The 96,974-nt window shown below is 66.4% G+C and carries 94 protein-coding genes and 1 pseudogene (1 of these 95 cut by a window edge); 64 read left to right on the forward strand and 31 right to left on the reverse strand.

Features of this window, described 5'->3' with window-relative positions:
• The 6 genes from AC07X4_RS02655 to AC07X4_RS02680 form a co-directional block, all read left to right on the forward strand.
• On the forward strand, positions 1-174 hold the end of the coding sequence (locus AC07X4_RS02655) for a VOC family protein (RefSeq protein ID WP_099731825.1). Its footprint begins 255 nt before the window's first position; the window shows 174 of its 429 coding nt (coding positions 256-429); its start codon lies beyond the left edge, outside the window; its stop codon occupies positions 172-174.
• The gene (locus AC07X4_RS02660) at positions 171-878 is read left to right on the forward strand and encodes a glutathione S-transferase family protein (protein WP_494739145.1); all 708 of its coding nucleotides are present in this window, start codon (positions 171-173) and stop codon (positions 876-878) included. The genes AC07X4_RS02655 and AC07X4_RS02660 overlap by 4 nt, the downstream gene beginning before the upstream one ends.
• A 34-nt stretch (positions 879-912) precedes the next feature.
• The gene (locus AC07X4_RS02665; RefSeq protein ID WP_494739146.1) at positions 913-1,401 is read left to right on the forward strand and encodes a DUF1579 domain-containing protein; all 489 of its coding nucleotides are present in this window, start codon (positions 913-915) and stop codon (positions 1,399-1,401) included.
• Between the two features lie 149 nt (positions 1,402-1,550).
• On the forward strand, positions 1,551-2,996 hold the full coding sequence (locus tag AC07X4_RS02670; RefSeq protein WP_494739147.1) for an MFS transporter: 1,446 nt from the start codon (positions 1,551-1,553) through the stop codon (positions 2,994-2,996).
• A gap of 227 nt (positions 2,997-3,223) precedes the next feature.
• Positions 3,224-4,303: a pirin family protein gene (locus tag AC07X4_RS02675; RefSeq protein WP_494739148.1), complete on the forward strand. Its 1,080-nt coding sequence runs from the start codon at positions 3,224-3,226 to the stop codon at positions 4,301-4,303.
• A 161-nt stretch (positions 4,304-4,464) separates the two neighbouring features.
• Positions 4,465-4,941 (forward strand): FKBP-type peptidyl-prolyl cis-trans isomerase, encoded by a 477-nt coding sequence (locus AC07X4_RS02680; protein ID WP_060985498.1) that lies wholly within the window; start codon positions 4,465-4,467, stop codon positions 4,939-4,941.
• Positions 4,942-5,080: 139 nt separating this feature from the next.
• Here the strand turns inward: AC07X4_RS02680 and AC07X4_RS02685 are convergent, their stop codons facing one another.
• Both AC07X4_RS02685 and AC07X4_RS02690 read right to left on the reverse strand, forming a co-directional pair.
• Positions 5,081-5,407 carry a hypothetical protein gene (locus tag AC07X4_RS02685; RefSeq protein ID WP_494739149.1) on the reverse strand — a complete coding sequence of 109 codons (327 nt, stop codon included), beginning with the start codon at positions 5,405-5,407 and terminating at the stop codon, positions 5,081-5,083.
• An 85-nt stretch (positions 5,408-5,492) separates the two neighbouring features.
• Positions 5,493-6,431, reverse strand: a complete 939-nt coding sequence (locus AC07X4_RS02690) for a LysR family transcriptional regulator (RefSeq protein WP_494739150.1) — start codon at positions 6,429-6,431, stop codon at positions 5,493-5,495.
• Positions 6,432-6,547: 116 nt separating this feature from the next.
• On the opposite strand from AC07X4_RS02690, the gene AC07X4_RS02695 reads away from it, so the two are divergent.
• The gene (locus AC07X4_RS02695; protein WP_494739151.1) at positions 6,548-7,189 is read left to right on the forward strand and encodes a glutathione S-transferase family protein; all 642 of its coding nucleotides are present in this window, start codon (positions 6,548-6,550) and stop codon (positions 7,187-7,189) included.
• On the forward strand, positions 7,186-8,187 hold the full coding sequence (locus AC07X4_RS02700) for a pyridoxamine 5'-phosphate oxidase family protein (protein WP_494739152.1): 1,002 nt from the start codon (positions 7,186-7,188) through the stop codon (positions 8,185-8,187). Before AC07X4_RS02695 ends, AC07X4_RS02700 begins: the two co-directional genes overlap by 4 nt.
• Here AC07X4_RS02700 and AC07X4_RS02705 read toward each other — a convergent pair.
• From AC07X4_RS02705 to AC07X4_RS02720, 4 genes are all read right to left on the reverse strand, one after another.
• Positions 8,081-9,070, reverse strand: a complete 990-nt coding sequence (locus AC07X4_RS02705; RefSeq protein WP_494739153.1) for a TIGR03915 family putative DNA repair protein — start codon at positions 9,068-9,070, stop codon at positions 8,081-8,083. The two genes, AC07X4_RS02700 and AC07X4_RS02705, sit on opposite strands and share 107 nt — an antisense overlap.
• 3 nt (positions 9,071-9,073) lie before the next feature.
• Complete coding sequence (locus tag AC07X4_RS02710; protein ID WP_494739154.1) at positions 9,074-10,348, reverse strand: putative DNA modification/repair radical SAM protein; 1,275 nt, start codon at positions 10,346-10,348, stop codon at positions 9,074-9,076.
• A 136-nt stretch (positions 10,349-10,484) separates the two neighbouring features.
• The gene (locus AC07X4_RS02715; protein ID WP_494739155.1) at positions 10,485-11,330 is read right to left on the reverse strand and encodes a class III extradiol dioxygenase family protein; all 846 of its coding nucleotides are present in this window, start codon (positions 11,328-11,330) and stop codon (positions 10,485-10,487) included.
• An 11-nt stretch (positions 11,331-11,341) separates the two neighbouring features.
• Positions 11,342-11,689 carry a protocatechuate 4,5-dioxygenase subunit alpha gene (locus AC07X4_RS02720; RefSeq protein ID WP_142149905.1) on the reverse strand — a complete coding sequence of 116 codons (348 nt, stop codon included), beginning with the start codon at positions 11,687-11,689 and terminating at the stop codon, positions 11,342-11,344.
• 76 nt (positions 11,690-11,765) lie between these two features.
• On the opposite strand from AC07X4_RS02720, the gene AC07X4_RS02725 reads away from it, so the two are divergent.
• Positions 11,766-12,719: a LysR family transcriptional regulator gene (locus AC07X4_RS02725; protein WP_494739197.1), complete on the forward strand. Its 954-nt coding sequence runs from the start codon at positions 11,766-11,768 to the stop codon at positions 12,717-12,719.
• Here the strand turns inward: AC07X4_RS02725 and AC07X4_RS02730 are convergent.
• Complete coding sequence (locus AC07X4_RS02730) at positions 12,702-13,577, reverse strand: gamma-glutamyl-gamma-aminobutyrate hydrolase family protein (RefSeq protein WP_494739156.1); 876 nt, start codon at positions 13,575-13,577, stop codon at positions 12,702-12,704. The genes AC07X4_RS02725 and AC07X4_RS02730 overlap by 18 nt on opposite strands.
• A 293-nt stretch (positions 13,578-13,870) precedes the next feature.
• Between AC07X4_RS02730 and AC07X4_RS02735 the strand changes: the two genes are divergently transcribed.
• From AC07X4_RS02735 to AC07X4_RS02745, 3 genes are all read left to right on the forward strand, one after another.
• Positions 13,871-17,440, forward strand: a complete 3,570-nt coding sequence (locus tag AC07X4_RS02735) for a tetratricopeptide repeat protein (RefSeq protein ID WP_494739157.1) — start codon at positions 13,871-13,873, stop codon at positions 17,438-17,440.
• Positions 17,412-19,433 (forward strand): CHASE2 domain-containing protein, encoded by a 2,022-nt coding sequence (locus AC07X4_RS02740; protein ID WP_494739158.1) that lies wholly within the window; start codon positions 17,412-17,414, stop codon positions 19,431-19,433. The genes AC07X4_RS02735 and AC07X4_RS02740 overlap by 29 nt, the downstream gene beginning before the upstream one ends.
• Positions 19,434-19,518: 85 nt before the next feature.
• Entirely contained in the window at positions 19,519-19,875 is a 357-nt protein-coding gene (locus AC07X4_RS02745; RefSeq protein ID WP_494739159.1) for an HPF/RaiA family ribosome-associated protein, read from the forward strand.
• 122 nt (positions 19,876-19,997) lie between these two features.
• On the opposite strand, the gene AC07X4_RS02750 is transcribed toward AC07X4_RS02745, so the two are convergent.
• Together AC07X4_RS02750 and AC07X4_RS02755 are read right to left on the reverse strand one after the other, a co-directional pair.
• Positions 19,998-20,963, reverse strand: coding sequence for a PDR/VanB family oxidoreductase (locus AC07X4_RS02750; RefSeq protein ID WP_494739160.1), 966 nt, complete (start codon positions 20,961-20,963; stop codon positions 19,998-20,000).
• Positions 20,960-22,015, reverse strand: a complete 1,056-nt coding sequence (locus AC07X4_RS02755) for an aromatic ring-hydroxylating dioxygenase subunit alpha (RefSeq protein ID WP_436075900.1) — start codon at positions 22,013-22,015, stop codon at positions 20,960-20,962. The genes AC07X4_RS02750 and AC07X4_RS02755 overlap by 4 nt, the downstream gene beginning before the upstream one ends.
• 269 nt (positions 22,016-22,284) lie before the next feature.
• On the opposite strand from AC07X4_RS02755, the gene AC07X4_RS02760 reads away from it, so the two are divergent.
• The 8 genes and pseudogenes from AC07X4_RS02760 to AC07X4_RS02795 all read left to right on the forward strand — a co-directional run.
• Complete coding sequence (locus AC07X4_RS02760) at positions 22,285-23,061, forward strand: GntR family transcriptional regulator (RefSeq protein ID WP_056742974.1); 777 nt, start codon at positions 22,285-22,287, stop codon at positions 23,059-23,061.
• A gap of 145 nt (positions 23,062-23,206) precedes the next feature.
• The gene (locus AC07X4_RS02765; RefSeq protein WP_056067970.1) at positions 23,207-24,391 is read left to right on the forward strand and encodes an ABC transporter substrate-binding protein; all 1,185 of its coding nucleotides are present in this window, start codon (positions 23,207-23,209) and stop codon (positions 24,389-24,391) included.
• Positions 24,392-24,637: 246 nt separating this feature from the next.
• Positions 24,638-25,510, forward strand: a complete 873-nt coding sequence (locus AC07X4_RS02770) for a branched-chain amino acid ABC transporter permease (RefSeq protein WP_060984885.1) — start codon at positions 24,638-24,640, stop codon at positions 25,508-25,510.
• A complete protein-coding gene (locus AC07X4_RS02775; protein WP_494739161.1) occupies positions 25,510-26,505 on the forward strand; it encodes a branched-chain amino acid ABC transporter permease in 996 nt (331 codons plus the stop codon). The genes AC07X4_RS02770 and AC07X4_RS02775 overlap by 1 nt, the downstream gene beginning before the upstream one ends.
• Position 26,506: 1 nt before the next feature.
• Positions 26,507-27,280, forward strand: coding sequence for an ABC transporter ATP-binding protein (locus AC07X4_RS02780; RefSeq protein ID WP_260668851.1), 774 nt, complete (start codon positions 26,507-26,509; stop codon positions 27,278-27,280).
• The gene (locus AC07X4_RS02785) at positions 27,273-28,004 is read left to right on the forward strand and encodes an ABC transporter ATP-binding protein (RefSeq protein ID WP_056743247.1); all 732 of its coding nucleotides are present in this window, start codon (positions 27,273-27,275) and stop codon (positions 28,002-28,004) included. The genes AC07X4_RS02780 and AC07X4_RS02785 overlap by 8 nt, the downstream gene beginning before the upstream one ends.
• Positions 28,005-28,012: 8 nt before the next feature.
• The gene (locus tag AC07X4_RS02790; RefSeq protein WP_494739162.1) at positions 28,013-28,990 is read left to right on the forward strand and encodes a Bug family tripartite tricarboxylate transporter substrate binding protein; all 978 of its coding nucleotides are present in this window, start codon (positions 28,013-28,015) and stop codon (positions 28,988-28,990) included.
• Between the two features lie 42 nt (positions 28,991-29,032).
• A pseudogene (locus AC07X4_RS02795) lies at positions 29,033-29,923 on the forward strand (DUF1932 domain-containing protein); the annotation flags it as partial.
• 157 nt (positions 29,924-30,080) lie between these two features.
• Here AC07X4_RS02795 and AC07X4_RS02800 read toward each other — a convergent pair.
• A complete protein-coding gene (locus AC07X4_RS02800; RefSeq protein WP_056067984.1) occupies positions 30,081-31,046 on the reverse strand; it encodes a LysR substrate-binding domain-containing protein in 966 nt (321 codons plus the stop codon).
• 170 nt (positions 31,047-31,216) lie between these two features.
• Here AC07X4_RS02800 and AC07X4_RS02805 point away from each other — a divergent pair, with 170 nt between their 5' ends.
• From AC07X4_RS02805 to AC07X4_RS02840, 8 genes are all read left to right on the forward strand, one after another.
• Positions 31,217-31,909 (forward strand): substrate-binding domain-containing protein, encoded by a 693-nt coding sequence (locus AC07X4_RS02805; protein WP_494739163.1) that lies wholly within the window; start codon positions 31,217-31,219, stop codon positions 31,907-31,909.
• A gap of 35 nt (positions 31,910-31,944) precedes the next feature.
• A complete protein-coding gene (locus AC07X4_RS02810) occupies positions 31,945-32,979 on the forward strand; it encodes an amidohydrolase family protein (protein ID WP_056742987.1) in 1,035 nt (344 codons plus the stop codon).
• Position 32,980: 1 nt separating this feature from the next.
• Positions 32,981-33,664, forward strand: a complete 684-nt coding sequence (gene ligK, locus AC07X4_RS02815; RefSeq protein WP_015016178.1) for a 4-carboxy-4-hydroxy-2-oxoadipate aldolase/oxaloacetate decarboxylase — start codon at positions 32,981-32,983, stop codon at positions 33,662-33,664.
• Between the two features lie 86 nt (positions 33,665-33,750).
• On the forward strand, positions 33,751-34,755 hold the full coding sequence (locus AC07X4_RS02820; protein WP_192419069.1) for a Bug family tripartite tricarboxylate transporter substrate binding protein: 1,005 nt from the start codon (positions 33,751-33,753) through the stop codon (positions 34,753-34,755).
• Between the two features lie 33 nt (positions 34,756-34,788).
• Positions 34,789-35,718, forward strand: coding sequence for an amidohydrolase family protein (locus tag AC07X4_RS02825; RefSeq protein WP_494739164.1), 930 nt, complete (start codon positions 34,789-34,791; stop codon positions 35,716-35,718).
• 4 nt (positions 35,719-35,722) lie between these two features.
• The gene (gene ligA / locus AC07X4_RS02830; protein WP_494739165.1) at positions 35,723-36,163 is read left to right on the forward strand and encodes a protocatechuate 4,5-dioxygenase subunit alpha; all 441 of its coding nucleotides are present in this window, start codon (positions 35,723-35,725) and stop codon (positions 36,161-36,163) included.
• Between the two features lie 2 nt (positions 36,164-36,165).
• Positions 36,166-37,032 carry a class III extradiol dioxygenase subunit beta gene (locus AC07X4_RS02835; RefSeq protein ID WP_494739166.1) on the forward strand — a complete coding sequence of 289 codons (867 nt, stop codon included), beginning with the start codon at positions 36,166-36,168 and terminating at the stop codon, positions 37,030-37,032.
• A gap of 13 nt (positions 37,033-37,045) precedes the next feature.
• Positions 37,046-37,999, forward strand: coding sequence for a Gfo/Idh/MocA family oxidoreductase (locus AC07X4_RS02840; RefSeq protein WP_494739167.1), 954 nt, complete (start codon positions 37,046-37,048; stop codon positions 37,997-37,999).
• Between the two features lie 77 nt (positions 38,000-38,076).
• On the opposite strand, the gene AC07X4_RS02845 is transcribed toward AC07X4_RS02840, so the two are convergent.
• The 3 genes from AC07X4_RS02845 to AC07X4_RS02855 all read right to left on the reverse strand — a co-directional run bounded on the left by AC07X4_RS02845 (position 38,077) and on the right by AC07X4_RS02855 (position 41,169).
• Positions 38,077-38,682 (reverse strand): ATP-dependent Clp protease proteolytic subunit, encoded by a 606-nt coding sequence (locus AC07X4_RS02845; protein ID WP_056743000.1) that lies wholly within the window; start codon positions 38,680-38,682, stop codon positions 38,077-38,079.
• A 134-nt stretch (positions 38,683-38,816) separates the two neighbouring features.
• Positions 38,817-40,136, reverse strand: coding sequence for a flavin-dependent oxidoreductase (locus AC07X4_RS02850; RefSeq protein ID WP_494739168.1), 1,320 nt, complete (start codon positions 40,134-40,136; stop codon positions 38,817-38,819).
• 232 nt (positions 40,137-40,368) lie between these two features.
• Positions 40,369-41,169: a nucleotidyltransferase domain-containing protein gene (locus AC07X4_RS02855; RefSeq protein WP_494739169.1), complete on the reverse strand. Its 801-nt coding sequence runs from the start codon at positions 41,167-41,169 to the stop codon at positions 40,369-40,371.
• Between the two features lie 162 nt (positions 41,170-41,331).
• On the opposite strand from AC07X4_RS02855, the gene AC07X4_RS02860 reads away from it, so the two are divergent.
• The 3 genes from AC07X4_RS02860 to AC07X4_RS02870 all read left to right on the forward strand — a co-directional run bounded on the left by AC07X4_RS02860 (position 41,332) and on the right by AC07X4_RS02870 (position 43,899).
• Complete coding sequence (locus AC07X4_RS02860) at positions 41,332-42,150, forward strand: sigma-70 family RNA polymerase sigma factor (protein ID WP_108499262.1); 819 nt, start codon at positions 41,332-41,334, stop codon at positions 42,148-42,150.
• Positions 42,151-42,212: 62 nt separating this feature from the next.
• Positions 42,213-42,821, forward strand: coding sequence for a YdeI/OmpD-associated family protein (locus AC07X4_RS02865; RefSeq protein WP_108499263.1), 609 nt, complete (start codon positions 42,213-42,215; stop codon positions 42,819-42,821).
• A 58-nt stretch (positions 42,822-42,879) separates the two neighbouring features.
• Entirely contained in the window at positions 42,880-43,899 is a 1,020-nt protein-coding gene (locus tag AC07X4_RS02870) for an aldo/keto reductase (protein WP_108499264.1), read from the forward strand.
• A 79-nt stretch (positions 43,900-43,978) separates the two neighbouring features.
• Here AC07X4_RS02870 and AC07X4_RS02875 read toward each other — a convergent pair whose 3' ends face one another.
• Positions 43,979-44,899 (reverse strand): OmpA family protein, encoded by a 921-nt coding sequence (locus AC07X4_RS02875; protein WP_108499268.1) that lies wholly within the window; start codon positions 44,897-44,899, stop codon positions 43,979-43,981.
• 103 nt (positions 44,900-45,002) lie between these two features.
• Positions 45,003-45,380: a DUF4398 domain-containing protein gene (locus tag AC07X4_RS02880; RefSeq protein WP_108499265.1), complete on the reverse strand. Its 378-nt coding sequence runs from the start codon at positions 45,378-45,380 to the stop codon at positions 45,003-45,005.
• A 373-nt stretch (positions 45,381-45,753) separates the two neighbouring features.
• Between AC07X4_RS02880 and AC07X4_RS02885 the strand changes: the two genes are divergently transcribed.
• Positions 45,754-46,857, forward strand: coding sequence for a mechanosensitive ion channel family protein (locus tag AC07X4_RS02885; RefSeq protein ID WP_444825868.1), 1,104 nt, complete (start codon positions 45,754-45,756; stop codon positions 46,855-46,857).
• Between the two features lie 112 nt (positions 46,858-46,969).
• Here AC07X4_RS02885 and gap read toward each other — a convergent pair whose 3' ends face one another.
• Positions 46,970-47,968, reverse strand: a complete 999-nt coding sequence (gap, locus tag AC07X4_RS02890; RefSeq protein ID WP_494739170.1) for a type I glyceraldehyde-3-phosphate dehydrogenase — start codon at positions 47,966-47,968, stop codon at positions 46,970-46,972.
• 88 nt (positions 47,969-48,056) lie between these two features.
• Positions 48,057-50,138, reverse strand: a complete 2,082-nt coding sequence (gene tkt, locus AC07X4_RS02895; protein WP_494739171.1) for a transketolase — start codon at positions 50,136-50,138, stop codon at positions 48,057-48,059.
• 123 nt (positions 50,139-50,261) lie between these two features.
• Between tkt and AC07X4_RS02900 the strand changes: the two genes are divergently transcribed.
• From AC07X4_RS02900 to pyk, 5 genes are all read left to right on the forward strand, one after another.
• Positions 50,262-50,651, forward strand: a complete 390-nt coding sequence (locus AC07X4_RS02900; RefSeq protein WP_288850795.1) for an S-adenosylmethionine decarboxylase family protein — start codon at positions 50,262-50,264, stop codon at positions 50,649-50,651.
• Complete coding sequence (locus AC07X4_RS02905; protein WP_494739172.1) at positions 50,648-51,424, forward strand: nucleotidyltransferase family protein; 777 nt, start codon at positions 50,648-50,650, stop codon at positions 51,422-51,424. Before AC07X4_RS02900 ends, AC07X4_RS02905 begins: the two co-directional genes overlap by 4 nt.
• Positions 51,421-52,818 carry an aminopeptidase P N-terminal domain-containing protein gene (locus AC07X4_RS02910; RefSeq protein ID WP_494739173.1) on the forward strand — a complete coding sequence of 466 codons (1,398 nt, stop codon included), beginning with the start codon at positions 51,421-51,423 and terminating at the stop codon, positions 52,816-52,818. The genes AC07X4_RS02905 and AC07X4_RS02910 overlap by 4 nt, the downstream gene beginning before the upstream one ends.
• 14 nt (positions 52,819-52,832) lie before the next feature.
• Entirely contained in the window at positions 52,833-53,618 is a 786-nt protein-coding gene (locus tag AC07X4_RS02915; RefSeq protein WP_494739174.1) for a CPBP family glutamic-type intramembrane protease, read from the forward strand.
• Positions 53,619-53,726: 108 nt separating this feature from the next.
• Positions 53,727-55,163: a pyruvate kinase gene (gene pyk, locus AC07X4_RS02920; RefSeq protein WP_436076080.1), complete on the forward strand. Its 1,437-nt coding sequence runs from the start codon at positions 53,727-53,729 to the stop codon at positions 55,161-55,163.
• A 73-nt stretch (positions 55,164-55,236) separates the two neighbouring features.
• Here the strand turns inward: pyk and AC07X4_RS02925 are convergent, their stop codons facing one another.
• Together AC07X4_RS02925 and AC07X4_RS02930 are read right to left on the reverse strand one after the other, a co-directional pair.
• Positions 55,237-55,800, reverse strand: coding sequence for a phosphatase PAP2 family protein (locus AC07X4_RS02925; protein WP_146870678.1), 564 nt, complete (start codon positions 55,798-55,800; stop codon positions 55,237-55,239).
• The gene (locus tag AC07X4_RS02930; RefSeq protein ID WP_436075886.1) at positions 55,793-56,554 is read right to left on the reverse strand and encodes a phosphatase PAP2 family protein; all 762 of its coding nucleotides are present in this window, start codon (positions 56,552-56,554) and stop codon (positions 55,793-55,795) included. Before AC07X4_RS02930 ends, AC07X4_RS02925 begins: the two co-directional genes overlap by 8 nt.
• Before the next feature lie 92 nt (positions 56,555-56,646).
• Between AC07X4_RS02930 and AC07X4_RS02935 the strand changes: the two genes are divergently transcribed.
• From AC07X4_RS02935 to AC07X4_RS02970, 8 genes are all read left to right on the forward strand, one after another.
• Positions 56,647-57,351: a response regulator gene (locus AC07X4_RS02935; RefSeq protein WP_056743258.1), complete on the forward strand. Its 705-nt coding sequence runs from the start codon at positions 56,647-56,649 to the stop codon at positions 57,349-57,351.
• Entirely contained in the window at positions 57,348-58,739 is a 1,392-nt protein-coding gene (locus tag AC07X4_RS02940; protein WP_436075885.1) for a histidine kinase dimerization/phospho-acceptor domain-containing protein, read from the forward strand. Before AC07X4_RS02935 ends, AC07X4_RS02940 begins: the two co-directional genes overlap by 4 nt.
• A gap of 91 nt (positions 58,740-58,830) precedes the next feature.
• A complete protein-coding gene (gene fba, locus AC07X4_RS02945) occupies positions 58,831-59,895 on the forward strand; it encodes a class II fructose-bisphosphate aldolase (protein WP_099731867.1) in 1,065 nt (354 codons plus the stop codon).
• 317 nt (positions 59,896-60,212) lie between these two features.
• Positions 60,213-60,938 carry a hypothetical protein gene (locus tag AC07X4_RS02950; RefSeq protein ID WP_494739175.1) on the forward strand — a complete coding sequence of 242 codons (726 nt, stop codon included), beginning with the start codon at positions 60,213-60,215 and terminating at the stop codon, positions 60,936-60,938.
• Between the two features lie 63 nt (positions 60,939-61,001).
• The gene (locus tag AC07X4_RS02955) at positions 61,002-62,600 is read left to right on the forward strand and encodes a Re/Si-specific NAD(P)(+) transhydrogenase subunit alpha (RefSeq protein WP_494739176.1); all 1,599 of its coding nucleotides are present in this window, start codon (positions 61,002-61,004) and stop codon (positions 62,598-62,600) included.
• Between the two features lie 35 nt (positions 62,601-62,635).
• A complete protein-coding gene (pntB, locus tag AC07X4_RS02960) occupies positions 62,636-64,048 on the forward strand; it encodes a Re/Si-specific NAD(P)(+) transhydrogenase subunit beta (protein ID WP_494739177.1) in 1,413 nt (470 codons plus the stop codon).
• A gap of 94 nt (positions 64,049-64,142) precedes the next feature.
• Positions 64,143-65,822: a long-chain-fatty-acid--CoA ligase gene (locus AC07X4_RS02965; RefSeq protein ID WP_056068036.1), complete on the forward strand. Its 1,680-nt coding sequence runs from the start codon at positions 64,143-64,145 to the stop codon at positions 65,820-65,822.
• Between the two features lie 118 nt (positions 65,823-65,940).
• On the forward strand, positions 65,941-66,693 hold the full coding sequence (locus tag AC07X4_RS02970; protein WP_494739178.1) for a 5'-methylthioadenosine/adenosylhomocysteine nucleosidase: 753 nt from the start codon (positions 65,941-65,943) through the stop codon (positions 66,691-66,693).
• 194 nt (positions 66,694-66,887) lie between these two features.
• Here AC07X4_RS02970 and corA read toward each other — a convergent pair whose 3' ends face one another.
• The 5 genes from corA to AC07X4_RS02995 all read right to left on the reverse strand — a co-directional run bounded on the left by corA (position 66,888) and on the right by AC07X4_RS02995 (position 71,197).
• Positions 66,888-67,874, reverse strand: coding sequence for a magnesium/cobalt transporter CorA (gene corA, locus AC07X4_RS02975; protein ID WP_015016148.1), 987 nt, complete (start codon positions 67,872-67,874; stop codon positions 66,888-66,890).
• A gap of 222 nt (positions 67,875-68,096) precedes the next feature.
• On the reverse strand, positions 68,097-68,879 hold the full coding sequence (locus AC07X4_RS02980; protein WP_494739179.1) for a uracil-DNA glycosylase family protein: 783 nt from the start codon (positions 68,877-68,879) through the stop codon (positions 68,097-68,099).
• A gap of 54 nt (positions 68,880-68,933) precedes the next feature.
• Positions 68,934-69,434 (reverse strand): ribosomal protein S18-alanine N-acetyltransferase, encoded by a 501-nt coding sequence (gene rimI / locus AC07X4_RS02985; RefSeq protein WP_056068154.1) that lies wholly within the window; start codon positions 69,432-69,434, stop codon positions 68,934-68,936.
• Between the two features lie 22 nt (positions 69,435-69,456).
• Positions 69,457-70,170, reverse strand: coding sequence for a tRNA (adenosine(37)-N6)-threonylcarbamoyltransferase complex dimerization subunit type 1 TsaB (gene tsaB / locus AC07X4_RS02990; protein WP_494739180.1), 714 nt, complete (start codon positions 70,168-70,170; stop codon positions 69,457-69,459).
• A 46-nt stretch (positions 70,171-70,216) separates the two neighbouring features.
• Positions 70,217-71,197, reverse strand: coding sequence for a DMT family transporter (locus AC07X4_RS02995; RefSeq protein ID WP_494739181.1), 981 nt, complete (start codon positions 71,195-71,197; stop codon positions 70,217-70,219).
• 78 nt (positions 71,198-71,275) lie between these two features.
• Here AC07X4_RS02995 and dacB point away from each other — a divergent pair, with 78 nt between their 5' ends.
• The 5 genes from dacB (at position 71,276) to AC07X4_RS03020 (ending at position 76,502) form a co-directional block, all read left to right on the forward strand.
• On the forward strand, positions 71,276-72,751 hold the full coding sequence (gene dacB / locus AC07X4_RS03000) for a D-alanyl-D-alanine carboxypeptidase/D-alanyl-D-alanine endopeptidase (protein WP_099731875.1): 1,476 nt from the start codon (positions 71,276-71,278) through the stop codon (positions 72,749-72,751).
• Positions 72,752-72,782: 31 nt separating this feature from the next.
• On the forward strand, positions 72,783-73,052 hold the full coding sequence (locus AC07X4_RS03005) for a SemiSWEET transporter (RefSeq protein ID WP_056743054.1): 270 nt from the start codon (positions 72,783-72,785) through the stop codon (positions 73,050-73,052).
• 133 nt (positions 73,053-73,185) lie between these two features.
• A complete protein-coding gene (locus tag AC07X4_RS03010) occupies positions 73,186-74,484 on the forward strand; it encodes a lipase family protein (protein WP_056068049.1) in 1,299 nt (432 codons plus the stop codon).
• Positions 74,485-74,647: 163 nt separating this feature from the next.
• A complete protein-coding gene (locus AC07X4_RS03015; RefSeq protein WP_494739182.1) occupies positions 74,648-75,790 on the forward strand; it encodes an SGNH/GDSL hydrolase family protein in 1,143 nt (380 codons plus the stop codon).
• A 25-nt stretch (positions 75,791-75,815) separates the two neighbouring features.
• Entirely contained in the window at positions 75,816-76,502 is a 687-nt protein-coding gene (locus AC07X4_RS03020; RefSeq protein ID WP_494739183.1) for an OmpW/AlkL family protein, read from the forward strand.
• A gap of 84 nt (positions 76,503-76,586) precedes the next feature.
• Here the strand turns inward: AC07X4_RS03020 and AC07X4_RS03025 are convergent, their stop codons facing one another.
• The 4 genes from AC07X4_RS03025 to purE all read right to left on the reverse strand — a co-directional run bounded on the left by AC07X4_RS03025 (position 76,587) and on the right by purE (position 80,307).
• Entirely contained in the window at positions 76,587-77,540 is a 954-nt protein-coding gene (locus AC07X4_RS03025) for an SGNH/GDSL hydrolase family protein (RefSeq protein WP_260668825.1), read from the reverse strand.
• A gap of 75 nt (positions 77,541-77,615) precedes the next feature.
• Positions 77,616-78,632, reverse strand: a complete 1,017-nt coding sequence (locus AC07X4_RS03030) for an L-threonylcarbamoyladenylate synthase (protein WP_260668824.1) — start codon at positions 78,630-78,632, stop codon at positions 77,616-77,618.
• A gap of 14 nt (positions 78,633-78,646) precedes the next feature.
• On the reverse strand, positions 78,647-79,816 hold the full coding sequence (locus AC07X4_RS03035) for a 5-(carboxyamino)imidazole ribonucleotide synthase (RefSeq protein ID WP_494739184.1): 1,170 nt from the start codon (positions 79,814-79,816) through the stop codon (positions 78,647-78,649).
• On the reverse strand, positions 79,813-80,307 hold the full coding sequence (gene purE, locus AC07X4_RS03040) for a 5-(carboxyamino)imidazole ribonucleotide mutase (protein WP_108498728.1): 495 nt from the start codon (positions 80,305-80,307) through the stop codon (positions 79,813-79,815). The genes AC07X4_RS03035 and purE overlap by 4 nt, the downstream gene beginning before the upstream one ends.
• A gap of 156 nt (positions 80,308-80,463) precedes the next feature.
• On the opposite strand from purE, the gene trxA reads away from it, so the two are divergent.
• Complete coding sequence (gene trxA, locus AC07X4_RS03045) at positions 80,464-81,372, forward strand: thioredoxin (RefSeq protein WP_494739185.1); 909 nt, start codon at positions 80,464-80,466, stop codon at positions 81,370-81,372.
• Positions 81,373-81,389: 17 nt separating this feature from the next.
• Complete coding sequence (locus AC07X4_RS03050; protein WP_494739186.1) at positions 81,390-82,256, forward strand: META domain-containing protein; 867 nt, start codon at positions 81,390-81,392, stop codon at positions 82,254-82,256.
• Between the two features lie 42 nt (positions 82,257-82,298).
• Here AC07X4_RS03050 and AC07X4_RS03055 read toward each other — a convergent pair whose 3' ends face one another.
• Complete coding sequence (locus tag AC07X4_RS03055) at positions 82,299-83,222, reverse strand: phosphoribosylaminoimidazolesuccinocarboxamide synthase (RefSeq protein ID WP_494739187.1); 924 nt, start codon at positions 83,220-83,222, stop codon at positions 82,299-82,301.
• A gap of 219 nt (positions 83,223-83,441) precedes the next feature.
• Between AC07X4_RS03055 and AC07X4_RS03060 the strand changes: the two genes are divergently transcribed.
• From AC07X4_RS03060 to hprK, 4 genes are all read left to right on the forward strand, one after another.
• Positions 83,442-84,671, forward strand: a complete 1,230-nt coding sequence (locus AC07X4_RS03060; protein ID WP_494739188.1) for an MFS transporter — start codon at positions 83,442-83,444, stop codon at positions 84,669-84,671.
• 243 nt (positions 84,672-84,914) lie between these two features.
• The gene (gene hpf / locus AC07X4_RS03065) at positions 84,915-85,250 is read left to right on the forward strand and encodes a ribosome hibernation-promoting factor, HPF/YfiA family (protein WP_015016131.1); all 336 of its coding nucleotides are present in this window, start codon (positions 84,915-84,917) and stop codon (positions 85,248-85,250) included.
• 113 nt (positions 85,251-85,363) lie between these two features.
• On the forward strand, positions 85,364-85,831 hold the full coding sequence (locus tag AC07X4_RS03070; RefSeq protein ID WP_056068066.1) for a PTS sugar transporter subunit IIA: 468 nt from the start codon (positions 85,364-85,366) through the stop codon (positions 85,829-85,831).
• Positions 85,832-85,875: 44 nt separating this feature from the next.
• Complete coding sequence (hprK, locus tag AC07X4_RS03075) at positions 85,876-86,832, forward strand: HPr(Ser) kinase/phosphatase (RefSeq protein WP_056068067.1); 957 nt, start codon at positions 85,876-85,878, stop codon at positions 86,830-86,832.
• A 118-nt stretch (positions 86,833-86,950) separates the two neighbouring features.
• On the opposite strand, the gene fur is transcribed toward hprK, so the two are convergent.
• Entirely contained in the window at positions 86,951-87,367 is a 417-nt protein-coding gene (fur, locus tag AC07X4_RS03080; protein WP_056068069.1) for a ferric iron uptake transcriptional regulator, read from the reverse strand.
• Between the two features lie 89 nt (positions 87,368-87,456).
• Here fur and AC07X4_RS03085 point away from each other — a divergent pair, with 89 nt between their 5' ends.
• The 6 genes from AC07X4_RS03085 (at position 87,457) to AC07X4_RS03110 (ending at position 93,469) form a co-directional block, all read left to right on the forward strand.
• Positions 87,457-88,020, forward strand: coding sequence for an outer membrane protein assembly factor BamE (locus tag AC07X4_RS03085; protein WP_494739189.1), 564 nt, complete (start codon positions 87,457-87,459; stop codon positions 88,018-88,020).
• A 63-nt stretch (positions 88,021-88,083) separates the two neighbouring features.
• Positions 88,084-88,923, forward strand: coding sequence for a 4-hydroxy-tetrahydrodipicolinate reductase (dapB, locus tag AC07X4_RS03090; protein ID WP_436075875.1), 840 nt, complete (start codon positions 88,084-88,086; stop codon positions 88,921-88,923).
• A gap of 13 nt (positions 88,924-88,936) precedes the next feature.
• A complete protein-coding gene (locus AC07X4_RS03095; protein ID WP_494739190.1) occupies positions 88,937-89,725 on the forward strand; it encodes a MotA/TolQ/ExbB proton channel family protein in 789 nt (262 codons plus the stop codon).
• A complete protein-coding gene (locus tag AC07X4_RS03100; protein ID WP_494739191.1) occupies positions 89,722-90,174 on the forward strand; it encodes an ExbD/TolR family protein in 453 nt (150 codons plus the stop codon). The genes AC07X4_RS03095 and AC07X4_RS03100 overlap by 4 nt, the downstream gene beginning before the upstream one ends.
• 99 nt (positions 90,175-90,273) lie before the next feature.
• Entirely contained in the window at positions 90,274-92,967 is a 2,694-nt protein-coding gene (gene leuS / locus AC07X4_RS03105; RefSeq protein WP_494739192.1) for a leucine--tRNA ligase, read from the forward strand.
• Between the two features lie 4 nt (positions 92,968-92,971).
• On the forward strand, positions 92,972-93,469 hold the full coding sequence (locus AC07X4_RS03110) for an LPS-assembly lipoprotein LptE (RefSeq protein ID WP_056068079.1): 498 nt from the start codon (positions 92,972-92,974) through the stop codon (positions 93,467-93,469).
• A 127-nt stretch (positions 93,470-93,596) separates the two neighbouring features.
• On the opposite strand, the gene rocF is transcribed toward AC07X4_RS03110, so the two are convergent.
• Positions 93,597-94,574, reverse strand: coding sequence for an arginase (gene rocF / locus AC07X4_RS03115; RefSeq protein ID WP_494739193.1), 978 nt, complete (start codon positions 94,572-94,574; stop codon positions 93,597-93,599).
• Between the two features lie 188 nt (positions 94,575-94,762).
• Between rocF and holA the strand changes: the two genes are divergently transcribed.
• On the forward strand, positions 94,763-95,818 hold the full coding sequence (holA, locus tag AC07X4_RS03120; RefSeq protein ID WP_494739194.1) for a DNA polymerase III subunit delta: 1,056 nt from the start codon (positions 94,763-94,765) through the stop codon (positions 95,816-95,818).
• The coding region (locus AC07X4_RS03125; protein WP_494739195.1) for an NAD(P)/FAD-dependent oxidoreductase at positions 95,791-96,974 on the forward strand (1,184 nt) is incomplete at its 3' end. The genes holA and AC07X4_RS03125, both read left to right, overlap by 28 nt.

Raw genomic sequence — 96,974 nt, forward strand, 5'->3', positions numbered from 1 at the left:
GGCATCTCGCTGGCGCTGAGCCCCGCCAATGCGGCAGATGCCAAACGCTATTTCGACGCACTGGCCGATGGTGGCAAGGTGCAGATGCCGCTCACCAAGACCTTTTTCTCGCAGGCGTTTGGCATGGTGGCTGACCGCTTTGGCGTGCCCTGGATGGTGGTGGCCCCTGAATGAGTGCAACCGCCATCACCACCACCGACTCCCCGGCAGGAACCCGCATGCTCGCTCTCTATGGCCACCCTTTTTCGTCCTACACCCAGAAGGTGCTGATCGCGCTGTACGAGAACGGGACACCGTTCGAACTGCTCAATCTTGACCCCGCAGAGCCCGTCAGCCATTCGGCCGACTGGTTGCGCCACTGGCCGCTGGCGAAGTTTCCGGTGCTGGTGGACGGTGACCACACGGTGGTCGAAAGCAGCATCGTGATCGAGCACCTGCAGCTCGCGCACCCGGGGCCTGTGCCGCTGATTCCCGCCGATGCCCGGGCAGCACTGGACGTGCGCTTCATGGACCGCTTCTTTGACCTGCACGTGATGGCCCCGGTGCAGCACGCGGTGAATGCCGCGCTGACCGGCAACGCCGAGCGCAAGGCCGAAGGCGTAGCCTGGGCCACCGAGAAGCTGGAGAAAGCCTACGCCTGGCTGGAGGGCATGTGGGCAGGGCGCACCTGGGCGGCGGGCGAGCCGTTCTCGCTGGCCGACTGCGCAGCGGCGCCCTCGCTGTTCTATGCCGACTGGACGCACCCCATCGCGGCCACCTACCCGCAGTTGCGTGCGTACCGTGCCCGGCTGCTGGCACGCCCCTCGTTTGCACGCGCGGTGGAGGGCGGGCGCCCCTACCGCCACTACTTTCCGCTCGGTGCGCCCGACCGCGACTGAGCAGCGCCCGCACCACGACACCAGGAGACCCCCCATGATGAATCCCGAACCCCACGCCATGCATCGCTGGCTGCAGCAGCTGCTGGGCGACTGGACCTGCGAATCCCTGGCCGACATGGGTCCGGACCAGCCCCCCGCGCACAGCCGGGGCACCGAGCAAGTGCGCGCGCTGGGCAGCCTGTGGGTGCTGTGCGAAGGGGCGGGCTCCATGCCCGGCGGGGGCGGCGAGGCCCGCATGCTGATGACGCTGGGCTACGACCCGGACCAGCAGGCGTTCGTCGGCACCTGGGTGGGCTCGATGATGACCCACCTGTGGGTGTACCGTGGCACGCTCGATGCGGACCAGAAGGTGCTGACGCTGGAGACCGAAGGCCCCAGCTTCATAAACGACGGCGCCACCATGCGCTACCGGGACGTGATCACCGTCATCAGCGCCAACGAGCGCACGCTCACCTCGTTCGGCCAGCAGCCGGACGGCAGCTGGAAGCAGTTCATGCAAGCCAAGTACACCCGAACTTCCTGAGCCACTGCGCGGCTTCCCCCTGAAAGGCGACGTAACCGGAGGGCTGGCCAAGCCAGATCCACAGCCGCACTGGTATTCCACCCCGCCAGTCGCCAGCGCAACGCGCATGACACACTGCGCTGCCAATCTCTTTTGATTTCCACCGTCCCATGACCCTCCGCATCGAAGGCCGCGCACGCTGGCCCGCACTCATCCTGCTGTGCCTGGGCGAGCTGATGATCGTGCTCGACACCACCATCGTGAATGTCGCGCTGCCCAGCATCAAGGCCGACCTGGGCTTTACCGAAACCTCGCTGGTGTGGGTGGTCAACGCCTACATGCTTACCTTTGGCGGCTGCCTGCTGCTGGGTGGGCGGCTGGGCGATCTGTACGGCCACCGGCGGCTGTTCCTGGCGGGCATCACGCTGTTCACCATCGCATCGCTGGCCTGCGGGCTGGCCAATACGCAGGGGCTGCTGGTGGCGGCGCGCGCGGTGCAGGGCGTGGGCGGCGCGGTGGTGTCGGCCGTGGCGTTGTCGCTCATCATGAATCTGTTCACCGAGCCCGGCGAGCGAGCGCGCGCCATGGGTGTCTACGGCTTTGTGTGTGCCGGGGGGGGCAGCATTGGGGTGCTGTTGGGCGGGGTGCTCACCAGCGCATTGAGCTGGCACTGGATCTTTCTGGTCAACATCCCCGTGGGCGTGGCCATCTACCTGGCCTGCCTGGCGCTGCTGCCGGGCGGCAAGGGGCAGGCCCACGGACAGCGGCTGGACTTGGCGGGCGCCGTCACCATCACCGCGTCGCTGATGCTCGCGGTGTACGCCATCGTCAACGGCAACGCGGCGGGCTGGACCTCGCTGCAGTCGCTGGGGCTGCTGGGGGCTGCGGCGGCGCTGCTGGCGGCTTTTTTGTTCATCGAGTCGCATGTGGCTGCGCCGCTGGTGCCCCTGCCGCTGTTGCGGCTGCGCAATTTGGCCATCTCCAACGTGGTGGGCGTGCTGTGGGCGGCGTCGATGTTTGCGTGGTTCTTTCTGTCGGCGCTGTACATGCAGCTGGTGCTGGGCTACGACGCCATGCAGGTGGGCCTGGCGTTCCTGCCGTCCAATCTCATCATGGCGGGCTGCTCGCTGGGGCTGTCGGCCTGGGTGGTGATGCGTTTTGGCATTTGCCGCACGCTGGGCTGGGGGCTGCTGTTGGCGGCGGTGGGCCTGGCCCTGTTTGCGCTGGCGCCCACCGAGGGGCGCTTTCTGATCCACGTGCTGCCCGGCATGCTGCTGCTGGGCGTGGGCGCCGGCATTGCGCTCAACCCGCTGCTGCTGGCCGCCATGGGCGATGTGAAGCCCGAAGACTCGGGGCTGGCCTCGGGGGTGGTGAACACGGCCTTCATGATGGGCGGCGCCCTGGGCCTCGCCATCTTGGCCAGCCTGGCCGATGCGCGCACCGACCACCTGCGCGAGGCCGGGGTCAGTGTTCAGCAGGCGCTCAATGCAGGCTACCAGCTGGCGTTCTGGGTGTCGGCCTTGTGCTCGCTGGTGGCCGCCGTGCTGGGTGGTTTCGTGTTGCGTCCGGCACCGCCACCGTCCGCCGCCGCGCCTTCCCACGCGGGTGCCGTGTGAGGAGATAGGGCGCTATTTAATTGATAGCTACTCGGGCATATTCCACTAGCGCATGCAGTCATTTTTGGCTTGAAATGGTGACGAAGCTGTGTGCGCACGCGGTGCGGCACTGTCCTGTATGCCGCACCGCACTGTTCCACCCAGCGCACTTCTGAATGCGGCCGCTGGCCTTATCTTTGGCAGGCGTGCTGCCCGATAGCCGGTGGCGCAAACCCAAGGAGTCCTTGATGTCGTCCTCCCCCACCGTGTCTTCGTCTGCCGCCAGCCTGCCCATCGTGCAGGCCCAGGTGCTGGGTCCGCTGTGGCCCACGATGGACCCGTTCCTGTTCTGCGCCCACCATGACGACGCCTACCCCGCAGGCAACGGCGCGTTTGCGCCCGCCGTGTCGCTGGAGGGCCGCCAGATCGGCAGCGACTTCAGCCGCAAGGACGGCTGGAGCATGTACCACGGCGACACCGTGCCCGGCTTTCCGGGCCACCCGCACCGGGGCTTTGAAACCGTGACCCTGGTGCGCAAGGGCCTCATCGACCATTCCGACTCGCTGGGCGCCGCCGCGCGTTTTGGCGGGGGCGATGTGCAGTGGGTCACGGCGGGCAAGGGCATCGTGCATTCGGAGATGTTCCCGCTGCTCAACGCCACCGAGCCCAACCCGCTGGAGCTGTTCCAGATCTGGCTGAACCTGCCCGCGAAGAACAAGATGGTGGAGCCGCACTTCACCATGCTGTGGAACGAGCGCATTCCGCGCCTGGTCCACCACGACGATGCAGGTCGCGCCACCACGGTGACGGTGGTGGCGGGCGCCCTGCCCGGCGCGCCCGCGCCGCTGGCGCCGCCACCCGAGTCCTGGGCTTCGCAGCCCGAGGGCGATGTGGCCATCTGGACGCTGCGCATGGACCCCGGCGCGCAGTGGACGCTGCCCGCCGCGCGCGGCCAGGGCACGCGCCGCATGCTGTACTTCTTTGTGGGCGACAGCCTGCGCGTGGGCCCGCAGGACGTGGGCCAGCACGCCGCGCTGGAGCTGGTGGCCGGGCAGGACTGGCAGCTGACCAACACCGGCGCGACGCCGCTGGAATGCCTGCTGCTGCAAGGCCAGCCCATCGCCGAGCCCGTGGCGCAGTACGGCCCGTTTGTGATGAACACACAGGCCGAGATCATGCAAGCCATGAACGACTACCGCCGTACCCAGTTCGGCGGCTGGCCCTGGCCCGACCAGGACCCGGTGCACGGCACCGAAGCGCGGCGGTTTGCGCGCTACCCCGGCCAGACGGAGGAAGAGCGCCCAGCCGAGGCCTTGTCGGGCGCATAGGGTTGTTCACCAGGCCCTGCCAAGCTTCCACGAGGCCCTGCGGCAGCCGTCCGGCGCCTCGTGGACAATCCGGGGTTTCGTTCTGACCCGCGCGGCGGCTGGTGGCATACCCCTGCCAGCCCCGCGCCGATTCTTCACCGCCTGAAAGCGCAAGCACCACCATGGCCACCACCATCACCAAAGACTCCGCCGTCACCATCACTTACAAGGTCACCACCCCCCAGGGCAAGCCGCTGGATGCGGGGCACCTGTCGTACCTGCACGGTGGCTACGAAAACATCTTCCCCAAGGTCGAGGCCGCACTCGATGGCCAGGCCGTGGGCTTCAGCACCACGCTGCAGCTGGCGGTGGAAGACGCCTTCGGCGCGCGCGATGAAAGCCTGGTGCGCACCATTCCCAAAAGTGAGTTCCCGCCCGGCGTGAAGGTCGGCGGCCAGCTGCAAGGCGTGGGCAACGACGGCCAGCCCGCCGTGTTCAACGTGGTCAAGATCAAGGGCCCCGAAGTGCACCTGGACGGCAACCACCCACTGGCAGGCCAGGCATTGACCTTCAGCTGCAAGGTCACCGAAGTGCGCGCCGCCAGCCCTGAAGAAATTGCGCACCGCCATGTGCATGGTGCGCACGGCCACCACCATTGATGGTTGCTCGCCAGCCTGGGGCTGGTGACGCCCTCAGACCTTGGTGAACCAGCCATCTGCGCCGGCGTCCGGTAGCGGATACCCAGGCACAAAAAAAGCCCGCATTGCGGGCTTTTTTTGTTCGGTGAAGCGTCGTGAATTACTTGGCCGCTTCAGGCTTGGCAGCGTCGGCTTTTTTCTCTGCCGTTGCCTTGGTCTTCTTGGCCTTCGCCTTCTTCTCTGCCTTCTTTTCTGCAGGGGCCGACGCGGTGGCGGTTGGCGTTACTGCGGGCTTGGCTTCGGCTTTGGCCGCAGGGGTGGCGGGCGTGGCTGGAGTCGCTGGGGTGGCAGGCATGGCCGATGTGGCAGGGGTCGCAGGCGCCGCGGCCTTCGCGGGGGTTGCTGGCGTTGCGGGGGCCGCAGGGGCTTGGGCAAACGATGCGGTCACAAAGAAACCGGCGAGCAGGGCAGCGAGGAGCTTGTTCATGAGAAATCCTTTCAGATCGGATGACCGCCCGACACAGCGTCGGACTTAGCTATGCAACGGCGCTCGGAGGCGTTGCGATGACAGGTTACGAAGTCATTGGCAACAAGGCGTTACCGCGCCCCAGACCGCGCCCTTTCAGCACTGGCTCCTTGGTCAAGCGCTCGCGTGCCCATTCGACAAAGGCGCGCACTTTCGCCGGGGCCCGCCGGCCTGCGGGGTACACGATGTGCACGGGCACGGGGGGCAGTTCGTGGTCGGCCAGCACGATGCGCAAGCGCCCTGCGCGCAGGCCGGCTGCGGCCTGGTAGGCAAGGCAGCGGGTCAGGCCGATGCCTGCCTCTGCGGCGGCAATGTCCACCTCGTTGCTGTTGCTGATCCAGGTGAATTGCGGCTGGCCGGTGGCGCCATCGCGAAACTTCCAGGGCGCTGGCGTGCGTGCATCAAAGGCGAAGCCGATGGCCCGGTGGCTGCTCAGGTCGGCCGGGTGGCGTGGCTTGCCGTGTTGCGCCAGGTAGGCGGGAGACGCTACCACCAGGCGGCGCAGCGCACCCACTTGCACGGCAGTGAGGCCGGAGTCAGGCAGGTGCGCGATGCGGATGGCCACGTCCATGCCTTCGTCGAGCAAGTGCACCAGGCGATTGACGAACAGCGTGCGCACCTGCACGCGCGGCTGGGCCTGCAAAAAGCCCTGCACGATGGGGGCCACATGCTGGATGCCGAACATCTGCGGTGCCGTGATGGACAGCAGCCCCTGGGCCTCGGCCTGTGCACCGCTGGCGGCCTGCTCGGCCTCGTGCAGGTCGTTCAAGAGGGGACGGCAGTCGTGCAAGAAGCGCTCGCCCGCCTCGGTCAAGCGCACCATGCGCGTGCTGCGCTGGAACAGCAGCACACCCAGCCGCGCCTCCAGCGCCGCAATGGCGCGCGTGACGGCCGTGGCCGAGTAGCCCAGCCGCCGCCCCGCCACGGCAAAGCCGCCAGCGTCCGCCACGGCCACAAAACAGCGCAGGGTGTCGAGATAGTCCATGCAACCCATTATTGCGGATTCTGCAATTATGAAAAGCGGTGATTGGTTATTCACATCGCAGATTGCAATAGATATCGTCGAGCCATCTTTTCACCCACCCACGACGAGGCTTCACCATGTTCCCCACCACCCCGCTCCAGCTGTACCGCATGCCCATCTCGGGCCATTGCCATCGCGTGGAGCTGATGCTGTCCCTGCTCGGCTTGCCCTATGAACTGATTGACGTGGATCTGCTGCGCGGCGAACACCAGCGCGCGGAGTTTCTGGCACTCAACCCGCTGGGCCAGGTGCCCGTGCTGGTGGACGCGTGCCAGGTGCTGAGCGACAGCAATGGCATCCTGGTGTATCTGGTGCAGCGCTACGCCCTCGGCAGTGCCTGGCTGCCACAAGACGCCGTGGGGCAGGCGCAGCTGCAGCGCTGGTTCAGCCTGGCGGCGGGCTTTCTGGCGCCGGGCATTGGGGGGCCGCGCTTTGCGACGTTGACGGGCCGTGCCGTGAACGAGGTGGCGCAGGCCACCGGCAAGCGCCTGCTCGCCTTCATGGAGGACGAACTGCAGGGGCGGGCCTGGTTGCTCGGGGGCTCAGCGCCCAGCCTGGCCGATGTGGCCATGGTCAGCTACACCTCGCAGGCCCACCTGGCGGGGCTGTCGCTGGATGCTTACCCGCGCATTGCGGCCTGGGTGGCGCGCATGCAGGCCTTGCCGGGCTATCCGGTGCTGGCCGACCAGCTGCCCGCTGCCGAGCAGGTGGCGGCATGACAGCCACCGTGCCCGCTGCACCGGTTGTGGTACCGGTGCCGCCCGAGGCATTCCACCCCGGCGAGCAGGCCTTGCAGGCGCGCGTGGGCGTGCGCGAGCGCATGGCGGCCGTGGGTGCGATGGTGCTGCGCGACCACATGCCCGACCAGCACCGCGAGCTGTTTGAAAAGCTGCCCACCTTGCTGCTGGGGACGTTGGATGAACAAGGCCAGCCGTGGGCCACGATGCTTGCCGGACCGCCCGGGTTTGTGCACACCCCCGATGCGCAGCGCATGCAGATCGCGACCGCGCCGGATTCCAAGGACCCGGTGCTCGCACACCTGGCGCCAGGTGCGGCCGTGGGCGTGCTGGGGCTGGAGCCGCACACGCGGCGGCGCAACCGCATGAACGGGCGGGTGGCAGCGTTTGGCGATACCGGCCTGGGCGTGCAGGTGGTGCAGAGCTTTGGCAACTGCCCCAAATACATCCAGGCGCGGCAGCCTGGCCTGCGTGCTGCGCGGGTCGCTCCGGGCCCGGTGCAGTGGCTGGGGGCCGGATTGGACGCCGACGCCATCGCGCGCGTGCAGCGTGCCGACACCCTGTTCATTGCCAGTGCCTCGGCGCCACGCCCTGGTGCCGGGCACAGCGAAGGCGTGGATGTATCGCACCGGGGCGGTGAGCCGGGCTTTGTACAGGTGTCGCACACGGCGGCCGGCGTGGTGCTGAGCCTGCCGGACTACCCTGGCAACCAGTTCTTCAACACCCTGGGCAACCTTGCGCTGCACCCGCTGGCAGGCCTGCTGGTGGTGGACTATGAAGAGGGCGGCTTGCTGCACATTGCCGCGCAGGCCGAGGTGCTGTGGGACCGCGCTGCGCGTGCTGCCTGGCCCGGCGCACAGCGTGTGCTGCGGCTCACGGTGCTGCGCGCACTGTGGCGGCCGCAGGTGCTGCCGTGGCGCTGGACACCGCCGGTGTCGGCCCCTCAGTTCCGGGTGATGCGCGAGGCAGCGCTGGACTGAGTGGGCCACCATCAGCGGGCCGCGCACGGGGTGTTGTTGTCCCCGCGATGCGCCTGCGCGGCACGGTGGCCTCGGCCTCCACCATCTTGGCGCTGCGCTCCTGTGCTGTCTGCGCCAGCTCGGTGATGAGCGCGGCCTCGGGCAGGTTGTGCCAGTAGCGCGTGGGCATCTCCTTCTTCATCATGGCCAGCTTGAGCCGCGCGGGGTTGAAGATGTGGCGGTAGTAGGTGAGCCACAGCGCCTCGCCCGCATCGGGCGGTGGCGCGTCGCTGCGCTGCGCGCCGGGGCCGGTGTGCAGCTGCTGGCCGTCCCAGCGCACGCTGGCGTCGGGGGTGAGGATGGCCCAGCGCATCTGTGTGAAGCGGCGGATGAAGAAGCCCGCGTTGGCCACGGTGATGTAGTGGTCGGGCTCGAACCAGGCCATGTGCAGGGTCTGGCTGTCGGGTTCCACCACGGGCCGGAAGCGCACAAAGGCGTGCATCTTGTGGATGTCCCGCCGCACGCTGCGTACCATGTGGTGGGCCTGCTGGCGGTCGGCGTCCAGCGGGTCGTGCCGCGCGGCGTCGGCCTCTGCGCCGCCTTGGGCCATGCGCCACAGCAGGCGGTACATCAGCGCGAAGCGGGCGGGGTCGCGGTGCAGGATGAGCTGCTCGCACAGGTGCACAAAGTCGGGCGGAACGCGCAGCGTGGGTGCATCGGGGGCTGGCGGTGGCAGGGCGTTGTGGCTGGCGGCCTCTGGAGCAAACAGGTCTTCAGCGGCATCGGCCTGGCAGCGCCAGTCCACGGCTTGCGGGGGCACATTGGCTTGCACCAGGGCGCGTGCGGCGGTGCGAAAGCCTTGCCAGTCGGTGGGATGGTCCAGCGTGATGGTGTGGCGCTGCATGCGTCAAAACAAACTGCGTTGCGCGGGCGGCGGCGCCAGTTGGACTGCCAAATCAGCAGCCTCCAAAGCACGGCCAGGGCGGTAGTCTGCCGCTTCCACAAACGGCAGCACTTTCTTGAGCGGCACATGCAGCCTCGCCAGGTCTGCATGCCGCAGGCGGCGCACGCGGCGGGCGGCCAGCAGGCGGTCCACCGTCTGCACGCCAAAGCCGGGCACGCGCAGCAGCAGCTCGCGCGGGGCGGTGTTGAGGTTGACCGGAAAACGCTCGCGGTGCGCCAGCGCCCACGCCAGCTTGGGGTCCACATCCAGCGCCAGCATGCCCACTTGAGAGTGCGGCACGATTTCGTCGTGCGTGAAACCGTAAAAGCGCATCAGCCAGTCGGCCTGGTACAGCCGGTGCTCGCGCACCGTGGGCGGCGCGGCCAGCGGCAGGGCGCGGGCGGCGTCGGGGATGGGGCTGAAGGCCGAGTAGTACACGCGCCGCAGCCGGTGCACGCCATACAGCCGCGCGCTGGTGGCGAGGATGGTGCGGTCGTTGGTGGCATCGGCCCCCACGATCATTTGCGTGCTTTGCCCGCCGGGCGCGAAGTGCGGCACGCTGGCGCGGCGTGTGGTGCGCGACTGCGGCATTGAGACGATGGCCTGCGCGGCTTGCTCCTTGCGGGCCGCGCGCGATTCGCTAATGTGCACCGCCATGCGGGCCATGGACCGGTCGATGGCGGCGCTGTTTTTCTCGGGCGCCAGGGCGGTGAGGCTCTCGGCCGTGGGCAGCTCGATGTTGATGGACAGGCGGTCGGCATAGCGGCCAGCGCGCTGCATCAGCTCGGGCGATGCGTCGGGAATGGTTTTCAAGTGGATGTAGCCGCGAAAGTCGTGCTCTTCGCGCAGCACGCGGGCCACCTCCACCACCTGCTCCATCGTGTAGTCGGGGCTCTGGATGATGCCGCTGGACAGGAACAGCCCTTCGATGCAATTGCGGCGGTAGAAATCGAGCGTGAGCTGCACCACCTCATCCACCGAGAAGCGCGCGCGGGGCACGTTGCTGGTCACGCGGTTCACGCAGTACAGGCAGTCGTACTGGCAGAAGTTGGTGAGCAGAATCTTCAGCAGCGAGATGCAGCGCCCGTCCGGCGCGTAGCTGTGGCAGATGCCCATGCCTTCGGTAGAGCCCATGCCCCGCCCGCCCACCGAGTTCCGCGGCGCAGCACCGCTCGATGCACACGAGGCGTCGTACTTGGCGGCGTCGGCCAGGATGGCGAGTTTGGACTGTAAATTCACTGGATGAATTTACAGTATTTTGATTGTCTGACGCCAGCCTGGGGTCAAGCGATAGCGGCAATATGCTCCTGATTTAATAGCTGCAAACTTATGAAAATCATGCGCTTGCAGCCAAAATCAGCTGAAAATTGCTGGATTACACCGTTTCGAGGGCCATCACCGCCGTGGCCGTGTTCGAAATGGGGATGTGATAGTTGCTGTGCACCCGCCGCACTCCCGCACTCGCAGTGGCCAGGGCGCCCCGCATGGCCAGCCACATCAGCAGCTCCACGCCCTGGGTGCCGGTCTTTTCCACCAGCTCGTGCACGCTGAACTGCGTGGCCCATTCGGGGTTGGTGGTCAGGCTCTCGATGAACTGCAGGTCAAACGCCTTGTTGATGAAGCCCGCGCGCTCGCCGTCGAGCTGGTGGCTGAGCCCGCCCGAGGCGATCACCGCCACCTTCATGTTGCTGTCCCAGCTGCTGATCGCCTGGCCCACTGCCTTGCCCAGCGCGTAGCAGCGCCTGGCCGATGGCAGCGGGAACTGCACGGTGTTGATGCACACCGGCACCACCGTCACGGGGCAATCGCCCTCGGGCCAGAAGAGCTTGAGCGGCAGCGTGCAGGCGTGGTCCACCAGCATCTCCTGGCAGGTGGTCACGTCAAACTCCTGCTCGACCAGCGTGTTGATGAGGTGCCACGACAAGTCCACCTCGCCCGGGAAGGGCGGCAGCGTGGGGATGCCCCAGCCTTCGTCGGCGTTGTTGTATTGCGCCGCCGCACCCACGGCAAAGGTGGGCATCTTGTCGAGGAAGAAGTTCAGACCGTGGTCGTTGTAGAACATCACCACCACGTCGGGCTGCTTCTCGCCCAGCCACTGGCGGATTGGGGGAAAGCCGTCGAAGAAGGGCTTCCAGTAAGGCTCGTTTTGCAGACCCTTGTGGATGGCGTTGCCAATGGCTGGGATGTGCGAGGTGCCGAGGCCGCCGATGAGTTGTGCCATGTGGTGTCTCCTTATTGGCCTGCTGCGACCAGCATGGCCTTGAATTCGTCTTTGGTCATGCCCGTCTGCTGTGCGCCGATGTCCTGCATGTCCAGCTTGAAGATGCCCGCGAACTTGGCCAGGTAGTAGGCGTTGCCGCCCGCAGCAATCAGCTGCAGCACGTTCTTGGCGCGGATGGCGGCGGCCTGCTGTTCGTTCAGGCCGTATTGCTTCATGTACGCCTCTTCGTCGGCCAGAAAGGCCTTGCGGTTGGCCTCGTCGTTGAACGAAAAGCACATCTTGTTCAGCGCATAGCCCTTGCGGGCCTGGTCGCCATCGAACGGCGTGGTGCCGGGGATCGGGGGCAGTTTGGAAGGCATGGAAGTCTCCGGGGCTTGATGTAAGTCAGCCCGCAGTGTCGCGACGGCATTGCCAAAGATGAAGGGGCCCAAGATCATCGAATGCATGAGCAAATTCGATGGATCACAGCTGGACGGGCACCTGCTGAAGCTGCTGCTGGCGGTGCTGGAGACGGGCAGCATCACGGCGGCGGCCGAGCGCCTGGGCGTCACCCAGTCGGCGGTGAGCCACTTGCTCGACAAGCTGCGCGCCATCACCGGCGACCCGTTGTTTGTGAAGCGCGGGCGCGGCATCGTACCTACCGCGCGCGCCGAGGCCCTGGCCCAGCCCGCGCGCGACATGCTGCACCAGATGCAGTTGTTTGCCCAAGGGGCCGACTTTGACCCGCGCGCTTGGCAGACCGAGCTGACCATCGCCGCCAATGACTTCCAGCGCGATTTGCTGCTGCCCGCGCTGGCCGCGCGCCTGCGCAGCGCTGCACCGGGCGTCACGCTGCGCATCGTGCCCAGCGGCGCGCCCAGCGCCGAACTGCTGCGGTCTGACGCGTGCCAACTGGTCATCAGCCCCCGCCCGCCCGAGGGCACCGACATCGTGCAGAAGCGTCTGTTTGAAGACCAATACCGCGTGTTCTATGACCCGGCCGCGCGCAGAGCTCCGGCCTCAGAGGCGGAGTACCTGGCGGCGGACCACGCCACGGTGGCTTACGAGGCGCACCGGGGGCTGGAACTGGACCAGCAACTGGAAGCACGTGGCGTGCGCCGCCGCCTGGTGGTGCGCGTGCCGGGCTTTGCCGCGCTGCCCGCGTTTGTGCGGGGCACCTCGCTGCTCACTACAGCGCCGTCGCTGATGGGGCGCACCGCGTTGGCCGCGCTGGCGGGTGTGCCGGTGCCCGTGGCCTGCCCTAGCCTGCCCATGTACCTGATCTGGCATGTGCGCTATCAGCAGGACGCCGCGCACCGCTGGCTTCGGGCGCAACTGCAGGACGTGCTTGCGGCGGTGTTGCCGCCGGGCAGTGGCGCACCGGCGTCTGCGTCAGTCGCGCTGCCGTGACAGCGCTTGCCGTAGCCGCCGCGCCGCCCGTTCCCGCAACGAAGGCGCGGGGCGCAGCACCGGCCGTGGGTGGGCCTTGGCCTGTTCGCACGCCGCCAGAAAGTCATTCAGGATGGCCGTGTCGTCCAGCGTGTCTGAACCCTGCTTGTGGAACTCCGGGTGCCATTGCGTGGCGGCGATGTAGCCGCGCCCCGGCGCGGGCTTGAGGCGAATCGCCTCGGGCACGCCGTCGGGCTCGCTCAGGGCCTCGACCACAAACTCGGGCGCCACTCGCTTGATGCCCTGGTGGTGAATGCTGTTGACCCGCGCGCGTGGCATGTTGGGGTACAGCTTGGCCAGGTGCGAGTCGGGCAGGATGTGGATGTCGTGAAAGTGCTGGTCGTAGGTGCTGGCGTTGCGGTGCTTCTGCGCACCGGGGTGCTGGGTCTCGATGTCCTGGTACAGCGCGCCGCCAAAGGCCACGTTGATGAGCTGCAGGCCCCGGCACACGCCAAAGATGGGCTTGCCCACCTGGGCAAAGGCTTTCACCACGGCCAGGTCGTACAGGTCGCGCACGCGGTCGCCCACCCACTCTTCGCGCAGGGGCTCCTCGCCATAGTTGCCCGGCCACACGTCGGCGCCACCGTGCATCACGATGCCGTCGAGCCACTCGGCATAGTGGTCCAGCGTCACGTCGCCGCGTGCCGTCTCGCCCGTGGGGCAGGGCACCATCACCACCATGGCACCGGCCGACATCAGCCAGTGGGCGATGGACTGCTCGACATACTGCAGCGTCTTGCCCGTGAACAGCGGGCGTGCAGGGTCGGCGTGTTGAAAGCAGGCGGACAGGCCAATCTTGAGGCGGGGGGCAGCAGGCATGGGGGAAAGCTCCGGGCAGCGCTTGTGCGCGTGATTCCTGCAGTTGTAGCACCGCACCCCCTGTGGCGTCTGTAGGAAAGGGCCGTGCGGAGCGGCGCGTCGCCTGCATGGGTTGGTGGAGCGCGCAAAGCGCCACAACCTGCAACGAAATGTGGCTTTCTTCATGAAATGTGTCCGCATGTCGACGGGACGCGGGCGAAATCTGGGGGGCTGATCGCCATAATTTCGGCTCACCCGGTGCCAGGGAGGGGCGCCCGGTGGCGCGATGCACGCCTTCCCCGAAAGCAGAAAAAATGTCCCATCCAAAATTCCGTTTGTCCGCCCTGGCTGCGCTGGTGGCCGCGACAGCTGCCGCCTGTCCGCTGGTGGCACAGGCCACCGTGCCCGCCGGTGCGGCGGCAGAGATCATCAGCCTGCAAGGCACAGGTGACCAGCGTGCCGCCTCCGCAGCCGACTGGGGCCCTGCCCGACTGGCCCAGGCCCTGGCCCAGGGCGACTTTGTGCGCACGCGCCAGGCCGCCAAGATGGCGCTGCTGTTCGCGGACGACACCCAGCTGCGACTGCACCAGAACACGGTGCTGCAGGTCAAGGGCGTGGCCACCCCGGCACAGCCCGTGACCACCTTGCTGCTCAACGCTGGCCGTGCGTGGACGCAGACCAAACGTGCCGACGGCAGCCGCCTGAACCTGGAGACACCGGCCGCGACGGCTGCGATCCGTGGCACCGATTGGGACATCAGTGTGGAGGACGATGGCCGCACGCTGATCACCGTGCTGTCGGGCACGGTGGAGTTTTCCAACGCGCAGGGCTCGGTGTCGGTGGGCGCCAACGAAGCGGCGCTGGCCGAAGTGGGCAAGGCCCCGGTCAAGCTGGTGCTGAGCCAGCCGCGAGACCGCATCCAGTGGGTCAACGCGCTGCGTGCCGACCCGGTGCCCCACCTGTCGGCCGAGCCCGTGCCTGCAGCGCTGGCGCCCGTGCGGGATGCCCTGGCGGCACGCGACCTCGGGGCGGCCCGTGCCGCGCTGGCGCAGGCGCGCACTACCGCAGCGCCTGTATGGGTGGATGTGTTTGATGCGGCTGTGGCCCTGCAGGCGGGCGACCTGCTGGCCGCACGCGGGTCGCTGACGCGGCAGGTGGCTGCGGTGGACGCCGCGCCGCTGCCCGCGTGGCTCATGCAGTCCGACGTGCAGCTGATGGAGGGGGAAGGGGCTGCAGCGGCCGGTACGCTGCGCACGGCGCTCCAGCGCTGGCCCGCCCACCCGGCGCTGGTGGCGCAACTGGCGCGCGTGCAGATCCTGAGCGACCGGGTGGACGAAGCGGCTGCCACCCTGGCCCCCGCGCAAGGCACGGCCCACGCCGACCTGGCGCTGGTGCGCGCCGAGCTGGCCCGGCGCCGGGGCGATGCGCCTGGCACGCTGGCCGCCTATGCCGAGGCCCAGACTTTGGCGCCAGGCGATGCACGCGCCTGGCAAGGCCTGGGCAGTGCGCATGCCGAGCGCGAAGACCCGCGCCCCGCCCGCGAGAACCTGCGTCGCGCGTTGCAGCTGTCGCCGCAATCGCCCGGTGCCTGGGGCGAGCTGGGCACGCTGGAAACCTTTGTGAACCAGTTCACCGAAGCGGGTCAGGCGTTTGCCACCGCGCTGGGTGACAACCCGGCAGACTACGTCGCGCTCACCGGCCAGGGGCTGCTGCACCTCAAGCAAGGGCAGCCGGATGCCGCGCTGGATGCGTTCTTGCGGGCGGGCGTGATGGAGCCGCGCTATGCCCGCGCCAAGACCTGGACTGCCGTGGCCTACTACCAGCTGGGCCGCCATCAGGATGCGCTGACCACCTTGCAGCAGGCGACCGTACTGGACGACAAGGACCCTGTGCCCTACATGCTGCTGGCGCAGATCCACACCGATCTGTTCCAGCCCGGCGAAGCGGTGGAGGCTGCGCGCGCCGCCGTGGGGCGCATGCCATATCTCAAGTCGCTCAACCAGGTGGCCAACGACCAGAAGGGCAGTGCGAACCTGGGGTCATCGCTGGCGTTCTTTGGCATGGAAGACTGGGCGCTGGAGATGGCGCAGCAGAGCTTCTACCCCTACTGGGGCGGCAGCCACCTGTTCATGGCAGACCGCTATGCGGGCGAATTCAACAAGAACTCGGCGCTGTTCCAGGGCTTTCTGACCGACCCCATGGCGTTTGGGGGCAGCCAGCGTTATTCGCCGCTGCTGCAGCAGCCCGGCAGCCACGGATCGGTGGGTGTGACGCTGGACCGCGAGTTCTACCGGATGCGTGCGCCAGCGGTCACGCTCAATGGCCTGGACAACAGCCATGTGCCGGTGTCGTGGTTCTTCAAGGCGCAGACGGCGGATGTGAGTGCCTATCCGTTCGACCTGCAGGTCAACCGCCTTCCTGCCATGCGTGCGGGCGAGGGAGACCTGCGTGCCCATGCCATCACCGCTGGGGTGGGCATGCAGCCCACCGAGCGCATCAACCTGTTTGCCTACGCCAATCAGTTCAGCATGCGCCTGCGCGGCCAGAACGCGCAGGAGACGGCCCTGGACGATACCGTCACCCAGGGCGCCCTGGGCATGGCCTACCGGTGGGGGCCGACGGAGCAAACCTGGATCAAGCTGGGCCGCAGCGTGGACAACTTGCAATTGCTGCGCTACCCCACGGCCTACATCGAGCCACCGTTCCTGACCGTCATGGGCGTGAGCAGTGCCCCGCGCAAGGACTTCAGCGACATTCAGCTGCGCCACACCGTGGACACCACCCCCGGCAGCCGCTGGAGCGTGACGCTGGAGCATGTGCGCGAGCGCCAGAACAACCTGCTGGCGGGCGAGGCCGCCGTGGTGGCTGACATCCCAGGCGTGGGCCTGTACCGCGACTACCTCGTCCTGGCAGGCTACAACCGCATTGACCGTCGTTACACCGGCCTCACCTTGGCCACCACGCAACGCCTGGACCCGGCGCTGAGCCTGGACGCAGCCCTGGGGCTGCAGCAAATCCGCCACCGCGTGGACGGCCTCACGCAGAGCTACCTGGTGGGGCTGGATGCCCTGAGCGAAGACCAGGCCCGCCGCGCGGACACCGAGCGCGTGGTCACGCCGCGCCTGGGGGCGGTGTGGCAGCCTGCTGCGGGCACCACGCTGCGCGTGGCCTATCAGGACTGGCTGCGGCCTCTCAGCGTCTCCACCCTTGCCAGCGTGGAGACCGCAGGCATCCCTGTCGAGGACCGGCTGGTGGAAGCCGGTGGCCGCCACAAACGCACGGTGGCGCAGCTGGGCATGGAGGTGGGCGCCAACACGTTTGTGGGCCTGCGGGCCGACCATCTGCGGGTGAACAACCCCGGCACCGTGGGAGTGGATTTGCGCACCCCCAGCCTGCCGTTCCTCGAAGAAATGCGCAACGCGCAGCTGGTCAACCTGTCCACCAGTGACCTGCTGGAGGACACGCCGAGTTTTGAGCGCGGCACGCTGCAGACCTTGGGTGGCACGGTCAACCACATGTTCAGCCGCCGCTGGTCGGGCTACGCCAAGTACCTGTACCAGCACAGTGAAAGCCGCATGCTCGACGGCGGTGCCGAGGTGGTGGGGCGCATTCCCTACATTCCGCGCCACACCGTCGCGCTGGGCGCCACCTGGGCCAGCGCGCAGCGCCTGTACCTGAGCGCGCGCGCGGTGTACCGGTCCGAGCGGTTTGAGGACAAGGAGAACCTCACGCGCCGTGCGCAGGGCTGGGGCGTGGACCTGATGGGCTTCTGGGAAACGCAGGACAAACGCTGGGTGGTGGGCGTTGCGGCCATGAACCTGTGGGCGCCCAAGTCCGACCGGCAAAAGACCCGCTATGTCCTGGATGCGCGCTATCGCTTCTGATCGGGCGGCGGTGCCGCACGCCCGGCAGCGCCAGCGGTGGCTCTCGCTGGCGGCGGGGGTGCTGGCGCTGCTGCTGGTGGGGGCCGCCACGCTCAGCCGCACCTGGCATGCGCTGGAGTTCAAGACCTTTGACGTGCTGACGGCGCTGGCGGCCCCCCACCGCACGACCGTGCCGGTGGTGATTCTTGCGATCGACGAGCCGACGTTTCAGGATCTGCAGCAGACCTGGCCGTTTCCGCGCAGCGTGCATGCGGCCCTGCTGGAGCGGCTGCGCGCAGACGGCGCCCTGGCCGTGGGGCTGGACATTGTTTTTGCCGACCCCACCACCGAGGCCGAAGACGCCGCTCTGGACCGCACGATGGCCCAGGTGGGGCAGGGCTTGCCCGTGGTGCTGGCCTCCACCCGCGAGAAGATCGACAGCGCCAATGCCGCGCTGTGGATGGACATCCAGCCGCTGCAGCGGTTTCTGGACGCTGGCGCTGATGCGGGCGATGCCGGGGTCGAGCCGGACGACGACTTCGTGGTGCGCCGCGCCCCCGTCGCGCGCGAAGGCTTTGCGCTACGGCTGGCCCAGCGCGTGACAGAGGCGCGCGGCCAGACCCCGGCGCTGCACCATTTCGACTGGATCGGCTACCGGGGCCCGCGCGGCACGTTTGACACGCGCTCGTACTACCAGGCGCTGGAGCCGGGGCTGCTGCCTGCAGGTTTCTTCAAGGGCAAGATCGTGCTGGTGGGGCGCTCGGCGCGCACCGCCACCGAGCTGGCGCACTCGCAGGCCGACCTGTTCAACTCGCCGTTTGGCACGGCGGGCGGTGAGCGGCTTTTCCCGGGGGTGGAGCTGCAGGCCACGCTGCTGGACAACTACCTCACCGGCGGCGGGCTGCGCAGCGTGTCGGACGTGTGGACCCTGGTGATCACCGTGCTGCTGCTGCCGGTGCTTTTGGGGGCGAGCCGGCGGCTGCACCCGGCGGGCGCGGCGGCGCTGACGGCGGCGCTGGTGGTGGCCATGGGAGCCGTGTCGTGGGGGCTGTTTGCCGGCCCGCGCCTGTGGTGGCCACCGCTGTTGCCTGCGGCGGCGGCAGTCGCCATTTATGGAGCGGCTGCGCTGGTGGGCTATGCCGTGGTGCGCCAGCGCGCGCGCCAGACGCGGGCGATGTTTGCGCAGTACGTGCCGCCTGCCGTGGTCTCGCGCCTCATTGCGCAGCCCGAGCTGATGCGCCTGGGTGGCGAGGCGCGCGAGGTCACGCTCATGTTCACCGACCTGGCCAACTTCACCACGCTGTCCGAGCAGCTCAGTGCCGAGCAAACGGTGGAGGTGCTCACCGGCTACTTCAACGCCATGACGCCGATCGTGCACGCCACGGGCGGCACCGTGGACAAGTTCATTGGCGACGCGGTGATGGCCTTCTGGGGCGCGCCGCTGGACGACCCGCGGCATGCCGAACACGCCGTGGCCGCCGCCATCGCCATGCAGCAGGCCATGCAGGCGCTGGTGGCCGACCTGCGCGCGCGCGGACTGCCGCCCATCCACATGCGGATCGGGCTGCACACGGGGCGTGTGGTGGTGGGCAATGTGGGCTCCGACCAGCGCTTTTCGTACACGGCGATTGGCGATGCGGTGAACCTGGCGGCACGGCTGGAGGGCGCCAACAAAGCCTTTGGCACCGGCATCCTGCTGTCGGCCGCCACGGCAGCGCAGCTGCCGCCCACGATGGCGTTGCGCGCGCTGGACGATGTGATCGTCAAGGGCAAGACCGAGCCCGTGCGCGTGTTCACGCCCTGCGACGACGCCACGGTGCGCGATGCCAGCAGCGCAGCGCTGGCCGCCTTCCATGCGCGCGACTGGACCGGCGCCGAGGCGCAATTGGCGCAGGTGCTGGAGCGGCTGCCCGGCGACCCGGCCGCCACCCGCCTGCTGGAGCGCGTGGCCGAGGCGCGAGCGTTGCCCACCGAGGCCCCCTGGCAACCCGCCGTGGCGCTGGACAAGCTGTAAACATCCTTTGACATGTGTTTACCGGGGATATGGATGCCGGTGCCATGATGGGGACTTCGCAACTTCATCAGGAAGGACCCTCTCCATGCAAGTACAAGTCAACACCGACGACCACATCCACGGCGGCGATTCGCTGGCGCGCTGGATCACAGACGAGTGCAAGAGCCGGCTGTCCCGCTTTCAGGATCATGTGACGCGGCTGGAGGTGTTCCTCACCGATCTGGATGCGGGCAAGTCCGGTGCCAATGACAAGCGCTGCCGCATCGAAGCGCGCGTCACGGGCCGCCAGCCCATCACCGTGACTGATGAGGCCGACAAGATGGCCAACGCCTTCATCGGCGCGGCCGACAAACTGGCCCGCGCCCTCGACACTGACCTGGGCCGTGTGAAGGGCCGCAATGGCCGTGACACCATCCGTGTGGCCGCCGACGAACGGGATTGAAGTGAATTCGAGGTGAAATAGGCTTCTAGCGCATGATTTTCATGTGCTGGTAGCTATCAATTCAGGAGTAATGAAAAAGGCGCTGCAGCCCGAAGGTTGCAGCGCCTTTTTGTTGGGGTCGCCTACAGGTCGAGCACCAGCAGCTTGCTGCGCGCGCGGGAGCAGCAGGGCATGAACTGCTCGTTGGCCGCCTTTTCTTCGTCGGTCAGGTACATGTCGCGGTGGTCCACCTCGCCCTCCAGCACGCGCGTGAGGCAGGTGCCACACACGCCTTGTTCGCACGATGTCAGGATGTCGATGCCCTCCTTGCGCAGCGCTTCCACCACCGACACATCGGGCGCAATCGGGTAGACCTTGCCCGTGCTGGCAATGCGCACCTCAAACCCCTGGTCGCCCGAGGTGTCCTGCGCCGGGGCGCCAAAGTATTCCAGGTGGATGTGGTCCTGCGCCCAGCCCAGGGCCTTGGCGGTGGTCACCACATGGTCGATGAAGCCTGCCGGGCCACACACGTACAGACGCTTGTCGGGGCCGGGGGTCGCCAGCACGGCGGCGGTGTCTAGCTTCTGCTCGAGGGCGCCTGCATCGAAGTGAAAGTGGGCGTGGGGCGCAATGGCCGATGCGGCAATTTCAGCAGCAAACGCCGTGCGTTCGGCAGAGCGGGTGCAGTAGTGCAGCGCAAAGTCAGCGCCCGTGCGCGCCAGCCGGTCGGCCATGCACAGCAATGGCGTCACACCAATGCCGCCCGCCAGCAGCAGCGTGCGCTGTGCAGGGTGCAGCGCAAAGTGGTTGCGCGGCGTGCTGATGGTGATCACGTCGCCCTCGTGCACGCTGTCGTGCATGGCGACCGAGCCGCCGCGCGATGCCGGGTCACGCAACACGGCGATGCGGTAGCGGTGCGACTCGTGCGAGGCATTGCACAGCGAGTACTGCCGCGTCAGCCCGCCCGGCAGGTGCACATCGATGTGCGAGCCCGCGCTGAACGGCGGCAGTGCGGCGCCGTCCAGCCGCGCCAGCTCATAGCTGGCGATGCCCTCGGCTTCGGCCTGCTTCTTGACGACGCGGACCTGCAGGGTCTCCTGCGCGGTCATGCGGCCACCGCCTGTGCTGCGGCAGGTGCGCGTTCTGCCGCCAGCAGGCGGTCCAGAATCTTGCGCGACTGCACGCCACCCGCATCGATGTTGAGCATGAGCAGCTTGCGATCGGGGTAACGCAGCAGGTTCTCCTGCTGCAGCTCCAGCATCTGCTGGTCCTCCGCAAAGATTTTGCCCTGGCCGTCGCGGATCTGGGTGGTGAGCGACGGGTCTTGCGGTTTGAAGTTGCGCGCCATGCCCCAGAAGTAGTGGATCGAGGTTTCGGTCTCGGGCGTGATGAAGTCCACCACGATGCTCGATGCCTTCTTGTCGGCCGGGGCGTTGTAGCCGCCGTTGCCGGCCAGGGCCACGCCCACCTCGATCAGCACATGGCTGGGGGGCGTGAAGTGGCAGATCTGCCAGCGGTCCACCAGCTGGTCGTCGGGCAGGCCGTTCATGCGCAGCGCCATCTTCCAGAATGGGGGGGCTTCAATGCCTTCCATGAAGCGGCTGGTGATCACCTCGTCGCCCTCCACGCGGGTCTTGCAGGGCACCTCGTCGATTTCCTTCTGGCCGATGCTGGTGGAGTGCACATAGGTCTCGTGCGTCAGGTCCATCAGGTTGTCGATCATCAGGCGGTAGTCGCAGGCGATGTGGTACAGCCCGCCGCCGTAAGCCCATTCAGGGTTGTTGGCCCAGGGCAGGTGATGGATGGTGGCGGGGTCGGCCTTGTCGGCGTCGCCGGGCCACACCCAGATGAAGCCATAGCGCTCCACCACCGGAAAGCTGCGCGCCTTGGGGAACCCCTGCACGCGCTGGCCGGGCATGGACACCGACTTGCCCGTGCATTCCACCCGCAGGCCGTGGTAGCCGCACTGCAGGTGGCCTTCGCACACCGTGCCCAGCGACAGCGGGGCGCCCCGGTGGGGGCAGAAGTCGTCCAGCGCGGCGACCTGGTCGGGCGCGGGTCGGTAGAACACGATCTTCTCGCCGCAGATGGTGCGGCCCAGGGGCTTGTCCGCGATCTCGTCGGGCGTGCAGGCTACGTACCAGGCGTTCTTGGGATACATGGTTGTCTCTCTCCGTGGGTGGATGGTGTCGTTGCAGGCTTGGTATACAGCCCGCTCGCAGATCGCAGGCTAGGTGGGGCGATTGTGCGAAAAAGGCGAGTTTATGTATACATAGTAAAGGCGTAAAGCAGCTATTGCACTCTGGCATATCTTCTAACTTGTTGTTTTGTAATGTGTTGGGGTGTTTTTGAGTGGATGTTGTTTTGGTTTGTGTATACATTGCGCTGACTGATTCTCTCCCCTCGCTGGTCGTATCGCTCCCTATCGCCATGAACCCTCCCGAACCCCTGACCATTGCTTTACCGGCCGAGGCCGCCGAGGCCGGTACCTCGCAGGCCGTCAAGGCGCAATTGCGCCTGCGCGAGATGATCCTGGCGGGCGAGCTGCCCGGCGGCGCCCGCATTGCCGAGCTGACCCTCGTCGAGAAGCTGGGGGTGTCGCGCACACCCATTCGCGCCGCGCTGATGCGGCTGGAGCAGGAGGGCCTGCTGCACCGACTGCCCGGTGGCGGCTACGCCGTGCGCACGTTCTCTGAAACCGATGTGGCCGACGCCATTGAACTGCGCGGCACCATGGAAGGGTTGGCCGCGCGCCTGGCGGCCGAGCGGGGCGTGGCCCCCGCCCTGCTGGCCGAGGCCCATGCCTGCCTGGACGCCATCGACAGTGCCCTGGCCCCGCCCACGCTGGATGACGAAGGTTTTTCGCGCTATGTGGAGCTGAATGCACGGTTTCACCTGCTGCTCAGCCGCATGGTGGGCAGTGATGTGGTGGCGCGGGAGCTGGACCGCGTCAAGGGCCTGCCGTTTGCGTCGCCCTCTGCGTTTGTGGTGGTGCAGACGCATTCGGCCCAGGCGCGCGACATGCTGGTGGTGGCGCAAGACCAGCACCGCCAGGCGCTCGATGCCATCGAGCGGCGCGAGGGTGCACGGGCCGAGGCCATCCTGCGCGAGCACTCGCGCATCACCCGGCGCAACCTGCTGGCGGCGGTGCAGGCGTCGCAGGTGCAGGGCTTGCCCGGTGTACAGCTGATCCGCGAGCGGGCATAACGGCCGGTGCAGGCGTCCGGGACTCCTTGAGTTATTGCATTTGGCGATACCTGAATGCTTGAATTTGCGCTTGTGAAATAACCCAGCCCACGCCAAACTCCCGCCAGCATTTTCTGTATACAACGACTTTCCACAGGAGACAACGATGCAAAAACGCCACCTTCTTCGTGCCTCGGCTGCCGCCGCCATCGCGCTGTCCACCGGCCTGACCGTGTTGCCCGCCGTGGCGCAGGACAACGTGTTCAAGATCGGCCTGGTTCTGCCCATGACCGGCCAGCAAGCCACCACCGGCCGGCAGATCGAAGCCGCGGCGCGCCTGTACATGGCCCAGAACGGCGACATGGTGGGTGGCAAGAAGGTGCAGCTCATCATCAAGGACGACACCAGTCTTCCTGATGTGACCCGCCGCCTGGCCCAGGAGCTGGTCGTCAACGAAAAGGTCAACGTGCTCGCCGGCATGGGCATCACGCCCTCGGCCATGGCCACCGCCCCGCTGGCCACGCAGTCCAAGACCCCCCTGGTGGTGATGGCTGCCGCCACGTCCAGCATCACCGAGGCCTCGCCCTATGTGGTGCGTACCAGCTTCACGCTGCCGCAAGTGTCGGTGGCCCTGGCCGACTGGGCACCCAAGAACGGCATCAAGAAGGTCGTGACCCTGGTGAGCGACTACGGCCCCGGCATCGACGCCGAAAAGTTCTTCAACCAGCGCCTCACGTTCAACGGCGGCCAGGTGACCGAAGCCCTGCGCGTGCCGCTGCGCAACCCCGACTTCGCTCCCTTCCTGCAGAAGGTGCGCGACGCCAAGCCCGACGCGCTGTTTGTCTTTGTGCCCTCGGGCGCGGGCGCTGCGGTGATGAAGCAGTTCCTGGAGCGCGGCATGGACAAGGCCGGCATCAAGCTCATCGGCACCGGCGACGTGACGGACGACGATCAACTCAACGACATGGGCGACGGCGCGCTGGGCGTGGTCACCTCGCACCACTACTCGGCTGCGCACCCCTCGCCCATGAACAAGAAGTTCGTGGAAGCCTTCGAGAAGGCCAACAAGGGCCTGCGTCCCAACTTCATGGCCGTGGGTGGCTATGACGGCATGCGCGTGATCTATGAAGCGCTCAAGACCACCAAGGGTGCCGGCGGCGGTGACGCCCTGCTGGCCGCCATGAAGGGCCAGATCTTCGAAAGCCCGCGCGGCAAGGTGTTCATCGATGCGCAGACCCGCGACATCGTGCAGGACGTGTACCTGCGCAAGGTGGAGCGCGTGAACGGCCAGCTGTACAACGTGGAATTTGACGTGATCAAGGACGTCAAGGACCCCGGCAAGACGAAATAAGAAGCCCCCCTGAGCCGCTGCGCGGCTTCCCCCCAGGGGGACGCCGCCAGTGCGGCGGGGCGGCCCTTGCACGGCGGCACTGGCCTGAGCCGCGCCAGTTTTTGAGGCCGGGGCTTTATCTTGATCCGTTCGGGCTGAGCTTGTTGACGCCGGGGCGCGCACGTTGAGCGATCAGCCTTGGTGATTCGTCGCACTTCCACAGCCCTGAGCACTGTGGGCCTTTTTTGTCTTCAATGAAGTGATTTCATGCTGACCATTCTTTTCGACGGCGTTGCCTACGGCATGCTGCTGTTCATCCTGGCAGTGGGCCTGGCCGTGACCATGGGGCTGATGAACTTCATCAACCTCGCGCACGGGGCCTTTGCCATGGCGGGGGGCTACATCACCGTGCTGCTCATGCAGCGGCTGGATGTGCCCTTCCTCGTCTGCCTGCCCATCGCCTTTGTCGGTACGGCCTTGCTGGGCGGCGTGCTGGAGCGCACGCTGTACCGCCCGCTGTACCACAAGGCCCACCTGGACCAGGTGCTGTTCTCCATTGGCCTGGTGTTCATGGCCGTGGCCAGCGTGGACTACTTTGTGGGCTCCACGCAGCAGATCATGCAGCTGCCTGAATGGCTCAAGGGCCGTACCGAGATCGGCAGCGGTGCCCTCATGCTGGGCATGGGGCACTACCGCCTGTTCATCATCGCGGTGTGCGCTGCGCTCACCGTGGGCCTTCAGTATGTGCTCACCAAAACCCGCTTCGGCAGCCGCCTGCGCGCCAGTGTGGACGACCAGCGCGTGGCCGCTGGCATGGGCATCAACGTGAACATCGTGTTTTTGTCCACCTTCGCTTTTGGCTCTGGCCTGGCGGGCCTGGGCGGTGCGCTGGGCGCGGAGGTGCTGGGTCTCGACCCGAGCTTCCCGCTCAAGTTCATGATCTACTTTTTGATCGTGGTGGCGGTGGGCGGCACCTCGTCCATCACCGGCCCGCTGCTGGCCGCACTGCTGCTCGGCATTGCCGACGTGGCAGGCAAGTACTACATCCCCAAGCTGGGCGCCTTCATTGTGTACAGCCTAATGATCCTGATCCTCATCTGGCGCCCCCAGGGCCTCTTTGTGCGCAAGGGGGGCAAGTGATGTCGAACCTGCAAAACACCTTGCTGCAGGCCCGGCGCTTTCGCTGGTGGGAGCCCGTGCTGTGGCTGCTGGCCTTTGCCGCTCCGCTGGCGCTGCCGAGCCATGCGCTCATCATCAACGAGATCGCCATCGTGGCGCTGTTCGCGATTTCGCTGGACCTCATCCTGGGCTACACCGGCATCGTCTCGCTGGGCCATGCGGCATTCTTCGGGCTGGGCGGCTACGCGGCCGCGCTGTTTGCCAAGCATGTGATGCCCGACCCGCTGGTGGGCCTGGCCGTGGGCATTGGCGCGGCCACCGTGCTGGGCGCCGTGGCGTCGCTCACCATCATGCGCGGCACCGATCTCACCCGCCTCATGGTCACGCTGGGCGTGGGACTGGTGATGCTGGAGTTGGCCAACAAGCTCGACTGGCTGACCGGTGGCGCCGACGGCCTGCAGGGCGTGATGATGGGGCCGGTGCTTGGCCAGTTCGAGTTTGACCTGTATGGCCGCACGGCCGCGTGGTATTCGCTCACCGTGCTGCTGGTGTTCTTCCTCATCGCGCGCCGCATCGTGCAGTCGCCTTTTGGTGCCACGCTCAAGGCCATCCGCGACAACCGGCTGCGCGCCATGGCCATCGGTATCCCGGTGACGGCCAAGCTGGCGCAGGTGTACACGCTGGCCGCTGCGCTGGCCGGTGCCGCGGGCGCACTGCTCACGCAGACCACAGGCTTTGCCTCGCTAGACCTGTTCGAGTTCCACCGCTCGGCCGACGTGATGCTGATCCTGGTGATCGGCGGCGTGGGCTGGCTGTACGGCGGCATCCTCGGCGCCATTGGCTTCAAGCTGCTGCAGGACGTGATCTCGTCCATCACACCGCAGTACTGGACCTTCTGGGTGGGCTTGTTCCTGGTGGTGCTGGTACTGGTCGGGCGCGACCGTTTGTTCCGCCCCTGGACCTGGTTTGGCGCCGGTCGCAAGGCCGGGGCTGCCTCCAAAGCGGGAAGCCATTGATATGAACACGACAACCTCCACCACCGTGCTGTCGGCCAAGGGCTTGGTCAAGCGTTTTGGCGGCATCACGGCCACCAACAACGTCACGCTGAACCTGAAAAAGGGCGCGCGCCATGCGCTCATTGGCCCCAATGGCGCGGGCAAGACCACGCTTATCAACTTGCTGACCGGCGTGCTGGAGCCCACCGAAGGCTCCATCACGCTCGAAGGCCAGGACATCACACGCCTGGCACCGCACCAACGGGTGCAGCGCGGCATGGTGCGCACCTTCCAGATCAACCAGCTGTTTGACACGCTCACGCCGCTCGAAACCCTGGCGCTCACGGTATCACAACACCAGGGCCTGGGCGGCAAGTGGTGGCAACCGCTGGGTGCGCGCAAGGCGGTCACCGAGCGCTGCGAGCAACTGCTGGAGCAGTTCCACCTGACTTCCGTTATGGCCGAGGAAACGCGCGTGCTGGCCTACGGCAAGCGCCGCCTGCTGGAGATTGCGATTGCGCTGGCCTGCGAGCCGCGCGTGTTGCTGCTCGACGAACCCGTGGCCGGTGTGCCCGCCGGCGAGCGCGAGGAACTGCTGCAGACCGTGGCGGCACTGCCCGCCGATGTCTCAGTGCTGTTGATCGAACACGATATGGACCTGGTTTTCAGCTTTGCCAACCGCATGACGGTGCTGGTCAACGGCACGGTGCTCACCGAGGGCGACCCGGACACGATTGCCAATGACCCGCAGGTGAAGGCGGTGTACCTCGGTCATGGGGAGGATGCGCATGTCTAAGACAGAACTCCTGCGCATCGAGGGCCTGAGCGCAGGCTACGGCGAGGCCGTGGTGCTGCAAGGCATTTCGCTGGCCCTGCCCGAAGGCGACACGCTGGCCCTGCTGGGGCGCAACGGCACGGGCAAGACCACGCTCATCAACACGTTGGCCGGGGCCACGCGCCAGCATGCGGGCACGGTGAGCCTGGGCGGTGTGGCGCTGCACAAGCTGCCCCCGCACGAACGCGCGGCGGCCGGCATCGGCTGGGTGCCGCAAGAGCGCAACATCTTCAAGTCGCTCACGGTGCACGAGAACCTCACGGCCGTGGCGCGCCCGGGCCGCAAAGGATCGACCGCACGGCCGTGGACGCCCGAGCGCGTGTACGAAATGTTCCCGCGCCTGGCCGAGCGCAAGACCAACCTGGGCACACAGCTGTCCGGCGGCGAGCAGCAGATGCTAGCCGTGGGCCGCGCGCTGGTGCTCAACCCGCGCCTGCTGCTGCTCGACGAGCCGCTCGAAGGCCTGGCGCCCATCATCGTGGAAGAGCTGCTGCGCGCCATCCGCCGCATCACGCGCGAAGAGGGCCTGTCGGCCATCATCGTGGAGCAGCATCCGCAGGCCATCCTGGCCATCTCGGACCACGCCGCCGTGCTGGACCGGGGCACTGTGGTGCACACCGGCAGCGCTGCCGAGCTGAGCGCCCAACCCGAGCTGCTGGACCGCCTGCTGGGCGTGGCACGGTAGCGCGCGCCATGCAAGCCGTGCACCGCAGAACCCTTCTGGCCTGGCTGGCAGCGTCGTTCGGCGGTGAGGCCAGCGCGCAGGCCGCTTTCCCCTCACGCCCGCTGCGCATCGTCGTGCCCAATGCGGCGGGCGGTGCGGCCGACATCACGGCGCGCACCGTGGGCCAGAAGATCGCCGGCCCGCTGGGGCAAAGCGTGGTCATCGAAAACAAACCCAGCGCTGGCGGCGTCGTAGCGGGAGACCTGGTGGCGCGGGCTGAGCCCGACGGCCACACGCTGCTGCTGGTGAGCAGTGGCACGGCGGTCAGCGCCGCGCTGTTCCAGTCGCTGCCGTTCGACACACTCAAGGACTTTGCGCCTGTCTCGCTGCTGGCCACGTTTGATCTGGCCGTGGTGGTGAAAGAAGGCGGGCGTTTTGCCACCCTGGCCGAGCTTCTGGCTTATGCGCGTGCCCACCCGGGCAAGCTCAATATCGGCACGCCACAGATCGGCACCACACAGAACCTGGCGGCCGAGCTGTTCAAGGTGACGGCGGGCATCGACGCGCAGGTGGTGCCTTTCAACGGCACGCCGCCGGTCATCACGGCGCTGCGGGGTGGCGAGATCGACGTGATGATCGACATCCTGGGTGGTCTCATGCCACAGATCGGCGCCAGGGCCCTACGGCCGCTGGCTGTGATGGGCCCGCAGCGGGCGCCGCAGTTGCCCGACGTGCCCACGGTGCGCGAAAGCGGCGGGCCACTCGCGGGCTTCAACGTCACGTCGTGGAACGGCTTAGCCGTGCCCGCCAAGACGCCCCCGGCGGTGGTGGAGCGCCTCTCGCGCGAGGTGCAGGCCGCGTTGGCTCAGCCCGATGTGAAAAAGCGCCTGCTGGAGCTGAATCTGAATGCCCAGGGCAGCACCCCCACGCAACTGGGCGAGCACCTGGCGGCCGACGTGCGGCGCTGGAGCGACGTGATCGCCCGGGCCAAGATCGCGCGGCAGTGACGGTTGCTGCGCTTCGGCTTTTGTGACCGAAAGGCAAATCGCATGAACATCACACACATCGGCCTAGTGGGCTATGGCGAGGTGGGCAAGATCTTCAGTGCGGGCTTGCGTGTCCAGCCCTGCGTGGCCTCGGTCGCTGCCTGGGACCTGAAGCTGGCCGACCCCGCGCTCCGCGACGCCCTGCAGCAGCACGCCGCGCAAGCGGGCGTGGTGGCCGTGGATGGGATTCAGGCACTGTGCGCGCGTTGTGACTGCATCATCTCGGCCGTCACCGCATCGAACACGCTGGCCGTGGCGCAGGAGGCCGCGCAGCACATCCGCCCCGGCACCGTGTTCCTGGACCTCAACTCGGCATCGCCCGGCACCAAGCAGCAGGCCGCTGCGCTCATCCAGGCGCGGGGTGCGCACTATGTCGAGGCGGGCGTGATGACCTCGGTGCCCCCCTACGGCATCCGCGTGCCCATGCTGCTGGGCGGCGCGCAGGCCGCCGCACTGGCCACCGTGCTGACCAGCTGGGGCATGGATGCCAAACTCGTGAGCGAGCAACTGGGCGTGGCCAGTGCCATCAAGATGTGCCGCAGCATCATGATCAAGGGCCTTGAAGCCCTGGTGATTGAGAGCTACGCCACCGCCCGCCACTACGGCGTTGAAGACCATGTACTGCCCACCTTGGCCGAGACCTTTCCCTCCATCGACTGGCACGAACAGGGTCGCTACTTCTTCAGCCGCGTCGTGCAGCACGGCCAGCGCCGCGCCGAAGAGATGCGCGAATCGGCCCACACGGTGCACGAGGCCGGCATGGAGCCGCTGATGGCCTCGGCCATCGCCGCCAAGCAGCAGTGGGTGGCCGACCTGGCCCGCGAAGGCGTCTTTCACGGCCTGCCCAAGGACGCGCGCTGGCAGGACTATGCGGACCGGGTGCTGGGCAGTGGTCATCCATGTCCGGCGGGAACTGACAACGCGCTTCTGCGGTCGCTGCTACCACTGCAGCCTATTGAAACTGGCGCGGCTCAAAAAGCGAGGGACGCCGAGCAAGGGCCGCCCCGCAGCGAGGGCGTCGTTCCCCCTCGGGGGGAAGGCGCGCAGCGCCTCAGGGGGGGCTTCTATACAACGCCTGCAGCGTCGTCCGAATCAGCTCTGCCATCGCCTGCTGTGTGAGTGTGGCCGGGCGTTGCGAGCTGACAGCCATGAACAGCTTGCTGCGCAGGCGGGTGCTGCCGCCTTCCTCCTCTCCGTCCCCATCGCTGCCCGCGCCGTGGATGGGCCGGGTACTGAACACTTCCGATTTGCCCGACGTGGTGACCGCATTCATGGGCAGCACCGCGCAGCCCGCGCCATCGGCCACCAGGTCCAGGATGGCGGCCACGCCGTCGATCTCCAGGCTGATCTGCGGGCGCTTGCCGCGTGCGGCCAGTTCGGATTCCACCAGCATGCGGATGGAGTTGGGGCGCGTGGGGATGACCAGCGGAAAACGCGGCAGCTCGTCCAGCGGCAGGGGCGTGCGGGCCAAGGCGTCGGCCTCCGCCTCGCTCTGGCCGGGGGCGCGGCGCTGCACCAGAAACAGATCTTCCTCCAGCAGCGCAGTGGTCTCGATGCCTGGTGCGGGCGTGGTGTTGTAGAGCAGTGCGATGTCGAGCAGCCCGGTGGTCAGCGATTCGCGCATGGCCACCGACAGGCCCTCGCTGATGGCCAGCGCCGCGTCCGGCATCTTCACGCGGAAGGCGCGGGTCAGCGGCACGGTCAGCACCTTGGCAATGCTGGGCGGCAGGCCGATGGCCACGCGTCCGGCCAGTGCGCCGCGCACGCGGCCCAGTTCCTCGCGCGCGCGCTCGACCTGGTGCAGGATGCCGCGCCCGTGCTCCAGCAGCAGCTTGCCCGCCTCGGTGGGCGTGGCGCCCCGGCCGTTGCGCACCAGCAGGTTCTGGCGCAGCTCCACCTCCAGCAGGCGCACCTGGCGGCTCAGAGCGGGCTGGGCGATGTCCAGCACCACCGAGGCGCGGGTAAAGCTGCCCAGTTCGGCCACGCGCACAAAGTATTCGATCTGCTTGAGGTCCATGGGCAAGGCTCTCTGCTATTTGCAATAGCTGTGGGTCAACGATCACGGAATGATATATCTGGTAGTGCCGGTGCCGCCTTCATGTTTGGGCTGCGGCTGCCCACAATCGGCGGCATGTATACAACTGCACGCACCGCCTGGGCCACCCGCAGCCCGGCAGGAGACAACGCATGACGCCAGCTGTGATCCGAGGCATTTCTTCCATGGCCACGCGCCAGGTGCTGGCCGACCTGGTGGCTGGTTTTGCGGAGCAGTCGGGCACGCAGGCTGCCATCGAATCGGTGGGCGGTGTGGACGCTGCCAAGCGTGTGGCGGCCGGTGAGGCGTTCGACGTGGTGATCCTCGCCTCCGACGCCATCGACAAGCTTTTGGCCGCAGGCCACCTGGTGCCCGGCAGCAAGGTGGACTGGGTGCACTCCGGCGTGGCCGTGGCCGTGCCTGCCGGCGCGCCGCTGCCCGACCTGTCCAGCGAAGACGCCGTGCGCGCTGCCGTGCTGGCTGCGCCGAGCATCAGCCTGTCCACCGGCCCCAGCGGCGTGGCGCTGGCCAAGCTGTTCGAGCGCTGGGGCATTGCCGATCAGATCGCCCCGCGCATGGTGCAGGCGCCCCCCGGCGTGCCCGTTGGCTCGCTGGTGGCCAAGGGCGAGGTGGCGCTGGGCTTCCAGCAACTGAGCGAGCTGCTGCACGTGCAGGGCATCCAGATCGTGGGCCCGTTGCCACCGGCCATCCAGATCACCACCACGTTTTCCGCAGGCGTTGGCGTGCATTCGCAACAGGCGGATGCAGCACGTGCGTTGCTGGCTTACCTGGCTTCTCCCGCTGCGGCGGACGCCAAGCAAAAGCAGGGCATGACCCCCGCCTGACCGATCACAAGAACACCTTCCAGGAGCACCCAAAAATGAGCCTCATCATCGACTGCCACGGCCACTACACCACGGCGCCCAAGGCGCTGGAGAACTGGCGCAATGCGCAGATCGCCGGCATCAAAGACCCCGCAGCCATGCCCAAAGTGGCAGACCTGCACATCAGCGACGACGAGCTGCGCGAGTCCATCGAGACCAACCAGCTCAAGCTGATGAAAGAGCGCGGCAGCGACATCACGCTGTTCAGCCCGCGCGCCAGCTTCATGGCCCACCACATTGGTGACTTCAATGTGTCCAGCACCTGGGCCGCCATCTGCAACGAACTGTGCTACCGCGTCTCCACGCTGTTCCCCGACCACTTTGTGCCCGTGGCCATGCTGCCGCAAAGCCCCGGTGTCGATCCTGCGACCTGCATTCCCGAGCTGGAAAAGTGCGTGCACGAATACGGCGCCGTGGGCATCAACCTGAACCCTGACCCTTCCGGCGGCCACTGGACCAGCCCCCCGCTGACCGACAAGCACTGGTACCCCATCTACGAAAAGATGGTGGAGTACGACCTGCCCGCCATGATCCACGTGAGCACCAGCTGCAACGCCTGCTTTCACACCACCGGCGCGCACTACCTGAACGCCGACACCACGGCCTTCATGCAGCTCATCCAGGGCGATTTGTTCAAGGACTTCCCCACGCTCAAGTTCCTGATCCCGCACGGCGGCGGTGCGGTGCCCTATCACTGGGGCCGCTTCCGTGGGCTGGCGCAGGAGATGAAGAAGCCGCTGCTCGACGAGCACCTGATGAACAACGTGTACTTCGACACCTGCGTGTACCACCAGCCCGGCATCGACCTGCTCAACACCGTGATCCCGGTGAAGAACGTGCTGTTTGCCAGCGAAATGATCGGCGCGGTGCGGGGCATTGACCCCACCACCGGCAACTACTACGACGACACCAAGCGCTACATCGAGGCCTCCACCATCCTGAGTGCCGACGACAAGCACCAGATCTACGAAGCCAACACGCGCCGCGTGTTCTCCCGACTCGATTCACGCCTGAAGGCAAAGGGGCTCTGACATGTTTGAACTTGGCGTTGTCTATCGCAACATCACCCGCGCTGACCGCGCAGCCGCTGACGGCCTGGCTGCCCTCGGCTCGGCCACCGTGCACGAGGCCATGGGTCGCGTGGGGCTGCTCAAGCCCTATATGCGCCCCATCTACAGTGGCCAGCAGGTCAGCGGCACGGCCGTCACCGTGCTGCTGCAGCCTGGCGACAACTGGATGATGCATGTGGCGGCCGAGCAGATCCAGCCCGGCGACATCGTGGTGGCGGCTGTCACCTCGGAGTGCACCGACGGCTACTTTGGCGACCTGCTGGCCACCAGTTTCCAGGCGCGTGGCGCGCGCGCCCTCATCATCGACGCCGGCGTGCGCGACGTGAAGACGCTGCAGGAGATGAACTTCCCCGTGTGGAGCAAGGCCATCAGCAGCAAGGGCACCATCAAGGCCACGCTGGGCTCGGTCAACATCCCCGTGGTGTGCGCCGGTGCACTGGTCACGCCGGGCGACGTGATCGTGGCCGACGACGACGGTGTGGTGTGTGTGCCCGCCGCCCGCGCGGCCGAGACCCTGGCCGCCGCGCAAAAGCGCGAGAGCTTTGAGGGCGAGAAGCGCGCCAAGCTCGCCAGCGGCGTGCTGGGCCTGGACATGTACAACATGCGCCCCGGCCTGGAGAAGGCGGGCCTCAAGTACATCGATTGAGCAGTTTTTCAGTCTTTTGGGCTGCAGGCGCTATTCGATCATGCGCTTGCAGCTATGTAATTAATAGCAAACAGCTTCTTCTTTCCATGCGTTGTTCCGTGTCTCCCGTTTCTCTCTCCCGCCGTGTGGGCCTGGCCGTGGGCCTGGCCACAGCCCTGGGCTGTGTGCCCCAGTTCGCCTCGGCGCAGGCGTTTCCGTCCAAGCCCGTGCGCATCATCACGCCCTTCCCCGTGGGCGGTGGCCCGGACGGCGTGGCCCGCCTGGTGGCCGACAAGTTGTCCAAGAGCTGGGGCCAGCCTGTGGTCGTCGAGAACCGCCCCGGTGGCAATGGCTTCATCGCCATCGACGCGTTCAAGCGCGGCGCCAAGGACGGGCATGACCTGATCGTGCTCGACAACGTGCACCTGGCCGCCTACCCCAGCCTGTTCAAGAAGCTGCCCTACGACACGGCCAAGGACTTCGACACGCTGCTGCCGCTATTCAAGACCTATTTCTTCTTTACGGTGGCCGCCAACAGCAAGTACAAGGCCGTGAGCGACATCGTGGCCGATGCCAAGGCCAACCCTGGCAAGCTCAACTACGGTTCCTGGTCCATCGGCAACCCGGTGCACCTGGGCTCCGAGCTGTTTGAAAGCGCCACCGGCACGCAGATGGAGCACGTGCTCTACAAAGAGACCACGCAGCTTTACACCTCGGTCTCCACCGGCGAGCTGTCGTTTGCGCTGGGCAGCGCCGCCACGGCCGGGCCGCTGCAACGTGCGGGCAAGCTGCGCTTTCTGGCCGTCACCGCGCCGCAGCGCCTGGCCAGCTTTCCGGATGTGCCCACCGTGGGCGAATCGGGTGGCCCCAAGGGCTTTGAGGTGACGGGCTGGAACGCCATCGCCGTGCCGCCCGGCCTGCCCGCTGCCGTGACCGACAAGATCCGCAAGGACATCGAGCAGGCCCTGTCCGGCGCCGATGTGCAGGAGAAGTTCAAGAGCTTTGGCTACGAGCCCTTCCCCACCACGCGCGCCCAGTTCGCCCAGTTCGTCAAGGACGAGAGCCAGCGTTTTGGCGACGTGATCAAGAAGGCCAACGTGTCCCTCGACTGACCTGCCCCACCCAGCAACCAAGGACCCACGCCCATGAGCGAATTCACCAAGACCCCCGGCTGGCTGGACTGGTACGCCGGCCCCAGCAAACCCCGCTTCCAGGTGCCCGCAGGCGCTGTGGACGCGCACTGCCATGTGTTCGGCCCCGGTGCCCAGTTCCCCTACGCGCCTGAGCGCAAGTACACGCCCTGCGACGCCAGCAAACACCAGCTGTACGCGCTGCGCGACCACCTGGGCTTTGCGCGTAACGTGGTGGTGCAGGCCACCTGCCACGGTGCGGACAACCGCGCGATGGTGGATGCACTGGTGCACTCGGGCGGCAAGGCGCGTGGCGTGGCCACCGTCAAGCGCTCGGTCACTGACGAAGAACTGCAGGCCATGCACGACGCCGGTGTGCGAGGCGTGCGCTTCAACTTCGTCAAGCGCCTGGTGGACTTCACGCCCAAGGACGAGCTGATGGAGATTGCCGCGCGCATCCACCAGCTGGGTTGGCATGTGGTGATTTACTTCGAGGCGGTGGACCTGCCCGAGCTGTGGGACTTCTTCACCGCCCTGCCCACCACAGTGGTGGTGGACCACATGGGCCGCCCCGATGTGAACAAACCGGTGGATGGGCCGGAGTTCGAACTGTTCCTGAAGTTCATGCGCCAGCACCCCAACGTGTGGAGCAAGGTGAGCTGCCCCGAGCGCCTCTCTGTGACCGGACCCAAGGCCCTGAATGGCGAGCAGAACGCCTACACCGACGTGATCCCCTTCGCCCGCCGCGTGGTGGAAGAGTTCCCCGACCGTGTGCTCTGGGGCACCGACTGGCCCCACCCCAACCTCAAGGACCACATGCCCGATGATGGCCTGCTGGTGGACTTCATCCCGCACATCGCAACGACACCGGAGTTGCAAAAGAAGCTGCTGGTGGACAACCCCATGCGCCTGTACTGGCCCGAAGAAGTCACCGTGGAGGACTGACACCATGTCGCTCGATAAACCCTACCTCGACGTGCCCGGCACGACCATCTTTGATGCGGAGCAAAGCCGCAAAGGCTACTGGCTCAACCAGTTCTGCATGAGCCTGATGAAGGCCGAGAACCGCGCGCGCTTCAAGGCCAACGAACGTGCCTACCTGGACGAATGGGCGATGACCGAAGAGCAAAAGCAGGCCGTGCTCGCACGCGACCTGAACTGGTGCATTCGCCTGGGCGGCAACATCTACTTCCTGGCCAAGATCGGTTCTACCGACGGCAAGAGCTTTCAGCAGATGGCGGGCAGCATGACCGGCATGACCGAAGAGGAATACCGCAACATGATGATCAACGGCGGCCGCAGCGCCGAAGGCAACCGCTACGTGGGCGAAGACGGCGACGCGCAGGCCCACCGCCAGCCGCAAGGCAGCGCGGGCAAGAAAGGAATTTGACGATGGCCAAAATCACCGCCTCCGTGTTCACGTCGCATGTGCCAGCCATTGGCGCGGCCATGGACCTGGGCAAGACCCACGAGGACTACTGGAAGCCCGTGTTCGCGGGCTATGACTTTGGCAAGCAGTGGATCAAGGACCACAAGCCCGACGTGATCTTCCTGGTCTACAACGACCACGCCACCGCCTTCAGTCTGGACTTGATCCCCACGTTCGCCATCGGCACCGCTGCCGACTACGAAGTGGCCGACGAAGGCTTTGGCCCACGCCCCGTGCCCAAGGTCATCGGTCACCCCGACCTGGCCGCGCACATTGCGCAGTCGGTCATCCAGCAGGACTTTGACCTCACCATCGTCAACAAGATGGCCGTGGACCACGGCTTGACCGTGCCCCTGTCGCTGATGTTTGGCGAACAAGACCCCGTGAAGGGCGCCTGGCCCTGCCCGGTGATTCCGTTCGCCGTGAACGTGGTGCAGTACCCCGTGCCCAGCGGCCGCCGCTGCTACAACCTGGGCCAGGCGATCCGCAAGGCCGTGGAGAGCTACGACGAAGACATCAACGTGCACATCTGGGGCACGGGTGGCATGAGCCACCAGCTGCAGGGCCCGCGCGCAGGCCTCATCAACAAAGAGTTTGACAACGCCTTCCTCGACAAGCTCATCAACGACCCCGAGGCCGCCGCCAGCATTCCGCACATCGACTACGTGCGTGAAGCGGGCAGCGAGGGCATCGAGCTGGTGATGTGGCTCATCGCGCGTGGCGCGATGGCTGACGTGGCCGGTGGCAAGCCACCGAAGCTGGCGCACCGCTTCTACCATGTGCCCGCGTCCAACACCGCCGTGGGCCATCTGATTCTTGAGAACACGTAAAAGGACACACACCATGACCATCAAAGTCGCACTCGCAGGCGCTGGCGCCTTCGGCATCAAGCACCTGGACGGCATCAAGAACATTGACGGCGTTGAAGTCGTCTCCCTCATCAGCCGCGACCTGGCCAAGACCCAGGAAGTGGCCGACAAGTACGGCATCAAGCACGTCACCACTGACCTGGCCGATAGCCTGGCCATCAAGGAAGTGGACGCCGTGATCCTGTGCACGCCCACGCAGATGCACGCCAGCCAGTCCATTGCCTGCCTGGAAGCGGGCAAGCATGTGCAGGTCGAGATCCCGCTGTGCGATGTGCTGGCCGATGGCGAGAAGGTCATCGCCCTGCAAAAGCAGACCGGCCTGGTGGCCATGTGCGGCCACACCCGCCGCTTCAACCCCAGCCACCAGTACGTGCACAAAAAGATCACGGCGGGCGAGTTCAACATCCAGCAGATGGATGTGCAGACCTACTTCTTCCGCCGCACCAACATGAACGCGCTGGGCCAGGCCCGCAGCTGGACGGACCACCTGCTGTGGCACCACGCTGCGCACACCGTGGACCTGTTCGCCTACCAAGCGGGCAGCCCCATCGTGAAGGCCAACGCCATCCAGGGTCCTATCCACCCCACGCTGGGCATTGCGATGGACATGAGCATCCAGCTCAAGGCCGCCAACGGTGCCATCTGCACGCTGTCGCTCTCGTTCAACAACGACGGTCCGCTCGGCACTTTCTTCCGCTACATCGGCGACTCGGCCACGTACGTTGCGCGCTACGACGACCTGGTGAATGGCAAGGAAGAGAAGATCGACGTGAGCAAGGTCGATGTGAGCATGAACGGCATCGAGCTGCAGGACCGCGAGTTCTTCGCCGCCATCCAGGAAGGCCGCGAGCCCAATGCCAGCGTGGCTCAGGTGCTGCCGTGCTACCAGGTGCTGCACGACCTGGAGCTGCAGCTCAACGCAGGCTGATTGCAAGCCCAATGGGCTGCTGGTGCTTATCCATCAAGCGCCGGCAGCTATGCATTTGATAGTTCGGGGGGCTGGCCTCACCCCTTCAATGCCGCCTTGTGCTCGATGATGCGTGAGACCAGGCCGTAGTCCACCGCCTCTTCGGCCGACAGCCAGCGGTCGCGCTCGATGTCTGCCAGCACCACCTCCAGCGGCTTGCCGGTCTGCCGGGCGATGGTGGCTGCAATCCGCTCACGCGCTTTCACCATCTCGCGCGCCTGGATGGCGATGTCACTGGCCGGTCCGCCGGCGCCACCGCTGGGCTGATGGATGAGAAAGCGCGTGTTGGGCAGGCAGAATCGCCGTTCGCGCGGCGCGGCCAGGTAGAGGTGCGTGGCCGCGCTGCCCACCCAGCCGGTGCCAATCATGTTCACCGGCGCAGTGATGAAGCGCACCAGGTCGTGGATCGTGTCGCCCGACTCCAGGTGCCCGCCGGGCGAGCTCACCAGCATGTCGATGGGCTCGGCACTCTCGGCATCCAGCGCAATCAGCCGCCGCGCCACATCGGCGGCCAGGGTGTCGGTGATGGTGCCAAAGACCAGCAGAGTGCGGGCCTTGAATGCTTTTTCTTCCAGGTAAGACGTGCGCGGTTCGGCGCCTTGGGTAGGGGCTGAAGCGGGTGTGGTTGTATCTGGCGTGTCCATGGGGCAAGTCCTTGCGAGTGATAGGACTGCCTTGACGAACGAGACACGCCGGGCGTGACATTTCTCTGCGCTTGCATATCTAGCCCAGCGCTGCAGTGCGCACCCACTGGCCCGCACTGCGCCCCTCGGACTGTTCAGCCTGCGGCCACGCGTTGCCCCGGCGCAATGGTGGGCGGCGCCGCATTCAGCGTCTCGATCGCAAAGCCCGCCGCCGCCTTGTAGCGGGCCATGAAGCCCTCGCGCTCCTCACGCGGCAGCACGTCGTCGATGTGGTCGAACACCCCGCCGCAGCGCTCGTCCACCAGCCCCAGCAGACCAAACGGGCCGGAGCCCCGGTTGCGCAGCACCAGCGCAGAGATGTCCTTGCACAGCTTGTCGTCATAGGCACGCAGCGCCTGCGGGCCCACACCGTGCGCGATGAGCTGCGCCCCCAGCACGCGCGCATCCACGATGGCCTGGCTGGCACCGTTGGAGCCCACGGGGTACATCACATGCGCCGCGTCGCCCAGCAGCGCCACGCGGCCGTCTACCCAGGTGGGCACGGGGTCGCGGTCGATCATGGGGTACTCAAAAATGTCCTTGGCGCCGCGCAGCATGGCAGGCACGTCCAGCCAGCTGTAGTTCCAGCCCTCGAAGTGGTGGATGAACTCCTCCAGTGCCACGCGCCGGTTCCAGTCGCCCTGCTGCCAGCCGCCCTGGTTGTCGACCGTGATCTCGGCGATCCAGTTGATGGTGGCCAGGCCTGTGGCCGGGTCGGACGGGGTGATGGGGTAGAACACCACACGGTGCCGCAGCGAGCCCACGCCCACAAACGACGCGCCCGTGCGCACCGGCACCCCCGGCGTGGTGCCGCGCCACATGATGGCACCGCCCCACTGGATGGGCGGCTGCGTGGGGTGCATCTGCGCCCGCACGGCCGAGTGCAGGCCGTCGGCGGCAATCAGCAGCGAGCCAGCTACCTCACGCTTCTCTCCGTCGCGTGTCTCGACAATGGCGGTGACGCCGTTTGCATCCTGCCGGTAGCCCACCACCCGCTGCCCCAGCTGCACTGCGTCAGTTCCCAGGCGCTCTCGCACCGCGTTGAACAGCATCATCTGCAGCTGCCCCCGGTGCACCGAATACTGGGGCCAGTGGTAGCCCGCCTCCAGCCCGCGTGGCTCGGCGTACACCTCGTTGCCGTTGCGACCCACCAGCGCCCATTCGCGCGCCTGCAGGCCAATCGTGTCCAGCACCTCGTTGCCAAACCCCAGGTCGTGCAGTTCTCGCACGGCGTTGGGCTGCAGGTTGATGCCCACGCCCAGCGGCTGCAGCTCGGGCACTGTTTCAAAGACGATGCAGGGCACGCCGATCTGGTGCAGGGTCAGGGCAGTGGCCATGCCACCGATGCCGCCGCCAGCTATCAGCACGGGGCGGGGCGAGGAGGGGGGTGAAGTAGGAGTAGGTGCGCCAGACATGCCGAGATTGTCCATGGAACGGCGGGTGGAGCTTGTCGCGGGGGGGAATAGCGGGTGGCTTTTTGCTGCGGGTTGTGCCCGTTCAGCCTGCCTTGTCAGGCGTAGCTACCTATGTTTCCCCCAGGCCAGAGGGTTAGGCTGCATTGCAACTGCTGGGTGACATTGGGGTGGGTGCTATCGGCCAGAACCGGAACTTGCGGCTCCAGGGTACGTGAAGAACGCCCCGGGGCCTTCAACCCATTTGGGTGCGTACTTGGTGCAAAAAATTCATGGCAACGTATTCGCCGTCTGTGTTCACTTTGACCGTCGACGCACGAAGGGTCCGATACGCCGCGATAGTGTTCTCCAGCGCTTCCAACAATGCGGGAGCATTCAGAGTAGCAACCGTGTTTGCCAGCAATGACGCCAACTCTGGCACTAGTTCTACCCGCCGAACACCGATGGGTGCCTTGCCCGCACGTTCAAGCCCAAGCGGACCAAGCACGCACCCGCGCAAAAAAGAGAAGAAGTCCAACGCCTCCTGCAGTTCTCCGCGGGCAATCTTCGAGGCGCCGTAGTGCACCCACACCCAGAATCGATCTTCGATCCACTGGTGGTCGGGCGGGGGAAATGCTCGCTTCCCGTGGGCTAGTGCCTCGGTCAGCCGCACATCGCGCTCCCACAACACGGTGGGTTGGTCGACCCGGTCTTTCAGATCCTCAATGCGAACAAACTTGAGGTCAACATGAAGGGCGGGTGGTCCGTAAAGGCAGATCAGTAAGCGTGGCTCGCCGACGTGCTCGCCTGTGAACGCTGCCACCAGCCGCCCGAGCTTGGAAGCGACTTGCTTGCGGCTCTGCATCACCTCGTCAAAGCTCGCGCCCTCGCACACGACGACCAAATCTAGATCGCTGTAGTCGTCCATCAGGTCTGCAGAATAGGAGCCGGCCGCTGCAACACCGACAACCCGGGAGTCTGCTGCCAAGATAGAGACGGCGCGATCGAGGAAATCGCGGTGGAGTTGGGGCGTGGAACGAGGGTGATGGATCAACATGTTGAGACTTTACAGAAGTCCGCCACACCGATCGATTGGTACGCTACGCGCAAGGTCTGCTTTGGGCCTGAGCCCTTCCTTCGACCCAACGCCGGATCCTTGCATTCGTCCATCAACTGCTGTCCTAGTCTGCTTTGGGTCTGCCTGTGGCACCATGCTCCGATGCGAAAAGACGAACACACCGTGGCGCTCGTAGGCGCCAGCCGCAGTGCCTTGGTGCGCGCCGCCACGCGCCTTCTAGGCCCGGTCGATGCTGAAGACGCGGTGCAGGACGCCTATGTGCGCGCGCTGGAGGCCAATGCCCCTGCGCTCAATGCTGCCCAGGCCTGGCTGCTGACTGTGGTGCGCAATCTGGCCATCGACCGTTTGCGGCGGCGCCAGTGGATGGCGCAATGGCTGGCTGAAGCCGTGCAGAGCGCGCACGCCGATGTCGCTGGCGCGGTCGCACCTTCTGCGGAGGCCGATGCGGCTCTTGCGCAGCAGGCCACGCTGGCGCTGCGGCGACTTGCCGAGTATGTGACGCCTGCGGAGGGCGCTGCGTTGCTGTTGCATGCTGTGTTCGACGCCAGCCATGCCGAGCTGGCGCAGGCCAGCGGTCGGTCTGAAGCAGCCAGCCGCCAGCAACTGCGCCGCGCCTTGCAGCGGCTGCGGCAGGCGCAGGAGGGCGACGAATCCAGCGATGAACCCAAGGGCGCCAACGCCGCAGTGCTGCGCCTGTATCTGCAGTCGCTGCAATCGCGAGACCCACAGACACTGTGGGCGCTGCTGCGCCAGCCGCCCGTCAGCGCGGGGGCGGTGCATGCCGCAGCCCAGGCGATGCAGCTTGTGCCACCGCGTGCCCAGCGCGCAAGCGCCACTGTGGGTGGGGTGGTGCAGGTAGGCGGGCAGTTGGGGCTGGTGCTCACGCTTGATGGTGTGACGCTGTGCGTGGTGCCGCTGGGACCACACGCCGAGCAAGTGCATGACGCCGTGGTGGCCTGACCCGCGCACCTGCAGCTGCAACTGGTAGGAAGAAGGCAAGACGGAAGGACGTTTGCAGCACCATGATCCAGCAGCCCGCGCCCACCTTCTTTGCCACCCCGCAGGCGTTCCGCGATTGGCTGGAGCGCCACGCCGCCAGCGCGACGGAGCTGCTGGTGGGTTTTCACAAGGTGGGCTCGGGCCGCCCCAGCTTGGGCTGGCCGGAGTCGGTGGACGAAGCGCTGTGCTTTGGGTGGATCGATGGCATTCGGCGGCGTATTGACGAGCACACGTATTCGATCCGCTTCACTCCGCGCAAGCCGTCGTCGATCTGGAGTGCGGTCAACATCGCCAAAGTGGAGCAGTTGCAGGCGGCAGGCCGCATGACGCCTGCGGGGCTGGCCGCCTTCGCGCACCGCAAGGCAGACAAGTCGGCCATTTACTCGCACGAGCAGGCGGGGGTGGCCGAGCTGCCGGTGGCGCTGCAACGCATTTTCCAGCGCAACAAGGCCGCGTGGCGGTACTTTCAGGAGTCCACACCGCCCAGCTACCGCAAGGTGATGCTGCACTGGGTCACATCCGCCAAACGCGATGCGACCCGGGAGGCGCGGTTTGCGCAGCTGGTGGCCGCCTGTGCTGCGGGCGAGCGCATTGAGCTGTGGGCGAAGCGGCCACCCGTTGCAAAGGCTTAGCCCAGCCTCCAAGCCCGAGCCACCCGGTGGGTTGCCTCGCTTGCCGTAAGCTCGCGGCATGCAACAAAGAAACCTTGGACCTTTCTCCGTCTCGGCCATCGGCCTGGGCTGCATGAACCTGTCGCACGCCTATGGCGCCCCGGTGTCTGCCGAGCAGGGCGAACGCGTGCTGCTGGCCGCGCTGGATGCGGGCGTGACGCTGTTTGACACCGCCACGCTGTACGGCTTTGGCGCCAACGAAACCCTGGTGGGCCGTGTGCTGAAGCAGCACCGCAGCCGTTTCACCCTGGCCAGCAAATGCGGCATGCAGGGCGTGGATGTGAATGGCGACGGCAAGCTGGTACGCGTGATCGACGGCCGCCCCGCCACGCTGCGCCAGACCTGCGAAGACAGCCTGCGCCGTCTGCAGACCGACGTGATCGACCTGTACTACCTGCACCGCTGGGACAAGAAGGTGCCCATTGAAGACAGCATGGGCGCACTGGCCGACCTGGTGCGTGCGGGCAAGATCCGCAGCATCGGCCTGTCGGAGGTGTCGGCCGCCACGCTGCGCAAGGCGCACGCGGTGCACCCCATTGCTGCGGTGCAGACCGAGTATTCGCTCTGGACGCGCAACCCCGAGATTGCTGTGCTGGACGCCTGCCGAGAACTGGGCGCCGCCTTTGTGGCGTTCAGCCCCGTGGCGCGGGGCTTTCTGTGTGGCGATCTGCGCGATGTGAGCACGCTGGATGCCAAGGATATCCGCCGCGCCATGCCCCGTTTTGCGCCCGACGCCTATGCCGCCAATCTGAATCTGCTCGACGGCTATCAAGCCATTGCGCACGATATGGGTTGCACCCCCGCCCAGCTGGCGCTGGCGTGGCTGCTGCACAAGGCCGAGCACATCATTCCCATCCCAGGCACCACCAGTGTGGAGCATTTGCAGGACGACCTGGGTGCTGCCAACGTGCGGCTGGACGCCGCCACCATGGCGCGGCTGGATGCGCTGATCAACGAGCGCACGGTAGTGGGCCAGCGCTACAACGCACAATCCGCGAGCGAAGTCGATACCGAAACGTTTGAAGACCGCGCAGCGTAGGCGGCGCGGTCTTTGTGGGCTTCAGTGCAGGTTCACTGCAGCTTCAATACGGCTTCACGGTAGGACTTTTTGTGGGGCCTCAACGGCCTCGCAAATTGCCCTTGTCATCGGCAATCACGATCTCCACACGGCGGTTCATGGCGCGGCCTTCGGGCGACGCGTTGTCAGCCACCGGGTGGGCCTTGCCGTAGCCGCGTGCGGCGATGCGGCTGCTGTCCACGCCGCGCTGCACCAACGCATCGCGCACGGCCTGCGCGCGGCGGTCTGACAGGTCCTGGTTGTAGCTGTCGCCACCCACGCTGTCGGTGTAGCCCTCGATCAACAGCTTGCGGTCCGGGAACTGTTTGAGAAAGTTCGCCAGCTTGTCCAGGCGCGGGCCGGCCTGGGCCGAGAGTTCGGCCTTGTTGAAGGCAAACAGCACATCGCCCAAGGTCACCAGCAGGCCGCGTTCGGTCTGCTGGGCTTCGAGTTCGCGCAATTGCGCTTCGAGTGCGCGCACGCGGTCTTGTGCCGCATTGGCCTGGGCCATGGCAGCGGTGGCTTGCGCCTGCTGTTGTGCGGCGCGTTGCTCGGCGCTCATCGCCTGCTGCTGGGCTTGCTGGGCGCGCAGGCGGGCCGCGTCAGCCTCTTGGGTGCGGGCCTGCAGACGGATGCGGTCGGCTTCGCTGCCTGCCTGTTTGATGTTGGCATCGAGCTGGCGTGCGCGGGCTGCATTGGTGGCGATCTCGGCGCGTTGGCGGGCGATGTACGCCAGGTGGTTGGTCTCGGACGTGTCGCGGTCATCGGCCCACACGCGGTCGGCCTTGGCCAGTGCGTCGGTGGCTTGCTTCAGTTCGAGCTGCGCGTACTGGTTGACGGCCGGGTCTCCTGCAGCGGTGCTCACTGCGGTACGGGCCTCTTCCAGCGCGGGCGATGGGGTGGTGCTGGCGCAGGCGGCCAGCAGGCCAACGGCAATCAGGCTGGTGCACAGGGCGGTGGTTCGGTGAAAAAAGCGGTGCATGGTCAGGTGTTCCTTGAAATGGGGTGGGGCAATCGCGGGGGCCTCAACGGTGTGTGCCTGAGGCGAAGCCAGGGGGCGCGGTGGCCCCATGGTTGGCGCTGGCTCAGCGGGGCGATCGGCGGTTGATTTCTTCTTGCAGTGCGCGGATACCGTCTTGCACTTGGGCGAGGTTGGCGGCATTGCTGGCCGCGTCTGCGCGGGTTTCAGCGACACGGGCATCTACCTCGGCCTCAGCGGCCAGGCGGCGTGCCGCCACATAGTCCTTCTCTGCCATCGCTTTTTCGGCCTGCATCAGCTTCTCGCGTGCTTGCTGCAGCTGCACGGGGGAGCTGGTGGCCACAGCCGGGGCAGCCGCCACGCGGTTGACAGTGGTGCGGGTGACCGCCATCTGTTCGGTGGGCGCCGGGGTGGAAGAACAGGCGGCCAGTGCGCCCAGTGCGAGTGCCGCTGTGGCGGTACGGATCAATGCGGATGAATGCATGGTGTGGTGGACTCCTCTGGAGGTGGTTGGGTAGGCCGTGCCGACGTATCGGGCGGGCCACCAGGGGGTTCTGGTGTTGATGCATTGTTGGGGCACGCCCGGCAAGCAGGCGTAGGCCCTGCCTCTGTATTGCTGTGGGGCATGTCTTACGAACACTTGCAAACAAGGCGCTCTCTATTTGCTTGAAGGAGAGTGGCTTGTTGCGTTAGGGAACTCTCATCTCCCCCGGGTCTCGATCAATGACAGTGCGCGCACGCAGCGTGTTGTTGCGGGTGCCCTTCACCCGTACGCCACGTCCCATGGCCGGGCACCTGCGCGGGCGCTGCGCACGCCTGCTCCATCACCGCAACACAACGAAGAGGAGAGTTACTGCATGCCGCCATCCACCTTTTTTACCTGGGTCCAGGAGACCACCTTTGCGGGCGTGCCGCTATGGAGCCTGTGTGTGGCCCTGGCGGCGGCTGTGGCCACCTACGCAGCCATCCTTGTGGTGCTGCACCTACTGACCCGCCGCGCCAAAGTGTGGGCCACGCAGTCACACAGCGGCATGGCACTGACCCTGGTGGATGTGCTGGAAGGCACGAGCCGCACGCTGATGCTGGTGGTGGCACTGCTGGTGGGCGCAAGCCTGCTCGACCTGCCGGGCCGCTGGGAGAGCCGCCTGAGCCAGCTATGGTTTGTGGCCGTGGCGCTGCAGATGGGGCTCTGGGGCATGCGCGCGATTGGCATTGGCGTACGCCGCTATGTGGAGCGGCACTCGTCCAGCGGCATGACGCAGGTCAGCGCCTCGGCCACGCTGATGTCGTGGGGGCTGCGCACGCTGCTGTGGAGCGTGGTGCTGCTGGCCATCTTGTCCAACGTGGGGGTGAACATCACGGCCTTCATCGCCAGCCTGGGGGTGGGCGGTATTGCCGTGGCGTTGGCGGTACAGAACATTTTGGGCGACCTGTTCGCATCGCTGGCGATTGCGGTGGACAAGCCTTTCGAGGTGGGCGACTTCATCGTGGTGGGCAATGTGTCGGGCACCGTGCAGGTGATTGGTCTCAAGACCACCCGCATCCGCAGTCTGCAGGGCGAGCAGATCGTGATGTCCAACACCGACCTGCTCAAACAGACCATCAGCAACTTCCGCATGCTGGAGCGGCGGCGCATTGTGTTCACCTTTGGCGTAGCCTATGGCACCACCCCCGAGCAGGCCGAGGCCATTCCAGGCGTTGTGCGCAAGCTTATCGAGGCGCACCCGGAGCTGCGCTTTGACCGTGCACATTTCAAGGCGCTGGGCACCAACTCGCTGGACTATGAGGTGGTCTACATCGTCGAAGACCCGGCCTACAACCTCTACATGGACCTGCAGCAGTCCATCAACCTGGGGCTGCTGCGCGAGTTCAAAGCCATGGGGGTGGAATTTGCGTTTCCTACCCGCACGGTGCACATTGCCAGCGCGCCGCCGCAGGCGCCTGCCGCTGCCATGCTCTGAGGCGGGGCAAGCCATCACAAACGCGCAGACGAAAAAAAGCCGGCGGCCTTTGCAGGCGACCGGCTTGAACAGGGTAGTTGCTTCTAGCGCTTTTTCAACTTCTCAAAAAAGCTTACTTGGCGACCACGCGCACCATTTCCAGGCACTTGTTCGAGTAGCCCCATTCGTTGTCGTACCAGCTCACGACCTTCACGAAGGTGCCGTCCAGTGCAATGCCAGCGTCGGCATCAAAGATCGACGTGCGGGTGTCGCCACGGAAGTCGGTGGCCACCACCTTGTCTTCGGTGTAGCCCAGCACGCCCTTCAGGGCGCCTTCGGACTGGGCCTTCATCTCGGCCTTGATTTCTTCGTAGGTGGCAGCCTTGTCCAGCTCCACCGTCAGGTCCACCACCGACACGTCGGAGGTAGGCACGCGGAAGGACATGCCGGTCAGCTTCTTGTTCAGCGCAGGGATCACCACGCCCACGGCCTTGGCAGCGCCAGTGCTGGAGGGAATGATGTTTTCCAGAATGCCGCGGCCGCCGCGCCAGTCCTTGTTCGAAGGGCCGTCCACGGTCTTTTGCGTGGCGGTGGCAGCGTGCACGGTGGTCATCAGGCCGCGCTTGATGCCCCACTTGTCGTTCAGCACCTTGGCCACGGGAGCCAGGCAGTTGGTGGTGCACGATGCGTTGGAGATGATGGCCTGGCCCGCGTAGGTGTCGTGGTTCACGCCGAACACGAACATGGGGGTGTCGTCCTTGGAGGGGGCCGACAGGATGACCTTCTTGGCGCCAGCGTCCAGGTGCTTCTGCGCGGTGACCTTGTCCAGGAACAGGCCGGTGGATTCGATCACCACGTCGGCGCCGACTTCGTTCCACTTCAGGTTGGCGGGGTCGCGCTCTTGCGTCAGGCGGATCTTCTTGCCGTTGACGACCAGGGTGTTGCCCTCGACCGAGACTTCGCCCTTGAAGCGGCCATGCACCGAGTCGTACTGCAGCATGTACGCGAGGTACTCGGGCTCCAGAAGGTCGTTGATGCCCACGACTTCGATGTCGCTGAAGTTCTGGATGGCCGAGCGCAGCACGTTGCGGCCGATGCGGCCGAAGCCGTTGATACCAATCTTGATCGTCATAGGGAGCCTCTTCAAAGTTGCAAAGTCGAAATCGGGAATCTGCCGCCGCGCGCCCGCTGGCAGCGGGGCACAGCGGGCAGGAGAAGTTTTAGCGGGCCTTCTTGGCGGGCTTCAGGCGGGCCGCGCCGATGGCCACCAGCACTGCGTCGGCCACGTTCTCTTCGGTGAAGCCGAAGTGCTTGAACAGCACCGGCGCGGGGGCCGATTCACCGTAGGTGTCGATGCCCACCACGGCGGCGCAGCCGTACTTCCACCAACCGTCGGTCACGCCCATTTCCACGGCCACGCGGGGCACGCCGGCGGGCAGCACGCTGCTCTTGTACTTGGCGTCTTCGCGGTCGAAGGTGGTCGTGCTGGGCATGGAGACCACGCGAACGCCGATCTTCTTGTCGGCCAGCAGGCGCTGGGCCTTGAGGGCCAGCTGCACTTCAGACCCGGTGGCAATGATCACGGCCACGGGCTTCTTCTTGAGGCCCACGTCGGAGGGTTCTGACAGCACATAGGCGCCGCGCGAGATGTCGCCCAGGTCGCGCTTGGGAGCGTAGGGCAGGTTCTGGCGCGACAGGGCCAGAACGGTGGGCTTGTTGCGGTTGGACAGGGCCACACTCCAGGCCACGGCGGTTTCTGCCGTGTCGGCGGGGCGCCAGACATCGAGGTTGGGAATCAGGCGCAGGCTGGCCACGTGCTCGATGGACTGGTGTGTGGGGCCGTCTTCGCCCAGGCCGATGGAGTCGTGCGTGAACACGTGGATCACGCGCTGCTTCATCAGCGCAGCCATGCGGATGGCGTTGCGGCTGTAGTCGCTGAACGTGAGGAAGGTGCCGCCGTAGGGGATGAAGCCACCGTGCAGCGCCACGCCGTTCATGATGGCGGCCATGCCGAATTCGCGCACGCCGTAGTTGATGTGGCGGCCACCGATTTTTTGGCCGTTTTCGAGCGCGGTCTGCACCACGTTGCCCTGCATGTCAAAGCGCAGATTGGGTGTGCTCTTGGTGTTGGTGAGGTTGGAGCCTGTCAAGTCGGCGCTGCCGCCCAGCAGTTCGGGCAGCGCAGCGGTGAAGGCTTCCAGCGCCAGCTGGCTGGCCTTGCGGCTGGCCACAGTCTCGCCCTTGGTGTGCGCTGCCACCACGGTGTCCACGGCCACTTGCGCAAAGTTGGCGGGCAGGTCGCCCTGCATGCGGCGGGTGTATTCGGCAGCCAGCTCGGGGAAAGCCTTGCTGTAGGCGGCGAACCGTTCGTTCCAGGTGGCTTCAGCGGCAGCGCCAGCGGCCTTGGCGTCCCAGCCGGCGTAAACATCTTCGGGGATCACGAAGGGCTCGCTGGTCCAGCCCAGTGCTTCGCGCGTGAGCTTGATTTCTTCGGCGCCCAGGGGCTCGCCGTGGGCCTTGGCGGTGTTCACGCGGTTGGGGCTGCCCTTGCCGATGTGTGTCTTGCACACGATGAGCGTGGGGCGCTCGGTCTGCTTCTTGGCTTCGACGATGGCTGCGGCCACCTTGTCGGCGTCGTGGCCATCAATCGGCCCGATCACGTTCCAGCCGCTGGCCACGAAGCGCAGGGGGGTGTTGTCGGCAAACCAGGGAGCGACCTGACCGTCGATGCTGATGCCGTTGTCGTCGTACAGGGCGATCAACTTGTTGAGCTTCCAGGCGCCCGCCAGCGACACGGCTTCGTGGCTGATGCCTTCCATCAGGCAGCCATCGCCCAGGAAGGCGTAGGTGTGGTGGTCCACCACTGCATGGCCTTCGCGGTTGAACTCGGCAGCCAGCAGCTTTTCGGCCAACGCAAAGCCCACGGCGTTGGTGATCCCCTGGCCCAGCGGGCCTGTGGTGGTTTCCACGCCGGGGGTGATGCCCACTTCGGGGTGGCCGGCGGTCTTGCTGTGCAACTGGCGGAAGTTCTTCAGCTCGCCGATGGGCAGGTCGTAGCCGGTGAGGTGCAGCAATGCGTACAGAAGCATCGAGCCGTGGCCGTTGGACAGCACAAACCGGTCGCGGTCAAACCACTGGGGGTTGGTGGGGTTGTGCTTGAGGTGGCGGTTCCACAGCGCCACGGCCATGTCGGCCATGCCCATGGGGGCGCCGGGGTGGCCGGAGTTGGCTTGTTGAACGGCGTCCATGGCCAATGCGCGGATCGCATTTGCCATCTGTTGGGATTGCTGGGTGTTGGCCATGGGGGGAGAGTTCAGGGTGGGTGAGTCGGGGGAAACCCGGCATTTTACCGAGGTGGCTTGCGCTCACCTGAATTCGCAGGCTGCCAGCAGGAAGCCCGGTGGCAATGCACTACAGTGCGGCCCATGCAAGGACTGCATCTCACCGCCGATCTCCATGGCTGCCGTTGCGCTCCCGCATGGCTGCTGGACGCCACCGCCCTGGGCCGAGCCTGTACCGATGCGGTGCGCGCCGCTGGCCTCCAGCCTGTGGGGCATTTGTTCCATGAATTTCCTGCCACCGAGCATGGCCCCGGCGGGGTGACTGCCACGGTGTTGCTGGCCGAGTCGCACCTGTGCGTGCACACGTGGCCCGAGCAGCGCGGCGTGACGCTGGATGTGTATGTGTGCAATTTCGGCGCCGACCATTCGGCCAAGGCGCGTGCGCTGATGGAAGCCCTGCTGGCCTTGTTCGACCCCACCACCGTGGAGCGCCATGCGCTCCAGCGGGGCTCTGTGAGCGGGGTGGCGGCATGAGTGCCGCCCGCCATCAGGTGCCTGCCCTGCTTCTGGCCGCAGGCCGTGGCGAGCGCATGCGCCCGCTGACCGACAGCATGCCCAAGCCGCTGCTGCAGGTGCAGGGCCAGCCACTGCTGCAGTGGCACCTGCAGGCTTTGCTGGACGCAGGTGTGGAGCGGGCGGTGATCAACACCGCATGGCTGGGGGAACAGATCAGTGCGCATTTTTCTAGCATTTTTGCCTCCAAGCGCAGGAAAAATATGCCTGAGCAGCTATCAATTTCATACTCCCACGAAGGGGTGGACTTTGGTGGCGCGCTGGAAACCGCTGGCGGTATCGCCCGTGCATTGCCGCAGCTTGGCCCGGTGTTCTGGCTGGCCGCAGGCGATGTGTTTGCGCCCGATTTCGTGTTCGACAGCGCAGCGGTGGCTGCCTTCGAGGCCAGCGACCATCTGGCCCACCTGTGGCTGGTGCCCAACCCCACCCACAACCCGCGTGGCGACTTTGGCCTGTCGGCCGACGGCCTGGCGCTCAACCTGCCCGCCGACGACCCCGCGCCACGCTACACCTACAGCACCGTCGCCCTGTTGCGCGCCGAGCTGTTTGCAGCGCCGTGGTGCGACATTCCGCCCGGAAACCCCAGCGGCATCAAAGCCCCGCTGGCGCCGCTGCTTCGCCGTGCAATGGACAATGGCCGCGTCAGTGCGCAGCTCTACACCGGCCGCTGGACCGATGTGGGCACGCCCGAGCGGCTGGCCGAACTCAACTCCTTTTCTTCCAACGCGCCATGAACACCACCGTGCCTGCCTCTGTCTACGCCCAGCGCCGCGCGCACCTCGCTGCCCAGTTGGGCCCCGGGGGCATTGCCATCATTCCTACGGCACTGGAGCGTCCGCGCAACCGGGACAGCGACTTTCTGTTCCGCCACGACAGCTACTTCTACTACCTGACAGGCTTCACCGAGCCCGGCGCGTGCCTGGTGCTGGCCCACGACGGCCGCAGCACGCTGTTTTGCCAGCCCAAGGACCTGGAGCGCGAGATCTGGGATGGATACCGCCTGGGCCCGGCCGCCGCGCCCGCTGCGTTGGGAGTGGACGCGGCACATTCGATGGCTGAGCTGGACAGCAAGCTGCCGCGCCTGCTCGAAAACACGGGCTGCGTCTGGTACCCGTTTGCCACGCACAGCGGCTTGGCGGCGCGGGTGGAGGGCTGGCTCAACGTGGTGCGCGGCCGTGTGCGCTATGGCGCCATCTGCCCCGCAGAACAGAACGACCTGTGCACGCTGCTCGACGAGATGCGCCTGTTCAAGGACACCCACGAGCAGGACATCATGCGCCGCGCCAGCGCCATCAGCGCGCAGGCCCACATCCGCGCCATGCAGCGCTCGGCCCGCATGCTACGCGCCGGGGAGGATGTGCGCGAATACCACCTGGATGCCGAACTGCTGCATGCGTTCCGCGATGCGGGCTCGCAGTACCCGGCCTACAGCTCCATCGTGGCCGCCGGTGCCAACGCCTGCGTGCTGCACTACCGGGCCGATACCGCAGTGGTGCGCGATGGCGAGCTGGTGCTGATCGACGCGGGCTGCGAGCTGGACAGCTACGCCAGCGACATCACCCGCACCTTCCCCGCCAACGGAAAATTCACGGGCCCGCAACGTGCGCTGTACGACCTGGTGCTGGCCAGCCAGGATGCGGCCGTGACGGCCACCAAGGCAGGTGCACGCTTCAACGACCCGCACGACGCCACGGTGGCCGTGCTGGCGCAGGGCATGCTGGACCTGGGCCTGCTCGACAAGAACAAGGTGGGCACCGCACAGGACGTGATCGACAAGCGCGCCTACTTCCAGTTCTACATGCACCGCACCAGCCACTGGCTGGGCATGGATGTGCACGACTGCGGCAGCTATGTGGAGCCCGGCGAGGTGGGTCAGACCAGCGAACGCAAAGACCCGCTCTCGGGTGAAACGATCACCAATCGCCCCAGCCGCATCCTGCGGCCCGGCATGGTGCTGACCATCGAGCCCGGCATCTACGTGCGCCCCGCCGACGGCGTGCCCGAGCAGTTCCACAACATCGGCATCCGCATCGAAGACGATGCCATCGTCACCGAGACGGGTTGTGAGCTGATTACGCGCGGTGTCCCGGTGAAAGCCGACGAAATCGAAGCGCTGATGCGCGCCTGAGCGTGGGCAAAACCATGGCCGTGGACAACACTGCGGGGGCAGGCGCGGCGCGCGCTCCGGCGCAACCCGGCAAGTGGCGGCTGGGCGGTGCACTGTGGCTGCTGGGCATGCCCGGCGTGGTGGCGGTGGTCTGGGCGCTGCTGCCCACCCTGAAGGCCAACGAAGCCCTGCTGCCGCTGCCACCAGGGGTCGTGCTGGTGCTCAGCGGGTTGCAGACGGCGGTGCTCCTGGCGCTGGCCGTGGCGCTCGGGGTCTGGCTGGCGCCTCGTGTGGGCCTGCAGGCGCCGGCCATGTCGTCCTGGCTGGCCGGCCGGCCCGCAGGGCCCGCGCTGCGGGCCCAACTCCTGCCCGGAGTCTGCGGTGGGGTGGCGGGCACTGCGTGGCTATGGGTGCTGTCTCGGCTGGCGCCCACGGCGCTGCAGCCCTCCGATCCTGCCAGTGCCATGCCATTGGCGGTCAAGTTGCTGTATGGCGGCATCACCGAAGAGCTGCTGGTGCGCTGGGGCGTGATGACCCTGCTGCTGTGGCTGGGCTGGCGCCTGCTGCAGCGTGGTCAGGGGCGGCCAGGCAAGGGGCTGGTGGCTGCGGCGGTGTTGCTCAGCGCTGTGTTGTTTGCCGTGGGGCATCTGCCTGCCGCGCAGGCGCTGGCCGGGGTGTTGACCGTGCATGTGGTGGCGTTCGTGCTGGTGGGCAACACGGCCTTTGGTCTGGTGGCGGGCTGGCTCTATGCGCGCCACGGCCTGGAGGCCGCGGTCATTGCGCATGTGCTGGCGCATCTGCTGTCATCTCCGCTGCTCTGAGAGGCCGAGTCACGGTGCCGCTGCACGGGGTAACTCGCATGTAACCGCTTCGTGTGAGAATTGAAACTCGATTACATCCCCAACGACAGAGAGAAAAGAGACATGTCCATGCCTACCCGCCGCGCCACCAAGATTGTTGCCACTCTGGGCCCCGCCTCCAGCGACCCGGCACTGCTGGAGGCCATGATCCGAGCGGGGGTGAATGTGGTGCGGCTGAACTTCAGCCACGGCAAGGCGCAGGACCACATCGACCGCGCCGCCACCGTGCGTGCCGCCGCCCAGCGCGCGGGCCGCGAGGTGGCCATCATGGCCGACCTGCAGGGCCCCAAGATCCGCGTGGGCAAGTTTGCCGAGGGCAAGGTACAGCTGGAGTCGGGCGCCAAGTTTGTGCTCGACGCCTCGCGCACCGAACTGGGCGACATCGAAGGTGTGGGGCTCGACTACAAGGAGCTGCCACGCGACGTGAAGGCGGGCGACCTGCTGCTGCTCAATGACGGGCTGATCGTGCTCACGGTGGATGCGGTGCGCGGCGAGGAAGTGCACACCACCGTCAAGGTGGGTGGCGAACTGTCGAACAATAAGGGCATCAACAAGAAGGGTGGCGGCCTCACGGCACCGGCCCTCACGGCCAAGGACATGGAGGACATCCGCACGGCGATGAGCTTCCAGGCCGACTACGTGGCCGTGAGCTTTCCGAAGAACGCGACCGACATGGAGATGGCGCGCCAGCTGTGCAATGTGGCCGCGTCCGAGTACCGCCACAAGCCGGGCCTGATCGCCAAGATCGAGCGGGCCGAGGCCATCCCGCACCTCGAAGCCATCCTGCGCGTGAGCGACGGGATCATGGTGGCGCGCGGCGACCTGGCGGTGGAAGTGGGCAACGCGGCCGTGCCCGCGCTGCAAAAGAAGATGATCCGCATGGCGCGCGAGCTGGACAAGGTCGTCATCACCGCCACGCAGATGATGGAAAGCATGATCACCAACCCCGTGCCCACGCGCGCCGAGGTGAGTGACGTGGCCAACGCCGTGCTGGACGGCACCGACGCCGTGATGCTGAGCGCCGAGACGGCCGCAGGCCGCTACCCACTCGAAACCGTGGAAGAAATGGCCACCATCTGCGCAGCGGCCGAGGCGGCGGAAGACCATCACCTGGACGCGGACTTCACCGGCCAGACCTTTGGCCGCATCGACCAGTCCATTGCCATGGGCGCACTGTTCACCGCCCACCACCTGGGCGCCAAGGCCATCGTGGCTATGACCGACAGCGGTGCCACGGCGCTGTGGATGAGCCGCCACAGCATCCGCATCCCCATCTATGCGCTCACGCCCAAGGTGACCACGCAGCGCAAGATGGCCATGTACCGCAACGTGCGCCCCCTGCTCATGGACACCAGTGCTGACCGCGATACGGCCCTTGAGCAGGCCGAGCGCCACCTCAAGAGCCGCAACATCGTGCAAAAGGGGGATGTGTACGCCATCACCTGTGGTGAGCCCATGGGCGCACCCGGCGGCACGAACATGCTGAAGATCTGCGTGGCCAGCTGACCGATCGAGGGGTTGCACCCTCACCGCTGCGGGGCAGCGTCCCGGGCAGGAGTCCGGCGGCGCTGGGCGGCGGTCAGTGCGCGTTGCCTTGTGGCGACTTGTGCTCCAGGGCTGCTTGCCAGCGCGGTGCGCGCGCGGCCAGTGCGTGGATGGCCGCCGCTGCCAGCCCCCCGGTGACCAGGCCCGCCAGCACATCAGACGGGAAGTGCACTCCCAGGCAGACGCGGCTCCAGACCATGGCGGCTGTGACCGCCGCGGCCAGCCAGGTCAGCCCGCGAACCGGCCGCAGGGCGAGACTGGCCGCCAGCGCGGCGGCGCCTGCCACATGCATGCTGGGAAAGCCTGCGCGCGCTGCGTGCTCGATCCACTGGACGCCAATGCCCAGCTGCGCAGGCCGCGGCGCCGGCACCGCCAGTCGCAACAGCTGTACTCCTACCCACGCCAGGGCCATGGACGCGAGCGCCAGCACCAGGGCGCGCCGCTGCGCTGCGTTGCCCAGCACAAAGCTGCCGAGCAGCAGGCCGCCCATGGCGGTGGGTAGTTGCTGTGACACCCACCGTGCCACCGCCACCACGGCAGGCAAGGTCGCGGCGTCGGCATTGAGGGCCTGAAACAGGGCCAGATCGAGTTCAAGCATGGGAGCTGTCCGGTGGCGTGGTGGTGGTGGCGAAATGCGGGAAGCGTGGACGCAGAGCCGTGGCCGCCAGGTCGCAAAGCCAGCCGGTGACCCAGCACAGCCAGCCCGTCCACAGTGTGTGGCTCATGAAATGGGCGCCCCGTACCTGCTGGGCCGCACCCAACACGAATCCCGCCAGCAACGCACCCGCCAACCACCAGCGTGCGGCCGACGGTAGCTTGTGGCGCAATGCGAAGTAGCCTCCCAAAAAGGCGAATCCCGCCGACGCATGGCCCGCCGGAAAACAGCGACCGCTACCGCCATCGAGCACACCCAGCGCCCAGTGCGACACATGGCGCGCCACGCCGCCAAATTGTGCGAGGTCCCACGGGCAACTGGTGGCGCTGAGGTTCTTGGTGATGCTGACCACGGCCAGCGAGAGCAGGGCGCTCACGGCCATCTGCAGGCGCTCGCTGGCGTCCAGCTTGCGCAGAAAGCCGCGTGGCCACCACACGCTCAGCGCCAGCAGGAGCACCAGCAGCCAGCCCAGACGGCGGGCGCCTTCATGCAGCACCTGTACGAAAAACCACTGGTCCCGCATCGGAAACCCGTTGGACGATCCAAACACCTGCGCAAACGCCAGGTCCTGCCCTGCGGCATCCCAGGCCACCACACAGGCCAGAGCGCCCAGGGTCCAGAAAAGCAGCGTGTGGCGGTGAGAGGGGGCGTGGGGTGTGATGGGCGCGGTGGACGGCGCGACGGGCGAAGGCTGCATGTGCCGGAAGATAGGCGGGCGTACTTAACGCCGTCTTAAAGCCGGTGCCGCCCTTGTCCCGCCCCTGTCCGATGGGCTGCGACAATGCCTGCATGCGAATACTCGTGGTCGAAGACGATGCGGGCATAGCCAGTGGCCTGCGCAGCAATCTGCAGCAACGCGGCTATGCGGTGGATGTCAGTGACGGCGTCGCCAGTGCCTGGAGTGCCCTGCGCGCCGAGCGTTTTGACGCTGTGCTGCTGGACCTGGGGTTGGTGGACGGTGACGGTAGCGAACTGCTACGGCGTCTGCGCCTGAGCCCGCCCGCCACCGGGGCTGCATCGGCAGCTCTGCCGGACCCCGCTACGCCGGTCCTCATCGTCACGGCGCGTGACCAGGTGCACCAGCGCATCGCTGGGCTGGACCAGGGCGCAGATGACTACTTGACCAAACCCTTTGATGTGGATGAGTTGGACGCGCGTTTGCGGGCGCTGCTGCGGCGCGCGGCGGGACGGACGTCGCCCACCATCCGTCTGGGCGATATCGAGCTGGATCCAGCGACCCGCACGGTGCGCCAGCAAGGCAAACCCGTGGAAATGTCTCCGCGCGAGTTTTCCGTGTTGTTGGTGCTGCTGGAGGCGCGGGGCCGGGTGCTGTCGCGCCAGCAGATCGAGGAACGCCTGTACAGCTGGGATGCCGCTGTGGAGAGCAATGCGGTCGAGGTCCACATCCACCACCTGCGCCGCAAGCTGGGCAGTGCCTGTATCCAGACCATGCGCGGGGTGGGTTATTTCATGCCGCAGGAGAAACCGGCGTGAACGCACCCACCGCTCCTCGCCCGGCGCCAGCGCGTCGCCCATCGCTGACCCGGCAACTGTTGCTATGGTCGCTGGGGGCACTGGCCATTGTCTGGGGCAGCTTCGTCTTCATTGGCTACCAGACCGGTGTGCACGAGGCCGACGAGCTGACCGACGGGCACCTGGCCAGCGTGGCCGCGCTGCTGCTCAACCTGCGGGCCACCGAGGCGATGCAAGGCCCGCAGCGTACCGAGCGCACCCCCACGCCCTGGCTCAAATCGCACGATTACCAGCAGACCATCAGCGTGGTGCAGTGGGATGCGCAGGGGCGGGTGCTCTCCCGCACGGGTTCGGTGCCCGAGCCGCCTTTCAGCGATGCCGAGGGGTTTGCCGACCTCACGCTGGGCCCGGACAAGGTGGCCTGGCGCAGCTTCTCGCAATGGGATGCGGAGCGCACCCGCAAGATCATGGTGATGCTGGAGCTGCGCGAGCGGGACGAGCTGGCGGATGACATTGCCGGACAGCTCATCGAGCCTGGTCTGTGGTTGCTGCCTGTGGTGTCTCTGGCTCTGGGGCTCGCGCTGTGGCGCGGCTTGCGGCCTCTGTACGCGCTGTCGGCCGACGTGGCGGCGCTGGACCCGACCAGTACCCAGCGGCTGGCATCGCGCCATGCCTGGAACGAGTTCGAGTCGGTCGTGGCATCGATCAACACCTTGCTGGACCGCCAGCAGGTCGCCATGGTGCGCGAGCGCCGCCTGGCCAATGAGGTGGCCCACGAATTGCGCACCCCGCTGTCCTCCATCGCGCTGCAGGCCAGCGCCCTGGCGGGGGAGCTGACGGAAGAGGCCCGGGCCCAGTCGCTGGCGCGCATCGGCCAGGATGCTCTGCGTGCGGGTCACGTTCTCAACCAGCTGCTGGCCCTGGCCCGCGCCAGCCGGGCCGAGCTGCACGAAGCCAAGGCGCCCGTGGACCTGAGCGCACTGGCGCGGTCGGTGTGCGCCGACTATGCCCAGGCGGCGTGGAAACGCGGCGACGACCTGGCCCTGTCGGCCCCGCCCGCGCTCACCGTGCCCGGCCATGCGGTGTTGCTGGACATCGCAGTGCGTAATCTGGTGGAAAACGCGCTCAAGCACACGCCCGAAGGCACGCAGATTGCGGTCCAGCTGGGCTCCGCCGAAGCTGTTGGCGCGTGGCTGCAGGTGTGTGACGACGGGGCACGCCACCAGGTGGGGAGCGGGGCGGGTCGCACAGCAGCGGTGCCGGTGGACAGCCTGCATCTGGGGCATGAAATCCTGCGCCGGGTGGCGGACATCCATGGGGGGCACTTTGGCGCAGCACCTGCACCGGCGCCGTTTACCACCTGCTACCGGTTGGATTTGCCATCGCCGCCCGTATCGGCCCCCGGTTAAAATTACGAGTTACCAAGCGGTTACCGCCGCGTTGCCAGGTGCTACAGCGCCTCGCGCCCTCCTTCTTCAACCCACCACGGACCCCACGACCATGCCCCTCGTTTCGATGCGCGAACTGCTCGACCATGCCGCTGCCAACAGCTATGGCATCCCTGCCTTCAACGTCAACAACCTGGAGCAGGTGCAAGCCGTGATGGCTGCTGCGGACGAAGTGGGCGCTCCCGTCATCCTGCAGGCCAGCGCTGGCGCACGCAAGTACGCGGGCGAGCCCTTCATCAAGCACCTGATCCAGGCGGCGGTCGAGGCCTTCCCCCACATCCCGCTGGTGATGCACCAGGACCACGGCACCTCGCCCAAGATTTGCCAGGGTGCCATCGACCTGGGCTTTGGCTCGGTGATGATGGACGGCTCGCTGATGGAAGACGGCAAGACCCCTTCGTCCTTCGACTACAACGTTGAAGTGACGCGCAAGGTGGTGGACATGGCGCACAAGGTGGGCGTTACGGTCGAAGGCGAACTGGGCTGCCTGGGCAACCTCGAAACCGGGGACGCGGGCGAAGAAGACGGCATTGGTGCGGTCGGCAAGCTCGACCACAGCCAGATGCTGACCGATCCCGAAGAAGCCGCCGTGTTTGTGAAGGCCACCCAGCTGGACGCCCTGGCCATCGCCATCGGCACCAGCCATGGCGCCTACAAGTTCAGCCGCAAGCCCACGGGCGACATCCTGGCCATCAGCCGCGTGAAGGAAATCCACCAGCGCATCCCCAACACCCACTTGGTGATGCATGGCTCCTCGTCGGTGCCTGCCGAGTTGCTGGCCATCATCAACCAGTACGGCGGCAAGATGAAGGAAACGTACGGCGTGCCCGTCGAGGAAATCCAGGAAGCCATCAAGCACGGCGTGCGCAAGATCAACATCGACACCGACATCCGTCTGGCGATGACGGGCGCGGTGCGCAAGTTCCTGTTTGAAAACCCCGACAAGTTCGACGCCCGCGAATGGCTCAAGCCCGCCCGCGAAGCGGCCAAGCAGGTTTGCAAGCAGCGTTACCTGGAGTTCGGCTGCGAAGGCCAGGGCAGCAAGATCAAGGGCCTGAGCCTGCAGGCCGTGGCCGCCCAGTACGCCTCGGGTGCGCTGGCCCAAGTGGTGAACTGATCGTTGGCACCAGGCCCTGCGGGGCCGCTGCCCAGCCTGGCTGCTTTGTGCTGCCAGGCTTTTTTTTGCCTGTTTGCGGGGGGAGACTGGGGAGTTCCCTCTACTGCAGACAAAGGCGACAGCGACAAGATTTTCTTCATGTAAGCTCGCGGTCAGCTTGCCCACCGGCAGCGCCGCAAGAAGTGTCCGATACCAGGGCGCTTTCAACACATTTTTCACCAGCTACACCGCGCTGGTTGTTGCATGGCAGAAGCCGTCGAGGGACGGACTTGGGTGCCGTGGGATGATTGAAGGCGAATTCGTATGAACCTTTCTCTATGACTCTGACCATTTCAAAGTTCCGGCGGCTGTTGCCTGTGTTGGCTGTGACGGTGTTCACGGTGGCGTGCGCGCCCCTGACCGTTCCTCCCAAGTCCGAATATCCAGTCGGGCGTGCCCGCCTTGTACTGCCGCCGGGGGCCTGGCAGGACCTGGGCACTTCGGAGGAAACCGTTGCGGGCTCTGCAGGGCGTATTGCACTTCAGACCCGCGATGTGGGGCTGCGTAATGCGCAGGGAGACTGGCTGGCCGTGTTGCGTGTGCAGACCAACCGTGCCGGGGACCTGAGTGGTTCTCCGCAGGGCATCGGTTATTGCCCCACCCAGCAGGACGTCACCGTGGAGGATGGCGCTGCAGGGAGCCCCGTGCGTGCAGACTGTCTGCGCCTCAAGCGATGGGGAAGCAGTTCCGAGTGGCTGGACAAGAACCGGTCGGACCTTGTCCAGTGGCTCAGCACCCGCCAGATCACTCTGACCCAGCCCTATACCTATCTGAGCTATCGCTACGTGACGGAGGCGGGTGCCTGGGTGAAGGTCGATGCCTTGGTGGACCAGCGGCTGTTGCGTCCGGCTACGCGCAATAACGAGGAGTTCCTTGTGGCGGGAAGACCCGCGCTGCAATGGGGGCGTGACCTGGCCCAGGCCGTGCGCCTGAGCTCCGGCATGGTGGACGGCCACCTGGCCATTCCGCCCTTCCCGTTCCCTGAGCCCACATCCAAACCCTAGCGCGCCAGTCCTCCCCTGCCTGGCGGCCTTGCATAACGATTACGAAACTCGAGGAGACCTCTGATGCAGACAAGCCCCGTCCCGCAGCCGCAGCGTATCGGCGTGCCAAGGGAAACCTTTCCCGGTGAAAAGCGCGTGGCCACCGTGCCCGATGTGGTGGAGAAGCTGATCAAGCTGGGCTTCACTGTCACGGTGGAGTCGGGGGCAGGGGATGCCGCCAACTTCAGTGACGACGCCTACCGCGCTGCGGGCGCCGAGATCGTGGGCGACGCTGCCGCGCTGTGGGCTGCATCCGATATCGTCTTCAAGGTCCGCCCGCCCAGCAGCGATGAAGTGGCGCTGATGCGCGAGGGCACGACGCTCATCGACTTCATCTGGCCCGCCCAGAACCCCGAACTGATGCAGCAGCTGGCGGCCCGCAAGGCGACGGTGCTGGCCATCGACTGCCTGCCGCGCACGCTCTCGCGCGCCCAGAAGATGGACGCGCTCACTTCCACCGCAGGGGTCAGCGGTTACCGCGCCGTCATCGAGGCGGCCAACGCCTTTGGCCGGTTCTTCAACGGCCAGATCACGGCCGCAGGCAAGGTGCCACCGGCCAAGGTGTTCATCGCAGGCGCTGGCGTGGCGGGCCTGGCGGCCATCGGCACGGCCGCCAACCTGGGCGCCATCGTGCGCGCCAACGACACGCGCGCCGAAGTGGCCGACCAGGTCAAGTCGCTGGGTGGCGAGTTCGTCAAGGTGGACTACGAAGAAGAAGGCTCGGGCGGCGGCGGCTATGCCAAGGTCATGAGCGAAGGCTTTCAGGCTGCGCAGCGCAAGATGTATGCGGAGCAGGCGAAAGACGCCGACATCATCATCACCACCGCACTGATCCCCGGCAAACCCGCCCCCAAGCTCATCACCGCTGAAATGGTGCAGAGCATGAAGCCCGGCAGCGTGATCGTGGACATGGCGGCCGAGCAGGGCGGCAACTGCGAACTGACCGTGCCCGGCGAGGCCGTGGTGCGCCACGGCGTGACCATTGTGGGCTACACCGACCTGGCTTCGCGCCTGGCCAAGCAGTCGTCCACGCTGTATGCCACCAACCTGCTGCGCCTGACGGAGGAGCTGTGCAAGGCCAAGGACGGCGTGGCCGTGGTCAACATGGAGGACGACGCGATCCGCGGCCTCACTGTGGTCAAGGAAGGCTCGATCACCTGGCCTGCGCCGCCGCTCAAGCAGGCGCCGGCACCCGCGCCCAAGGCGGCAGCCCCGGTGGCCGAGAAGAAATCGAGCCACGGCACAGGCGCACCCATGTCCGCCAAGACGCTGACCATCGTTTTTGCCGTGCTGGCTGTGCTGTTCTGGGCCATCGGTGCCTACGCGCCCGTGGCCTTCCTGGGGCACTTCACGGTGTTCGTGCTGGCCTGCTTCATCGGCTACATGGTGGTATGGAACGTCACGCCCGCACTGCACACGCCGCTGATGAGCGTGACCAACGCCATCTCCAGCATCATCGCCATCGGCGCGCTGGTGCAGATTGCGCCGCCCGATGCGGGCGTCAACGGGCGCCCGGACGGGCTGATCCTGTGGCTGGCCTTTGCGGCCCTGGTGCTCACGGCCATCAACATGTTCGGCGGCTTTGCGGTCACGCGCCGCATGCTCGCCATGTTCCGCAAGTAATCCGATAACGACAAGAACAACGAGGAGCACAGAACATGTCCCAAAGTCTCGCTACCGTGGCCTACCTGGGCGCGGCCATTTTGTTCATCCTGAGCCTGGGTGGGCTCTCCAACCCTGAAACCTCGCGCCGGGGCAACCTGTTCGGTATGGTCGGCATGGCGCTGGCCGTGCTGGCCACCGTGTTCGGCCCGCGCGTGAGTCCTGCAGGTGTGGCCTGGATCGTCGGCGCTCTGGTCATTGGCGGCGGCATCGGCCTGTATGCGGCCAAGGTCGTCAAGATGACCCAGATGCCCGAACTGGTCGCGCTCATGCACAGCCTGGTGGGCCTTGCGGCCTGCCTGGTGGGGTTTGCCAGCTATGTCGATACCTCGATTCAGCTGCAGGGTGCCGAGAAGATCATCCACGAGGTGGAGATTTATGTGGGCATCCTGATTGGTGCCGTCACGTTCAGCGGCTCGCTGGTTGCCTTTGGCAAGCTCAACGGAAAGATCGGCGGCAAGCCGCTGCTGCTGCCTGGCCGCCACTGGCTCAACCTGGCCGCGCTGCTGATCGTGATCTGGTTTGGCCGCGAGTTCCTGCGCGCCGAGACCGTCGAGCAAGGCATGGTGCCGCTCATGGTGATGACGGTGATCGCGCTGCTGTTCGGCATCCACATGGTCATGGCCATTGGTGGTGCCGACATGCCGGTGGTGGTGTCCATGCTCAACAGCTACTCGGGCTGGGCGGCGGCGGCCACGGGCTTCATGCTGTCCAACGACCTGCTCATCGTCACGGGCGCGCTCGTGGGCTCCTCGGGCGCCATCCTGTCCTACATCATGTGCAACGCGATGAACCGCAACTTCATCAGCGTGATCGCGGGCGGCTTTGGCTCGGGCGCTGGAACTCCCGCCAAAAAAAGCGAGGCAACCGAGCCGCAGGGCGAGGCCGTACCCGTCAGCTCCGCTGAGACGGCCGAGCTGCTGCGCGATGCCAAAAGCGTCATCATCGTGCCCGGTTACGGCATGGCCGTAGCCCAGGCGCAGCACACGGTGTACGAGATCACCAAGACCCTGCGCGAGAAGGGCGTGGATGTGCGCTTTGCCATCCACCCCGTGGCAGGCCGCATGCCCGGCCATATGAACGTGCTGCTGGCCGAGGCCAAGGTGCCCTACGACATCGTGATGGAGATGGACGAGATCAACGAGGACTTCCCCGATGCCGACGTGGCCATGGTCATTGGCGCCAACGACATCGTGAACCCCAGCGCGCTGGACGATCCGTCCAGCCCCATCGCTGGCATGCCGGTGCTCGAAGTGTGGAAGGCCAAGACCTCCATCGTGATGAAGCGCTCGATGGCCTCGGGCTATGCGGGGGTGGACAACCCCTTGTTCTACAAGGACAACAACCGCATGCTGTTTGGCGATGCCAAGAAAATGCTGGATGAGGTACTGACCGCGCTCAAGAGCTGACGGGCATAATTCCTCCACAATAAAAGCACGATCGTGCTGAAAAACATCGGCGTGCTTGCAGGACCCCCATAAAACCTACCAGGAGACAATCCCAATGACCGACCGCCCGTGGCTGGCCGCCTATCCACAAGGTGTTCCCGCAGACATCGACACCACGCAGTACAGCTCCCTTGTGGCGCTGATGGACGAGGCGTTCAAGAAGTACGCCAACCGCGTGGCCTACAGCTTCATGGGCAAGGACGTGACCTACGCCCAGACCGATTCGCTCTCCAGCGCGTTTGCGGCCTATCTGCAGGGCCTGGGGCTGGTCAAGGGCGACCGCGTGGCCATCATGATGCCCAACGTGCCCCAGTACCCCGTGACCGTGGCGGCCGTGCTGCGCGCGGGCTTCGTGGTCGTCAACGTGAACCCGCTGTACACGCCGCGCGAGCTGGAGCACCAGCTCAAGGACTCGGGCGCCAAGGCCATCGTCATCATCGAGAACTTTGCCACCACGCTGGAGCAGTGCATCGCGCACACGCCCGTCAAGCACGTGGTGCTGTGCGCCATGGGCGACCAGCTCGGTCTGCTCAAAGGGACCTTGGTCAACTACGTGGTGCGCAACGTCAAGAAGATGGTGCCCGCCTACAACCTGCCGGGTGCGGTGCGCTTCAATGACGCCGTGGCCCAGGGCACGCGCGGCACCCTCAAGAAGCCCGACATCAAGCCCGACGACATCGCGCTGCTGCAGTACACCGGCGGCACCACGGGCGTGAGCAAGGGCGCCGTTCTGCTGCACCGCAACGTGATTGCCAACGTGTTGCAGTCCGAGGCCTGGAACGAGCCCGTGATGAAGAAGGTGCCCGCAGGTGAGCAGCCCACCAGCATCTGCGCGCTGCCGCTGTACCACATCTTCGCGTTCACCGTGAACATGATGCTGAGCATGCGCACGGGCGGCAAGACCATCCTGATCCCCAACCCGCGCGACCTGCCTGCGGTGCTCAAGGAGCTGTCCAAGCACACCTTCCACAGCTTCCCGGCCGTCAACACGCTGTTCAACGGCCTGGCCAACCACCCCGACTTCAACACCGTCAACTGGAAGAACCTCAAGGTCTCGGTGGGCGGCGGCATGGCGGTGCAGGGCGCTGTGGCCAAGCTCTGGCTCGAAAAGACGGGTTGCCCCATCTGCGAAGGGTATGGCCTTTCGGAGACCAGCCCTTCGGCCAGCTGCAACCCCACCACCAGCACCGAATACACCGGCACCATCGGCGTGCCGCTGCCCAGCACCTCCATGAAGCTGCTGGACGATGAAGGCCGTGAGGTCACCACGCTGGGCGAGCCCGGCGAGATCGCCATCAAAGGCCCGCAGGTGATGGCCGGCTACTGGCAGCGCCCCGATGAAACCGCCAAGGTCATGACCGAAGACGGCTACTTCAAGTCGGGCGATATCGGCGTGATGGATGCGCGCGGCTTCTTCAAGATCGTGGACCGCAAGAAGGACATGGTGCTGGTCAGCGGCTTCAACGTGTACCCCAACGAGGTCGAAGAAGTGGTGGCCAACTGCCCTGGCGTGCTCGAATGCGCCGTGGTGGGCGTGCCCGACGAAAAGACCGGCGAGGCCGTGAAGCTTGTGATCGTGAAGAAGGACCCGGCGCTCACCGAAGCGCAGGTCAAGGAGTTCTGCCGCCACGAGCTCACGGGTTACAAGCAGCCCAAGGTGATCGAGTTCCGCACCGAGCTGCCCAAGACCCCCGTGGGCAAAATCCTGCGCCGCGAACTGCGCGACAAGAAGTGACGCGGCCTGCTGGCACGTCACAATCCCCAGGCGGCTTCGGCCGCCTTTTTTGCGACCGCGCTGCCCAGGGTGGCGCGGGTGTTTTGTGGCCCCATGACATGACCCCAAGGACTTTTGCATGAGCACTGCCATCCTGAGTGCGCTGCCCGAAGAACAGAGCTCGCTGGTGCAACAGCTGGCGCACCCGCAGCGGCTGATGCACGCCGGCCGCGCGTTCTGGCGCGGAGAGCTGCACGACCGCCCGGTGGTGCTGGCGCTGTCGGGCATCGGCAAGGTGGCTGCTGCCACCACGGCCACGGCCTTGATCGAACATTTTGGGGTGGCGCGCATTGTCTTCACGGGCGTCGCGGGTGGTGTCGGCGATGGGGTTCACCGGGGCGATGTGGTGGTGGCGCAAGACTATGTGCAGCACGATATGGATGCCTCGCCGCTGTTCCCTCGGTGGGAGCTGCCGGGATACGCACGCACCCGCCTGGCGTGCGATCCGGCACTGACTGCTATGCTTTTGGAAGCTGCCAACCTATGCGTCACTAGCGCAAGCGGTCTCTGGGCCTTGAAAAATATCCATGGGGGTGCCCATCGGGCGCACCAGGGCCTGGTGGCCAGCGGCGATCGTTTTGTGGCCACCGCACAAGAGTCCGAGCGCCTGTGCACCGCCCTGCGCGCGGCCGGGCACGATGTGCTGGCCGTGGAGATGGAGGGTGCCGCCGTCGCCCAGGTGTGCCATGACTACAGCCTGCCCTTTGCCGCGGTGCGCACCATCTCCGACCGCGCCGACGACGACGCACACGGCGACTTCGCCCAATTCGTGCAGACCGTGGCCAGCCGGTACTCCGAGCACATGGTGCTGTCGTTTTTACAAAAACTATGAAATTGATAGCGGCTAAGGCGTTTTGCACTAGCGCTTGCGGCAGATTTCTCCTCTAAAGAGGACTCCGACGCATGCCATTTGCCACAATGCTCTAAATCGGCGCGACGCTCTACCAGCGCCACCGCGGAACCGGCTTTGCCGGGCCGCTGGAGGCGTCCCCCCTCGAGGGGAAGGCGCGCAGCGCCACAGGGGGGCTACTTCAGCCAGCCCCGTTTGCGGAAGTACCACATGGGCCCGAGCGCGCTCGCCAGCATCAGTCCCAGCGCATACGGGTAGCCCAGCGACCAGTCCAGTTCGGGCATGAACTTGAAGTTCATGCCGTACACGCTGGCGATCAGCGTGGGCGGCAGCAAGGCGACGCTGGCCACCGAGAAGATCTTGATGATCTTGTTCTGGTTGATGTTGATGAAACCGACCGTGGCGTCCATCAAGAAGTTGATCTTGTCGAACAGGAACGCCGTGTGGTTGTCCAGCGACTCGATGTCGCGCAGGATCTGGCGGGCTTCCTCGAACTGCTCGGAGTTGAGCATCTTGGAGCGCATCATGAAGCTCACGGCGCGGCGCGTGTCCATCACGTTGCGGCGGATGCGGCCGTTCAAGTCTTCCTGGCGCGCGATGGCGGCCAGCACCTCGCCGGCGCGGGTGTCGGTCACGTCGCCGGCCAGCACCTGTTTGCTCACGGCCTCCAGCTCGTCGTAGATGTTCTCCAGCGTGTCGGCCGAATACTCGGCGTCGGCGTCGAAGAGCTTGAGCAGCACTTCCTTGGCATCTTCGATGAGGCCGGGCGCGCGGCGTGCGCGCATGCGCAGCAGGCGGAACACGGGCACGTCTTCATCGTGGATGGAGAACAGCACGCCCCGGCTTTTCAGGTTGGTGTTGTGCTGGTTCAGGATGAAGGCCACGCGCACCGAACGGGGGTCTTCGTCGTCATCGATCAAGAAGTCGCTGCGGATGTGCAGCTCGCCGTTGTCTTCCTCGTAGAAGCGGGCGGATTCCTCGATGTCCTCGTCCATCGCATCCTCGGGGATGGACAGGCCGTAGTGCTGCTTGATCCAGCGCTTTTCTTCCAGCGTGGGGGCTTCCAGGTCCACCCAGATCGGCTGGAACTTGGTCAGCTCTTCCAGGGACTCGATTTCTTCCTGGAACAGCCGACCATTGGCGAGCGTAAAGATGTTGAGCATGGGCTCACTCCCTTGTTTTTTGGCATCTGCGGTGTGGGGGTAGGGGTGCTTTCAACCCCACAGCAGTCAAATGCGCCGGGAGCTGAAAGCTACCAACTCGGGTAGGTTTCCAAGGAGCTGTCTCCGTAAAAATTAGGCAAGCGGCGGATTATGGCACCGGGCGATGATCTCGCCGGTCCGGCGGGGGGCATGGAAGGGGGCTGGGGCCCTGCCAACAGGCTCTCAGCCCCCGGCCTCGGCACTGCGCACCATGGCCAGCGCCCGGCACAGGTCGGCCCAGGCGGCGGCCTTGTTGTCCTGCGAGCGCAGCAAAAAGGCGGGGTCGTAGGTCACCACCGCCGGGCACCCGGCCAGCACATGCGGACCTGCGCGCAGGCGGCCCAGGGGCTCGGTGCGGCCCAGCGCCGCGCGTGCCGCCACATGGCCCAGCACCAGCACCATGGCGGGCTGCAGGTGGGCCACGGTGTCGGCAAGGGTGGCCGGGATATCGGCGCTGGCTTCCGTGCCGGGCGCAGACCGTTCCAGCGCCGCCATGAACACGCGCGGGTGCCGGTGCAATTGCATGGCCCGCAGCATGTTGTCGAGCAGGCGGCCCGCATCGCCACCCAGGGGCTCGGCGGGCGTCATGCTCTCGGCCACGATGAGCCAGCCCCGGCCCAGCCCGGCGGGCGTGTGTGCCGGGTCGGCGGTGGGGTAGAGCGCCTGTGCCGGGTGCAGGCGCAGGGCGGGCGTGGCCGTGCCTGTGTTGGCCGGTACAGGAGCGGGCGGTGCGCTGCGGCTGGTGGTGTGGGCTGGGGGCGCTGGGGGGCGCTCGGCGAGCGCAGGGGACGGTGTCTGTGTTTGTGCGCGCGGCGGCGCCATGGCAGGTGCTGCCACGGCCGCAGGAGCCGCAGAGGCGGTTGCCGGGGGCTGGGCGATGGCCTCCTGGGCGGGGGATGGGCCCCACACGGTGACGCCCATTTCTTGCAGCATGGCGCGCTGGCGCGCATCGAGGTGGAGGCTCATACGGAAAGAAATCAGGCCATCGGTGGTTCAGCAGGTACGGGGCGCGGTGCGGGGTCAGAGCGCCAGGCTCATGACCACGGCATCTTCGCGCTGTCCGTGTGCTGCGGGGTAGTAACGCTTGCGGTCGCCCACGCGGCGGAATCCGTGGGTCTGGTAGATCTGCTGGGCGCGCAGGTTGCTCGCCCGCACCTCCAGCCACAGCCATTGTGCACCGCGCCCGCGTGACCACAAGGCCAGGGCGTCCAGCAGCACGCGGGCCCAGCCCTGGCGCTGGTATTCGGGAGTGACGGTGATGTTGAGCAGGTGCACCTCATCCACCCCCATCATGGCCACAAAGTAGCCCAGCAGATGGTCGTCCGCCATCAGGAGCTGCGTCTCGTAGCCAGACGCCATGGCGTCGGTGAAGTTGCCACGTGTCCAGGGGTGCGAATAGGCGCGCTGCTCCACGGCCAGCACGGCATCGAGCCGTGCCAGGGTCAGGGCCTCAAAGCGCGCCTCGGGGCGGTTTTGGCTGGCATCGGACGGCGATGTGGAGGAGGTAGGCAGTGCGCTCATGCTGGATTCGTTCACCCTTTTTTCAGGGCGTCACTGCCGCCTGGGCGGCGCGCAGTGCTGCGCGTTCGGCAGTGGTTTGCGCTACTTTATCGCGGATATAGCGCGGCAGGGCGTCACCAGCGGCCACGGCATGGCCCGCTGCAATCAGCGCGGGCGCCAGGCGCAGCAGGGCCGTGGCGGTGGGCAAAGCAGTGATGTGCGTGGCGGTCGGTGCCAGCCGGTCGCCATAGGCTGCGCGGGCATTGCCGGCTACCGTCCAACCATCTGGCGGCTGCACCGACTCGGGCGCCCCCAGGCCAAAGTCTTCGTCTGCGTGCCAGCGGGCTTCGGCGGGCAACCATTCGCAGCGCGCGTGGTAGACCTCGTCCATGCGGGCATCCAGCACCGCCACCACGTGGGTACAGCCGTGTTGCTGGCGTGCTTCCTCCGCCACGGCCAGCAGGGTGTCCACGGGCAATACCGGCACGCCCTGACCGCCCTTGGCGCCAAAGGCCAGACCCTGGGCCACCGCGCAGGCGGTGCGCAGTCCGGTGAAAGAGCCAGGGCCGCGCCCGAACACCACCGCATCCAGTATGTCGAAAGTCAGGCCCGCCTGCGCCATCAGCGCACGCACGGCGGGGATCAGCGCCGCCGAGGCCTGTGCGCCGCCCGGCCCCTGGTGCTGCCAGACCCCATCGCCATGCTGCACGGCGATGGAGAGGGTGTCGGTGCTGGTGTCAAAGGCGAGCAGATTCATGGGCAGGGTCGGAAGATCTTGGGTGGCGCGGTCGGTGAGCAGGCGCTCAGGAGGTGGCTGTGGCTGGGGTGGATGGGGCCTGGCTTTTGCGCAGCACGCCCAGGAGGATACCGGCGGTGACCAGCAGCAGGCCGGCCACCAGATTCCAGTGCATCGGCTCGTCCAGGAAAATCACCGCCCCCATGGCGGACAGACCGGGCACCAGGGCCGTGATCATGGTCGAGCGCACGGGGCCGTAGTGCTGGATCATGCGCGTGAAACCAATGCCGGAGACCACCACGGAGCCACCACCCTGGAACAGCATCTGGAACGCGATCTCGCTCCATGGCGCCTGGGTCAGGTGGCTGGTGACCGCGCCCAGCCAGACCAGCAGCGCATAGCTGGGCAGGTACACCACGCAGGCAAACGCGGTGATGGCGATGGTGGCCTGCACCGCATCGACCGCGTGGCGCCGCGCCAGCACGCTGTAGGTGGCCCAGGACGACGCGGCCAGCATGAACAGCAGGTCGCCCTTCCAGACGTCCCCGCCCGAAAACGCCGCCAGCAGGCTGCGCCCACCCACCAGCAGGTCGCCCGCCACGATCAGCGCCAGGCCTGCAGCGCGCAGCGGCGTGATGTGGTCGCGCAGCAACCAGGCGGCCAGCAGCGCCGTCCACAGCGGCAAGCTGCCCGGCATGAGCACCGCCGCATGGGTGGCCGGTGCATGGAAGAACCCTGAATAGGCCAGCAGTGCGTACAGCAGCCCGCCAAAGCTGCCCAGCAGCGCCGTGGTGCGCAAGGGCAAGGGGGAGATGCCTGCCAGGCTGGACGGCGGTGCCGAGGCCCCCAATGCCGTCTGGCGCCGTCGCACCATCCACCAGCCCCAGGGCAGCAGCACCAGGCTGGCGCCCACGATGCGCAGCAGTGCGATGTCGAACGGGGTGAGCGTGCGCTGGGCCGAGGCGCGGGCGATGATGATGAAGCCCGTCCAGATGGTGACGGTGACCACGGCCGCCAGCAGGCCGATGGTGCGGGGAGAAAAACGCATCGCGCGATTATCGGCGCCCGCCGCATGCCGTGCTGGCGCGGGGCCTGGTGCGGGTGCGCGGGCGATAGACTCCCCGCCATGTTGTCTGTTTCTGCTCTTTGGCGCCGCCGTGTGCTGCGTGGTGTGGTGGGTTGTGCGGCTGCGTGGCTAGTGGCTGCAGGCGGGGCGGGCCTGGCGGGGGCGCAGACGGGCGGGCCGCCTGCTGGCTCGCTGCCGCCCGAGGTGGAGGCCGCCCTGGCGCGCGCCAGGCTGCCGCGCGAGTCCCTGTCGGTGGTGGTGGTGGACGCGCAAGCTGCCGGCAAGGCCAGCCCGCGCCTTGCGCACCGTGCCCAGGTGCCTGTGAACCCCGCGTCGGTGATGAAGCTGGTGACCACCTATGCAGCGCTGGAGCAGCTGGGCCCCGCCTATGTCTGGAACACGCCGGTGTATGTGCAAGGCACGGTACAGGACGGCAGCCTGCGGGGCAATGTCTACATCCAGGGCCAGGGCGACCCCAAGCTGGTCATGGAGCGGTTGTGGCTGCTGATGCGGCGGCTGCAGGGCCAGGGCATCCAGGTCATCGTGGGCGATATCGTGCTGGACCGCACGGCGTTCGACGTGCCGGACCAGGACCCGGCACGGTTTGATGGCGAGCCGCTGCGGCCCTACAACGCCTCACCGGACGCCCTGCTGCTCAATTACAAATCGTCGGTGATGACCTTTGTGCCCGATGCGGCCGCCGGCCTGGCGCGCGTCCAGTACGACCCGCCTCTGGCTGGAGTGCAGCGCCAGCCCACCGTGGCGCTGGCGGCGCCAGGCGCCGACTGTGGTGACTGGCGGACCGCCCTGCGTGCGGAGTTGTCGGACCCCTCGAAGGTGTCGTTCCAGGGCGTGTACCCCGCTGCGTGTGGCGAGCGGGTGTGGCCGGTGGCGGCGGCCGACCCGCGCGGCTTTGCGGCGCGGGCGGTGGAGGGCATGTGGCGCGAACTGGGCGGCAAGCTCACGGGCAGCGTGCGCGACGGCAAGGTGCCCCCGGGCCTCAAGCCCGCGTTTGTGGTCCCGTCCCCTGCGCTGGCCGAGGTAGTGCGCGACGTGAACAAGTACAGCAACAACGTGATGGCGCAGCAGGTCTTTCTGACCCTGGCGCTGCAAAAAAGCGGCGTGGCCACATTCGACGGCGCCCGCGAGGTGCTGCGCCAGTGGTGGCAGGCCCGCATGGGCGATGCCGACCTGCCGCAGGTGGACAACGGCGCCGGGCTCAGCCGCGACGCCCGCCTGACCGCACAGGCCCTGGCCCGCATGCTGCAGGTGGCGTGGGTATCGCCCGTGATGCCCGAGCTGGTGGCGTCGCTGCCGATCACGGGCGTGGACGGCACGCTGCGCCGCAGCCAGAGCCGTGCTGGCACCGCCCACCTCAAGACGGGCAGCCTGCGCGACGTGATGGCCGTTGCAGGCTATGTGCATGCCGCCAGCGGGCGCCGCTATGTGTTGGTGGCGGTGGTCAACCACGCCAATGCAGGGGCAGCGCGGCCCGTGCTCGACAGCCTCATCGACTGGACGGCGCGTGAGCAGTGAATAATCGCTGCTGCCCTGCGTTTTCCCCACCATGCAACTCCATGAACTGATCGGCTACCTGGCCGCCTGCCTGACCACCTGCAGCTTCGTGCCGCAGGCCCTGCACACCTTTCGCACGCGGGACGTGAGCGGTATCTCGCTGGGCATGTACAGCGTCTTTACCGTGGGGGTCGCGCTGTGGCTGGCCTACGGCCTGGCGCTGGCGGCCTGGCCCATCGTGGTGGCCAATGCCATCACCCTGGCCCTGGCCGGCACCATCCTGGGCATGAAGCTGGTGTACAGCGCACGCCGTCCTGACTGACCGGGCGGGGCCGCCCTGGCGCGCTGTCGCCTAGGTGTCTGGCGAGGCATGGCCTCCCGCGTTATCCCCTATGGATGCTGCAGCGCAGGTGCGCGCACGATGCGTCGTTCTTCACTGACCGAGGTATCCATCCATGACCTATTTCCGCCTTACCTGTGTGGCCGCTGCGGCGGTCCTGCTTGTCGCCTGCGGTGGCTCTGACGACCCGGCGCGCGGCGCACTGATCGACCCCCCTGCCACGCTCACCACGCTCACCGTGGCGCAGATCGACGCGGCCACGGCCAGCAGCGGTCTGCAGGCGATCAGCGGCAAGGCCAAGTGCGATGTGAAGGTGGTGTCGCTGAACTATGCGACCGTGGGGGCCAAGAGCGGCGAAAACACCAACGCCTCGGGCGTGATGCTGGTGCCAGCCGGCAGCTGCACCACTGCAGCCCCGCTGGTGGCCTATGCCAAGGGCACCGATGTGCAAAAGCCCCGCACCCTGGCCAACCCGCAGGACAGCGAAACCTTCCTGCTAGCGGCCATGTACGCCGCGCAGGGCTATGCCGTGGTGGCCACCGACTACCTGGGCTTTGCCAAGTCGGGCTACAGCTATCACCCCTACCTGCATGCCGACTCGGAAGCCACCTCGGTCATCGACTCGGTGCGTGCTGCACGCAATGCGGCGGGCACGGTGGGGGCCACGCTGTCTGGCAAGGTGATGTTCACCGGGTACTCGCAGGGCGGCCACTCGTCCATGGCAGCGCAGCGCGCAGCCGAGCGGGACTACGGCAACGAATTCAATGTGGTCGCAGGCGCGCACCTGGCAGGCCCCTACAACCTGTCGGGCTCGCTGCGCATTCCGGACGCGATCGCGGGCGTGCAGTTCTTTGTGCCCTACCTCGTCACGGCCTGGCAGAAGGTCTATGGCAACGTCTATACCGACGTGAAGGATGTGTTCAAGGCGCCGTACTCCGGCTACATCGAGAACCTGCTGCCCAACCCCACGCTCAACTACACCACCCTGGTGACCACGGGCACGCTGCCGTCGGGCACACCGAACCAGGCGCGTGACGCGCTGTTCCAGTCGGCGTTCATCACCGGCTCCCAGACCAGCACCACCCACCCGCTGTACCTGGCGGCCAAAAAGAACGACCTGCTGGGCTGGACACCCAAGGCGCGTGTGATGCTGTGTGGCGGTGCTGGCGACCCCACCGTGCCGCCGGCCGTTCACATGGTCGTCATGAAAGCCGACTTTGACAGCCGGGGTGTGACGAACGTCAACACAGTCGATGTAGACGCTGCCATCCAGGCCACCTACGGCCCTGGCGGCAAGGCACCCACCGACCCTAACTCGGCAGCCTTTGCCACCTACTACGGCAGCTACCACGGCACCTACGAGCCGCCGTTCTGCCATGCGCAGGCCAAGGCCGTTTTCGACACCGTCAAATGACAGCCGTGATGCCTGCGTGAAGCCCCAAAGGGTTCGCAGGCTTTTAGAACCCCACCCCTAAGCCCCACCGGTGTTTACCCGGTGGGGCTTTTTTGCGCTGGCGAATATGATTTGCCACGAATAGCACGGTCGTTCTATTTTTACGATAACAGGAGTGATACCGATGGTTTTTCAGCGCAAGGCTTTGTGGGTTTCTCTGGCGGCAGCATCGCTGCTGCTGGCGTGTGGGGGCGGCGGTGCCGACACCTCGCCGGTGGCGCCCATCAAGACCGTCAAGGTCATGGGTGACAGCATTGCCGACAGCGGCACGTTTGGCTTCAAGTTCACGGTGCAGGGCAGTGCCCCCACAGGCCCGGCGTCCACACCCATCTGGCCCGAGCTGGTGGCCAGCAGCTACGCAAACACGCTCTGCCCCCGCTATGTGTCCACCGGCAGCGCGTTCAACAACGCGGCGGGCTGCACCAACTACGCCATTGGTGGCGGTCGCATCAACAACTTCACGGCGCCTGCATCGCCTGTCTCCATCGTCAAGCAGCTGACCGATGCAGGGGCCGACGGCTTCAGCGCGGGGGACCTGTTGCTGATCGACGGCGGTGGCAACGACGCTGCGGACCTCATCGGCGCCTACCTGTCGGCCTCCAAGGATGGCGGCAAGGCCTTCGGTGCGGTGCTCTCCACCCTGTTGCCTGCGGCCACTGTGAACGCCGGCCTGGCGGGCGGTGCTACGGGCCAGGCCCAGGTGGGCGGCGCCTACATGGTGGCGCTGGCTGACAAGTTCCACGACGCGATCGAAGCCAATGCCTTGAGCAAGGGCGCGCAGCGTGTGGCGGTGCTCAACATGCCCGCCATCGACAAGACGCCGCGCCTGCAGCAGGTGCTCGGTGGCATCACGGCGTCGGCCGGCGCCGCCGCGAGCGCGCAGGTGCAGGGCCTGCTCAAGGCCTGGCTCGAAGCCTTCAACGCCCAGCTGGCCAAACGTTTTGCGGGCAACAGCAAGGTGGTGGTGGTGGACTTCTACACCTCGTTCAACGACCAGGTGGCCAACCCTGCGCAGTTCGGGCTGACCAATGCCAAGAACACCGCATGCCCCATCACCGGCCAAGGTGCTGACGGCCTGCCCACCTATACCTTCCCCACGTGCACAGCGGCAGCTTTGTCGGCACAGACGCCGCCCGCAGGCGCCACGGGCGGCGCGGACTGGTGGAAGACCTATGCGTTCTCCGACAGTTTCCACCCCACGCCGTATGGCCACCAGCTGGTCAGCCAGTTGGTCTCGCGTTCGCTGGCCCGTGCGGGTTGGCTGTAATCGGCTGTTGAAGGGTTCAAACACCATGCAAAACAAAACCATCACCCCTTCCCTGGCTGGCGCTGTGGCTGCACTGGCGCTCACCCTGTCGGGCGGCGCGCAGGCCCAGACCGCTGGCAGCTGGCTGGTGCGCGCGGGCGCCACGCAAATCGCGCCCCAGGTCACCAGTGGCGACCTGTCCGCGCCCAGCTTCACGGGCACCAAGGTGGACGTGCATGCCGACACGCAGCTGGCTGGCGGCATCACCTACATGCTCACCGACCACTGGGCGGTGGACGTGCCCCTGGCACTGCCTTTCAAGCACAACATCATGGGCGCCGGAGCCATCGCCGGCGTGGGCAAGATCGGCGAGGTCAAGGTGCTGCCCATGACCGTGTTCGCGCAGTACCGCTTTCTGGAGGCCAATGCGCGGGTGCGCCCCTACGTGGGCCTGGGCGTGACCTACGCCAAGTTCTTCAAGGAGCGCGGCACCGCAGCGCTGACAGGGCTCACCGGCGGCAGCCCTTCGCGCCCCACCACGCTGAGCGCTGAATCCCGGTTTGGCCTCACGCCGCAGGTCGGTGTGAGCATTGCGCTCAACGACCAGTGGTCGCTGGATGTGGCGTACTACAAGACCTTTGTGAAGACCCGCAACACCCTGTCCACGGGCCAGACCATCGACGTCAAGCTCAACCCCAATGTGGTGGCGCTGGGCGTGGCGTATCGGTTCTGACCTTCATCCGGGGCAGATCGATGGCCCACAAAAAAGCCGCCCACTGGGCGGCTTTTTGCTGGGTGGAGCGCGGAGCGCGCCGGCTTACCAGCGTGCGCGCAGGCGGTCGTAGGCGTAGGTGCCAAACTGGCGCTGGGCCGATGGCGTGAGGTACACGCTGTCGGCAAACACGAACGAGGTGGCGTTCGCGCCCGACAGCAGCGTGGACGACGTGCACAGGGCCGAATTGACCTGGCCCGCGCCGATGCCGATACCGTTGTTCGCGTCCACCGACGTGCACACTGCTGCCGTGGAGTTGTTGAAGCCGTAGTTGCCAGGCACGCTGGTGTACAGGTTCACGTAGTAGGCCGAGTCCACGTACAGCACGTTGGCGCCCAGGTCCACGATGCCCACCAGCAGGCCTTCGTTGAAGCGGCTGCTGGCGTTGCTCAGCAGGGCTTCGCGGCCAATGGTCTTGGCCCAGGGGGTCTTGCTCAGGTCGTAGGTGCCGGTCACCACCACATACTTGGCGCCCGCCGTCACCAGGCGGCGCACCTGTGCAGCCAGGTCCTCCCCAGCCTTGCGGGCGGCGGCCACCATGGCGTCCTGGGTCTGGGTGCCTGCGTTCACAGCGGCCATGCCGGCGATCACGTCGCTGACACCGCCGCTCACCATCACCACATCAGTGGCTGCAAAGCTGCCGCTAGCCAGGAAGGCGTCGATCTGTTCGGTGACGGTGCGGGTGCTGGCATTGCCGGCCGCATCGGGCTTGGCGCTGACGCGGGCATTGCCAGTGGCGTAGCTCAGGCCGCCTGCAGAGACCGGGGCGAGCGACTTGCCGTAGTTGGCCACCACCTGCAGGGTCCAGTTGTTGACGCTGCCGTCATTGACGGTGTAACGCGAGCCGTTTTGCCCCACATCGTTCATGGCGTCGCCGAACGCAATGAAGCGCTGGGGCGTGATGGCCGATTCGGTGGTGCTGGAACCGCAGGCCGCGAGCAACGCGGCCGACGCACATGCGGCGACCATGATGGTGCGGCGCATCCAATTTGCTGCCATGTATTTCTCCAGAAAAGTGGGGGGTAGTTTAACGACGCAAAGTCAACGGATGTAAAGCGGCGCCATCGTGCCCGGTCAGGCGGCGGAGGCGCGCTGCAGGCGGTCGCGCACGCCCTCCCAGTCGGGGCTCGCCGGCGGGGTCTCGATCCAGATCAGCTTCACGCCCTCGTCGTCAAAACCGCGCAGCACAGCGAACAGCTGCTGCGCCGTGGCAGCCGCGTCATCGGGCATGCGCCGCATGACCAGCTTGGAGGACCGACTGCGCAACGCAGCGCGGGCATAGATCGCAATGTGGGCGGCATCGGTACCCAGCAGGTCCAGGCTGGTCTGCAGCGCCTTCGCGTCCATCAGCCGCACCTTGGCGCTGGGGGCATAGTGAGCCTCCAGCGTGCCCGAGGCGCGGGGTGTGGCCGTGGGGATGTCTTCCTTGGACAGCGGGGCCATGCCGCAAGCGGCCGCAATCTGCGCCCGGGTGATGGCGCCGGGCCGCAGCAGCACGGGCACACCACGCGTGCAGTCCACGATGGTGCTTTCAATGCCCACGTCGCAGGGCCCGCCGTCCAGCACCAGCAGGTCGGCGCCCAGCTCGTCCTGCACATGCTGGGCGGTGGTGGGGCTCACGCGGCCAAAACGGTTGGCACTGGGGGCGGCAACGCCCCACACGGGAGGGCCGCCGGCCTCATTGCTGTCGCCAGCGGCTGCGCAGGCCACCAACAGTGCGTGGGCCACGGGGTGCGCGGGGCAGCGCAATCCCACGCTGTCCTGCCCGCCGGTGGCGGCGGTGGCTACGCCGGGCAAGCGCGGCAGGATGAGCGTGAGCGGGCCGGGCCAGAAGGCATCAACGAGCTTTTGTGCAAAGCCGGGCACTTCACTGGCGAAATGCGCAATGCCCTCGGCATTGGCCACGTGCACGATCAGCGGGTGGTCGCTGGGCCGCCCCTTCGCGGCAAAGATCTGCGCCACGGCGGTATCGCTGCTGGCATCGGCCGCGAGGCCATACACCGTTTCGGTGGGGAGACCCAGCAGGGCGCCGCTGCGCACTGCGCGTGCAGCGGTGGCGATGGCCTGGGGGTCGTTGCCGTCGAGAATCATGGAAACAGCCTGGCTCAGAAGGGCTCGATGCCCAGCAGTGCTGCGGCCTGCAGGGCCGTGGCGCGCGCAGCCTCGGGGGTGGCGGCGGTGATGTTCAGGTGCCCCATCTTGCGGCCGCGCTTGGCGTCGCGCTTGCCATACAGGTGCAGGTGGGTGCCGGGCAGGGCCAGTACCTGGGCCCAGGGCGGGGTCTGCGCCGCGTCGCCGTGGGCAAACCACAGGTCGCCGAGCAGGTTCAGCATGACGGCGGCGCTGTGCTGGCGCGGCTGCGTCAGCGGCAGGCGGGCCATGGTGCGCACCTGCAGCTCGAACTGCGACACATCGCAGGCGTTCTGGCTGTAGTGGCCGCTGTTGTGCGGGCGCGGGGCGATCTCGTTGACCACCAGGCTGCCGTCCTGCAGCACGAAGAACTCCACACACAGCACGCCCACATACTGCAGGCCTTCTGCTACAGATTTTGCAGCGGCTACCGCTTGATCCACTAGCGCTTGCGGCAGATTTCCTTCATAAACCTCGGTCACGGCCAGGATGCCGTCGCGGTGCAGGTTGCGCTGCACCGGCAGGTGCACCATCGTCCCATCGGCACCACGCGCCACGATGACGGAGCATTCCAGCTGCAGCGGCAGCATCTTCTCCAGCACGCAGGCCACTTGGCCGACCGAATCCCAGGCGGTGGCCAGATCGGCGGGCGTCTTCACGCGCACCTGGCCCTTGCCGTCGTAGCCCATGCGGGCCGTCTTGAGGATGCCGGGCAAAAGGTGGGGGGATACGGCGGCCAGTTGCTCTGCGGTTTCGATCACGGCATAGGGCGCGCAGGGCACGCCGCAGGCCACAAAGTGCGCCTTCTCGCGTGCACGGTCCTGCGCCACCGACACAGCGCTGGCGGCGGGCGACACGGGGCGTTGCGAGGCCAGGGTGGCCAGTGCAGCGGCGGGTACGTTCTCGAACTCGGTGGTCACCGCATCCGACAGGCGGGCCAGCTCGGCCAGGCCCTGCGGGTCTTCGTAACCTGTCTGGATGTGGTGGTGGCTCACCAGCCCGGCAGGGCTGGTGGGGTCGGCATCGAGCACGGCCGTGAAGTAGCCCATGGCCTGGGCCTGGTGGACGAACATGCGGCCCAGCTGGCCGCCACCCAGAACACCCAACGTCGATCCGGGGAGCAAAGGTTGCGTGGCGGCGCTCATGCGGCGGGCGGCAGGGTCATGTTGCGGGCCACTTCCGTCTGCTCGGCGCGGAAGGCTTCCAGGCGCTGGCGCAACTCGGGGCTCTCATTGGCCAGCAGGGCCACAGCAAACAGGGCGGCATTGGCCGCACCGGCGGTGCCGATGGCAAACGTCGCCACGGGGATGCCTTTGGGCATTTGTACGATGGAGTGCAGCGAATCCACACCCTGCAGGTGGCGGCTGGCCACGGGCACGCCCAGCACGGGCACGGTGGTCTTGGCGGCGATCATGCCGGGCAGGTGGGCAGCACCGCCGGCCCCGGCGATGATGGCCTTCAGCCCCCGGCCGGCGGCGGCCTCGGCGTAGGCAAACATGTCGTCGGGCATGCGGTGGGCCGACACCACGCGGGCCTCATGCGCGATGCTGAACTGTTCAAGGATTTGCACTGCATGCTGCATGGTGTCCCAGTCGCTGCTGGAACCCATGACCACGCCGATCTGGATGGGTTTCATGGTGTGGAGGGTGCTGGCCGGCAGGCCTTGCCTGCCCAGCCGCTGTAGGTAGAACCCGCGATTTTACTTTTTGCGCCTCCCTGGCGGGTGTGGGGCTGTTTCGATGGGCCAAAATAGCGCGCAAACCGCTCCATAGGCCCCGGGCCCCACACCATCATGATTGACGTCACCGTAGAGAACTTTGAAGCCGAGGTGGTTGCCGCCTCGATGAACGTGCCCGTGCTGGTGGACTTCTGGGCGCCCTGGTGTGGCCCCTGCAAGTCCCTGGGGCCGGTGCTGGAGAAGCTGGAGACGGAATACGCGGGCCGCTTCAAGCTCGCCAAGATCGACTCCGACCAGGAGCAGCAGCTGGCGGGCATGTTCGGTATCCGCAGCATTCCTACCTGCGTGCTGCTGATGAACGGGCAGCCTGTCGATGGTTTCATGGGCGCTTTGCCCGAAGGCCAGGTGCGCGCCTTCCTCGACAAGCACGTCCCCACCGCTGAGGAGATGGTGGCCGAGGCCGAGGAAGAAGAGGCGCAGGAAGCTCTGGCCGAAGGTGATACCGGCACCGCATTGGAGAAGCTGCAGCATGCCGTCGTGACCGACCCCGCCAACGATGACGCGCGCTTTGACTACGTCAAGCTGCTGCTGCAGCTGGGGCGCGAGGACGATGCCAAGGTGGCTTTTGCTCCCGTGATTGCCAAGGCCGCCATGTCGCGCAAGCTGGGGGCCCTCAAGGCCTGGATGGATGCTCTTGATTTTGTAGCGTCTGGCGCATATGACGCTAGCGCTGAGGCCGGATTTGATGCAAAAATCGCCGCGAACAAGCGGGATTTCGACACCCGCTATGCCCGCGCCCGCTGGCTCATCTCCCAGCAGCGCTGGACCGACGCCATGGACGAGCTGCTCGAAATCCTCATGCGCGACAAGACGTGGAGCGAAGAGATCGCCCGCAAGACCTACGTCGCCATCCTCGAACTGATCGAGGCGCCCAAGCCCAAGGTCGCCGAGGGCCAGATCCCCCCCGAAGACCCGGTGGTGGCCACCTACCGCCGGCGGTTGTCGAGTGTCGTGCTGAGCTGAGGGCTCAAGAGGTTGCAGTGGTAAACGGCGCGACGCAGGCGCTCTCCATCCAATTGCCACCCTGGCGCAATGGGTCACGTCTAGGCTGCCTACGCCGCGGGCTATATGGCGGCGTTGTGGTGTGGATACTGGGGGTGACTGGTTGCGTGACGCGTCCCCCTGCTCCAGACGCCGTGGTTACGGGGGTGGCGCTTTCGCGAGAGCGTGTCATGCTGCCGCCCGAGGCTGTTTTTGAGGCCACTTTGCTTGATGTGACCCAGCCAGACCAGCCGCCCGTCGTTTTGGGGCGCCAGCGCCGCCAACCTGCAGGTCAGCCCCCTTACGCGCTGTGGATTCCCTACCCCTCTGCGGGGTTTGTGCCCAAGGGGCGTTATGAGGTGCGAACCACCGTCACCTTGGAGGGGCGATTGCTTCTGGCCAGCGACAGGCGCTACCCCGTGCCGCAGGACGCGGCCTACCGCCATGTTGATGTTCAAATGCAGCGGCTGCTGCCGCTAGCTGCCACTGTGGAGGCGTCCGTGCCCCTGCTGCTGACCCATTGGCGGCTCGTCGAAATGGCTGGGGAGGCCCTATCCCGCCCTGCCGATGGTGTGACGGTGCCCCATCTGGTTTTCCAGGCAGATGAGCCGCGGGTGGCAGGCTCGGGCGGCTGCAACCGCTTTCTCGCCGACTATGAGTTGCAACCTCAGAGCGGACACCTGCGCATGGGGCAGCTCGTGTCCAACATCAGCTTGTGCCTGCAAAGCAGTGGGCTAGAGACCCAGTATTTTGAGGCGCTGCTGGCGGTGCGGGGCTTTCGCCAGGTCGGCACGCAGCTCTTGCTACGGGGGGCCGAAGGCGAGCAATTGCTGCGTTTTGAAGCCGTCGAAACGCCACCGGGCTAGGTTTCAAAGGGGCTTTTGGCGGGTGCCACTCCCACAGCAGATTTATGCCGATGTCAGCCGCTCCAGGGCCTCACGGTACTTTGCCGCCGTCTTTTCAATCACCGCCTGGGGCAGGCGGGGCGATGGAGGGGTCTTGTCCCAGGGCTTGCCGTTGACCTGGGCCTGCTCCAGCCAGTCGCGCACAAACTGCTTGTCGTAGCTGGGCGGGTTCTCCCCCTTGGCCAAGGCTTCAGTGTAGCCCTCCACGGGCCAGTAGCGGGAGCTGTCGGGGGTCAGCACCTCGTCCATCAGCACCAGCGTGCCGTCAGGGGCCAGGCCAAACTCGAATTTCGTGTCGGCAATGATCATGCCCTTGGTGAGCGCGATGTCGGCCGCGGCCTTGTAGATGGCAATGCTCAGATCGCGGATGCGGGTGGCCAGGTCCAGGCCAATCATCTCCACCGTGCGCTCAAAGGTGATGTTCTCATCGTGCTCGCCCATGGCGGCCTTGGCGGCGGGCGTGTAGATGGGTTCGGGCAGCTTGGCGGCGTTGGTCAGGCCTTCGGGCAGGGGCACGCCACAGACCGAGCGCGATTCCTGGTATTCCTTCCAGCCGCTGCCAGCCAGGTAGCCGCGCACCACGGCTTCGACCGGAATGGGTTGGAGGCGCTGGACCAGCATCGAGCGGCCACGGATTTGAGGGGCTTCCTCGGGGCTCACCACGCTCTCGGGTGCGTCGCCTGTGAGGTGATTGGGGCAGATGTGGCCGAGCTTGTCGAACCAGAACAGGGCCATTTGGGTGAGCAGCTCGCCCTTGCCGGGGATAGGCTCGCCCATGATGACGTCGAAGGCGGACAGGCGGTCGCTGGCCACCATCAGGATGCGGTCATCGCCCACGGCGTAGTTGTCACGCACCTTGCCGCGTGCCAGCAGGGGCAGCGAAGTCAGGGCCGAAGTGTGCAGGGCGGTGGAGCTGGGCTGGGTCATGGTGTCGGTGTGGGCGGTGGGTGTCCGCTGCGGGCAGTCCGAAGAACGTGGGGGAAAGGGGGCGCGGCAGGGGAGGCCTGGACGCAACCGATGGATTTTACGCGCCGCTCTGAAGGGCGGCGGTTTCCGCGGGGAATGCGCCGAGAAGGGTGTGTTCCGGGCAGGCATGCGGCACACTGGGCGGCCCTGAACCTGCCTGGGCCCCTGCGGCCGTCTGCTGTGTCTTCTTCTACGCCTGAGCTTTCTCCCCGCCGCGAACTGTGGCTGCTGCTGACGCTGGCAGGCATCCAGTTCACCCACATCCTGGATTTCATGATCATGATGCCGCTGGGCCCGCAGCTCACGCAGCTGTTTGCGATCACCGACGCGCAGTTTGGTTTGCTGGTGTCTGCCTACACGCTGTCGGCGGGGGCGTCAGGCCTGCTGGCTTCGACTTACATCGATCGCTTCGGTCGCAAGCGGCTTCTGCTGGTGCTCTATGGCCTGTTTGGGCTGGCGACGCTGGCGTGTGGCCTCGCGCCCACGTACGGCACGCTGATGGTGGCACGCATTCTCGCGGGGACTTTTGGCGGCGTGCTGTCGGCCTTGTCGCAGACCATCGTGGCGGACGTGGTGCCCTTTGAGCGGCGCGGGCGTGCCATGGGCATCGTGATGACGTCGTTTTCTGTGTCCACGGTGGCTGGCGTGCCCCTGGGGCTGATCCTCGCGCAGTACGGGGGCTGGAACCTGCCGTTCATTGGCATTGCCGCCATGGTGGGAGTGCTGGCCGTGCAGGCGGCCCGCACGCTACCGACCATGGCGGGCCATGTTCAGGCTGCCAACGGGCGTTCTGTGCTGAGCGGTATCACCCTGGTGCTGGCGGATGGCAACCACCGTTGGGCATTTCTGTTCTCGGCGTTGCTGATGTTTACAGGTTTTACGGTGATTCCCTACATCACCATTTACATGCAGACCAATGCGGGTGTGCGCGCCGATCAGGTGCCGCTGGTGTACCTGTGTGGCGGGGTGGTGACCTTGTTCACGGCACGGCTGTTCGGGCGCATGACAGACCGGCATGGCAAGGTGCCCACCTTCCGGTGGCTGGCCCTCGCAGGCCTTCCCTGCATCCTGGGTATCACGCTGGTGCAGGGGTTGCCGCTGTGGGGCGTGTTGATGGTGTCCACGCTGATGTTCACTTTTGTCAGTGGCCGCATGATTCCGGGCATGGCCATCATTGCCTCTGCGGCGCACGCGCCTTTGCGGGGGACCTTCATGACGCTGAACGCCTCCGTGCAATCGGCGGCGATGGGTGTTGCTTCTTTTGTGGGAGGGGTGCTGATCAGCCGTGATGCGCAGGGGCTGGTACAGAACTACTGGGTGGCTGCGCTGGTGGGCATCGGCGCCAGCCTGCTGTCGATGCTGGTGGTGGGGCGCCTCACGCTGCATGGCGCGGTGCCGTCGGCACGGTGACAAGGGAGGGGTTTGCGCTGCACTTTGGCCAGCCCCTTCAATCCGTCCATTGTGCGCGCTTTTCGGGTGCTTGGCACCTTGCCGGGCATAACCCAGCGGCCTGCGGCGGTATGGGATTGCATTTCAGGGAGGGCAGGGGCATAGTGAACCCACGACGTCAACAACAGATGCATCCAAGTTCGCCGAGCCGCTCCTCTGATCCAGGACGGCGTTTTTCCACCGAGAGCCACAGGAGACTTATTTATGAACTTGACGATCAGCGGTCACCACCTCGAAGTTACTCCCGCCTTGCGCAACTACGTCACCACCAAGCTGGACCGGATCACCCGCCATTTTGACCAAGTTGTCGATGTCAAGGTACTGCTGACGGTAGAGAAGCAAAAGGAAAAGGAAAAGAGACAGCGAGCGGAATGCAACATCCACGTGAAGGGCAGCGACCTGTTTGCCGAAAGCTCCCACGCCGACCTGTATGCGGCTGTGGACGAACTGGTCGACAAGATGGACCGTCAGGTGGTCCGCCACAAGGACCGTTTGCAAGATCACCACCACGAAGCCGCCAAGCGCGAACTGCACGCTTGATGCGCCAGCCCTGAGCCTGGCACAGCAGCCGCCCCTCTCGGGCGGTTTTTTTGTTGCCTGACGCGCCGCGCTCAGGGTTTTCGCCAATATGTGCATAATTGTTACCCTTGACCATGAACCGACTCGCCTCCATCCTGCCCTCCGCTCAAGTGCTTGTGAGCGTGGACGCCACCAGCAAGAAGCGTGCTTTTGAAGAAGCGGGTCTGCTGTTCGAGAGCCAGCACGGCCTCTCCCGGGCGCTGATCACCGACAGTCTGTTTGCACGCGAACGCCTGGGCTCCACCGGTCTCGGTCATGGCGTAGCCATTCCCCATGGGCGCATCAAAGGCCTCAAGGCCCCGATGGCGGCCGTGTTTCAGTTGCTCAATCCCATTGGGTTCGATGCGCCGGACGAGTTGCCGGTGGGTCTGCTGATCTTTTTGCTGGTGCCCGAGGCGGCCACGCAAAAACACCTGGAAATCCTCTCCGAGATTGCCGAGTTGCTCAGCGACTCTGCATTGCGCGAAAAGCTCAAGGCCTGCGCTGATGCCGCCGAACTGCACGGCATGATCGCGGGCTGGCAATCCACCCAAACGGCCTGAGTGCTTTCCCCGCCGCCTGCGCTGATCACCCTGACTGACCTGCCGTGAAGCCCAATGTTGTCAGCGCCGATGTTCTTTTCGAGGAATTTCGCGGCCCCCTGAAGTGGGAGTGGGTGGCAGGTCTCGGAGCGTCCGAGCGCCGTTTTGACGAAGTGGCTGTGCGCTCCGCGCGTTCCGGCGCTGACTTGGTCGGCTATCTCAACTACATCCATCCGTACCGGGTTCAGATCCTCGGCGAGCGCGAGATTGCGTACCTGAGCAACGCCTCCCCTGACGATTGCAAGCGCCGCATCGCCCGTATAGTGACGCTGGAACCTCCCGTGCTCGTGCTGGCCGACAACCAGACCGCACCCGACGCGCTGGTGTCGATGTGCGAGCGCGCGCAGATTCCGATGTTTTCCACGCACGAGTCGTCGGCGTTTGTCATTGACGTGCTGCGCGCCTACCTGTCCAAGCACTTCGCTGATCGCACCACCATGCACGGCGTGTTCATGGATATTCTGGGCCTGGGCGTGATGATCACCGGCGAGTCGGGCCTGGGCAAGAGCGAGCTGGGCCTGGAGCTGATCTCGCGTGGCAACGGCCTGGTGGCCGACGATGCCGTGGACCTGTTCCGCATCAACCAGACGACCATCGAGGGCAAGTGCCCCGAGCTGCTGCAAAACCTGCTGGAAGTGCGCGGCATCGGCCTGCTCGATATCCGCGCCATCTTTGGCGAGACGGCGGTGCGCCGCAAGATGCGCCTCAAGCTCATCGTGCACCTGGTGCGCAAGGAGACGCTGGAGCGTGACTACGAGCGTCTGCCCTACGAGCCGCTCACGCAGGACGTGTTGGGCGTACCGGTGCTCAAGGTCGTGATCCAGGTGGTCGCCGGCCGCAACATCGCCGTGCTGGTCGAGGCCGCCGTGCGCAACACCATCCTGCAACTGCGCGGCATCGACACCTACCAAGAGTTTGTCGAACGCCATCGCCGCGCCATGGAGCGCGATACGGGCGGCTAGCGGCGCTCAGGCCACCGAAACTGGCGCGGCCCATACCAGCGCCGTCGCGCAAGGGCCGCCCCGCCGCGCCGGGAGCGTCCCCCTCGGTGGGAAGACGCCGAAGGTGGCTCAGGGGGAGTCATTTCTTAGCGCAGTCGGCGCACTGTCCGTACAGCGCCATGGTGTGGTCCTGCACCAGCCAGCCCTTGGCTTTGGCCACAGCGTGCTGCCGCTTTTCGATCTCGGGGTCGTAAAACTCTTCCACCTTGCCACACGAAGTGCAGATGAAGTGGTCGTGGTGTTGCCCTTCGTTGAGCTCGTACACCGCCTTGCCGCTCTCGAAATTGCTGCGGATCAGGATGCCAGCCTGCTCGAACTGTGTGAGCACCCGGTACACGGTGGCCAGTCCGATGTCCGAGCGCTCTTCCAGCAGCACGCGGAACACGTCTTCGGCCGTCATGTGGCGCTGCGCACCCTTCTGGAAAATCTCCAGAATCTTCAGTCGGGGCAGTGTGGCCTTGAGTCCCGTGCTTTTGAGTTCGTCGATATTGGTCATGGCTGGCTCTTTCGGGGGCGGGCAACCGGCTCAGGGTCCGGAGGGGCTGCCGCTACAATGGGACGATCATATCCTTTGGCCTTTTACCCATGCCCGTCCAAGCCCGTTACAGCGCCCGTCTGGGCCTGGTTGTGTTGATCGGTGCCAGCATGGCCGCCCTGACCGGTTGCGGCAGTCTGGATGGCGCCAGCAGCCGCATCGCCAACATCGTCAAGCCCTACCGGGTGGACGTGGTGCAGGGCAATTTCGTGTCCCGCGAGCAGGTCGAAGCCCTGCAGCCCGGCATGAGCCGCCAGCAAGTGCGTGAGATTCTCGGGACGCCGCTGGTCACCAGCCTGTTCCATGCGGACCGCTGGGAGTACGTGTTCACGCTCAAACGCCCTGGCGAAGAGATTCAGACCCGCAAGCTGACCGTGTTCTTCAAGGGCGATGCCCTGGAGCGCTCCGAAGGCGATGAAATGCCGACCGAGACCGAGTTCGTCGCCACGCTGGGTGCGCGCGACGGTGCCAAGGGCAAGGTGCCGGTGCTGGAGGCCACGCCGGAGCAACTGGCCAAGTACCCGGTCAAGGAGCGCCCCGCGCCAGCAGCGGCCACACCGCCGGCATTGCCTGCCGCCACCAGTTACCCGCCGCTCGAAGCGCCCGCGCGCTGAACCTTGCGGCCCTGGCAGTGAGCCCGGTGCGCTGGCTGCCCTATCAATGAACAGGACCTTTTCATGACCGCGACTTCTTCGCCTGCGGCTCCCGCGGCATCCCCCCTCCGTGTAGCCGTCGCCGGGGCTTCGGGCCGCATGGGCCGCATGCTGATCGAGGCCATCCGCGCCAGTGACGACTGCGTGCTGGCCGGTGCACTGGATGTGGCCGCCAGCCCGGCCATCGGCTCGGACGCCACTGCCTTTCTGGGCTATGCCAGCGGTGTGGCCATCACGGCCGACGTAGCGGCCGGCCTGAAGAACGCCGAGGTGCTCATTGACTTCACCCGCCCCGAGGGCACGCTGGCCCACCTGGCCGTGTGCAGCCAGCTGGGCGTGAAGGCCGTCATCGGCACCACCGGCTTCACAGAGGCGCAAAAGGCCGAACTCGACGCCTACGCACAGCGCACCGCCATCATGTTCTCGCCCAACATGAGCGTGGGTGTAAACGTCACGCTCAAGCTGCTGCAAATGGCCGCCAAGGCCATGGCCACGGGGTACGACATCGAAATCATCGAAGCCCACCACCGCCACAAGGTCGATGCACCCTCGGGCACCGCGCTCAAGATGGGCGAGGTGATTGCCGAGGCCCTGGGCCGCGACCTCAAGGACTGCGCCGTGTACGCCCGCGAAGGCGTGACGGGCGAGCGCGACCCCTCCAGCATCGGCTTTGCTGCCATCCGTGGTGGCGACATCGTGGGCGACCACACCGTGCTGTTTGCGGGCATCGGCGAGCGCATCGAGGTCACGCACAAGTCCTCCAGCCGCGCCACGTACGCGCAGGGGGCCTTGCGCGCTGTGCGCTTCCTGGCGGCCCACAAGACTGGCATGTTCGACATGTTCGACGTGCTGGGCTTGCACTGATCCGCCGACTCCCATGGACGCGCTCCACTGGTGGCGCCAGGGCGATGCCGTGACGCAAAGTGCGGCACTGGTCTTGCTGGCCATGTCGGTGGCAAGCTGGGTGGTCATTGTGTGGAAGCTGCGGCTCATGCGCCGCGCCAGTGCCGACGTGGCCCGCTGCACGGCCGCGTTCTGGCAGGCGCCCTCGCTGGCCCTCGCGCAGCAACGTTTGCAGTCTTTTGACCGGGATGCGCTAGTGCTTCCTTTGGTGGTTGCTGCAAATTTGATAGCGAATCACTACAGCATGGCCCAGCCCACGCTGGCCACGGCAGGCAGCCTGTCGCAGCGGCTCACGCGGGTGCTGCGCGATGCCCTGCACGATGTGCTGGGACGCCTGCAGTTTGGCCAGGTGCTGCTGGCCACGGTGGGCTCCACGGCGCCTTTTGTGGGGCTGCTGGGCACCGTGTGGGGCATCTACCATGCGCTCACCGCCATGGCAGGCGCGGGGCAGATCACCATTGATCGCGTTTCCGGCCCGGTGGGCGAGGCCCTGGTCATGACGGCGGCCGGACTGGCTGTGGCCATCCCTGCCGTGCTGGCCTACAACGTGTTTGGCCGCCTGATCGGCCGCATCGAGGCCGACCTGGAAGGATTCGCGCGCGATCTGCGCGAACTGCTCATCGACACGGCCCCAGTCCAGAGTTTGGCTGGCACCACAGAAGGCCTGAGCAATGCGAGCCGACCCGCCGCCGGGCCGCTCCAAGGCGGGTCAGCCCCCTTGGGGGGCAGCGAACCACGCGCAGCGGGGAGCGTGGGGGCATGAGTTTCGGACGACTCGAACGAACCACCGGGCCGCAGCCCATGAGCGACATCAACATGACGCCGCTGGTGGACGTGATGCTGGTGCTGGTGGTGATCTTCATCCTCACGGCGCCGCTGCTGGCCAGCTCCGTTCGGCTGGACCTGCCGCGCACCGATGGCGCCACGCCCGGCACGGCCCCGCAATTCGTCGCCCTGGTGGTCGATGCCTCGGGCCAAGCGTTTCTGGATGACCAACCCCTCTCTCAGGCCGCTCTGGCCGAGCGCCTGCGCCGCATTGGTGCCGAGCGCCCGGACACCGAGGTGCAACTGCGCGCCGACGCTGCCGTGCCCTATGGCCGCGTGGTCGAAGTCATGGGCGCGGCCCATCTGGCCGGGCTGCAGCGCATCGGATTTGTGGCCGAACCCGCGGCGAACGCGGTATCGCCTGCGTCCCCCGCTCCGTCCCGCTGAGGCGCCCGGACGGCAGGCCCGCCAGCGCCAGCCCCTGACCGCCTAAAATCCCTGCAGCGCGGCCCTGCGGCTGCACTCTTCTCTCACCCCCGAGCCCCCATGCAAGACAAATACTCTCCCCAAGACGTCGAACGCGCGGCGCACGACCACTGGACCGCCACCGACGCCTACCGCGTGACGGAAGACACGAGCAAGAAGAAGTTCTACGCCTGCTCCATGCTGCCCTACCCCAGCGGCAAGCTGCACATGGGCCACGTGCGCAACTACACCATCAACGACATGCTCACGCGCTATCTGCGCATGAATGGCTACAACGTGTTGATGCCCATGGGCTGGGACGCCTTCGGCCTGCCCGCCGAAAACGCGGCGCTCAAGAACGGCGTGCCACCGGCCAAGTGGACGTACGAAAACATCGCGTACATGAAAAAGCAGATGCAGGCCATGGGCCTGGCCATCGACTGGAGCCGCGAAGTGGCCACCTGCGACCCCGAGTACTACAAGTGGAACCAGTGGCTGTTTTTGAAGATGCTGGAAAAGGGCATTGCCTACCGCAAGACCCAGGTCGTGAACTGGGACCCGGTGGACCAGACCGTGCTGGCCAACGAGCAGGTGATCGACGGCAAAGGCTGGCGCACCGGCGCCACGGTCGAGAAGCGCGAGATCCCTGGCTACTACCTCAAGATCACCGACTACGCTGAAGAGCTGCTGGGTTTTGTGACCGGCGACAAGCTGCCCGGCTGGCCCGAGCGCGTAAAGCTGATGCAGGAGAACTGGATCGGCAAGAGCGAAGGCGTGCGCTTCGCCTTCCCGCACGACATCCGGGGTGATGACGGCGCGCTGATCGGCGACGGCAAGATGTACGTGTTCACCACGCGCGCCGACACCATCATGGGTGTGACCTTCTGCGCCGTGGCGCCTGAGCACCCGCTGGCCGCCCATGCCGCCAAGACCAATCCTACGCTCAAGGTCTTCATCGAAGAATGCAAGAGCGGCGGCACCACCGAAGCCGAGCTGGCCACGCAAGAGAAAAAGGGCGTGCCCACGGGCCTGTTCGTCACGCACCCGCTCACCGACGAAAAGGTCGAGGTCTGGGTCGGCAACTACGTGCTGATGGGCTATGGCGACGGCGCCGTGATGGGCGTGCCCGCCCATGATGAGCGCGACTTCGCGTTCGCCCTGAAGTACGGCATCGAGATCAAGCAGGTCGTGCTGGTCGATGGCGAGCACTTTGACTACCACCAGTGGAACGACTGGTACGGCGACAAGCAGCGCGGCGTCACCATCAACTCCGACAGCTTCAGCGGCCTGTCGTACAAGGAAGCCGTGAACGCCGTGGCCCATGCACTGGAGCAAAAGGGCCTGGGCGAGAAGAAGACCACCTGGCGCCTGCGCGACTGGGGCGTGAGCCGCCAGCGCTACTGGGGCACGCCGATCCCGATCATCCACTGCGACGAGCACGGTGCCGTGCCCGTGCCCGAAAAAGACCTGCCCGTGGTGCTGCCGCAAGACTGCATCCCCGACGGCTCGGGCAACCCGCTGCACAAGCACGAAGGCTTCCACGCGGGCGTGACCTGCCCCGTGTGTGGCAAGGCTGCCCGCCGCGAGACGGACACCATGGACACGTTCGTGGACAGCTCGTGGTACTTCATGCGCTATTGCGACCCCAAGAATGCGGACGCCATGGTGGCCGGTGGTGCCGACTACTGGATGCCGATGGACCAGTACATCGGTGGTATCGAACACGCCATCCTGCACCTGCTGTACGCCCGCTTCTGGACCAAGGTCATGCGCGACCTGGGGCTGGTCAAGGTCGATGAGCCCTTCACCAAGCTGCTCACGCAGGGCATGGTGCTCAACCACATCTACAGCCGCCGCACCGCCAAGGGCGGCAAGGACTACTTCTGGCCGCACGACGTGGAGCATGTGCTCGATGAAGGCGGCAAGATCATCGGTGCCAAGCTCAAGAACGAAGCCACCAGCGGCGACGGCATGTTGCCCGTGGGCACGCCCATCGACTACGAGGGCGTGGGCACCATGTCCAAGTCCAAGAACAACGGCGTGGATCCGCAGGACCTGATCGAGAAGTACGGCGCCGACACGGCCCGCCTGTACACCATGTTCACCGCGCCGCCCGAAGCCACGCTGGAGTGGAACGACGCTGCGGTGGAAGGCAGCTACCGCTTCCTGCGCCGCGTGTGGAACTTCGGCCTCAAGCTCTCGGCCATCGACCGCGAGGCTGCCATGGCCAGCGTGGCCGGTGCTAGCAGCCTGCAGGATGTGCAGTTTGGCAAGGAAGCCAAGGCCCTGCGCCTGGAGATCCACAACGTGCTCAAGCAGGTGGACTACGACTACCAGCGCATGCAGTACAACACCGTGGTCTCCGGCGCGATGAAGATGATCAACGCGCTCGAAGATTTCAAGGCCATGAGCTCGGCCGGTGCCCAGGTGGCGCTGATCGAAGGCTTTGGCATCCTGCTGCGCTGCCTGTACCCCGCCACACCCCACATCGCCCACAGCCTGTGGACGGGCCTGGGCTACGCCGGTGCGCTGGGCGACCTGCTCGATGCGCCCTGGCCGCAGGTGGATGCCGGTGCGCTGGTGCAGGACGAGATCGAACTCATGCTGCAGGTCAACGGCAAGCTGCGCGGATCCATCCATGTACCCGCCCAGGCCGACAAGGCCGAGATCGAGCGCATTGCGCTGGCCAGCGAGGCCTTTGTGGCCCAGGCCGCAGGTGCTCATCCGAAACGCGTGATCGTGGTGCCAGGTCGCCTGGTGAACGTGGTGGTCTGACCCCATGAACAAACGCACACTGCTCAGTCTGGCCCCGGTGGCCCTGTTGTCTGCCTGCGGATTCCGGCTGCGTGGCGTGCCGGAGTTCGGGTTTGGCTCGCTCTACATCGCGGCCCCTGCCAGCTCGCCGCTGGCGCGTGAGCTGCAGCGCACACTCGACGGATCGGGCAGCCAGCTCAAACTGCTGCGCGACCCGGCCAGCATGCCGACGGCAGAGGCCATCTTCGATCTGCTGCAGGAGCAGCAGGAGCGTGTGGTGGTGGGCCTCAATGCGTCGGGACAGGTGCGCGAGCTGCAACTGCGCTTGCGTATCAAGTTCCGCCTGCGCACGCCCACCGGCGTGGAGCTGATTCCGGACACCGAGCTGCTGCAGCAGCGCGACATCAGCTACAACGAAACCATTGCGCTGGCCAAGGAGGCCGAAGAGGCGCTGCTCTACCGCGACATGCGGACCGACCTGGTGCAGCAGCTCATGCGCCGGCTCGCAGCAGCCAAGCGCTAAGAACAGCTCACAGAACTCCCCTGGCGTTGTTGTCTCGCCTTGTCGTACTAGTCGTGCTGCCTGCGGCGAAACGCTTGGCCATGGCCGCTTCGCTGAGTTTTGTGAGCTGCTCTAAGAATGTGCGCGCTCAGGCGCTCAGCGTCGGCCCCTGGCCGTGCGAGGGCACGCGCATGAGCGTGCTCTTGCCAAACAGCGACTCCACCAGGTCCACCGCCAGCACGGCCGTGCGGTTGCGCACATCCAGCGCGGGGTTGAGCTCCACAATGTCCAGCGAGGCCAAACGCCCGCTGTCGGCAATCATCTCCATGCACAACTGCGCTTCTCGGTAGGTGGGACCACCGGGCACCGTGGTGCCCACCCCGGGGGCAATGTCGGGGTCCAGAAAATCCACATCAAAGCTCACATGCAGGTGGGTGTGCACATCCAGCCCGGCCAACGCCTGCTGCATGGTCTGGCGCATGCCCACCTCGTCGATGTAGCGCATGTCGAACACCTCCAGGCCCTGCTCGTGCACAAAGCGCTTTTCGCCCGCGTCCACACTGCGGATGCCGATCTGCCGGATCTGCGACGGGTGCAGAGCCGGGCCACCGCCCGGCATGCTGGCCAGCCCGGTCAGCGCCTCGGGGCCGAAACCGCACAGGCAGGCCACGGGCATGCCATGCACATTGCCGCTGGGGGTCAGTGCACTGGTGTTGAAGTCGGCATGGGCATCGAGCCACAGCACCCGCAGCTTTTTGCCCACCTCCGCGCAATGGCGGGCCACGGCGCTGATGCTGCCCAGGCCCAGGCAGTGGTCGCCACCCAGCAGGATGGGCAGGTGGCCCAGCTGCAGTTCTGCATACACCGCGTCGAACACGCGCTGGTTCCATTCCACCACCTCGGGCAGGTGGCGGTAGCCGTCCACGGGCGGCTGCCACGGGTTGGCGGGGCCACTCAGGTTGCCCCGGTCAAACACCTGCAGCCCGTGGGACTCCAGCGCCGCCTGCAGGCCGGCCACACGCAAGGCCTCGGGCCCCATGGAGGCGCCGCGCGCGCCGGCGCCGATGTCGGTGGGGGCGCCGATCAGGCTGGTGGGCTGGGCGCTGCGCAGGGCGGTGGGGGGCATGGCGGTCTGACTTTCTGGGGTATGGCAGTGAGCGGGAAGGGCGCGGGCGCCCGGGGGAATTCTCAGGGCTTTGGGCGCCAATGAACAGCGCCGCAGCTGATCGGTTCGTGACCTCTCTTGTGCACTGTGAGGGCATACGCTGGCAATTTGCGCAATGCCGGGCCTGCCCAGGCGATAAACTTTGCCGCATGCAAGTCGCCCTGGCCCAACTCTCTCAGCATCTTCAACGGGGCCTGTCGCCGCTTTATGTTCTGCATGGCGATGAGCCCTTGCTCCAGCAAGAGGCGGCCGACGCCATCCGCGCCACCGCCCGCACCCAGGGCTACACCGAGCGCAGCAGCTACACCGTGGCCGGTGCCCATTTCGACTGGAGTGCGGTGCTGGCGGCAGGCGGGTCACTCAGCCTGTTTGCCGACAAGCAGATCGTCGAGATCCGCATTCCCTCGGGCAAGCCCGGCAAGGACGGCAGCGTGGCGCTGCAGCAGATCGCCGAATTGGCCCGGGGTAACGACAGCACCCTCACCATGGTCATGCTGCCGCGCCTCGATAAAGCCACCAAGACCGGCGCCTGGTTCGCTGCGCTGGAGGGTAACGGCACGTCGATCCAGATCGACCCCATCGAGCGCGGCCAACTGCCGCAGTGGATCGCAGCGCGCCTGGCCGCGCAGGGCCAGCGTGTGGTCGCGGGGGAGGAAGGCCAGCGCACCCTGCAGTTTTTTGCCGACCGCGTGGAAGGCAACCTGCTGGCCGCGCACCAGGAGATCCAGAAGCTGGCTTTGTTGCACCCCGCCGGAGAGCTGACGCAAGCCCAGGTCGAAGCCGCCGTGCTCAGCGTGGCGCGCTACGACGTATTCAAGCTGTCCGAATCCGTGCTGGCCGGGCAGACGGCCCGCGTGCAGCGCATGCTCGATGGTCTGCAGGCCGAGGGCGAGGCCGAAGTGCTGGTGCACTGGGCGCTGGCCGAAGACATCCGTGCCTTGAAGCGCGTGAAAGACGCCATGAACGCCGGCAAGCCCCTGCCCATGGCCCTGCGCGAAAACCGCATCTGGGGCCCCAAGGAGCGGCTGTTTGAACGCATCCTGCCCAAGGCCAGCGATGCCGCTTTGGCTCGCCTGCTGCAGTCGGCCCACGCGGTGGACGGCATTGTCAAAGGCCTCAAGCAGCCCGACTGGCCGCAAGACGGCTGGCAGGCCCTGCAGCGCCTGGCCTTCCAGCTGTGCCGCCTGACCAGCGCGGCACGGTGATGGCGGCCGCTGCTGCCTCCCAGCCTTTGCGCCTGCCCAACGACGACGCCACCAACGGCTGGTCCGCCATCCTGCCCCCGCGCACGCCGCGCCCTGCGCTGCAGGGCGAGGTGGTGGCCGACTGGCTGGTGCTGGGCGCGGGCTTTGCGGGCCTGGCCGCCGCGCGCCGCCTGGCCGAGCTGCGCCCCCACGCCCACATCGTGGTGGTGGATGCAGGCACCGTGGGCAACAACGCCTCGGGCCGCAACTCGGGCTTTGCCATCGATGTGCCGCACAACATCGGCAGCTCGCTCGAAGAACTGCGACAGGCCGCGCACTACCAGGCCTTGCTCACGGCGGGCATGAACGACCTGGAGCTGCTGGTGGCGCAGCACCGCATCGACTGCCAATGGCGCCGCGCAGGCAAGTACCACTGCGCCGTGTCGCCCGCTGCCGAGCGCACGCTGCAGCACCATGTGCAGGAGCTGCGCGCCCTGGGTGCGCTGCACGAATTGCTGGACCGCAACGCCCTGGCCGCGCGCCTGGGCACCAGCTACTTTGCCGCCGGGCTTTACACGCCGGGCACCGTGCTGCTCAACCCCGCCGCGCTGTGCCGGGGCCTGGCCGATGCGCTGCCCGCCAACGTCACCCTGTACGAGCAAACGCCGGTGCAGCGGCTGGACCTGTCAGGCAGCAAGGTGGTGGCGCATACCCCGCAGGGCCGTGTGCGTGCGCCGCAACTGTTGCTGGCGGCCAATGGGTTTGCGCAGCAGCTGGGGCTGTTTGGCAGCGCCTGGGGTGCGGAGACGTTTCCGCTGGTCACCTTTGGCTCGCTCACAGCCCCGCTCACGCCCGAGCAACGCAGCCGCCTGGGCGCGCCCGAGGGCTGGGGCGTGACGCCCGCCAGCGCCGTCACGGGGGCCACGCTACGCTACACGGACGATCACCGCATTCTGGTGCGCCAGGGCTTTGAATATGCGCCGCAGTTCCGCGTCAGCCCTGCGATGCGCGAGCGGGTGCGGCGTGAGCATGCCGCCGTGTTTGCCGCGCGTTTTCCGCAGCTGGGCGATGTGGCGCTGGAGCATTTCTGGGAAGGCTCCATCGCCATCACCCGCAATGGCGCGCCGCGCTGGGGGCGGCTGGCGCCGCAGGTGCATGGGGTGGCGGGGTGCAATGG

This window comes from Acidovorax sp. GW460-11-11-14-LB4 (genome assembly GCF_059423685.1).

Bases quoted from the DNA above. Each gene is read 5' to 3' on its own strand.
- AC07X4_RS02660 (WP_494739145.1), top strand. From the start codon at position 171: ATGAGTGCAACCGCCATCACCACCACCGACTCCCCGGCAGGAACCCGC.
- AC07X4_RS02665 (WP_494739146.1), top strand. From the start codon at position 913: ATGATGAATCCCGAACCCCACGCCATGCATCGCTGGCTGCAGCAGCTG.
- AC07X4_RS02670 (WP_494739147.1), top strand. From the start codon at position 1,551: ATGACCCTCCGCATCGAAGGCCGCGCACGCTGGCCCGCACTCATCCTG.
- AC07X4_RS02675 (WP_494739148.1), top strand. From the start codon at position 3,224: ATGTCGTCCTCCCCCACCGTGTCTTCGTCTGCCGCCAGCCTGCCCATC.
- AC07X4_RS02680 (WP_060985498.1), top strand. From the start codon at position 4,465: ATGGCCACCACCATCACCAAAGACTCCGCCGTCACCATCACTTACAAG.
- AC07X4_RS02685 (WP_494739149.1), bottom strand. From the start codon at position 5,407: ATGAACAAGCTCCTCGCTGCCCTGCTCGCCGGTTTCTTTGTGACCGCA.
- AC07X4_RS02690 (WP_494739150.1), bottom strand. From the start codon at position 6,431: ATGGACTATCTCGACACCCTGCGCTGTTTTGTGGCCGTGGCGGACGCT.
- AC07X4_RS02695 (WP_494739151.1), top strand. From the start codon at position 6,548: ATGTTCCCCACCACCCCGCTCCAGCTGTACCGCATGCCCATCTCGGGC.
- AC07X4_RS02700 (WP_494739152.1), top strand. From the start codon at position 7,186: ATGACAGCCACCGTGCCCGCTGCACCGGTTGTGGTACCGGTGCCGCCC.
- AC07X4_RS02705 (WP_494739153.1), bottom strand. From the start codon at position 9,070: ATGCAGCGCCACACCATCACGCTGGACCATCCCACCGACTGGCAAGGC.
- AC07X4_RS02715 (WP_494739155.1), bottom strand. From the start codon at position 11,330: ATGGCACAACTCATCGGCGGCCTCGGCACCTCGCACATCCCAGCCATT.
- AC07X4_RS02720 (WP_142149905.1), bottom strand. From the start codon at position 11,689: ATGCCTTCCAAACTGCCCCCGATCCCCGGCACCACGCCGTTCGATGGC.
- AC07X4_RS02730 (WP_494739156.1), bottom strand. From the start codon at position 13,577: ATGCCTGCTGCCCCCCGCCTCAAGATTGGCCTGTCCGCCTGCTTTCAA.
- AC07X4_RS02735 (WP_494739157.1), top strand. From the start codon at position 13,871: ATGTCCCATCCAAAATTCCGTTTGTCCGCCCTGGCTGCGCTGGTGGCC.
- AC07X4_RS02740 (WP_494739158.1), top strand. From the start codon at position 17,412: ATGTCCTGGATGCGCGCTATCGCTTCTGATCGGGCGGCGGTGCCGCAC.
- AC07X4_RS02745 (WP_494739159.1), top strand. From the start codon at position 19,519: ATGCAAGTACAAGTCAACACCGACGACCACATCCACGGCGGCGATTCG.
- AC07X4_RS02750 (WP_494739160.1), bottom strand. From the start codon at position 20,963: ATGACCGCGCAGGAGACCCTGCAGGTCCGCGTCGTCAAGAAGCAGGCC.
- AC07X4_RS02755 (WP_436075900.1), bottom strand. From the start codon at position 22,015: ATGTATCCCAAGAACGCCTGGTACGTAGCCTGCACGCCCGACGAGATC.
- AC07X4_RS02760 (WP_056742974.1), top strand. From the start codon at position 22,285: ATGAACCCTCCCGAACCCCTGACCATTGCTTTACCGGCCGAGGCCGCC.
- AC07X4_RS02765 (WP_056067970.1), top strand. From the start codon at position 23,207: ATGCAAAAACGCCACCTTCTTCGTGCCTCGGCTGCCGCCGCCATCGCG.
- AC07X4_RS02770 (WP_060984885.1), top strand. From the start codon at position 24,638: ATGCTGACCATTCTTTTCGACGGCGTTGCCTACGGCATGCTGCTGTTC.
- AC07X4_RS02775 (WP_494739161.1), top strand. From the start codon at position 25,510: ATGTCGAACCTGCAAAACACCTTGCTGCAGGCCCGGCGCTTTCGCTGG.
- AC07X4_RS02780 (WP_260668851.1), top strand. From the start codon at position 26,507: ATGAACACGACAACCTCCACCACCGTGCTGTCGGCCAAGGGCTTGGTC.
- AC07X4_RS02785 (WP_056743247.1), top strand. From the start codon at position 27,273: ATGTCTAAGACAGAACTCCTGCGCATCGAGGGCCTGAGCGCAGGCTAC.
- AC07X4_RS02790 (WP_494739162.1), top strand. From the start codon at position 28,013: ATGCAAGCCGTGCACCGCAGAACCCTTCTGGCCTGGCTGGCAGCGTCG.
- AC07X4_RS02800 (WP_056067984.1), bottom strand. From the start codon at position 31,046: ATGGACCTCAAGCAGATCGAATACTTTGTGCGCGTGGCCGAACTGGGC.
- AC07X4_RS02805 (WP_494739163.1), top strand. From the start codon at position 31,217: ATGACGCCAGCTGTGATCCGAGGCATTTCTTCCATGGCCACGCGCCAG.
- AC07X4_RS02810 (WP_056742987.1), top strand. From the start codon at position 31,945: ATGAGCCTCATCATCGACTGCCACGGCCACTACACCACGGCGCCCAAG.
- ligK (WP_015016178.1), top strand. From the start codon at position 32,981: ATGTTTGAACTTGGCGTTGTCTATCGCAACATCACCCGCGCTGACCGC.
- AC07X4_RS02820 (WP_192419069.1), top strand. From the start codon at position 33,751: ATGCGTTGTTCCGTGTCTCCCGTTTCTCTCTCCCGCCGTGTGGGCCTG.
- AC07X4_RS02825 (WP_494739164.1), top strand. From the start codon at position 34,789: ATGAGCGAATTCACCAAGACCCCCGGCTGGCTGGACTGGTACGCCGGC.
- ligA (WP_494739165.1), top strand. From the start codon at position 35,723: ATGTCGCTCGATAAACCCTACCTCGACGTGCCCGGCACGACCATCTTT.
- AC07X4_RS02835 (WP_494739166.1), top strand. From the start codon at position 36,166: ATGGCCAAAATCACCGCCTCCGTGTTCACGTCGCATGTGCCAGCCATT.
- AC07X4_RS02840 (WP_494739167.1), top strand. From the start codon at position 37,046: ATGACCATCAAAGTCGCACTCGCAGGCGCTGGCGCCTTCGGCATCAAG.
- AC07X4_RS02845 (WP_056743000.1), bottom strand. From the start codon at position 38,682: ATGGACACGCCAGATACAACCACACCCGCTTCAGCCCCTACCCAAGGC.
- AC07X4_RS02850 (WP_494739168.1), bottom strand. From the start codon at position 40,136: ATGTCTGGCGCACCTACTCCTACTTCACCCCCCTCCTCGCCCCGCCCC.
- AC07X4_RS02855 (WP_494739169.1), bottom strand. From the start codon at position 41,169: ATGTTGATCCATCACCCTCGTTCCACGCCCCAACTCCACCGCGATTTC.
- AC07X4_RS02860 (WP_108499262.1), top strand. From the start codon at position 41,332: ATGCGAAAAGACGAACACACCGTGGCGCTCGTAGGCGCCAGCCGCAGT.
- AC07X4_RS02865 (WP_108499263.1), top strand. From the start codon at position 42,213: ATGATCCAGCAGCCCGCGCCCACCTTCTTTGCCACCCCGCAGGCGTTC.
- AC07X4_RS02870 (WP_108499264.1), top strand. From the start codon at position 42,880: ATGCAACAAAGAAACCTTGGACCTTTCTCCGTCTCGGCCATCGGCCTG.
- AC07X4_RS02875 (WP_108499268.1), bottom strand. From the start codon at position 44,899: ATGCACCGCTTTTTTCACCGAACCACCGCCCTGTGCACCAGCCTGATT.
- AC07X4_RS02880 (WP_108499265.1), bottom strand. From the start codon at position 45,380: ATGCATTCATCCGCATTGATCCGTACCGCCACAGCGGCACTCGCACTG.
- AC07X4_RS02885 (WP_444825868.1), top strand. From the start codon at position 45,754: ATGCCGCCATCCACCTTTTTTACCTGGGTCCAGGAGACCACCTTTGCG.
- gap (WP_494739170.1), bottom strand. From the start codon at position 47,968: ATGACGATCAAGATTGGTATCAACGGCTTCGGCCGCATCGGCCGCAAC.
- tkt (WP_494739171.1), bottom strand. From the start codon at position 50,138: ATGGCCAACACCCAGCAATCCCAACAGATGGCAAATGCGATCCGCGCA.
- AC07X4_RS02900 (WP_288850795.1), top strand. From the start codon at position 50,262: ATGCAAGGACTGCATCTCACCGCCGATCTCCATGGCTGCCGTTGCGCT.
- AC07X4_RS02905 (WP_494739172.1), top strand. From the start codon at position 50,648: ATGAGTGCCGCCCGCCATCAGGTGCCTGCCCTGCTTCTGGCCGCAGGC.
- AC07X4_RS02910 (WP_494739173.1), top strand. From the start codon at position 51,421: ATGAACACCACCGTGCCTGCCTCTGTCTACGCCCAGCGCCGCGCGCAC.
- AC07X4_RS02915 (WP_494739174.1), top strand. From the start codon at position 52,833: ATGGCCGTGGACAACACTGCGGGGGCAGGCGCGGCGCGCGCTCCGGCG.
- pyk (WP_436076080.1), top strand. From the start codon at position 53,727: ATGCCTACCCGCCGCGCCACCAAGATTGTTGCCACTCTGGGCCCCGCC.
- AC07X4_RS02925 (WP_146870678.1), bottom strand. From the start codon at position 55,800: ATGCTTGAACTCGATCTGGCCCTGTTTCAGGCCCTCAATGCCGACGCC.
- AC07X4_RS02930 (WP_436075886.1), bottom strand. From the start codon at position 56,554: ATGCAGCCTTCGCCCGTCGCGCCGTCCACCGCGCCCATCACACCCCAC.
- AC07X4_RS02935 (WP_056743258.1), top strand. From the start codon at position 56,647: ATGCGAATACTCGTGGTCGAAGACGATGCGGGCATAGCCAGTGGCCTG.
- fba (WP_099731867.1), top strand. From the start codon at position 58,831: ATGCCCCTCGTTTCGATGCGCGAACTGCTCGACCATGCCGCTGCCAAC.
- AC07X4_RS02950 (WP_494739175.1), top strand. From the start codon at position 60,213: ATGACTCTGACCATTTCAAAGTTCCGGCGGCTGTTGCCTGTGTTGGCT.
- AC07X4_RS02955 (WP_494739176.1), top strand. From the start codon at position 61,002: ATGCAGACAAGCCCCGTCCCGCAGCCGCAGCGTATCGGCGTGCCAAGG.
- pntB (WP_494739177.1), top strand. From the start codon at position 62,636: ATGTCCCAAAGTCTCGCTACCGTGGCCTACCTGGGCGCGGCCATTTTG.
- AC07X4_RS02965 (WP_056068036.1), top strand. From the start codon at position 64,143: ATGACCGACCGCCCGTGGCTGGCCGCCTATCCACAAGGTGTTCCCGCA.
- AC07X4_RS02970 (WP_494739178.1), top strand. From the start codon at position 65,941: ATGAGCACTGCCATCCTGAGTGCGCTGCCCGAAGAACAGAGCTCGCTG.
- corA (WP_015016148.1), bottom strand. From the start codon at position 67,874: ATGCTCAACATCTTTACGCTCGCCAATGGTCGGCTGTTCCAGGAAGAA.
- AC07X4_RS02980 (WP_494739179.1), bottom strand. From the start codon at position 68,879: ATGAGCCTCCACCTCGATGCGCGCCAGCGCGCCATGCTGCAAGAAATG.
- rimI (WP_056068154.1), bottom strand. From the start codon at position 69,434: ATGAGCGCACTGCCTACCTCCTCCACATCGCCGTCCGATGCCAGCCAA.
- tsaB (WP_494739180.1), bottom strand. From the start codon at position 70,170: ATGAATCTGCTCGCCTTTGACACCAGCACCGACACCCTCTCCATCGCC.
- AC07X4_RS02995 (WP_494739181.1), bottom strand. From the start codon at position 71,197: ATGCGTTTTTCTCCCCGCACCATCGGCCTGCTGGCGGCCGTGGTCACC.
- dacB (WP_099731875.1), top strand. From the start codon at position 71,276: ATGTTGTCTGTTTCTGCTCTTTGGCGCCGCCGTGTGCTGCGTGGTGTG.
- AC07X4_RS03005 (WP_056743054.1), top strand. From the start codon at position 72,783: ATGCAACTCCATGAACTGATCGGCTACCTGGCCGCCTGCCTGACCACC.
- AC07X4_RS03010 (WP_056068049.1), top strand. From the start codon at position 73,186: ATGACCTATTTCCGCCTTACCTGTGTGGCCGCTGCGGCGGTCCTGCTT.
- AC07X4_RS03015 (WP_494739182.1), top strand. From the start codon at position 74,648: ATGGTTTTTCAGCGCAAGGCTTTGTGGGTTTCTCTGGCGGCAGCATCG.
- AC07X4_RS03020 (WP_494739183.1), top strand. From the start codon at position 75,816: ATGCAAAACAAAACCATCACCCCTTCCCTGGCTGGCGCTGTGGCTGCA.
- AC07X4_RS03025 (WP_260668825.1), bottom strand. From the start codon at position 77,540: ATGGCAGCAAATTGGATGCGCCGCACCATCATGGTCGCCGCATGTGCG.
- AC07X4_RS03030 (WP_260668824.1), bottom strand. From the start codon at position 78,632: ATGATTCTCGACGGCAACGACCCCCAGGCCATCGCCACCGCTGCACGC.
- AC07X4_RS03035 (WP_494739184.1), bottom strand. From the start codon at position 79,816: ATGAGCGCCGCCACGCAACCTTTGCTCCCCGGATCGACGTTGGGTGTT.
- purE (WP_108498728.1), bottom strand. From the start codon at position 80,307: ATGAAACCCATCCAGATCGGCGTGGTCATGGGTTCCAGCAGCGACTGG.
- trxA (WP_494739185.1), top strand. From the start codon at position 80,464: ATGATTGACGTCACCGTAGAGAACTTTGAAGCCGAGGTGGTTGCCGCC.
- AC07X4_RS03055 (WP_494739187.1), bottom strand. From the start codon at position 83,222: ATGACCCAGCCCAGCTCCACCGCCCTGCACACTTCGGCCCTGACTTCG.
- hpf (WP_015016131.1), top strand. From the start codon at position 84,915: ATGAACTTGACGATCAGCGGTCACCACCTCGAAGTTACTCCCGCCTTG.
- AC07X4_RS03070 (WP_056068066.1), top strand. From the start codon at position 85,364: ATGAACCGACTCGCCTCCATCCTGCCCTCCGCTCAAGTGCTTGTGAGC.
- fur (WP_056068069.1), bottom strand. From the start codon at position 87,367: ATGACCAATATCGACGAACTCAAAAGCACGGGACTCAAGGCCACACTG.
- AC07X4_RS03085 (WP_494739189.1), top strand. From the start codon at position 87,457: ATGCCCGTCCAAGCCCGTTACAGCGCCCGTCTGGGCCTGGTTGTGTTG.
- dapB (WP_436075875.1), top strand. From the start codon at position 88,084: ATGACCGCGACTTCTTCGCCTGCGGCTCCCGCGGCATCCCCCCTCCGT.
- AC07X4_RS03095 (WP_494739190.1), top strand. From the start codon at position 88,937: ATGGACGCGCTCCACTGGTGGCGCCAGGGCGATGCCGTGACGCAAAGT.
- AC07X4_RS03100 (WP_494739191.1), top strand. From the start codon at position 89,722: ATGAGTTTCGGACGACTCGAACGAACCACCGGGCCGCAGCCCATGAGC.
- leuS (WP_494739192.1), top strand. From the start codon at position 90,274: ATGCAAGACAAATACTCTCCCCAAGACGTCGAACGCGCGGCGCACGAC.
- AC07X4_RS03110 (WP_056068079.1), top strand. From the start codon at position 92,972: ATGAACAAACGCACACTGCTCAGTCTGGCCCCGGTGGCCCTGTTGTCT.
- rocF (WP_494739193.1), bottom strand. From the start codon at position 94,574: ATGCCCCCCACCGCCCTGCGCAGCGCCCAGCCCACCAGCCTGATCGGC.
- holA (WP_494739194.1), top strand. From the start codon at position 94,763: ATGCAAGTCGCCCTGGCCCAACTCTCTCAGCATCTTCAACGGGGCCTG.